Here is an 83,669-nt window from a genome sequence, read left to right as displayed (position 1 = left end):
AAATGAATCGCGAGTTCGTGTCGGTCGTCCGGCCACCGCTTCGGCCCGAATCGCCTTCGGCGGTTGACCCGAAGAGGTGACCGGACGACCGACTTGAAGACGAACTCGCCGCCGTCTGCGAAGCAGCGGCCATCGAACACTGTCTAGACAATTGCCAATTGGCGTTTGCGCGACTTGATGATGTGGTCGCGCTCAGATTCCGATAGCCCGCCCCAAATTCCGTACGGTTCCTGCACGGCGAGCGCATGCCTGCGGCACATCTCCAGCACCGGGCAGGCGAGGCAGACTGCCTTGGCTCGAGCTTCCCGACGAGATCTCGCCGGACCCCGTTCACCGTCGGGGTGGAAGAAGAACGCGCTGTCCATGCCCCGGCACGAACCGCGCATCTGCCAGTCCCACAGGTCTGCGTTGGGACCGGGGAGCCTTCGGGTGTCCGCCATCGAGACCGCCTCCGTGATGACTGCTCCATTCGGCTTAATGATGATCCACCGTAGAACCGCTTCAAAACTTGTTCAAGAGGCTGAAGACCCTTATCAACTGATGGGTGACGGCACGCGTGTTCGATCACTCACCGCCCGGAGTTGCCGCCCGGATGAGGTGAACGGAACATGGCTCTCGTGATGACACCGCCGGAGATCGGATCGCCCGGTAGTCACACGGGTGAGCCCCTCCTCTCGGTGGCCGCGGTGGCGAGGCGACTCGGCGTGGCTCCCGCCACCCTGCGCACCTGGGATCGCCGCTACGGCCTGGGGCCTAGCGGTCACATGACCGGTCGCCACCGCAAATACGGGCCCCTTGACGTGGCCCGTCTGGAATTGATGCAGCGCGCTCTTCTTCGTGGCGCCTCATCGGCGGAGGCCGCCCGTTTCGCGCTCGACTCGAAATCGTCGATGACGCACGGCGAGGTCCCTGCCGCCCCATCGGGTGGTCGTGGTCTCAAATTGCCGGGAGCGTCTCGATTGGCGCGCGGACTCGGCCGGGCGGCGGTCGCGATGGACTCGATCGCCGTGCAGGGAATGCTCGCGGATTCGCTGGCGTCCGACGGGGTGATCGCCACCTGGAACGAGGTCGTGCGCCCGGTGCTGACGGCCGTGGCCGCGCGCTGGCAGCTGTCCGGCACCGGGGTGGAGGTGGAGCACCTGCTCAACGAGTGCGTGCTCGCCGCGTTCGTGCGTGCGACACCGCTCGTCACGCATGGGCGCAACCATCGGCCCGTGTTGCTGGCGTGCATGCCGGAGGAGAGGCACAACCTTCCGCTCTATCCGTTGGCCGCCGAGCTGGCGCATCGCGGCGTGGTCGTCCGGCAGCTCGGTGCGGCGTTGCCCCTGGACGCCCTTGCTGCGGCTGTACGGCGTACTGCGCCCGCCGCGGTGGTGCTGTGGGCGCAGCTGCCCCGGTACGCCGATCCGGGGGTGATCTCCGCATTGCCGCGCACTCGCCAGCAGGTGCGGCTGTTCGTGGGCGGGCCCGGATGGCGGCGGGGCGTGGTGACGGCGCCGGCCGAGCGGGTCGAGGACCTCGCGGACGCCGTGGCCGCCGTCGAGGCCGCGGTCACCTGACAGACTTCCCCGGTGGAAGAGGAGCTGCGCCGCGCCGCCTTCGGTGACTCACCTGATCGCGACGTCTGGGGCGCGCTGGCGTCCTCCAACTCACGGGTGCGCTGGCTCGCCGCTGTCGTCCTGGGTGGTCAGGGCCACTACGCCGCCGCGGCCACCGTGCTGGATGCGCTGCGTCACGACCCCGACCCGGTGATCGCCTCCCTGTCCCTCTCCACTCGCGCGTCGCACCACCGCCAGTTGGGTGGGCACGTGGCGGCGCGGGCGCTGGACGGCCTGGCGCTCGCGCGTGTGCGGACCACGGCCGGTGGCGACCCGGACGGGATCGACGCTCGGGGCGCCCGGACGGACGCTCTGCTGGGGCTCGCCGCCGATTCGCTGGGTGCACAACGCCTGAACGAGGCCCGCAGGTTGCTCGCACGAGTTGAGACGGACTCGTGGAGGAGTGAAGTGCGCCGGGGATGGGTAACCGCAGAGATTGAGCTCGCGTCCGGCCAAGCGCACGCCGCGGTGGCCCCGGCGGAGCATGCGTACGGCGTAGCGACGAGCAGAAAGGCACTGCGCCACGAACTCAAGTCGGCACTCGTTCTGGGTACCTCGTTGGTCGTGTGGGGGACACCCGACGGCCTGAACCGAGGGGTTGAACTAGTCGAGTGTGAGCTAAATCACAGTGCCAGGAAGAAGCTTCATCCGTTGATCTGGCCGAGCGCTCTCGTCCTGGCGGGCCATGCCCCCACGGTGGGCGCAGTCGCCATCGACCGGGCGACGGAGGCTCTGAGCTGCGTGTTACGGAGCGCTGATCCCGTCAGCCGTCAGGTCGCCCTTGATTCCCCGTGGGTGCCGAGTGGGCTGCTCCGTTCCGGGGAACCCCCGAACGCAGACCCTCAGACGAACTTCTTGACGGATTAAGCACCGGATCGTGTCAAGGTTGGGCCACCAGCGTCCGATAGGGGAGATGGAACGTCACTCGGCTGCAGGAAAGGAGTCCCCGTGACCACGGTCCTTATTTGCGACGACCGGCGCAGTGTGCGGGAGGGTCTCACCCGCGTGATGTCGGCTGTCCCCGGGGTTAGCCGCATCGACTGCGTAGCGCACGGTGACGAGTTGTTGGCTCGCTTTTCAAGGCAGCCGGTCGACGTCGTCCTGGTGGGAACCCAGCGCGCCGTCCCGACCGGGGTTGAAGCTACCCGTCGGCTCGTCTCCGCCAACCCGCAGGCAAACGTCATCGTCTTCGGCGCACCCGACGACGCCGGGAGCATCGCCGCGGCGATCGCCGGCGGTGCCCGTGGCTACCTGAGGTGGGACGCGTCGCGTCCCGAGCTTGTGGCAGCCCTCGCGCACACGCTCGCCAGCACCTCGGTGCCGGCGCCTCGTCAGCCCTCCGACCCCGGCGTGCAGCTCACGGAGCGCGAGCTCCAGGTGCTGCGAGGCATGAGCCAGGGCAAGAGCAACGGCCAGATCGGCCGCGAGCTCTACCTGTCGGAGGACACGGTGAAGACGCACGCTCGTCGTCTCTTCCGCAAGCTCGGTGTTCGTGACCGCGCTCAGGCGGTCGCGCACGGCTTCCGGCGAGGCCTGGTTCAGTAGTAGTTCTCGCCGCACCGGCCCCTCGTCCTCATATGCCCCATGTGAGGACGAGGGGCCGGTGGCGTGAGGCGGCTCACCCGCTCTGCACGGGGTGGTTCTGCGAGGCACACAATTAGCCCAGCCCGGTGACGATGTCGCCGGGCTTGAGCCGTTCGGCGTGTCGGCTGGTCACACGGGGTGTCCATAGCCCCCTGATGAACAGAAGGCCTGGAGACCGGTACGGTGAGAGCTGCTGTTTCGGGTCGCCGTGAGTGACTCGTGTTGTTCTGTGTCGGTACGCCAACAAGTAACACCAGGGCTGTTGTCTGCGATGACCAACTTGGGGGACGGACTGGACGCCGAAGTGGGCGCGGCCGTCGACGGCGACCGTGCCGCGATCGAACGCCTGCTGGCCTCCATTCGTCCTCTTGTGGTGCGGTACTGCCGCGCCAGAGTTGGACGGCAGGAACGAAGCTTCGCTTCGGCGGACGATGTGGCCCAGGAGGTGTGTCTCGCGGTGCTCACGGCATTGCCCAGCTACCGCGACCAGGGTCGGCCCTTCCTCGCGTTCGTTTACGGGATCGCGGCGCACAAGGTTGCCGATGCACATCGGTCTGCCGCCAGGAACCGGTCCGAACCCGTTCCCGAAGTTCCCGACGCGCCGGAGACCGAAGCTGGTCCCGAGCAACGAGCGATGCAGGGCGAACTCTCCGACCGGATGGCTGTACTACTGCGTGTCCTGCCGGAGAAGCAGCGGGAGATCCTGCTGTTGAGGGTGGTGGTCGGGCTCTCCGCCGAGGAAACTGCCGAGGCGGTCGGTTCGACGCCGGGTGCGGTCCGGGTGGCGCAACACCGTGCGCTGGCTCGGCTCCGCAAGTCGCTGGCAGCGGAGGAGGTGGTCTGAGTGGCCGACGAACACGGAAAGGACGACGAGCAAGTGCGCGGACAGGACGATAGAGCCCCGCACGAACCCGTCGCAGACGATCTTTCGGCTGTACAGGCCGATGACAGGCTGCTGGACGCATTGGGGTCCGCGACTCCAGGTGCGGCCGGCTCCCTGGTCGACGACGAGCTGAACGCGTTGCTGCTCGCATGGCGCAACGAGGTGGAGACCGAGCCCTTCGGCGAACTGGTCGACACCGACACCGCCATCGCCACGATCCAGGCTGCCCGCCCGCAGCCGGTCAGCAGGCACCGCTTCCTGATCCCCCTGGCAAGCGCCGCGGCGGTACTGGCCATCGCCTTCACCGGCATGAGCCTGGTCGCCCGGGACGCCCAGCCGGGCGACGCGCTGTGGGGCCTGACGCGAGTGCTCTACTCCGAGCACGCCAAGTCGATCGAGGCGGCCGCCATCGTGCGCAACGACCTCGACTCCGCGCGTCTCGCCCTGCGCGAGGGCAAGGTGACCGAGGCCCGCGAGAAGCTCGACAAGATCGGCGCCAGCCTCGAGTCCGTCTCGACGGCCGACGGCAAGGCCCAGCTCGAGGAGAAGCACAAGGAGCTCGAAAAGGAGCTCGACACCAACACCTCGGCCACGCCTCCGACGACGACCCCGCCGGTGACGCAGCCGAGCGAGTCGACCAAGCCCTCGACGCCGTCCTCGACGCCGTCGACCGAGCCGTCGACCACCCAGCCCTCGGTGACGCCGTCGTCGGAGACCCCTCCGCCGCCGAACCCGACGTCGAACGCCGAGCCGCCCCCACCGCCTCCCGCCGATCCCAACACTCCGGCGTCTGGTTCCCCAGGCGTCAACGGTGAGGCCACCGGGGAGACCGGTTCCAACTGAGACGCAGTGTGAACGGCCCCTGATCCTTCGAGGTCAGGGGCCGTTCACATGCTCAGGCGTTCACACGTCGGGTGGAATGTGACCGGTGTGGTCCGTGAGACCCACTTGGCGGTGGCTGACGCCGTGGACGGTTCGTTCGCCCAGCCGCCCGCCGCGCGTCCTCCCCGGCAGGTGCGCCGAATCACTTCGAGACCTCGGCCACCGGTTCGTGTCGCGATCGGGCGGTCAGCGGGCCGATTCGGTCGCCGTCACGCCGTCCGCGTACCCCCGGCAGTACTCCCAGCTGACGTACGAGCCGGGGTCCGGGTCGAAGGCAGGCTCGTGCGGCCTCATCCGGCCGTCGGCGAGGAGCTGTTCGAGTGAGGCTCGCAACAGTGCCCAGTCGTGGTAGTGCGGTTCCTGGCACTCGCCGCAGTCCACGACGATGCCGCGCACCCCGCGGTGTTCGAGCAGCGCTTGGTAGACGGCGAGGTCGCTCAGGTCGCTGACCAGCTCCGCTCGTTCGTCTTCGTCCATCGGGGGATGGTCGTGGTCCGGCTCACCCAGAGTGAGTGAGGGGTCCTCGGGGTCCCCCTCGAAGGGGTCTGGAGGCAACGCGTCGTGCGGCACGACCCCGCACGGTACCCGCCGTACCCCCGAGGCCGTCCAGATACCATGGGCAGCACCGCCTCCGCCTGCGGAAACTGGACCCGCAGGACTCCAAACAGGGCAAGCGGAGCGCAGACCCGCACGACGGAAGGCAAGTCACCCGCTATGACCAGCGAGCTCAACGCTGACGGAGTCCCGAGCAAGTTCGCCATGCTGGGACTGACCTTCGACGACGTGCTCCTGCTGCCTGCCGAGTCCGACGTCGTTCCCAGTGGCGTCGACACGAGCACCAGGATCTCGCGCAACATCACCCTCAGGATTCCGCTGGCCAGCGCCGCGATGGACACGGTCACCGAGGGCCGGATGGCGATCTCGATGGCGCGTCAGGGCGGCATCGGCGTGCTGCACCGCAACCTGAGCATCGAGGACCAGGCCCGTCAGGCCGAGACGGTGAAGCGTTCGGAGGCCGGCATGGTCACCGACCCGGTCACCTGCTCGCCGGACGCCACGCTGGCCGAGGTGGACGCGCTGTGCGCCCGCTACCGCATCTCCGGTGTGCCGGTGACCGACGCGAACAACAAGCTGGTGGGCATCATCACGAACCGCGACATGCGGTTCGAGCTCGACCACAGCAAGCGTGTGAGCGAGGTCATGACCAACGGCCCGCTGGTCACCGCGCAGGTCGGGGTGTCGGCGGAGGCCGCGCTGGGGCTGCTGCGCCGGCACAAGGTCGAGAAGCTGCCGATCGTCGACGGTGACGGCAAGCTCAAGGGCCTGATCACGGTCAAGGACTTCGTGAAGACCGAGCAGTACCCGATGGCCACCAAGGATCCGGACGGCCGCCTGCTCTGCGCCGCCGCCGTGGGCGTGGGCGAGGACTCGTTCGTGCGCGCGATGACGCTGGCGGAAGCGGGTGTCGACGTGCTGATGGTCGACACGGCGCACGGCCACTCGCGCGGCGTGCTGGAGATGGTCGCCCGCATCAAGAAGGAGCTCGGCGACTCGGCGGACGTCGTCGGCGGCAACGTCGCGACGCGTGCCGGTGCCCAGGCGCTGGTGGACGCGGGCGCGGACGGCGTGAAGGTCGGCGTCGGCCCCGGCTCGATCTGCACCACGCGCGTCGTCGCCGGTGTCGGTGTGCCGCAGATCTCCGCGATCTACGAGGCCTCCCTCGCCTGCCGCCCGGCCGGCGTGCCGGTGATCGGTGACGGTGGCATCCAGTACTCCGGCGACATCGCCAAGGCCATCGCGGCCGGCGCGTCCGCCGTGATGCTCGGCTCGCTGCTCGCGGGCACCCAGGAGGCGCCCGGCGACCTGATCCTGGTCAACGGCAAGCAGTTCAAGACCTACCGCGGCATGGGCTCGCTGGCCGCGATGCAGTCGCGTGGCGAGAACAAGTCGTTCTCGAAGGACCGCTACTTCCAGGACGACGTGCTCAACGAGGACAAGCTGGTCCCCGAGGGCATCGAGGGCCGCACGCCGTTCCGCGGCCCGTTGTCGCAGGTCGTGCACCAGCTCAACGGCGGCCTCCGTGCGGCCATGGGCTACACGGGTTCGCACACGATCGCCGAGCTGCAGAACCAGCAGCTCGTGCGGATCACCGCGGCGGGCCTGAAGGAGAGCCACCCGCACGACATCACGATGACCGTCGAGGCCCCGAACTACACCACCCGTTAGGGTTTCGCGGGCCGTTTCGTCGGCCCGTCGTTCAAGAGCTCTGGAGAGGAACCACAGGTGCGCGATCTGGTCGAGATCGGCATGGGCCGGACCGCGAGGCGGGCCTACGAGCTGGACGACATCGAGATCATCCCGTCGCGTCGCACGAGGTCGTCCAAGGACGTCTCCACGACGTGGCAGATCGATGCCTACCGCTTCGACATCCCGCTGATCACCCACCCGACCGACGCGATCGTGTCGCCGGGCACGGCGGTCGCGGTAGGCGAGCTGGGCGGTCTCGGCGTGCTCAACGCCGAGGGTCTCTGGGCACGGCACGGCGACGTGGACGAGGCGCTGTTCCGCCTGGTCCAGGCGACCGAGGACAACGACGACCCGGCGGCGGCCGTGAAGGTGCTGCAGGAGCTGCACGCCGCGCCGCTGCGGATGGACCTGATCGCCGAGGCGGTCAAGCAGATCCGCGAGTCGGGCGTCACCGTGGCGGTCCGCGTCAGCCCGCAGCGCGCTGCCGAGCTGACCCCGGACCTGCTGGCCGCGGGCGTCGAGATCCTGGTCGTGCAGGGCACGATCATCTCGGCCGAGCACGTGTCGCGTGACGGCGAGCCGCTGAACCTCAAGTCGTTCATCGCGGACCTCGACATCCCGGTGATCGCCGGCGGTGTGGGCGACTACCGCACCGCCATGCACCTGATGCGCACCGGCGCGGCGGGCGTGATCGTCGGCTACGGCTACACGCCCGGCGTCACCACCACCGACAACGTGCTGGGCATCGGCGTGCCGATGGCCACCGCGATCGCCGACGCCGCGGCCGCGCGCCGCGACTACCTCGACGAGACCGGCGGCCGCTATGTGCACGTCATCGCCGACGGCGGTGTCACGACCTCCGGCGACGTGGCGAAGTCCATCGCCTGCGGTGCCGACGCCGTGATGCTGGGCGAGCCCCTCGCCGCCGCGACCGAGGCACCGGGCCAGGGCCTGTACTGGACGGCAGCGTCCGCGCACCCGTCGGTTCCGCGCAGCCTGGTCGCCGACGCCGTGGACCAGGAGCTCGACCTGCGCCAGCTGCTGTTCGGCCCGTCCGCCGACCCGCGCGGCGTGACGAACCTGTTCGGCGCCCTGAAGAGGGCCATGGCCAAGACCGGTTACTCCGACCTCAAGGAGTTCCAGAAGGTCGGCCTGACCATCCGCGGCTGAACCTGATCAACCAAAAGGGCGCGTTCCGGTTGGGACGCGCCCTTCTGCTTTGCTGGCACAGTGCCGCTCGTCGAGATCACTTACGCACCCCACGTCCGTCACACAGTGCTGAAGGAACTCGCCGCGATGCTCCCGCACGCCGTGTCGGTGGCCGTCGAATGCCCGGAGGAGCCCTACGACGGCGACCTCCGGCCCGGCGACGTGGAACTGCGCTTCCGCCCGCGCGGCCCGTTCGACGTGAGCGGCATGGACATCGTTGTCGAGGTCCGCTCCAAGTGGTTCGAGAGCCGCGCCGCCAACCGCCAGCACCGCGTCGACACCCTCTGCAAAGCTATCGCCGACTCCACCAACCTCGCTGAAGTGGGCGTATACCTGAGCCTGCCGATCGCTGCCTGGGCGCAGAGCTGATCTTGCAACCGAACGACTACCCCGCGCGTCCTCTTGAGCGTGGAATTGGATGCCTTGTTCGGTGGCGGCGACAGCAGTGTGGACACGGTCGACGAACCGGAGATCGACGAAGTACCCGATGACCTGGCGGAAGAGCCTGCGGACGAGCACGCGGACGGCATCGGGTGGAAGGTCCTGGCCCTGTTCATCTGCGGTGGTCTGGTGATCACAGCGCTGGTCGTGGCCTTCATGGTGTGGGTGATCGAGGGTCTGGTCCTCTGAGGCGACGGGTGCGCCTGCCCGCGCACCCTCGCTCTTCTGTCTAGATTTCTGCGCATGGACGCACTCAACGAGGTTCGCGAGTTGACCGTCGCGGAAGCCGCGAAACGCGGGGTCGCCGGCCTGGTGTCCGACGCCGAGCGCGGTCGTCCGGTGGTCATCACCCGTCGCGGCCGCCCTGTCGCTGCCGTCGTTGCGATGAGCTGCCTGGCGGAGATCGACGAAGCGACGGCCGATCTGAGGGATCTGGCGCTCGTGCTCGCGCGGTCGGCCGCAGACTCGGGCCGACGCACCTCCTTCGAGGACGTGCTGGCAGCGGTGGAGAACGGCGATGGAGCTGCAGGCCTGCCCAGAGGCCTCCGAGGAGATCTGGATTCTGCCCGCCAACCCGGACGCGTGGAATCCACTCAGCGATGAGTTGACTGGGTTCCACGAGCTGGCGGCGGGCGTCGTCACCGTGGCGGACGACGAATTCATGCTGACCAGATTGGAAGATTCAGGTCCCGTGGCGCGAAACGTAGTCGCCGACGGAGCTCCGGTGTGTGAGTCGGTACCGGACTGGCCAGCGCGGCGACCTGTGCGCACCGCTGGCGTTCCGCTGGATCAGAAGAACCGCTGGACGTCCTTCATCAGTTCTCCTCCGCCCTCTGAACCGATCGGGGACTAGGCGTTACCGGAAGTAACGCCTACTCTCCGATCCATGGGTGAACTCGCCGGTAACTTCGATGTCGTCATCGTCGGCTCCGGGTTCGGTGGCAGCGTGGCCGCGCTCCGCCTGACCGAGAAGGGATACCGCGTCGCGGTGCTGGAGGCGGGGCGCAGGTTCGCCGACGACGAGTTCGCCAAGACCAGCTGGGACCTGCGCAAGTATCTGTGGGCGCCGCAGCTCAAGTGCTTCGGCATCCAGCGCATCCACACGTTGCGCAACGTCATGGTGCTGGCTGGTGCGGGCGTTGGTGGCGGCTCTCTTGTGTACGCGAACACGCTGTATCGGCCGCTCAAGCCGTTCTACGAAGACCGGCAGTGGGCGCACATCACCGACTGGCAGGACGAGCTCGAGCCGTTCTACGACCAGGCGAGCCGGATGCTGGGTGTGGTCACGAACCCCACCACGACGCCGAGCGATGTCGTCATGCAGAAGGTCGCGAAGGACATGGGCGTCGAGGACAGCTATCACGCCACGCCCGTCGGCGTTTTCTTCGGTGAGCCGGGCAAGAAGGCCGACGACCCCTACTTCGGTGGTGCCGGGCCGGAACGCACCGGGTGCACCGAGTGCGGCAGTTGCATGTCCGGGTGCCGGGTCGGGGCCAAGAACACGCTGGTCAAGAACTACCTCTACCTCGCGGAGAAGCTGGGTGCCAAGGTCTTCCCGCTGACGACGGTCACCAAGCTCAACGACAACAACGGCAGCTGGTCCATCGAGACCAGGATGACCGGGGGCAAGGCCACCAGGACCTTCACCGCGGACCAGGTGGTGGTGGCCGCCGGCACGTGGGGCACCCAGCAGCTGCTGCACAAGGCGAAGGCGACGACGCTGCCGAAGATCTCACGAAAGCTCGGCGAACTGACGCGCACCAACTCCGAGTCGATCATCGGGGCCGCGCGGTACACGGTCGACCCCGACAACGACTTCACGCAGGGTGTGGCGATCACCAGTTCCATCCACCCGGACGAGATCACGCACATCGAGCCGGTCCGGTACGGCAAGGGCAGCAACGCCATGGGCATGCTGCAGACCCTGGCCACGGACGGCGCGGCGAGCACGCCGCGGTGGTTGCAGTTCATCAAGCAGGCGATCCGGCACCCGCTGCGGCTGTTGCGGCTGCTCAGCGTGCACCGGTGGAGCGAGCGGACGGTGATCCTGCTGGTGATGCAGAGCCTGGACAACTCCATCACCACGTACCTCAAGCGCGGCAAGCTCACCAGCAAGCAGGGGCACGGCGAGCCGAACCCGGCGTTCATCCCGGCCGGTCACGAGGCGAACCTGTTGGCCGCCAAGCACATCGACGGCATGGCCGGCGGTACCTGGGGCGAGCTGTTCAACATCCCGCTGACCGCGCACTTCATCGGCGGTTGTGCGATCGCGGCGACCGAGAACGATGGCGTGATCGACCCCTACCACCGCGTTTTCAACTACCCCGGACTGTCCGTTGTGGACGGTGCGGCGATCAGCGCGAACCTCGGCGTGAACCCGAGCCTCACGATCACCGCGCAGGCCGAACGGGCGTTCTCGCTGTGGCCGAACAAGGGCGAGCAGGACCAAAGGCCGGAGCAGGGTCAGCCGTACAAGAGGATCAACCCGACGAAGCCGAAGAACCCGGCGGTGCCCGACCAAGCTCCAGCCGCATTGCGGTTGCCGATCGTGAAGGCGTCCTGACACGGTGTAGGCATGGCCAAAAAGCCTTTTGCCTCCAGCGCCGACCTCGGGCCCAAGGACGAGGTCTTCGTCGAGCTCGCCGAGGGCGTCTACACCCTGACCGCCGAAGGCGACCCCAACGTCGCGGCCATCGAGGCCGAGGACTTCCTGATCTGCTTCGAAGCGCGCGCCACACCCGCGGCGGCGCGTCGATGGCTCGCGGAGCTGCGCAAACACACCAAGAAGCCCGTCCGGTACCTCGTGCTCAGCCACTACCACGCCGTGCGGACGCTCGGCGCCAGCGCGTTCGACGCCCAGGAGATCGTCGCGCACGAGATGACGCGCGTGCTGATCGCCGAACGCGGGCAGCAGGACTGGGAGAGCGAGTACGGCCGCATGCCGCGGCTCTTCGAGCAACCCGAGGAGATCCCGGGGCTGACCTGGCCGACGCTCACGTTCTCCGACCGCATGACGATCCCGCTCGGCGACGAACGCGGCGACCTCGTCCTCCAGCACCTCGGGCGCGGGCACACGGCCGGCGACATCGTGGCGTGGCTGCCGCAGCAGCGCATCCTCTTCGCCGGTGACCTGGTCGAGTCGCAGGCCGCGCTCTACACCGGTGACGCGTTCCACGACGAGTGGGCGACGTCCACTTTGGACGAAGTCGAGGACCTGGGTGCCGAGGTTCTCGTCGGCGGGCGCGGCAAAGTCGCCCGCGACCGGTACGAGGTCGAGGCGGCCATCAACCAGAGCAGGCACTTCCTCAACGAACTGCGCCGCACCGTCGGTGGCGTGCACGGTGAGGGCGGCACGCTCAAGCAGGCCTTCGAGCTGGCGCACAAGACCCTCGAGGGCCGCTACGGGCGTTGGCCGATCTTCGAGCACTGCCTGCCGTTCGACGTGAAGCGCTACTGGGACGAGTGTGACGGCAAGGACTGGCCGGAGATCTGGACCGCCGAACGCGACCGCGCCGTCTGGGACGCCCTGCAATGAGCCCGGTGCTCGTCGTCGGTGCGGGACCGGTCGGGCTCGCCGCCGCGCTGTTCCTCGCGAGAGCCGGCGTGCCGAGCATCGTCCTGGAAGCCCAGGAACAGCGTGCGACGGCGGGCAGCCGCTCGATCTGCGTCCAGCGGGACGTGCTGGAGATCCTGGAACGCGTCGGCGTCGGGCAGGCCGTCGCCGACGCCGGCGTCACCTGGTACACCGGCCGCACCTATCACCGCGACCGCGAGGTGCTGACCCTGACCTTCCTCGAGGCCAAGGGTTTCCCGCCGTTCGTGAACACCCCGCAGACCGTCGTGGAACAGCTGCTGGAACAACGCGTCCGCGCCGAGCCGTTGATCGAACTCCGCTACGGCCACGCGCTCACCACGCTGACCCAGGACGACGAAGGAGTGTCCACAAAGGATGGAATTCGGGCCACCCACTGCATCGCCGCTGACGGCGTGCACTCGACGGTCAGGCAGCTCCTGGACATCCCGTTCGAGGGCTTCTCGTTCGACGACAGGTTCATCATCGCCGACGTCCGCGTCGACCTGGACTTCGAGACGCCTGAACGCCGCTTCTACTTCGATCCGCCGTGGAACCCTGGCCGTCAGGTTCTCCTGCACCCGCAACCGAAGGGTGTCTGGCGAATCGACTGGCAGGTCGCCGAAGACGTCCAGCTCACCGACGACCACATCCGCGCGATCGTCGGCGACAAGCCCTACGAGGTCGTCTGGCAGTCCACCTACCGCTTCCACCAGCGCCGCGCGAAAACCCTGCGCCAAGGCCGGATTCTGCTGGCCGGCGACGCGGCACACGTCATGAGCCCGTTCGGCGCCCGCGGCCTGAACTCCGGCATCTGCGACGCCGACAACGCGGCCTGGAAGATCGCCGCGGACCGCAAAGGCGAGGCAGGCCCGCATCTGCTGGCCTCCTACGACGTCGAACGCGGTGCCGCAGCCGACGAGAACCTCCGCATCACCGGCGACACCATGCGTTTCCTCGTGCCCGGTAACGAAGAAGAGCGCAACGCACGGCAGAAAGCACTCGAATCCGGCGTGGGCATCGACTCGGGCAAGCTCTTCACGCCGTTCGCCTACACCGACTCGCCACTGACCACCGACGGCGGCGAGCTGATCGCGGGATCACGCGCCGCCGGACCGGGGTTCACGGTCGCGGACGGGCGCGTGATCAGACCGGACGGCCATGTCGCCGGCGACGACGATCCCGCTGTGAGACGCCGGGCGCTCGGTTACAGCTGAATCCCCGTCAGCACGGTCACGCGTTCCTCGGTGAAGTCCTCCATCGCCGACCGGACACCCTCACGCCCGGTGCCCGACCCCTTCACGCCGCCGTAAGGCATCTGGTCCGCGCGGTACGACGGCACGTCACCGATGATCACGCCGCCGACCTCGAGCTCGGCGGCTGCCTCGAACGCCACCTGCACGTCCCGCGTGAACACCCCGGCCTGCAGTCCGTACTTGGTGTCGTTGGCCTGCGCGAACGCGTCCTGCACGCCGTCCGCGACGGACACCACGAGCACCGGCCCGAAGATCTCCTCGGTCCACAGCTTGGCGTCGGACGGCACGTCGGCCACGACGGTCGGCTCGACCGTCGTCCCGGTCCGCTTGCCGCCGAGCAGCACCCGCGCGCCCGCGTCGGCGGCCATCTGGACCCACTCCTCGACGCGCCGGGCGTTGTCCTCGTCGATCAACGGCCCGACCTCGACCTCGGGGTCGTGCGGGTCGCCGGTCTTCAACGCACCGACGGCGTCGACCAGCTTCGGCACGAACTCGTCGGCGACCGAGCGGTCCACGATCACCCGCTGCACCGCGATGCACGACTGCCCGGCCTGGTAGTTGCCGAACGTCGCGATGCGCTGCGCCGCGTGGTCGAGGTCCGTCCAATCGGGACAGATGATCGCGGCCGCGTTGGAACCCAGCTCCATCACGACGTGCTTGCGCGGCGCGGCTTCCATCAGCGACCAGCCGACCTTCGTCGAGCCGGTGAACGAGATGACCGGCAGCCGCTCGTCGCGAACCAGCGCGTCCATGTCCTTGCCGCGCACGGGAAGGATCGAGAACACGCCCTCCGGCAGGTCGGTCTCGGCCAGGACCTCGCCCAGCAGCAACGCGGAAAGCGGCGTGGCGGAAGCGGGCTTCACGATCACCGGCGCACCCACCGCGAGCGCCGGGGCGACCTTGTGCGCCACCAGGTTCAGCGGGAAGTTGAACGGCGCCACGGCCAGCACCGGGCCGCGCGGGACGTGCCGGACGATCGCCATCCGCCCCACGCCACCGGCCTCGGTGTCGAGCCGCTGCAGGCCACCGGTGAACCGGCGGGCCTCCTCGGCGGCGAACCGGAAGGTGTTGACCGCGCGGGAAACCTCGATCTCTGCCCACTTGAGCGGTTTGCCGTTTTCAGCGGTGATCGTCTCGGCGATCTCCTCCGCGCGTTCGGCCAGCGTCCGCGACACCTGCAGCAACGCCTCGGCACGCACGTGCGCGGGTGTTCGCCGGAACTCCTTGGCCACCGACGCGGCCGCGGCCACCGCACGTTCCACCTGATCTCTGCCCGGCACGGCGACCGAGGCGACCTCGGTGCCGTCGAACGGGTGGAGGACCTCTAACGCCTGCTCGCCCTGCTCGGGGCGGCCGGCGACCCAGCACGGCCTGGGTAGCGGTGTGAACGCGTCCATAGGATCACGTTAAGCCCTATTGGCCTGCACGTACTCGATGAGTCCCAGGTAGTAGTCGTCGTGATGCTCCGCGCGTTGGCGCACGAACGCCGGATGCTCGCGAATCGTGCGGATCATGTCCTCCAGCCGGATCAACACGTGCTCGGCGTTGTACGCACACCCGTAGGCCTCGCAGAACAGCCGAGCACGGCGTTCGCGCTCATCCGGCAGTCCCAGCACGAACTGGATGAGAGCCCAGCTGACGTCCCACCAGCGCGGACCCGGATGAGCGGAGTCGAAGTCGAACACGCCCACCGGCAAGCCGTCGCGGTAGACCGTGTTGTACGGCGCGAAGTCGCCGTGCAACACCACCTCGACCGGTTCCCTGGCGGCGTGCTGCCACCCGTCCCGCACGCCCACCAGATCGAGCGTCGCGTCGTGCAGCTTCCGCAGCATCAACGCCGACTCGACCAGCGACGCGTCGTCGGACGGGAACACGTGGCCAACGTCACCGGGCAGGTAGCTGAGCAGCTCGTGCTCCTCGTCCAGCCCGAGCGGGACCGGCGCGATCCCCAGTGGTGCCAAGTGCCGCAGCAAATCGTGCACCCGCGGCGCCCACGGCCCCGCCGGTCGCCGGACCGCGTCACCCACCCTGAACACCTGGTTCAGCCCGCCACCGGTCAGCAGTTCACCGTCCACGCATGAGATCCTTGGTGGCGTGTCCGACACCAGCAACCGCCCTGTTCTCGTCGTCGACTTCGGCGCCCAGTACGCGCAGCTGATCGCCCGCCGCGTGCGTGAGGCCCAGGTCTACTCCGAGGTGGTCCCGCACACCGCGACGGTGAGCGAGATCCTCGACAAGAACCCGCTGGCCATCGTTCTGTCCGGTGGCCCGTCGAGCGTCTACGCGGAGAACGCGCCGCAGGTCGACCCGAAGCTGTTCGAGACCGGCGTCCCGGTCTTCGGCATCTGCTACGGCTTCCAGGCGATGGCGCGCGCACTTGGCGGCGCAGTTGAACAGACCGGCACCCGCGAGTACGGCCGCACGGACCTGAGCGTGCCGGTCGAGGGTGGCGCGCTGCACCAGGAGCTGCCCGCGAGCCACCCGGTGTGGATGAGCCACGGCGACGCCGTCACGAAGGCGCCCGAGGGCTTCACCGTCACCGCGACCAGCGAGGGCGCCCCGGTCGCCGCGTTCGAGGACACCGAACGTCGTTTCGCCGGCGTGCAGTACCACCCCGAGGTGCACCACTCGCCGCACGGCCAGGAGGTGCTGCGCCGGTTCCTGCACGACATCGCGGGCATCCGTCCGCAGTGGACGACGTCGTCCATCGTGGACGAGCAGGTCACCCGGATCCGCGAGCAGATCGGTGACGGCAAGGCGATCTGCGGCCTGTCCGGCGGCGTCGACTCCGCCGTGGCCGCCGCGCTGGTCCAGAGGGCCATCGGTGACCGTCTCACCTGCGTCTTCGTCGACCACGGCCTGCTGCGCGCCGGCGAGCGCGCCCAGGTCGAGCGCGACTACGTGGCCGCCACGGGCATCAACCTGGTGACCGTCGACGCCCGCGAGCGGTTCCTCAACGCTCTCGCCGGTGTCACGGACCCGGAGGAGAAGCGCAAGATCATCGGCCGCGAGTTCATCCGCGTGTTCGAGCAGGCGGAGCGCGACCTCAAGGCCGAGGGCGACTACCGCTTCCTGGTGCAGGGCACGCTCTACCCGGACGTCGTCGAGTCCGGCGGCGGCTCGGGCACCGCGAACATCAAGTCGCACCACAACGTCGGCGGCCTGCCGGACGACCTGCAGTTCGAGCTGGTCGAGCCGTTGCGCGCGCTGTTCAAGGACGAGGTGCGCCGGGTCGGCACCGAGCTGGGCCTGCCGGAGACGATCGTGCAGCGCCAGCCGTTCCCCGGCCCCGGCCTCGGCATCCGGATCATCGGCGCGGTCGACCAGGAACGGCTCGACACGCTGCGCCAGGCCGATGCCATCGCCCGCGAGGAGCTGACCGCGGCGGGGCTGGACCGCACGATCTGGCAGTGCCCGGTCGTGCTGCTGGCGGACGTCCGCAGCGTCGGCGTGCAGGGTGACGGCCGGACCTACGGGCACCCGATCGTGCTGCGCCCGGTGTCGTCAGAGGACGCCATGACCGCGGACTGGACCCGCCTGCCGTACGAGGTGCTGGAGCGGATCTCGACCCGGATCACGAACGAGGTGGCCGAGGTCAACCGCGTGGTGCTGGACGTGACGTCCAAGCCGCCGGGCACCATCGAGTGGGAGTAGAGACGCCAAAGCGAAAGGCCCCGGTCAGCTGACCGGGGCCTTTCACTATTCGGAGCGCCCTCGCCGGCGCAGCGAGTTGGTCAGCAGGACCACACCCACCAGGATCGCCGTTCCCCCGAGCGCCCACCGGAAGTCGAACCAGAAGAGGCCGTTGCTCAGGATGTAGGCCGCCATCAGCAGGCCGCCGATCCCGAAGACCATCCCGATCACGTCGATCCCCCTGCGGACCGACGGTTCGTGTTCAGCCACGGAGCACCTTGACCTCTCCGACGTTCGACTGAACGTCCAGCTCGATCTTCAAGCCACCCTCGCCGTTGTCGCCGAGGTCCGTGCCCTCGACCTGCACCGAGCTGCCCTCCGCCCTCCGGTCGAGGCAGTTGAGCTCGCCGATGGACGAGGCCTCGCACTTGAACGTCACGTCGGCGTTCTTCGGCACGTGCACGACCAGTTCGCCGAGCTCCGCCTCCAGCGTGGTCTTCACCGAACCGGAGTCCGGCAGCTCCCGCAGGTCGAGCATCACGCTGCCGACGCTGATCTCGTACCTGTCCTTGACCTCGGCAACGGCCTTCGGCGTTGCTTTGAGGTCACCGAAGTCGTTGGGGCCGTCGAAGCTGATCGTCGTCATGCCGAAACCGACCACGGACAGCGGGACCAGCAGCCAGATCAGGCCGCGCCCGCCTCCAGCGAACGACCCGAGCAGCAGACCCGCCGCCAGCACCGCGACCAGCAGGCCGATGACGTGCGGAATCGTGAACCACGGCGCCCAGATCCCGGCGATCGCGGACCCGGCGACCACCATCGTCGCCACGCCCAGCGTCATCAGACCCACGCGAGGCCTGCGCGGCCGGGGTGCCGGTGGCTGCGGCCTCGGCGTCGGCTCCGGCAGGTCCCACGCGAACGGGGCGGCCCCGAGCGGGTCCCAGGCCGGTGCCCCCGGCACCGGTGGCGTCAGCGGCGTCTCGGGGAGCGTCGCGGCCGGCTGCAGGTGCCCACGGTTCTTCTGCAGCAGGTAGATGCACGCGAGCGCCGCGGCCAGCGTCACGACGACCTGGAACCCGCCGCTGCCGAACGTGAAGGCCAGCGCGGGGAACATCAGGAACCCCAGCAGCACGGTCTGCCCCTGGTTCATGGAGCTGTGGCCCTTGCTGAGCAGCGACTCCAGCGGAGCGACCTCGTCCCCCTCCTCCGGCAGCAGCAGCCAGCCGGCCAGGTAGAGCGGCACTCCGACGCCGCCCGACAGCGCGAGGGCCACGAACGCGATCCGCACGATCACCGGATCGATCTGGAAGCGCATGGCGATCCCGGTGGCGACGCCGCCGAGCTTGCGCCCTGCACGAGGCCGCACCGGACGGTGGGCCCAGAACTCTCTGAGCGTGTCCGCCACGCCCTGCAATGTCTTCTCAGTCCCGCTCACGATGACAAGGTTGCGCTGTCACGCCTGGAACCACATCAGGGACCAGCCCTGATTCACGGAACCGGGGTCATCCCTGATGAACAACCGGAGAGGACGTGTGACGATCGGATGGTGAGTGCACGCATTGAGCCGATGCGCCGTCGACGCACCGGCCGGGTGGTCGCGGGCGTCGCGAGCGGACTGGCGGACCACCTCGGTGCCCCCGTCTTCTGGGTGCGCGCGGTTTTCGCCGTGTTCGCCGCCCTGAGCGGGGTCGGGATCATCGCCTACGCGTTGCTGTGGATGTTCGTGCCGCAGTCGACCGTGGCGGAACCGGAGACCGAGAAGGACCGCAAGGAGTGGCAGCAGGCCGTCGGGATGGCCGCGCTGGGCATCGGCGTCGCGGTCTTCACCGGCCTGATCGGCGGCACCTGGAGCGGCTGGATCACCGGCCCGATCGCCGTGGCACTCGTGGGCGCCGCGGTCGTGTGGCGCGAGGCCGACGAGGCACAGCGACGGCGCTGGAAGGACGGGGCGTTCGCGCAGGGGAAGACGGGGATCGTGCGAACGGTGGCGGGAGGCGCGCTGGTCGTGGCGGGTGTCGCCGCGTTCCTCGTCGTCAACGACTCGGTGAAGAACCTCTCGACCGTCGTCCTCTCCGTGCTGGCCACCCTGATCGGTGTCGCGGTCCTGACCGTGCCGCTGTGGATGCGGCTGGTGCGTGACCTGGACACGGAACGGCGTGCGCGCATCCGCACTGAGGAACGTGCCGAGATCGCCGCCCACCTGCACGACTCCGTGCTGCAAACGCTTGCGCTCATCCAGAAGCAGTCCGAGTCGCCGCGCGAGGTGAAGCGACTGGCCCGCAGCCAGGAACGTGAACTGCGCGGCTGGCTCTACGGCCGTGAGGTGGGCGAGCAGCCGACGACCATGAGCATCGCCATCGCGCAGACCTGCGCGGAGGTGGAGGACGGGTTCGCGATCGCCGTGTCCCAGGTCGTGGTCGGCGACTGCGATCTGGAGGACGGCATGTTCGCGTTGATCCAGGCTTCGAAGGAGGCGATGGTCAACGCGGCCAAGCACGCCGGTGTCGGTGAGGTCAGCGTCTACGCCGAGATCGAGCCCGACAAGGTGACCGTGTTCGTCCGCGATCGGGGCAAGGGTTTCGACCCGGACGCGGTGCCGGACGACCGGCATGGCCTTGCGGGCAGCATCCGGGGGAGGATGGACCGGCACGGCGGGGAGGTGCGACTGCGCACGGCTCCGGGAGAGGGGACCGAGGTGCAGCTCGAGATGCCGAGGAAGACGGAGGCCAGGACATGAGCGTCAGGGTGTTCCTGGTGGACGACCACGCGTTGTTCCGCGCTGGAGTGCGGGCAGAGCTCGACACCATCACCGACGCCGTCGAGGTGGTCGGCGAGGCGGGCAGCGTCGGCGAGGCGGTGGCGGGGATCAACCACCACAAGCCGGACGTCGTGCTGCTCGACGTGCACATGCCCGACGGTGGCGGCGCCGAGGTGCTGCGGCAGATCCGCACCAAGATCCCCGAGGTCACGTTCCTCGCGTTGTCCGTCTCGGACGCGGCGGAGGACGTCATCAACGTCATCCGCGCCGGTGCTCGCGGTTACGTCACCAAGACGATCTCCAGCCAGGAGCTGGTCAAGGCCGTCGTGCGGGTGAGCGAGGGCGACGCGGTGTTCTCGCCGCGGCTGGCCGGGTTCGTGCTGGACGCGTTCGCGGACCGGCCGGGTGCCGCGCCGATCAGCGACCCCGAGCTCGACCTGCTGACGCCGCGCGAACGTGACGTCCTGAGGCTGCTGGCCCGCGGTTACGCTTACAAGGAGATCGCGTCCGAGCTGTTCATCAGCGTGAAAACGGTCGAGACGCACGTGTCCAGCGTCCTGCGGAAGACCCAGCTCTCCAACCGGTATGAGCTCTCCCGCTGGGCCACTGATCGCAGACTGGTCTGAAGGGTTCCTGGGGGATTTGATCAAAAAGGTCGCCCGCGGCGCCACCGAAGTGCTGGCTCCGTGGGTCTGGGTGATCTTGCTGCCGTTCGCAGTGGCCGCGGCGACGGAGAATCTTTGGAAGACGCTGCTGTGGGGGTTCGTGGTCGCCGTGACGGCGTCCGTCATCCCGATGGCCGTCATCGTGCGGGGCGCCCGCAGGGGCAAGTGGGACGGCCACCACGTCACGAACCGCGAGGGCAGGCTCGTCCCGCTGGTCACGGCAGGTGCGTCGCTGGCGGCCGGCACGGTGATCATGGTGCTGGGCGACGCGCCGCTGAACATGCTCGCGCTGGCGGGCAGCATGTTCGCCTCGCTGATCGTCAGCATGGCGATCACGTTCGGGCTCAAGTGGAAGATCTCGCTGCACGCCGGGGTCGCGTGGGCCGCCGTGGTGACGCTGACAATCGTCTTCGGGCCGTGGTGGCTGCTTCTCGCGCTGCCCGCGGCCCTGGTGACGTGGTCGCGGGTCGAGCTGGGTGATCACACGACCGGGCAGGTGCTCGGCGGCACGGCGATGGGCGTGATCGTGGGCGGCGGCAGCTTCTGGCTGCTCAGCCAATTTCTGTGATGTTGGCGATCTTCATCTCGTTGTTGACCGCGGCGACCGAGACCTCGACGGTCAGGGGCCGGTGCTCGTTCCGTTCGTTGAGCACGACGAGGTCCACGGTGACGACCCAGTTGGGGCCGTTCGAGCGGACTGGGATGCTCGAGAGGGTGCAATTGACCTTCAGGTAACCGTTCCACCGGTTCACGAAGTCCGCCTCCGGCTCCCGCTGCCGGTCCCACAGGTGCTGCCACGCCTTTTGGGGCTCGCGTGGCAGCAGTGCGTAGTACGCCTCGACGAAGTTGATGGCTTCGCGAGGCTCGAAGTAGCGGACGCTCGCACCGGTGTCGAAACTGCCCTGGTTGGTCGGGCCGCCATTGCCCTGCGTGCCGTTCCAGTACGCGGCGGCCGCGCCACCCCCGACCGCCAGCACGGCGATGACGGAGAGGATCACCAGGATCCGGCGGTTCGGCGGCTTCAGCCTGCGCTGCTTGGGCACGGGGATGGGCAACGGCTGGGAGGGCTGCGGTTCAGCGGCCAGCTCGTCGGCAGCCTCCTGCGCGGTCGGCCGGTCCTTGGGGTCGATCGCGAGCAGACGCGTGAGCAGCGGCGTGAGCTCGCCCGCGTTCTTCGGGTCGCGCAGCTGCCCGCTCGCGGCCCGGTAGATGAGCCCGAAGCTGTTGTCGCTCGGCCCGAAGACGGACTCCCCCTCGATCGCCGTGTACAGCGTCGCGCCGAGGGAGAAGACGTCGGAGGCGGAGTCGGGCTGCTCGCCGCGCGCCACCTCGGGTGCGAGGTAGGCGGGGGTGCCCGAGATCATGCCGGTGTCGGTCATCGTGCCGTCGCCGGTGGCCTTGGAGATGCCGAAGTCGGTGATCTTGACCGTGCCGTCGTGGCCGATCAGGACGTTGCCGGGCTTGATGTCGCGGTGCGCCATGCCCGCGGCGTGCGCGGCGGCCAGCGCCGAGGCGACCTTGGCGCCGATGCTCGCGGCCTGGGCCGGCTTGAGCGGCCCGCGCTCGGCGATCAGCGCCGAGAGGCTGAGCGACGGCAGGTACTCCATGACGATCCACGGCACCTCGTCGTCACTGATGACGTCGAACACCGCGATCGCGTGCGGGTGATGCAGCCTCGCGGCGTTCCGCGCCTCCCGCATCGCCCGCGGATGGTCCCCGGTGAGGAGCTGCTTGGCCGCGACCTCGCGTGCCAGCACCTCGTCCCGTGCCCGCCAGACGACCCCCATCGCACCGCTGCCGATGCGCTCGAGCAGCGTGTAGCGGCCCCCGATGGTGGTTGTCACGCCCACGAGACTAATCAATCCTCGCCATCGGCTCGTGCGGTTCCCGCTCACAGGGTGGTGCAGATCGCTGACGATCCGCGTTCGCCCGGTCGCCGGTGGTGGATCGAACTCTCCGGTGGGGACCCGTGTCCTGCTCGAAGTTCGTGGTGCTCCAGTTCGCCGCCGCTGCCCACAGCGCCGAACACCTCGGTGGCTTCCGGTGACGAGCTGCCGCAAGTCCGGCACCCTCGCCCCGCGCCCGTCAGACCACCTCGGGCACCGCGGGACTAGTCGATCGTCGAGACGAGCTTCTGCAGCTCACGGTCGAAGTCGATCCACAGGTCCTCCTCGCCCGGCTGCACGACGTCGTAGGAGCTGTCCAGGAACGCCGCCACGTCCTCGGCGACGGCACTGAGGATGGCGAACCCGGTCGGCGCGTTCAGCTCGACCAGGACGCGCTCAGGGTCGTCGGACGCGGGACGGACCAGGATGTCGCCCTCGCCGGACGGCGTCAGCAGACCGTCGGCCAGCAGGTCGCGGGCGAACATCCACTCGACGCGGCCGGTGCCCGTGTGGAACACGACGGCGACGGCGTAGGGGTCTTCCGGGTCGTAGACGAGTTCCGCCTCGACCGGCGCGGGTGCGGCACCGGGGGCGAGGAGTTGAAAAGTCGTCCGGGTGGTGACCTTCAGGTTGTCGTTGTTCATGTCGATGTCCTTCCCAGGCTGGTCTCCATGTCCGCTCACAAAGAGGAGACGGCCAACCAGCTCGTTAAGGACGCGATTCGTCTCGGAACCATCCTATTGGGGGAGACGTGCGTCTCACCGTTCAGCGTTTGACCAGGTCGCGTGTCTCGTTTGGTGAGACGGGCTGACCAGCCGCGACCGGTGACTTCCGAGTCAGTGCGACGCCCAGAAGCACCACCAGCATGCCGGCGACGACCCTTGCGTTGAGTTGCTCTCCGAGGAAGATCGCTCCAAGGAGTACCGAGACGACCGGCAGAAGGTAACCGACCGTAGTCGCCGTGGTGGCGCCCTCGTCCGCGATGACGCGGTAGTTGAGGATGAACGCCACGCCGGTGCCGAAGACGCCCAGGATCATCACGGCGACCACGCCGACCCAGTGCAGGTGCACCGGCTCCAGGCCGCCGAACGGCACGGCGAGCACGAGCAGGCCCATGGCCGTGGTCAGCTGCATGGCGGCGAGCTGCGTCGAGGTGGCGCCGGTGTTGACCAGGTAGCGGCCGGCGTAGGTGTAGCCGATGGCGTAGCTCGCGGCGCCGATGAGGCAGAGCACCGCGCCCCAGCTGGCGATGCTGTCGGCCTGCTGCCACGGCGCGAAGATGAGCAGCACGCCCGCGAAGCCGAGCCCGAGGCCGAGCATGCGGACCACGTTGCTGAACTTCTCGGTGCCCAGCACCAGCCCGATGGTCAGGGCGAAGAGCGGCGTCGTGGAGTTGAGCACTCCGGAGACACCGGAGTCGACGGTCTGGCCGCCGAACGCGAAGAGCGTGAACGGGATGGCGCTGCCGAACAGCGCGACGAACAGCATGTGGCCCCAGACCTTGCGCTCACGGGGCAGCGTCATCTTCGCCATGGCGAGCACGACGAACAGCACGGCCGCGCCGAAGAACGTCCGCACGAGCGAGATCTGCAGGGGAGCGAGGCTCCCGAGCGCGAGCTTCATCCACAGGAAGCTGGATCCCCACAGCAGGGCGAGCACGCCCATCCTGATCAACGTTCCGCGTTGGTTCACACATCAACGATGAGTCCTCGGACCCGTAAATACAATTTAATTGTTGTGCATAACCTTTAAGCTCTGCTGTAAGGTTGTGTGATGCTGGACGTGCGGCGCATGCAGGTGCTCAGAGCGGTCGTGACCACGGGTTCCATCACCGCGGCGGCGACGAACCTCGGCTACACCCCGTCCGCGATCTCGCAGCAGGTCGCCGGCCTGGAAAAGCAGGCGGGCCTGCCACTGCTGGAGCGCGTCGGCAGGGGCATCCGGCCCACCGCGGCCGGTCGTCTCCTCACTGAACACGCCGGCCGCCTCGCCGAGCAACTGGCCGAGGCCGAGAGCGCCCTCACCGCGTTGCGCAACGGCTGCGCCGGCAGGCTGCGCGTCCGCTACTTCGCCACGGCCGGAGCCGCCCTCGTGCCGCCCGCCGTGGCCCAGTTCCGCGCCGAACGAGCCGGCGTCGAACTGGACCTGAAGCTGACCGAGCCCACCGACCCGTTCGAGGAACTGGCCGCGGGCCGCGCCGACGTCGCGATCACCGTGCTGGAGCCGGACGAGCCCGCGCCGGAAGGCATGATCGCGCGTCACCTGCTCGCCGACCCGTTCTTCGCCGTCCTGCCGCGCGGCCACGCGTTGTCCCGCAAGCGCGTCATCGACCTCGGCGAACTGGCCGACGAGCCGTGGATTCTCGCGGACTGCGGCGCCACCGGGCCGTGCAAGGACCTCGTGTCGAACGCGTGCGCCGGCGCGGGATTCTCGCCGAAGGTCGCCGTGGAAAGCGACGACTACGCGACCGCGCAGGGATTCGTGGCCGCCGGACTGGGCGTCACCATCATTCCGCGGCTCGGGCTGGGATATGCGCATCCGGGGGTTGTTCTGCGCAAGGTGCGCAATCCCGAGCCGGTTCGGCACATTCACGTCGTTTATCGCGAAGATGCCGCGTGGAATCCTGCCGTGGTGGCGTTGGCCGAAGCACTGGAGAAGGCCGCGCGGGCCTCCTGACCAGCGCTTACTTGCGCTTTAGGCCTGGCCGAGCGACTTGTCGCTGTGCAGCAGGAAGTTCGGGCTGGCCCACTGGAACGAGATACCGCGCCGTTCCGTGGTCTTGCCGCCGCCCTTCTTCGTGTACTCCACGGTGACTTCCCAGTAGAAGCCTTCTTTTTCGCCCGCCTCGATGACCTTGGCTTCCTTCATCCCCGACCAGAAGTTCTGGAAGCCGCTGTAACCGCCGGGGTAGCTGCCCTGGAAGTTCGCGTTGCCCATCTTCCAGGCCTCTTCTGGCGAACTCGGAGCCATGGCGAAGTACTCGTTCAGGAACGAGCGCATGTCGTCGGGAGTGGGCTGGCTCGTCCACTGACCGGCTCTGCCCGCGGATTTGGCCGGCGTCGACGCTTTGGTCTGGCCGCCGTCCTGGGTCTGCTGGGTCGAGGTGTTGGCGCCCGCGTTGTTGTTGCCGCCGTCGCCGCTCTTGTCCGAGATCATGCTCGCGAACATGATGCCGATCACCGCCGCCGCCACGATGGCGAGCGCGGTGTAGATGGTCGACTTCTTGTTCTTCGAGGAGGCCGACGACGCCATCGAGGCCTGCTTCGGGCGCTGCGAGTACTGCGGCGCTGCGGCCGGGCGGTGGTTCGACGGCGGCTGGTGCTGCTGCGAGGCCACGGCGCGCGGCGGGGTGTGCAGGTCCACGCGCGTCGCGTTGGGCAGCGGTGCCTGCTGGGGCGGCAGGGCTCTGGTGGCGGCCTGCTGCTGCGGCTGCTGGATCGGCGCGCCGCGCCACGACGGCGGGTGCGTCGGGGCGACCACTGCGGGGGTGAAGGCGGGTGCGGCCTGGCCGTTCGCGACCGCGGCGAGCGCGTCGCGGGCCTCGGCCATGGTCGGGCGGTCTTCCGGCTCCGCGCGCAGCAGACGCATCAGCAGGGCGGTCAGCGGGCCGGCGTTGCGCGGCGGGTTGACCTTGCCGGACGCGACCTTGTGCAGCAGCGCGATGGTGTTCTCGCTCAGACCGAACGGCGGTTCGCCCTCGATCGCGGCGTAGAGCGTGGAGCCCAGGGAGAACACGTCCGACGGCGAGCCGGGGTCGTAGCCCTTGGCGACCTCGGGTGCGAGGTAGGCAGGGGTGCCGGCGAGCATGCCCGTCGCGGTGACCGTGACGTCACCGGTCGCGCGGGAGATGCCGAAGTCGGTGATCTTGACCGTGCCGTCGTCGCCGAGCAGCACGTTGCCGGGCTTGATGTCGCGGTGCACGATGCCGGCGTTGTGCGCGGCGGCCAGCGCGGAGGCGACCTGCATGCCGATCGACGCCACGTCGCGCGGCGGGAGCGTGCCGCGTTCGGACAGCACCGCCGAAAGGCTCTTGGACGGCAGGTACTCCATGATCAGCCACGGCTGGCTGTCGTCCTCGGCCACGTCGTAGACGGCCACGGCGTGCGGGTGCTGGAGGCGCGCGGCGATCCGGCCCTCGCGCATCGCCCGTCGCTTCGCCTCGTCCGTGTCGGCTTCGGCGAGTCCGGGCTGCAGGAGCAGTTGCTTGACCGCGACGGTGCGGTGCAGGCGTTCGTCGTGTGCCGTCCAGACGACGCCCATGGCGCCGCTGCCGATCCGCTGGCTCAATCGGTAGCGACCAGCGACCAATCGGCCATCGTCGGTCACAGTTGCTCCCCGCTGTGCGGTCACTTGCTCTCTGTTCAACGGCTGATCACACCTTCGGGTTCAGATCACCCAACGGTGCGGGTACCCACCTTACGAGATTTCTACGACGTATTGACGCTTAGCCCTACTGCCCGGGCGGTGGCACCGTCGTAGTGGTTACGACGACCGACGACGACGGCTTTGGAGGAGTCGTTGTCGTTGTGGTCGTCGTAGTTGTCGTCGTTGTGGTGGTCGTAGTTGTAGTCGTCGTAGTGCTAGACGTCGTTTCGCGCGTTGTCGTTGCCTCGGGCGTGGTAGTCGTCACCTCAGGGGTCGACGACGTCGGTGTCACCACCGAAGAAGAACTCGCCGGCGGCACGATCGGGTTCTCCTTCTCCTTGTTGAAGACCCCGAGCGCGACCATCAGGCCACCGATGACCAGCAACAACGCCAGGACCACCGCCGCGATCACCAGCGGCCTGTTGTCCTGCTGCCTGCCCGCGGGCGCCATCGGCGGTGCGGTGCGAGGCGGCGCGGTAGTACGAGCCACCGGACGAACCACGCGGGTTCGGTCCGGCTCGACGATAGCCGTCGGATCGGGTCCGACAGGAATCGGCAGCCCGGTGAACGACGGCGAACGACCGTGTGCAATCGCATTGAGGATGTCGCGTGCCTGCGCCATCGTCGGCCGGTCGTCCGGCTCGAAGTTCAGCAGGTACAGCAGCGTGTCGGAGAGCGGGTGGTCGACGGTCGGCGGGTTGATCCGGCCGGCCGCGACGGCGTGCAGAACACCGAGAGTGTTCTCGCTCACTCCATAGGGCGGTTCGCCCTCCATCGCGGCGAACAGCGTCGAACCGAGCGAGTAGACGTCGGAGGCCGGCGTCGGGTCCTGGCCCCGCGCGATCTCCGGCGCGAGGTACGCGGGCGTGCCGGCGATCAGGCCGGTCTTGGTGACCGTGATGTCGTCGGAGGCCCGCGAGATGCCGAAGTCGGTGATCTTGACGACGCCGTTCTCGGCGATCAGCACGTTGCCGGGCTTCACGTCGCGGTGCACGATCCCCGCCGCGTGGGCGGCGGCCAGCGCCGCCGCGCACTGGGTGCCGATGCTGGCGACCTCGACCGGGTCCATCGGCCCGCCCTCGGCGAGCGCGTCCGCGAGGCTGTAGGACGGCAGGTACTCCATGACCAGGCACGGGACGCCGTCTTCCTCGACGACGTCGTACACGGCGATGGCGTTGGGGTGGTGCAGCTTGGCGGCGATCCGGCCCTCGCGCATGGCGCGCTGGATGGCCTCGTCCTGCTCGGCCTCGTCCAGGCCGGGTGCCAGCAGCAACTGCTTGATGGCGACCTCACGGCCGAGGCGTTCGTCGTGGGCACGCCAGACGATGCCCATCGCGCCGGAGCCGATGCGGTCGAGGAAGCGGTAGCGATCGGCGATCAGGCGGCCGTCAGAGGTGTCGGACGCCGTCACAAGTCCACCTCGACGTTGCGCGACAGCGATCCCCGGTCGCGCGGCGATGGGGAGACTGCGGCTGCGGCAGCAGGTCCCACGCTCGTGCTCCTCGTGCGGTAGTCAGCGGTCCGTCCGGAATGCCCGCACAGGGTACCTGTCGGAGGCCGCCGTTGAGCTACCCGTCGTTCGTCAGTTCACCGGGGCGAAGAAGTCGAAGCCGCCGACGGTGTCGCCCACGGTGTTGAGCACCGGGTCGAGGAGTCCGAGGTCGATGCTCACGTCGACCGGGTTGGACGGCGTGGGCAGCGGGTTCGAGGCGGGCGGGGTGCTGCTGCTCGGCGGGGTCGCGGTCGAGCTCGGCGGCGGCGGCGTCTCGCTCGACGGCGGCGTGCTCGGCGTGGTGGTGTCGGTCGACGTGGACGGAGGCGTCGTCGTCGGTTGCTGCGTCTGGGTCGGCTGCTGCGTCGGCTGCTGGGTCTGCGTCTGCTGCGTCGGACGCTGCTGCTGGGTCTGGACGTACGGGGCGACCCGAGTCGTCGGGTCCGCCGCCTTCGTCTCGGCCTGCTGCGTCTCGGTCGCGTCGGACTGCTGCGTCTTGTTCGACGGCAGTTTCACGACGCCTTCGGTGCCGGCGCTCGCGCCACGGGCCTGCGCACGCTCGTCGAACCGCACCTCGGCGAGGGGACGCTCGTCCGGCGAGGACAGCCACGAGGAGGCGGCGAAGGCCACCGAACCGCACAGGATCACGCCACCGCTGGCGGCGACGGCCAGCTTGCCGACGGTGAACCCGCCGCTCTGCGTGTCGTCGGCGCGGCCTTCACGGCGCAGCAGCTCGGTGATGTGCAGCTCCTTCATGGGCTGCTTCTTCGGCTTGCTGCCTGGTGCCTTCACCGACTTGAACTTGATCGTCGGCTCGAACGCCTCGGGGGTGATGTCGTCGGTGATCACCGGGATCTCCACGGTTTCCGCCTCGCGGCGGGCGATCAGCTCGGCGACGGACAACTGGCCGGTCGACTCGGCCGATCCGTTCAACCGCCGACGATGGTCCTCAATCGACACCGCTCGTTCACCCTTCCAAGTTCGCGTGTGCGCACTGGCGGGAACATGGATACCGAATCGTGACCCGAGATGTAACCCCTTCGGGGGAATTTTCACGCCCGGAACTAGGTTTTCGCGACGAGCGGTCACCGTTCGACTGCGAACGGCGATCCCAGTTGGGCGCGGCCTAACTCCGTTGCGCCGAAAGGACCTCGGTGCCGATGATCCGCGGCTGGGTCGTGTCGGTGAGCCAGAAGAGCTGTTCGATACGCAGCCAGCTGCCGTTCTGCTCCTGCATCGACACCACCGCGAGCACTGATCCGTCCGGCCGCAGCGACGTCTGGTCGACGTTGAGCGTCTTGATCATGCCCCAGGACCTGACGAACTCCTTGGGGTTCGCGCCGACCAGGTCGGGCGAGAGCAGTTTGGCTGCCGCGTTCGGCTTGGTCGTGAGCAGCTCGTAGAACCGCTTCACCACGTCCATCTGCGGCTGCGGGCCGACCGAGACCTCAGGAGTGGTCGGTTCGGGCGCCTCCAGCAGCAGCGCGGACGGCTGCGGCTGAGGGATGTCGGCGGTGGTCTGCAGGGGCGGCGGGTTCTCGTTCGGCAGTTGGGCCGCGAGGACGTCCGGGCGCAGCGCGCTCGCGCCGGACAGCGCGATGGGCCGTGCGGAGGCAGGAACGCCGGTGTTCGCCGGGCGCTTGCCCGCCAGGACCGCCGCGCCCGCGACGGACGAGACCAGGATGACCGCGCCGGTCAGCAGGCCCGCGACCTTGGCGGCGCGGTTCGTCCTGGTGCGACGGCGGCGGCCGGGGACGACCGGGATCACCGCGGTCGTGGCGGTCATGTTCTCGGTCGGACCGAGCAGTGACGTGACGAGGGCGTCGGTGGCGGCTTCCTCGTTCGACAGGATGCGGATCGGGACCGGCTGCTGCTTGATCAGCTCAGCCACGCTGATCGAGCCGGCGCGGGTGTGTCTCCGGCCGGTCGTCGCGGGACGCTGCACTGGTCTCGCCCTCCGTACTGTCCGTGGTCACCAGAAGACGTACCGTGGCCTCGCGCGACAACGCCAGTTTCTTGACGGACTTCATCCGTCCGTGGCGTTCAGCGGTGCTCTGGATTCGCTCGAAGGTGCTACTTACTACGGTCGGTAACTCGCGCCGTGACCTTTAGCCACTTCAGCCGCCGAGCTTCAACCGTTCACCGTTGATGAGCGGCAGGTCGCCGACCGTGAAGCTGAGCTCGCGCTTCTCCGTGCTGACCGAGCCGTCCTTCTTCGTCACCTGCAACAGGCTGACGGTGAGGCCCTTGCTCGGGTCGACCACGATCTCCTTCACCTCGATCAGCGAGATGTCGGCGACCCGGCCCTCCAGCAACGCGTCGGCGTTCGAACGCACGGTGTCCGTGGTCATGGCGAGCGCGGTGTCCGCGTTCGTGGCCATGGCCTTGTAGAAGTGCTCGGTCTGCTGGGCGATCTTGGAGCCGTCGACGACCGGAGCCTGGGTGACCGGCACCGTCGTGATGACGGGCGGCGCGGTCCCGGACGGCTTGGCGCTCGTGGCGGAGGCCTGACCGCTCGTGCCCGGTGTGGCGCTGGTGCCGGGCACCGGAGCGCCCCTGCCGGTGTTCGCGGCCGAGGGCTTGGTGCCGGTGGCCGACGGACTCGTGCCGCCGGTGGGCAGCGCGGAGATGATCGGCACGTCGGACGGGTAGCCGGGCAGGCCGACCGTCTCGACGGCACCGCCACCGCCGACCAGCTTGGCCGCGGCGACGCTCAGCGCGACCAGCACGAGCACCGACGAGACGACGGCGAACCAGGCGGCGCGCTTCCAGGTGCGCGGCGGCGTGACCGAGGCGGGCACCAGACCGATGTTGAACTTGCGCAGCCCGTCGGTGTCCTGCAGCGGGTCGACCGGGCGGCGGCGGGGCAGCGGGATGCGGTCACCACCGACGACGGGGCGCGGCTGCTCTGGCGCGGCACCGCCGTCGAGGCGATGTTTGCCCGGCTGTTCTTCCATCCCGACACCCCTCTGCGACGCAATCAGCGTAGGGCCGTACGGAGGTGCCGAAGCAACCAAAAGGGGGTGTTCAGGACGAGTGGCACTCGTTTGTGTGAAAGGTGCGCGGCGGCCACCGGCCTTCACCGTCGCTTCAACTCCTCGGCAGGATGCCTCACGACACCGGCCCCGCACCCCACCTGACTGAGGTGAGGACGTGGGGCCGGGTGCCGTGATTCACCCGTCCGAGTGGTCGGTCAGCGGGGAGGGAGCTGTGCTTGACCGCTGTTCAGCTGCTTGCGCGTGTTCTGCACGCCGTTGAGGGCGGCCAGACCGCTGCCGCCCGCGATCAGCGCGCCGACCACGTCGGCGCCCAACGACTCGCCGTTGGTGATCAGCAAACCGATCGCCGCACCCGCGGTGGTCAGGATGGCGATCTTCCAGCGGCTGCGGACGAACTGCGAGACGGGTGCGCCGGCGAGACCCTTCTTGTTCGCGGCCGAGCCGAGCAAGCCCAGGTATGCGTCGTGCGCCAAGGCGGCGAGCAGGCCGGCGATGGCGATCAGTGCGGCGATGAGGCCCATGTCTCCAGTGTGCCTCCAGATTTTTTCGTTGGACCATCCGTGATCGCCCTGATATCCGATTCGGGTGGACATGTTCTGGCACGACGACTGCCTCGAGCACGACGCCGGTGAGGGCCTGTGGGAGCTGCCGGGCTCCTGGCCGTGGCTGGACGTCGCCGAGCCGCACCCGGAGAGCGCCGCGCGGCTGCGCACGTTCCGGCACGCGTTGACGCACGGCCCGGTGGCCGGCCACTTGAAGTGGCACGAAGGACGGCACGCGTCCGTTGACGAGCTTCTGCGCGTGCACACGGCCGGGTACTTGGACTCGTTGCGTGTGTCGACGCGTGTGGCGCTGGACGTGAACACGGTCGTGGGGCCGGAAACGTGGCGTGCGGCGAGCGCGGCGGCGGGGACTTCGTTGGCAGCGCTGGAATCCGGTGCACCACTGGCGTACGCGCTCGTGCGGCCGCCCGGCCACCACGCACAGCCCGACGTGGCGGACGGCTACTGCTTCGTGAACAACGCGGCGCTGGTGGCGGAAACCGCGCGGCGCCAAAGGATGCGGGTCGCCGTGCTGGACTGGGACGTGCACCACGGCAACGGCACGCAGGAGGTGTTCTACGACCGGCCAGACGTGCTGACCATCTCGGTGCACATGCGGCACGGCTCGTGGGGCGCGAATCACCCGCAGACGGGCGCACCCTCGGAGGTGGGGGCCAACGGGCGGAACGTGAACATCGAGCTGTCGCTGGGTGCGGGCGACACGGCGTACCTGCGCGCGCTCGACGAGATCGCGTTCCCACTGCTGCGTGAGTTCGCGCCGGACCTGCTGGTGTGCGCGTCCGGGTTCGACGGATCGGCGTTCGACCCCAACGGACGGCACAACCTCACCGCGGCCGGCTACCGCGAGATCGGCCGGCGGGTGGCGTCGTTCGGACCGCGCGTGGTGCTCACCCAGGAGGGCGGCTACCTGCGCGGGTACTCAGCGCTGTGCCTGCACGCGCTGGTGGAGGGGCTGCTGCGGCTGCCGGAGCCGTTGCTCGAGGACCCGCTGGCCTACGTGCCGGACGACACCCAGCTCGTGGACGCGGACTTCGAGCGCGTTCTGGCTGCGCTGAAGCCTTTTTGGCCCGGCGTGCTGTGACGCCGGGCCTGGGCTTGCGGGCTACCTGCCGAGCGGGCCGCGGCCCATCTTGAGCAGGATCATCGCGAGGTCCTTGCCCTCGGTGCCCAGCGGCTTGTAGCGGTTGAGCACGTCGATCTCGCGGTTGTGCACGATCTTCGTGCCGCCGGCCGCCATCCGGGCCGCGCCGATGATCTTGGATACCTCGACGCGTCGTTGCACGAGGCGCAGTATCTCGGCGTCGAGGTGGTCGATCTCCTCGCGCAGCTCGTTGATGTCCGGCTCAGTGGTGGTGTCCATCGTTTTGACGACCTCTCGACTCTTCGAGTCCTTGGCCCGGAAGCAACGAAGCCCCGGCGTCCGAGGACTCCGGGGCTTCGTGGTGGCTTTTCAGCGCTATGCGACCACGGGAGCCGGAGTCCGGATCCCGTAGAAAAACTCGAAGAAGGTCGCGCGCACGAAGTCAGTGTTGCACAGAACCGCCGCCACTCGCCAAGTCCGCGCGGCGAGCAGGCTCACCAGGTGAGACGTCCTGTTCAGGACACCCCGTTCGAACACGTCCGTCGAACACATGGTCGGGTGGCTCCGATTTTGTCGGTGCCGCCCGGTACCGTGGATGAACGATGAGCGCCTTGTTCGACTTGCCCTCAAGTCCCCCCGTTTCCCGCGCGGGCCACCTGCTCGACGACCTGAACCCCGCGCAGCGCCGTGCCGTCGAGCACGCCGGTTCACCGCTGCTCGTGGTGGCCGGCGCCGGCTCCGGCAAGACGCGCGTCCTCACCAGGCGGATCGCGTACCTGCTCGCGGCACGTGACGTGCACCCAGGCCAGATCATGGCCATCACGTTCACGAACAAGGCAGCCGCGGAGATGAAGGAGCGCGTGGCCGACATGGTGGGCGCCCGCGCCCGTTCCATGTGGGTGTCGACGTTCCACTCCATGTGCGTCCGCGTGATGCGCCGCGACGCCAAGACCCTCGGCATGTCGTCGAACTTCTCGATCTACGACAGCGACGACACCCGCCGCCTCGTCACGCTGGTGGCACGCGACCTCGATCTCGACCCGAAGAAGTACGCGGCCCGCACCCTCGCCGTGCACATCTCGAACCTCAAGAACGAGCTCATCGACCCCGAGACCGCCACCGCCCAGGCCACGAACGACCTGGAACGCCGGGTGGCCGAGGTCTACACCGTCTACCAACGGCGCCTGCGCGAGTCCAACTCGCTGGACTTCGACGACCTCATCATGAAGACCGTCGAACTCCTCCAGACCTTCCCGGACGTGGCCGAGCACTACCGCCGCCGCTTCCGCCACGTCCTGGTCGACGAGTACCAGGACACCAACCACGCGCAATACACCCTCGTGCGCGAACTGGTGGGCAAGGCCGGAGGCGAACTCCCCCCGGCAGAACTGTGCGTGGTGGGCGACGCCGACCAGTCCATCTACGCCTTCCGCGGCGCCACCATCCGCAACATCGTGGAATTCGAGCGCGACTACCCCGACGCCACCACGATCCTGCTGGAGCAGAACTACCGCTCCACCCAAAACATCCTCACCGCCGCCAACGCGGTGATCTCCCGCAACCCGAACCGCCGCGACAAAACGCTCTGGAGCGACCTCGGCGAAGGCGAGAAGATCGTCGGCTACGTGGCCGACAACGAACACGACGAAGCCGCCTTCGTGGCGAACGAAATCGACCGCCTGGTGGACGGCGGCGAGGTCAACAACTCCGAGATCGCCGTCTTCTACCGCACCAACAACCAGTCGCGCGTCTTCGAAGAAATCTTCATCCGCCTCGGCCTCCCGTACCGCGTGGTCGGCGGCGTCCGCTTCTACGAGCGCAGGGAAGTCCGCGACGCCCTCGCCTACCTGCGCACACTGGCCAACCCGGAAGACACCGTCTCTCTCCGCCGAATCCTCAACGTCCCCAAACGAGGAATCGGCGACCGAGCAGAAGCCTGCGTCTCCGCCTACGCCGAACGCGAACGAATCAGCTTCGCCTCAGCCCTCCGCGAAGCCGTGCACGACCGCGTCCCCATGCTGAACCCGCGCTCCCGCAACGCAATCGCCGGTTTCGTCGAAATGATGGACCAGCTGGGCGAAATGGTGGAGCGCGAAGACGACGTGGCCGACATCCTCGAAGCCGTCCTGGAAAAAACCGGCTACCGCTCCGAACTGGAAGCCAGCGAAGACCCTCAGGACCACACCAGGATCGAAAACCTCAACGAACTGGTGACCGTCGCCCGCGAGTTCACCGAACTGGAACTCCCAGAAGGCGCCGACCCGGTCCCGTCCCTCCCAGCCTTCCTGGAACGCGTCTCCCTGGTGGCCGACGCCGACTCCATCCCCGACGCCGAGTCCGACGGCGTGGTCACCCTCATGACCATCCACACGGCCAAGGGCCTGGAATACCCGGTCGTCTTCAGCACAGGCTGGGAAGACGGCGTCTTCCCCCACATGCGAGCACTGGGCGACCCAGCCGAACTGGCAGAAGAACGCCGCCTCGCCTACGTGGGCATCACCAGGGCCCAACGCCGCCTCTACCTCTCCAGGGCCCTGGTCCGCTCAGCCTGGGGCCAGCCCTCAGCCAACCCGGCCTCCCGCTTCCTGGGCGAAATCCCCCCAGACCTCCTGGACTGGCGCCGAGTAGAACCCTCCCGCTCCGCCCCGGCCGCCGCCACCACCTGGGGCCGCTCCGCCAACTCAGGCAGCGGCATAGCCTCCCGAGGCCTCTCCCGCCCAGCCCCAGGCAAAGCGGGCTGGAAAGACGCCCCAGCCATGAAGCTGGAAGTGGGCGACCGAGTAACCCACGACAAGTACGGCCTGGGCCGCGTAGTAGCCGTAGACGGCGCAGGCCTCCGGGCAACAGCAACGATCGACTTCGGCGGCTCCGGCACAGTCCGCCTGATGCTGATCGGCAGCGTCCCCATGACCAAGATCTGACCCTCAGGCACGCTGACGCAGGCGTCCCCTTCGCCACAGGATCCCCCGCGACCCAACGTACTCAGCAGGTCTGACACTCCTGCGAGGCCGGAGGCGAGCCCAAGCCGATGCCGCAGGCGAGGCGACCCGATGGCGAAGCCGAGGTGTCCTTGGCTTTTCTCGTGGGGTTCCGGTGGGGTTGTCCCGTCACGAGTCGTGCCACAGCTCTTGCTGCACGAGGTCAGGGGTGTCAACTCGGCACGCTTTTCGTCGAGTTGACACCCCTGACCTCGTGTGGCCAGCTCCTGGTACGGCTTGTGACGGGACCACCCCACCCGATCCCCACGCCTACGCAACGCGCCGCCGCCCAACGCAACAGGCGTGCCATCAACCCGCTGACGGCGTGGGACAGGTCCTTGATCAGATTGGCGGGGTCCGGGGCGGAGCCCCGAAATCCTGAAACCGGAACGCTCCCACCCCAACGCAACCACCCAACGGACCCGGACCCCCGCACACGCAAGCCGCCAACGCAACCGGGGGACGACTTACGGAACCGGTCCGTCCCGACACGAACCGGACACCCCACCCTCACCCGCCCCCCTCTGACCAGCAACTTCGCCCTCCCCGAAAAATCCTCAAAAAACTTCCCAAAACCAGCGCAACGACCCGCCAGTACGTACGTCTATGTGGGTGTCGCAAGCAGCACAGCCAGCGGAACGTTCGGGGCGGTCCAAGGCACAGGGGAGCAGCCTGCAGACGAAGGGGAGCGAAGGGAAGGCGGGGGCCAGAACTTCGCGGCGAAGGTGCGGCCGGACTGAACGGGAGAGCAGTCCGGCCGCGCTAAAACGCCCTGATTGTCCCTGCCCAGGCCTCGATCGTCCCTAGTCCGGACCCTGATCGGCCCAGGTCAGCCGCGATCGCTCAAAAATTGTCAGACCCACCGAGCATCATCAACCGCATGAGGTCCTCAACCCGGCGGGAGAGCTCGAGATGGATCACGTCTTCGCCCAGCTGCTGCACGAACGCGTGTTCGCAATCCTCAACCAGCTGGAATCCCCAGCCGCCGCTCCAGAGACGGCAAGACTGGCCGAAGCCTGGCGCACCCTCCTCGGCCTCCACGAGCCAACCGAGAGCGGGGCCTGCAAAGCCTGTGGCCCACGCTGGCGCCGCCACATGTGCTCAGTCTGGCGAGTAGCCGCTCACTACTTCATCCGCCACGAACGCGGCATGAGTCCGGCTTGAGCGCGGAATACCCGCGACACAAGTGCCGTTAGAGGCTTGTGAGGCCCCTGAGGCGCCCGACAGGGTCTCCCCACACCCGGAGGTGGGTTAGACGCAACGAGCCCGCGAGAAAGCTACTGAGCCGTAGTTCAACAAAAACCGAATCAGACGGTCACACCGCGAGCGTTCAACCAGGTAAGCGGGTTGATCTTCTGGCCGCCGGGGTTCCACACCTCGAAGTGCAGGTGCGGACCGGTGGAGAAGCCGCGGTTGCCCATGCGGGCGATCTGCTCGCCGGCCTTGACGACCTGGCCTTCGCGGACGTTGAACGTGTCGACGTGGCCGTAGACGGTGATGGTCCCGTCCGCGTGCTCGACGCGAACCCAGAGGCCGAAACCGGAAGCGGGACCGGCCTCGATCACCTTGCCGTCGGCTGCGGACAGGATCGGCGTACCGATCGGGCCGGCGATGTCGATACCGAGGTGCATGGTGCCCCAGCGGCCGCCGTACCCGGAGGTGAAGTCACCGGCAGCGGGGCGGACGAACTTGGGGCGCTTCTTCTCGGCCTCGACAGCGTCGCGCTGGGTGGAGAGCTGCTGGCTGCGCAGGAGCTTGGCGGCCTCGGTGGAGCCTTCCGCGGTGGTCTTGGAGACCGCGAGGATCTGCGGTGCGGAGGCGGTGTCGCCACCCACGCCGTCGAACGTGGCGGCGCCACCGGAGTGGTTCGTGAGCTTGACGTCGTTGCTGTCGTCCGACGCGGCCTGCAGGGTCTGACCTGCGCCTGCGGCGGCAAAAGCACCGACTGCGACGGCGGCGACGACGATGCGTCCGCGAAGCGCCGACGGGGGCGGGGGGAGCCGGTGGGAGCTGACGGTGCGCACGGAGGCGCGGTCGACTGCCTCTTCAAGCGCAGCACTGCGTTCATGGCCGCCGGGGGAGCGGTGGTGACTCAAAGCTTGCCCTTCCGCCTTCGGGGAGCCTGACCGGGTGGACTGCCGGGCGGGGGATTCCCGGTGAGTCAGATTTCGGGGTTCTGACTCGGTGTCCTTCTGTGATCAGACCGTGACAACGGACCGGGGGACAGTAACGGCGGGAAGGCTCGGAGGGCAAACCCCAGTTCGTTATGTCGTCCTAACGGGCGGCAACCAGGAGGTTTCAACTGTCAACTGTGACCGTCGGTCACTTCGGGCGGCCGACACGCCTCGCCGCCAGGGGCGATGGGGTGACCCAAAGAGTCATCCGATCGGGTGATGGCAGTCACAACTACGTGAAGAGTCCTCGTGTCAACCGGCAAAGAAAGGTGACCTGAATCACGTATCTGGTGTTCTTCGACGAGCAACGACGAGTGCTCCAGTCGGGCGTTGCGCTGCGGCACGATGACCTGATCCATCTCCGACCACACGACGACGAACCGCGTCTGGCACGGCCGACAGGGCTCGGCGAGCTCCTCGAGGAGCTCGGACCCCGGGCGCAGCTGCTTGGTGAGCGGAGTCGGCAGCAGATAGGCGGCGAGCGTGCCGCGATGTGGCGTTCCCAGTGTTACGAGTGTGCGAACGCGTGAGTCGCCGTGCAGCCGCTGTACGTAATACCTGGCGATGAGACCGCCGAGCGAATGGCCGACGACATGCACCTGATCCGCACCGGTCTGCTCGCAGATCCGCTCGATGTGGGCACCGAGCAGGGCGGCCGAGCGGCGGACGTCACCGGTCAACGCCGTCAGCACGCTGTAGTTGATGGCGTGCACCACCCCGAAGCCCCGCCTTCGCAGCGCCCCCGACAGCACCGCGAAGGCGGAGCGGTTGTCCCCGATGCCATGCACCAACACGATCGGGGTGCCCGCCGCGTCCATCGCCGAAACCATCAGGCCGCGCTGGCGGGGTGGCAGGCCGTCGGTGCGGTAGTGCCGGAACTGGCCGTCCTGACGCAGCTGTTCGGTGATCGCGCCCCACGGGTAAAGCACCGCGTGCGCCGTCAACCAGGCCGCTTCCATCGCGACACCGCGCATCCCGCCGGGCGTGGCCATGGAGCGCAACGCGACCTTGACCTCTTCGGCGACGTCGCGCGCGGTGTGCACTCCCCAACCGGCACGATCGAGGACGGCGTCAGTCAGACGCGTCATCCACGACCGGCCGTCGTCGCTCATATGAGCGACGGTAAGTGATGAAGTCACCGGCTAGGAGTACCCGGCGGATGTTTTCCACATGCGAACGAATTTCGTCTCACTAGGTCCCCGCCCATCGCCGCGCGACCGGAAGTAACGGTGAAACAGAACCTCACGTCGCACTTGCTAGGTTCGCCCGCGATGACTCGAACCGAGCTCGAGAACCAGACCCCGGCCGCCGCCCGGCTGCGCACCTCGTGGGCGCTCGCCGCCGCAGGCTCCCTCCTTCTAGCGGTAGGCCCGCTGCTCGGCGTCGTCGACGGGGCGGAACCCGCCTTCACGTCGTGGCCGTTGCTCGCCCTGCTCGCGCTGTTGCCGCCGGCCGTCGCCGGTGTGCTGCTGATGCGCGGCAGGCCGTTCGTCGCGGCGGGACTGCTCGCCGCGATCGGTGTCTTCGCCTTCGGCCGCCTGCTCAGCGACTTCCAGATCGTGGTCAACGCGATGGCGGTGGCGCGGCCTGAGCTGTTCCGGCCGGCCACGTTGATCGCGGTCACCCCGTCGGCGGGCGTGTGGCTGCTGCTCGCCGGGCACGTGCTGGTGATCGCGGGCGGGCTGCTCGCCGCCGGTCGCGCCGGCATGCCCGCGGACGCGTCGGAGCCTCCCGGCCTGGTCGCCCTGCACGTGATCATCGCCGCCTGGGCGACGATCGGGCTGCTGGGCAAGCCGTTCACCTCGGCGGACCCGTTCCAGCTCGACCGCGGTCCGTGGGACCTGCCGGTGATCGGCCTGACCGGTGGTCTGCTGGTCGCACTCGCCGCGCCGCTCGCCACCGCGCTCGCGGCCAGCTCGCCCGACCCGGACACCCGCCAGGGCGGGGTTCTCGGTGTGTCGCTCGCTCTGCTCGCCGTGGTGCTGCCGCCGCTGGTGGCGGGCACCGTGGTGTCCGGGCTGACCATCACCGCGGGCCCGGTCCTCGCGTTGCTCGCCGCGCTCGCGTTGCCCACCTTGCCCCTGCAGGCCCGGTTGGTGCGGCTGCTGCTGGGCAAGCGGGACGAGACGTACGACCTCGCGTTGCCGTCGATTCGCCGCATGCACGTGGCGGCAGGTCTTCTCAGCGTGTTCGCCGCCGTCTTCATGCTCGTCGGCGCGGCCGTTCCGCAGCTCGTCCTCACCACCGGCGGCCAGGCGCCCGAGCTGGCGTCGGCGAACCTCCTCTGGCCGGCCGGGATCGCGTTCGGCCTGCTCGGGCTCGCGTTGCTCGTGCCGTCCATCGCCACGGCCGTGCGTCCCGCCCTGCTGTTCGGCTACCTCGCGATGCAGCTCGCCGCGGCCGGTGCGACCCAGCCGGTGCTGGCCGCCAGCCAGGCCGGCATCGCGCAGCCGGGTGCCGGGTTCTGGCTGATGATCGTCGAGTTCCCCCTCGGCCTGCTCGCGCTGACCTGCGCGGGACTCGCCGGTGCGGTCGAGCGGGAGAACACCGACGTCGGCAGGAAGCAGGAGCTGCCGATGGCCGAACTGGGCGCGGTGCTGCTGGCCGGGCTCTTCACGGCGGGCGCCTTCGCGTTGCCGACCGTGCGCGGTGACAACTACACAGCGCCGACGTTGCTGCCGGACGCCGATCCCGCCGTCTCGTGGGCGTTGCTCAGTTCTCTTCTCGTCCTGATCATCGGCCTGGTGGTCGCTCTCCGCTCGCGCCCCGCCCGTGGTGCCGGGATCCTCGCGGGCGCTGTGTTGTTGCTCGGTGTGCGCGCGCTGGAGCTGCCGCTGACGGGAGCCAAGGTGGAGGGCGCCGTGGCCGCGCCGGGCACGTGGCTCGCGCTGGCGGCATGTGCGGCGTTGTTGGTCGCGGCCGGATTGATGGGAGCTCGGGCAACGCGGTGAAACGCGGTGAAAGTGTTACTTCACATGTGTTCTCCTCTATACGCGCGCGCACGCGTGATCGACCTCACCGCCGTTGAGACCGACCTCACCAGGTGTGGCGTGCGAGCAGTAGCTGCAGCTCGATAGTGTCTGGGCCCAGCCGCGTCAAGTGGGTTCGCTTGGCCCCTTGAGGACCACCCAGGCGCGGTGTTCCGACACCGACGTCGCAGGAGACCCGAGTGGACCTGTACGAGTACCAGGCGAAGGACCTCTTCGCCGCCCACGGCGTCCCGGTACTGCCGGGCGATGTGGCTACCAACCCCGAAGACGCCAAGGCCATCGCCGCGAAGTTCGGCCAGGCCGTTGTCGTCAAGGCCCAGGTCAAGACCGGCGGCCGCGGCAAGGCCGGTGGTGTGAAGCTCGCTTCCACCGCCGAGGAGACCGAGGAGAAGGCCAAGGCCATCCTCGGCCTGGACATCAAGGGGCACATCGTTCACCGCGTTCTGGTGACGCCCGCCTCCGACATCGCGGAGGAGTACTACTTCTCCTTCCTGCTCGACCGTGCCAACCGCACCTTCCTCGCCATGGCGAGTGTTGAGGGCGGCATGGACATCGAGGAGGTCGCCGCGACCAAGCCCGAGGCCCTCGCGAAGATCGCCATCGACGCCATCAAGGGCGTCGACGTGGCCAAGGCCACGGAGATCGCCGACGCGGCGAACTTCCCGGCCGAGGTCAAGGACCAGGTCGTCGACACCATCGTGAAGCTCTGGGAGACCTTCGTCTCCGAGGACGCCACGCTGGTCGAGGTCAACCCGCTGGTCCGCGACCCGCAGGGCAAGATCGTCGCCCTCGACGGCAAGGTCACGCTGGACGAGAACGCGGACTTCCGCCACCCCGCCCACGCGGAGCTGGTCGACAAGGCCGCGGAGAACCCTCTCGAGGCGAAGGCCAAGGAGAAGGGCCTCAACTACGTCAAGCTCGACGGCGAGGTCGGCATCATCGGCAACGGCGCCGGTCTCGTGATGTCCACTCTGGACGTCGTGGCGTACGCCGGTGAGCAGTACGGCGTGAAGCCCGCGAACTTCCTCGACATCGGTGGCGGCGCGTCCGCCGAGGTCATGGCGAACGGTCTGGACGTGATCCTCGGCGACGAGGCCGTGCGTTCGGTGTTCGTCAACGTCTTCGGTGGCATCACCGCGTGTGACGCGGTCGCCAACGGCATCGTGAAGGCGCTGGAGATCCTCGGCGACTCGGCCACCAAGCCGCTCGTCGTCCGCCTCGACGGCAACAACGTGGAGGAGGGCCGCGCGATTCTCGCCGAGGCCAACCACCCGCTGGTGACCGTTGTCGACACGATGGACAACGCGGCCGCCAAGGCCGCCGAGCTCGCGGCTGCGGGGGTCTGAACGATGGCTATCTTCCTCAACGAGAACAGCAAGGTCATCGTCCAGGGCATGACCGGTGCCGAGGGCACCAAGCACACCAAGCGCATGCTCGCGTCCGGCACGAACATCGTCGGTGGCGTGAACCCGCGCAAGGCGGGCGAGAAGGTCGACTTCGACGGCACCGTCCTCCCGGTCTTCGGCACCGTCAAGGAGGCCATGGAGGCCACCGGCGCGAACGTGACCGTGATCTTCGTGCCGCCGGCCTTCTCCAAGGCCGCCGTGCTCGAGGCGATCGACGCCGAGATCGAGCTGGCCGTCGTCATCACCGAGGGCATCCCGGTGCACGACACCGCCTACTTCTGGGCGCACGCCGTCGCGACCGGCAACAAGACCCGCATCATCGGCCCGAACTGCCCCGGCATCATCAGCCCCGGCAAGTCGAACGCCGGCATCATCCCCGCGAACATCGCGGGCAGCGGCAAGATCGGTCTGGTGTCGAAGTCCGGCACCCTGACCTACCAGATGATGCACGAGCTGCGGGACTTCGGTTTCTCCACCGCGATCGGCATCGGTGGCGACCCGATCATCGGCACCACGCACATCGACGCCCTCGAGGCCTTCCAGGCCGACGACGAGACCGTCGCGATCGTGATGATCGGTGAGATCGGCGGCGACGCCGAGGAGCGCGCCGCCGCGTACATCAAGGAGAACGTGACCAAGCCGGTCGTCGGCTACGTCGCGGGCTTCACCGCTCCCGAGGGCAAGACCATGGGCCACGCCGGCGCCATCGTCTCGGGCTCGGCGGGCACCGCGCAGGCGAAGAAGGAGGCCCTCGAGGCCGCCGGCGTCAAGGTCGGCAAGACGCCGTCCGAGACGGCCGACCTGATGCGCGAGATCATGAAGGCTCTTTAAGCCTGAACCGCACGCGGGGACCTTTCGTACCTTCCGAGAGTACGAAAGGTCCCCGCGTGCGTTCTGGAGCGGAGTAGTTTCGGGGTCGGCCCTTTCTCGGATGGCGGAACCGGCATGATCCGGTCATCGTCTGAGCGAACGAGTCGGCTAGCGTTTTGAGAATCACTCGGTTGGAGGAGACCTAGACATGTCCGTGCCTTACGGCGCACCCCAACAGCAGCCGCCGGGTCCGGCACAGCACCAGGCACCTCAGGCCCCTGGCGCTCCCGGCGCCAACAACATCAACCTGGGACTCATCCTCCCGCTGGTCGCGGCGGGTCTCGGCTTCGTCGCCTACCTCGTGGCGTTCGCCGACGACGTCAGCGGCAACGTGACCTACCTGCTCGCCGCGGGTCTGCTCGCCGGCCTTTCCGTGCTGCCGAACATCCCGAAGGGCTTCGTCCCGGTCGCCGCGATCCTGGCCGCCGTGCAGACGTTGCTCCAGCTGCAGGGCATCATCAAGTCGCCGTCCGTGCAGGGCCTCGACATCGTGCTGCTCATCGTCGCGCTGCTGGAGACGGCGGCGGTCGTGCTCGCCTTCCTGCTCGCCGAGGGCATCGTGAAGTTCGAGCCGAAGCCGGCGAACCCCTACGCGGGTCACCCGCAGGGTCAGCCCGGTGGCTGGAACCCGCAGTCCGGCGCGTTCCCGCAGCAGGGCCAGCACCAGCAGCCCGGCCAGCACGGCGCGCCCCAGCAACAGCAGCAGGCTCCGCAGCAGCCGGGGTTCGGTCAGCAGCAGTTCGGTCAGCAGCCGCAGCAGCCCGCGCAGCCGGGTCAGCCGGGTCAGCCGCCGCAGCAGACCAGCTTCATGCCGCAGCCCGGCCAGTTCGGCTCGCCGGGCACGCCGCCCGGTGGCTTCGGCGGACCGCAGCAGTAAGTCCGCACACCGTTCGACTTCAGGGGTGGTGCCGGTGTTCTCCGGCACCACCCCTGTCGTGTAGCCCGGCGTGCCTGACCCGAATGGCTCAGCCGGCCTGACACAGTGGAGAAGTGCCCGTGCTGCAACGCGATGTGACCCGCGAGGTCACCACCGTGCGCCCGCCGGAGTTCTCGCGTTCCGAACGGATGCGTGTGCTCGTCGCGGCCGCGGCCGGGTCGGTGGTCGTCAGCTACGCGGCGGTGGCCGCCGTTCTCGCGCTGGTCTCCGCGACGGCCACGTACGCGGACTTCTCCACATCAGGAGTGCTCAGCGCGGCCGCGCCCGCGTGGCTGGCCGCGCACCACGTGCCGTTGCGCTTCGACGCAGGTCAGCTGGGTGTGCTGCCGCTGTTGCCCACCGCGTTGCTGATGCTGCTCGTCGGGCGCACCGCCGCGGGTACCGCTGATCGTCTCGGTCTCTACGAACCACTCCAGGCGCGCGGCGTCGTGCTCAGCATCGCCGGGTCGCACGCCGTCGTCGGCGGCGCGATCGCGTTGGTGATGGGCGATGGCGTAGTGCGTGCCACACCGGCCGTGGCGTTCTTCGGCTGTGCCGCCGTGTCCGGTCTCGCGGCCACGATCGGCGTCGCCCGCCGCTGCGGCCTGGTCGAGGTGGTGTTCGACAAGCTCGACCCGGTGGCGCTGCACGGTCTGCGCGCCGGGTTCATGGCGTTGTTCGCGCTGGTCAGCGTGGGTGCGCTGGCGGTGGCGGCAGGGCTCGCGGCCTCGTGGCCGAGGACCAGCGAGCTGTTCGCGGGCGCCGGTCCGTCGGTCGGGGTCGGGCTCGGGGTGTTCCTGCTGTGCCTCGGCTACCTGCCGAACGCGATCATCGCCGGGTTCTCCTACGTCGTCGGTGCCGGGTTCTCGATGGGCGGGGTCGAGGTCACGCCGATGCGGTTCGTCGGAGGGCCGGTGCCCTCGGTGCCGCTGCTCGCGGCGATGCCGGAGAACTCGTTCGTGTGGAGCCCGGTGGTGCTGGTGGGCGCGGCGCTGATCGGCGTGTTCGTCGGCTGGACCTGCCGCAAGGTCTCCGAGCGGCCCACCTCGCGGATCCGCGCGGTGCTGGTCGCTGCGGTCACCGCGGCCGTGGGCAGCCTGGTGCTCGCCGCGACGGCCGGTGGACGGCTGGCGGCCGGCACGTTCGACCCCGTGACGGTGCCCGCGGGCCTGCTCGCGCTGATGGTGGCGCTGTGGGTGCTGGTGCCGGGTGCGCTGGTGGCCTGGCTCGCCGGCTCCCGCACGAAGGCCGTGGTGGCCGATGACGCCGAGTTCGTCGAGCCGGACTACGTCGAGGACGAGGAGGCCGTCGACCCGGACGTCGTGTTCGAGGACGACGAGCTCACCGACCAGTTCGAGCAGCTCGAGGTCGTGGACGAAGACGAGTTCGAGGTCGACGAAGACCTCGAGGACGACGACTACTACGACGAAGACGAGTACGACGAAGAAGATCTCGAAGAAGAGCCCGAGGACGTCGTCGAAGAGGAAGACCTCGACGACGAAGACGTTGAGGACGAAGAAGAAGAGGCCGCCGAACCGGCCGCGGAGCTCGACCGGGAAGAGGACGCGGAAGAGGACCTCGAAGACGAGGAAGACTTCGACGCGGAGTTCGACGAGATGCTCGGCATGGAGTCCGAGGAGGACCTGGACGGCAAGCCGGGACGGTGACGTCCTAGGCTGCTCCTGAGCTGCTGCAACGACCAGGAGTAGACGCTGAGCACCGAACTTCGGCTTCCCACCCCGGCGCGCGTCGTCGTACTCGTGTCCGGTTCCGGAACCCTCATGCAGGCGTTGCTGGACGCCGACCTCCCGATCGAGGTGGTCGCCGTCGGCGCCGACCGCGAGAACATCGAGGGCCTCAAGCGCGCCGAACGCGCGGGAGTGCCGCACTTCGCCGTGAAGCTGCGCGACCACGCCGACCGAGCCGCCTGGGACGTCGCGCTGACCGAGGCGGTGGCCTCGTTCGAACCCGACCTCGTGGTGTCCGCCGGCTTCATGAAGATCATCGGACCGGCGTTCCTGGCGCGCTTCGGCGGCCGGATGATCAACACCCACCCCGCGCTGCTGCCCGCGTTCGCCGGCGCGCACGGGGTGCGGGACGCGCTGGACTACGGCGTGCACGTCACCGGATCGACGGTGCACCTGGTCGACGCGGGCGTCGACACGGGGCCGATCCTCGCGCAGGAGGCCGTTGTCGTCGAACCCGATGACACCGAAGAGACCCTGCACGAACGCATCAAGGTCGTCGAACGCCGGCTGCTCGTCGAGACGGTCGGCCGACTCGCCCGTGAGGGCTGCACCGTGAACGGACGAAAGGTGAGCATTCCGTGACGACTCCTGGGACCACTCCTGCCGAGAGGCGACCGGTCCGCCGGGCCCTGATCGGGGTCTCCGACAAGGCCGGCCTGCTGGAACTGGCCACCGGCCTGCACGCGGCCGGAGTCGAGATCGTGTCCACCGGCGGCACCGCGAAGGTGCTGGCCGACGCGGGCGTCCCGGTGACGCCGGTCGAGCAGGTGACCGGGTTCCCCGAGTGCCTCGACGGCCGCGTCAAGACGCTGCACCCGCGCGTGCACGCCGGGCTTCTGGCTGACCTGCGCAAGGACTCGCACGTCCAGCAGCTGCGCGAGATGGACATCGCGCCGTTCGACCTGCTGGTCGTGAACCTGTACCCGTTCACGCAGACCGTCGCGTCGGGTGCTTCCCCGGACGACTGCGTCGAGCAGATCGACATCGGCGGCCCCGCGATGGTGCGCGCGTCGGCGAAGAACCACGCGAACGTCGCGGTCGTCGTCGACCCGGCGCGCTACGACTGGGTGCTGGAGAACGTCCGTGAGGGCGGCTTCACCCTGGCCGACCGTCAGCGCCTGGCCGCGGACGCGTTCCGGCACACCGCTTCCTACGACGTCGCCGTGGCGTCCTGGATGGGCAACGTGCTGGCGCCGGACGACGAGGGTTCCGGCTTCCCCGGCTGGGTCGGCGCGACCTGGAACCGGTCGAACGTGCTGCGCTACGGCGAGAACCCGCACCAGAGCGCCGCGATCTACACGCAGGGCGACGGCCGTGTGGGCCTGGCGTCGGCGAAGCAGTTGCACGGCAAGGAGATGTCGTACAACAACTACCTCGACGGCGACGCCGCGTGGCGTGCCGCGTGGGACCACGAACTGCCCTGTGTCGCGATCATCAAGCACGCGAACCCGTGCGGCATCGCGGTGTCCGAGCTGAGCATCGCGGACGCGCACCGCAAGGCGCACGAGTGCGACCCGGTCAGCGCGTTCGGCGGCATCATCGCGGCGAACCGCGAGGTCACCGTCGAGATGGCCGAGTTCGTCTCGGAGATCTTCACCGAGGTCGTCATCGCTCCGTCCTATGCGGACGGTGCGGTGGAGGTGTTGCAGCGCAAGAAGAACGTGCGCATCCTCGTGGCCGAGGCACCCGTGCGCGGCCGTGCGGAGATGCGCCCGGTGTCCGGCGGTCTGCTGTTGCAGCAGCGCGATGCCATCGACGCCTCCGGTGACTCGCCCGCGAACTGGACCCTGGCGGCCGGCAAGCCCGCGGACGAGAAGACGCTGGCGGACCTGGAGTTCGCGTGGCGTGCCATCCGCGCGGTGAAGTCGAACGCGATCCTGCTGGCGAACGACGGCGCGACCGTCGGCGTTGGCATGGGCCAGGTCAACCGGGTCGACTCGTCGCACCTCGCGGTCAAGCGCGCGGGTGAGCGGGCCAAGGGCGCGGTCGGTGCGTCGGACGCGTTCTTCCCGTTCCCGGACGGCCTCGAGGTGCTGCTGGAGGCCGGCGTGCGCGCGGTCGTGCAGCCCGGCGGTTCGGTGCGCGACCCCGAGGTGATCGCGAAGGCCGAGGAAGCGGGCATCACCCTGTACCTGACGGGTACGCGCCACTTCGCCCACTGATCGTCATCGCTGCCGGGGCCGCCTCGTTCGTTGAGGCGGCCCCGTTCGCGTTCAGAGCTTGGCGACCATCTCCGTGGCCAGGCCTACGGCTGCGGCCTCGAACTCCGCGACGTCCGGCTTCTTGTTGGTGAACACGCCCGCGTCCCAGCCGGAGTACTCGACCTCGACCACGGTGTCGCCCTTGCGCACGATGATCCAGATGTCGGTGAACGCCGACTCGCCCTCGACCAGCACCGCCGTAGCCTGGTCGCCGAGCCCGTCGAGCGGCTTGCGCTGCGGGACGCCCCTGGTGTCCATGTGCTGCGCCACGAGCCGGTCGAAGTCGGTGTTCTCCTGCTCACTGGAGACGTAGACGTCGGTGCTGCGCAGGCCTGTGCCGTCGACGCCCTTGGTCTGGTTCCACGAGCAGATCGTGCGCGTGCCCTTCGCCAGCTTCGTCTCACGCGAGCCGAGCCCGTTCGGGTTGGTCGTGCGGGCCTTGGCGAGCGCGGCCTCCGAGATGTTGCCGCACGCTCCCGGCAGCTTGTCCGAACGCTTGCTGCTGCCGCCGTCGGCGTTGACGTTGAGGTAGAAGGTGAGCGCGGTGATGCCGCCGCCCAGCGCCAGCAGGCCGACGATGATGCCGACGACCAACGGCGCTTTGCTCTTCTTGGGCGGCTGCCGCGGAGGACCCCAGCCCGGCGGAGGTGGCTGCTGCCAGCCCTGCGGTTGCTGCTGCTGCGGCCATCCGGGTGGAGGCGGCGGCTGCTGGTGCCAGCCGTGTGGTGGTGGTTGGTTCATAGCTTCCCCAGTACTTCGTCGAGAATTGCGCGGCTCATCGCCTGAAGCTGCGGCGCGTCGCGTCACCGTTGGTGGTGCGGGCCTCGGTGAGGGTCTCCACGCGCCGTCTCTGGTGTGCTCACCTGGTGGTTCCCCTTCAACCCCGTGGTGATCCGGTCACCGTAGATGACCGTTTGGACGCGTGTGGGCGTGTCCACCAAAAGGGTGACGCTCTGGCATTGACACAGGGGTGCGCTCGCGCGCTACGATCATCTCGTTCGTTCGAACAGGAGTTCGAATAAGCAAGTCGCCGAACTTCCCGCGGCGGCCGTGCACAGGGGTGCGCACGGTCCGAGACGGGAGGTGGGTGGAGTGACCAGGTCGGCAACGGCGTCGTTGGCCGCGCTCGGGGTGAACCCGGCCAGCGAGCTGACCAGCACCACCACCGACCACACCACGGGGCGGGTTCTGCCAGTTCGCGGGGAACTGGCGGGCCTGCTGCCGTGGGGCGGCTTGCGGCGAGGCAGCACGGTGTCGGTGGGCGGATCGACATCGTTGCTGCTCGCTCTGCTGGCGGGTGCGACCGCGGACGGCTGCTGGGCAGCCGTGGTCGGCCTGCCGCAGGTGGGAGTGCTGGCCGCGGCCGAACTCGGGGTCTCGGTGCAGCGGCTGGCACTCGTCCCCCACCCCGGCTCCGATCCCGGCCCGGTGATCGCGGCCCTGCTGGACGGCCTGGACCTGGTGGCCGTCGCCTGCCCACTACCTCCCTCACTGGCGCGCCGGCTGACCGCCCGCGCCCGTCAACGCCGCGCCGTCCTCATCGCTTTCGGCTCCTGGCCGTCGCCCGACGTGGAGCTGGCCGCGGAGTCCGTGCGCTGGAACCCGCTCGACGACGGCGCGGAAACGTTGCGGCGCCAGGAGATCAGCGTGCGCAGCAGTGGCCGCGGCGCGGCAGGCAAGCCGCGGCGGGTGCTGTTGGCGTTCGGCGAGAACGAGATCGAGCTCCCGCTGGTTGCCGGCGAACCGTCCGGGTCCGACGAGCCGGCTGATGCCGGTCCGGACCGGGGCGACGAACTGGCTGCCAAGCGGGCTACAACCAGAGGGCGTCCCGCGTGAAGGATCCCCGTCTCCTCGTGGTCTGGTGCCCGGACTGGCCCGTCGTCGCCGCCTGCACCGCCACCGGCACCGGTCAGCACGTGCCGGTGGCGGTCGTCGACGGCAACGAGATCGTGTCCACCTCGGCCGTGGCGCGCGCCGAGGGGATCCGCCGGGCGATGCGCAAGCGGATGGCCGAGTCGATGTGCCCGGAGCTGATCACCTTCGACCACGATCCGCAGCGCGACGCCAGGTTCTTCGAGCCGGTCGCGGAGGCCGTGGAGGAGATCGCGCCCGGCATCGAGGTCGTGCAGCCCGGTCTGGTCGCGGTGCCGGCGCGCGGGCCGGTCGGGTACTTCAAGACAGCGGAGCTGGCTGCCGAACGCATCGTCGACCACATCGCCGCGCGCACGAACGCCGAAGCCCAGGTGGGCGTGGCCGACAGCCTCTTCGCCGCCACGAAAGCCGCGCACCGCGGCGTGATCGTGCCGCCGAACGAGACCGCGAGGTTCCTCGAACCGTTGGGCGTGCACGAACTCGACGCTCCAGAGCTGGTCGACCTGTTGCGCAGACTGGGTTTGAAGACGCTCGGCGCGTTCGCGGAAGTGCCGGAGAACGCTGTCGCGTCGAGGTTCGGCGGACCGGCCACGAAACAGCACCGGCTGGCGCGCGGGCTGCCGGAACGTCCGCTCGACAAGCGCCGGCCCGCGCCGGAACTCGCCGTGTCGGAGACCTTTGACGAGCCGGTCGACCGCATCGACTCGGCCGCGTTCGCCGCGAAGATCCTCTCGGAACGGCTGCACGAGAACCTCGCCGCCAGAAGTCTCGCCTGCACGCGGCTCGGGATCCACGCGCGCACCGAGAACGACGAGGAGCTCCAGCGGGTGTGGCGGGCCGCGGAACCGTTGACACCACGGGGAATCGCGGACCGCGTGCGCTGGCAGCTCGACGGCTGGCTCACCCGCGAACGCCTCACGTCCGGCATCCGGACGCTCACGCTCGAACCCGTCGAGGTCGTCAACGGCACCGCGTTGCAGCTCGGCTTGTGGGGCCACGACGACGAACGCGCGGTGCGGGCTCTCCTGCACGTCCAGGGCCTGCTCGGGCCGGACGGTGTGCTCACCCCGGTGCTCGACGGCGGCAGAGGACCGAAGGAGCAGGTCAGGCTCGTGCCGTGGGGTGACGAACGGGTGCCGGTCCAGAACCCGGACCACCCGTGGCCCGGCCGGCTCACCAGGGCACCGGCGACGCTCGCCGACGACCCCGCCGAGTTGAAGGACGCGCAGGGTGACGAGGTCGGCGTGACCGGCCGCCTCGAACTCACCGCGCAGCCGAAAAAGCTGACCGTCAAAGGAAAAACGCAGGAGGTCGAGGCGTGGGCCGGTCCGTGGCCGGTCGACGAACGGTGGTGGGCGCCGGATCCGCACCGGGCCGCGCGCATCCAGGTGCAGACGAACGACCAGGCGTTCCTGCTGATCCGCAGGGACCAGAGGTGGTTTCTGGAAGGGGTGTACGACTGATGCAAGACGAGTACTGGGATCTGCTGGAGACCCTGATTCCGTTGCCGCGCAGGGAAGCCGATGGGCTGGAATAACCCGCCGGTCCGCTGGAAGGAGCTGGAACGCGCTCTTTCCGGCAAGCCCTACGAACAGAAACCCGACGGCGGTGACGGTCCGGGGTGGGGAAGACACCGCGACCGGTACACCGCGCCGCCGGGTTTCGAGCTGCGCGTGGACGAGCTCGCGGTCACCCGCAAGCGCGTGCCGTACGCGGAGCTGCACTGCCACTCCAACTTCAGCTGGCTCGACGGCGCGAGCCACCCCGAGGAGCTCGTCGAGGAAGCGCAACGGCTCAAGCTCGACGCCATCGCGATCACCGACCACGACGGCATGTACGGCGTGGTGCGGTTCGCCGAGGCGGCCAAGGAACTCGGGATGCACACGGTGTTCGGTGCCGAGCTCAGCATCGGGCTCGGCAAACCGGCCAACGGCGAACCGGATCCCGAAGGTGATCACCTGCTTCTTCTTGCGCGCCAGCAGAAGGGCTACCACGCGCTGTGCCGCACGCTCACCACCGGTCACCTCCAGAACGACGCGGAGAAGGGCAAACCCGTCTACGACATCGACCAGATCCTGGCGGACACCAAGGGCGAGGTCGTGGTGCTGACGGGCTGTCGCAAGGGAACCGTGCGCAGAGCGCTGGTCAGGGACGGCCCGGAGGCAGCGTTCCAGGAGATCGTCAAGCTCACCGATCTGTTCGGCAAAGGACGCGTCCATGTCGAGCTGACCGACCACGGCCTGCCGGAGGACAGCAAGCGCAACGACCTCCTCTACGCGATGGCGCAACAGCTCAAACTCCCCGTCGTGGCAACGAACGCGGTCCACTACGCGACGGCGAACCGCGGCCGGCTCGCCGCCGCGATGGCCGCCGTGCGCGCGCGAAGCAGCCTCGACGACATGGCCGGGTGGTTGCCGCCGTCGCCGGCCGCGTTCCTGCGCAGCGGTGAGGAGATGTTCCACCGGTTCCGCCGTTTCCCCGGTGCCGTGCACAACGCGGCGTTGCTCGGCATGCAGCTGGCGTTCGACCTGAGGCTGGTCGCGCCGCAGCTGCCGCCGTTCGACGTGCCGTCCGGCCACACCGAGATCAGCTGGCTGCGCAAGCTCACCTACGAGGGCGCGCACCACCGGTACGCGAACTCTGACGACAAGGAGAAGGCGTTCCGGCAGATCGAGCACGAGCTGAAGATCATCGAACAGCTCGGCTTCCCCGGCTACTTCCTCGTCGTGCACGACATCGTGAACTTCTGCAAGGAGAACGACATCCTCTGCCAGGGCAGGGGCAGCGCCGCCAACTCCGCGGTGTGCTTCGCGCTCGGCATCACCAACGTCGACGCGGTCCGGTTCGACCTGCTCTTCGAACGGTTTCTGGCTCCCGCCCGCGACGGCCCTCCCGACATCGACGTCGACATCGAGTCCGACCGGCGCGAGGAGGTCATCCAGCACGTCTACGGGAAGTACGGCCGCCGGCACGCCGCGCAGGTCGCGAACGTCATCACCTACCGCGCCCGTTCCGCGGTGCGCGACATGGCCCGCGCGCTCGGCCACTCGCCGGGCCAGCAGGACGCGTGGAGCAAGCAGATAGACAGGTGGGGCCCTCTCAACACCACCACCGACGACTGCGACATCCCGCGTCCGGTGCTGGAGCTGTCCGCGCAACTGGAGAACTTCCCGCGTCACCTCGGCATCCACTCCGGTGGCATGGTGATCTGCGACCGCCCCGTCAGCGAGGTGTGCCCGGTGGAGAAGGCGCGGATGGACAAGCGCACGGTTCTCCAGTGGGACAAGGACGACTGCGCGTCCATCGGCCTGGTGAAGTTCGACCTGCTCGGCCTCGGCATGCTCTCCGCGTTGCACTACGCCATCGACCTCGTGCGCGACCACGAAGGCGTCGACGTCGACATGGGCAAGATCGACCTGGCGGACCAGCGCGTCTACGCGATGCTGCAGAAAGCCGATTCCGTCGGGGTTTTCCAGGTGGAGAGCCGCGCGCAGATGGCGACGTTGCCCAGGTTGAAGCCGCGCAAGTTCTACGACCTGGTCGTCGAGGTGGCGCTGATCCGGCCCGGCCCGATCCAGGGCGGCTCGGTGCACCCGTACATCAGGCGGCGCAACGAGGTCGAGAAGTGGGACTACGACCACCCGTTGCTGGAGAACGCTCTGCACAAGACCTACGGCGTCCCGTTGTTCCAGGAACAGCTCATGCAGATCGCGGTCGACGTGGCCGGCTTCACCGCCGCCGAGGCCGACGAACTGCGCCGCGCGATGGGTGCCAAACGCTCGACCGCCCGGATGGAACGCCTGCGCGACCGCTTCTACGAGGGCTGTGCCGCGAACGGCATCGACGAGGAACTGGCCGGCCGCATCTACGCGAAGCTGCTGGCGTTCGCCAACTTCGGCTTCCCGGAGTCGCACGCCCTGTCGTTCGCACACCTGGTGTTCGTGAGCGCGTGGTTCAAGCTCTACTACCCGGCGGCTTTCTGCGCGGCCCTGCTCCGCGCCCAGCCGATGGGCTTCTACTCCCCGCAGTCCCTGGTGGCCGACGCCCGCCGTCACGGCGTGACGGTGCACGGGCCGTGCGTGAACTCATCGCTGCCTTGGGCGGGTCTGGAACTCTTCGAGGGCGCGAACGCCGTCCGCATCGGTTTGACGGCGGTGCGCGGGATCGGTACCGCGGACGCCGAGCGAATCGTTGCGGCACAACCGTTCCACGGCATGGAGGACTTCGGCTCGCGCGTGCAGCTCAGCACGGCCCAGGTGGAAGCCCTCGCCACCGCGGGCGCCTTCTCCTGCTTCGGCCTCGAACGCCGCGAGGCGCTGTGGGCGGCGGGCGCGGTCGCCGCGATCCGGCCAGACCGCCTGCCCGGCACCACGGTCGGCGTGGATGCGCCTTCGTTGCCGGGCATGGACGACGTCGAACTGGCGGTGGCGGACGTGTGGGCCACGGGCCTGTCGCCGGACAGCTTCCCGACCCAGTTCGTCCGGTCACACCTGGACTCCCTGGGCGCCCTCCCCGCCGCCGCACTCTCGTCGGTGGAACGCGGAACCCGAGTGCTCATCGGCGGCGCGGTCACCCATCGGCAACGGCCGGCGACCGCGGGCGGCGTCACGTTCCTCAACATCGAGGACGAGACCGGAATGGTGAACGTCGTGTGCTCGCAGGGGTTGTGGGCGCGGTACCGGCGGGTGGCGCGCAGCAGCGGGGCGATGCTGGTGCGGGGCGTGGTGGAGTCGGCGGAGGGCGTGGTGAGCCTGATGGCGGACCGGTTGCAGCACCTCGATCTGCGCATCCCGTCGAAGTCGCGCGACTTCCGCTGAGCTCTCCACCGCAATGTTTTGAAGATTGTTCGATCGCGCTGCGTGATCCATTGGTCACCGCTATGTTCGAGGGCAGCGACATCGAGCACACCTGGGGGAATCGTGCCGCTTGAGCACGTTGAGCTGGCCGAACTCGACGTTCCCGACGATCCGCGAACGTGCGCATTTCGCCGAACTCACGCGTCCCGGCGGCCGTGAGCTGCAACCTGCCGACACGTACGACGCACGGGATCCGAGCGGATTCGTCATCGTCACCGTGAACAAGGACCGCAAGGTGACGAATGTCCGAATTCGGCCGCGATGGTATGAACACCTGCGGCCTGAGCATTTTCCGGCCGCGCTCTACAACACCTATGTGACCGCGGTTCAGCGAGCGTTCGCCGTCGAGTTCGCGCACCGGCCTCCTGACCAGCCGGGCGTACCCGCGTCGGACGCCGGCTTCGTGGATCCCGCCGACCTGTCGCAGGAAGAGTGGGAAGCCAGGACGTCGGCCCGGATCAACGCCATGGCCGACCAGTACGACGCGATCCGCGGCCAGCAGCAGCATCCGAAGCAGCTGGAGGTCACCGACATCCGCAGCCCGCTCGGCTACCTCACCCTGCACATGCGCGCCGGGGGCCCGGTCGCGATCCACGGCGACCCCAGGCGCTGGACAACCCGTCGGACACCGTGCTGTCCGAGGACGCCCTGCAGATGTTCGTGCGGGCGGGCCTCGGGATCGACCTGGGAGAACGACCTCCCGCGCAGCCCCGTGGTGGTGGCGGCAGCGAAACGGACGACGAGTGCTTCTCGGATTTCAACGTGTTGAAGGGGAGGGATTGGAATGGGTAACGATGACTTCAAGGTCGTCACCCAGAAGATCCGCGACGAGGCCAAGATTTGGCAGCAGCGCGTGGAAGACACCAAGCCGATCGTGACCGCGGTGCAGAACACGTGGCTGGCGTCCACGGCGTTCTTCGTGGGTGATCTCGCGACCCTCGGCGTCGGGATGATCAACGCTGACGCGGAATCCAAGCAGTACAACGAATTCCGCACGTTCATCGAAAAACTGCTGACGGGCGCGGGCATCGAGTTCGGCCAGATCGACGCGACCCTGCGAAAGATCGCGGACGAGTACGACCGGACCGAGAGCGTCAACAAGCTCGACCTCGACAAGACTTACCACGTGTAGGAGTTGACCACCCGCATGACCGCCCCTGTCCAGGAAGAACACCTGAACAAGTGCTTCGACGGCCTCGAGGACAAGGCTCGTGGCTGCGCCGACAGCTTCAACAAGGCCGTCCACCACATCAACGACTGGCGGTACCTGCTCGGTCCGGCGATGCTCGTCCTCCGGCCCGCGCTCGACAAGATCCGCGAGTTCATGGACAAGGTCTTCAAGCTGATCAGGACGGCCGTGGACCACCAGCTGCCGGTGATCTCGCTGATCCGGCAGTCCTTCAAGTGGCTCAGCGACGTGCAGCAACCGGTGAACAATCTCGTCCACACCAAAACCCACCTCGCCTACGAGTGGGAGGGCGAGGCCAGCACCGCGTACCAGGACAAGGTCATCGCGCAGAACGACGCGATCATCGCTGTCGGGACCAAGGCGGACATGGTCAGCAAGTGGCTCATGGACATCGCCAAGTACAACGTCGAATACATGGTCAACCTGGCCCAGATGGCGACTGACTTCCTGGGCGCACTCGTCGGAGCCGCCGTCGAGGCCGCGACCGTCGTCGAGATCCCGTTCGCCGTGGACGCGCTGGCGGGTGCCATCGGAGACCTCGTCGGCAAGTGGCTGGGAACTCTGGTGGCCATCGCCAACCGGTTCATGGAGGCGCTCGGCAAGGTGCGTGACCTCATGAGCCAGATGTCCGACCCCAAGTTCAAGAACGAGACCTGGCCGCAGGCGGTGACCGGATGAGGCCACGCCGGATCATCGGGGTGGCGATCACGACTATGGCCCTCGCTGGTGGCTGCACCGCCACACCGGTGCCCACTGTCACTTACAGCAGCGCCCCGGTACCGACCACCACCCCGGCCCCAGGCCCGGTCAAGTACGCCTCCGCGAGTTTCCGGAGTTGTCCGGAAATCCAGCAGAAGGTTCCCGGCCTGCCGCCCGCGCTGAAGGCCGAGCCGATCCGCGGCTCCGACGAGTTCGGGCTGACGTGCACCTTCACCACGTCGGAGAACGACGACGTGCCGATGATCACCTTGGACGTGGCCCTCTACGAGAACCGGCACGACTCCTCCGGCGTGGAGCGCGCGAAGTTGGGGTTCACCAACAGCAAGCAGGCGGGTGCGGAGAAGGACACGAGCGTGAACCTGGGGTCAGACGCCCGCTGGGCTGATCCCCGCGATGGCCCCAGCTGTCGGCTGGAGATCCTCGACGAGAACGTGGTGATGATGACGAGGTACAGCAACGGCGGCAAGAAGCTGGACCCGCGCAGCGAGGAGTGTCGCCGGCTCGCCCGCGACGTGACGAAGCAGCTCTTCGACGCGATTCAGCCGTAGTACCCCCGGCAGGAGTCGAACCTGCGTCTCCGGCTTCGGACGCCGGTGTCGTGTCCGTTGGACCACGAGGGTGTGGCGGAGGATGCAGGATTCGAACCTGCGCGACGCTCGCGCGCCGACGACCGTTTTCGAGACGGATGCCTTACCGGACTCGGCCAATCCTCCTCAGGACGCGGAGGGCGCGCGGGTCGAACGCGCGCCGGGCGTGCTGCCCGGACCACGGATTAGCAATCCGGTGCCTTACCACTCGGCCAGCCCTCCTTAGTCCTGCGTTATCAGTGCGCCCGAAAGCGCATTTCAGTCCGATGCCCGCGAGTCGAACGCGGTGTGTCCTCATCCCAAATGAGGTGGGTTGCCGTCTCCCTCGCACCGGTCAGCACCCCTGCCAGGAGTCGAACCTGGACCTCGGCGTTCGTAGCGCCGCACTCTTTCCATTGAGCTACAAGGGTAAAATTAAATCGCGAAATAGAGAGAGCCGCCCTGCTCGGTTTCCCGAGGGGCGGCTCCCTGTGCGTGACGTCTACGCCACTACAAGGAGCTCACCTGCGAAAACGGTCGCGATGACGGTCGCGCGAAGCTGACGCTGCTGAAGCGTCGGCGCTGCGGCTGGCTCGTCATGGCGTTACCCCTTCGGCTCGTGGTGTGGTCCAAGTATTACGGGCGGGCAGGCTCGTCGTCAATCATTTATTCAGGGGCGTTCGTAAGTCATGAACGAAACTCCGCTCTCGAACAGTCGTGCATCGGTGCGCTTGAACGTCGTGATGTCGGCTTTTCCGTCGAACAACGGGATACCGCGCCCGAACACCACCGGGTGGATCTTCAGCAGCAGTGTGTCGATCTGCGGCAGGAGTTCGGCGGCCAGCTTGCCGCCGCCGCACAGCCAGATGTCGAGGCCGTCCTCTTCCTTCAGCTCCCGCACGCGCCCTGCCACGTCCTGGCGGATCACCGCGACGTCGTGCGGCGTGTCGATCAGGGAGGACGACGCCACGAACTGCCGCAGGTGTGCGTAGGGCGAGGCCAGTCCGCCAGGCACCTGGTAGGTGTGGCGGCCCATCAGCACCGTGTCGAACTTGGTGTTCGGCGTGTCCGCGAACCCGAGGGCCTCGCGGAACTGGGTGGGCAGCGTCTCCGGGTAGTGGGCGTTGATGCCGGCCATGTGATCGCCCTCGAAGATGAACCCGTCGAAGGTCCCGTCCTCCGCCGCGATGAAACCGTCCAGCGTGACGGCCACGTAGTAAACGAGCTTTCGCATGCAGATCATCCCCTCAGAACCAGTTCAACCACGACAACTGTAGTACTATGGCTGTAGTGGTTGCAAGGAGGAAGCGTGGCGAAGAACGAAGCTAGGCGTACGCAGCTGCTGGACGCGGCGATCGACGTCCTGGCCGAGGAAGGTGCGCGGGGGCTGACCTACCGCGCGATCGACGCGAAGGCGGGGGTGCCGGCGGGCACGGCGTCGAACTACTTCGCGAACCGCGACGACCTGATGTCGGAGGTGGCGACGCGGGTGCACCAGCGGCTCATGCCGTCGGACGAGTCGGTCGCGGAGTCACTGGCGATGCCCAGGGACAGGCGGCTCACGCTCAAGTTCATGCACGACATCATCAAGCGGGCGGACGCCGACAAGGCCTGCTACCTCGCGATGATGGAGCTGCGGCTGGAGGCCACCCGAAGGCCCGACCTGCGCACCGCGCTCACCAAGACGATCGCCGACAACCTCGACTTCAACATCACGTTCAACGAGGAGTCGAAGCTGCCCGGCGACCGGATGACCGTCGTCTCGCTGTACTTCGCGATGACGGGGTTGATCTACGAACGGCTCACGCTGCCGGACGTGGTGGCGCCCATGGACCTCGACGAACTCATCGAGGTCCTGGTCGACCGCGCCATCGGCTAGCGACTCAACGGACCGCCGGTGATCGTCAGCGCCACGGCGATCACCACGACGCCCAGCGTCGAGTAGAGGAACGCGTCCATGCCACGGCCGCGGATCTTGATCAGACCTGCCTGCTCGTCGCTCACCAGGATCCGCAGCACGGCCGCGACCAGCAGTGACACGCCCAGCAGGACCGCGCCCTGGCGCCAGTGGTACTGGAAGATCCGCACCAGCCCGAGCGCGCTGATCCCGAGCACCAGCGCGAACGGCAGGTGCTTGCCGGGACCGGAGCGCCAGCGCTGTTCGGACATGAGCGCCTCGGCGTCAGACCGCTGCATTGGCGCGCTCGGCGGCTTCGACGGTGTTGGTCAGCAGCATCGCGACGGTCATCGGGCCGGAACCGCCGGGCATCGGGGCGAGCCAGCCGGCGACCTCGCGGACGTCCGGAGCCACGTCGCCGACGAGACCCGCGTCGGTGCGGGTGATGCCGACGTCGATCACCGCGGCGCCCGGCTTGACCATGTCCTTGGTGATCAGGCCCGCGCTGCCGGCGCCGGCGATCACGATGTCCGCCCTGCGCACCTCGGCCGCGAGGTCCTTGGTGCCGGTGTGGCACAGCGTCACGGTGGCGTTCTCGGTGCGGCGGGTCAGCAGCAGGCCGATCGGGCGGCCGACGGTGACGCCGCGGCCGACCACGGTGACGTTCTGGCCGGCGATCGGCACGTCGTAGCGGCGCAGCAGCTCCACGATGCCGCGCGGCGTCGCGGGCAGCGCGGCCTCCTCGCCGAGCACGAGCTTGCCCAGGTTGACCGGGTGCAGGCCGTCGCCGTCCTTGCGCGGGTCGATCCGCTCCAGGATCGCGTTCGCGTCGAGGTGCTTGGGCAGCGGCAGCTGGACGATGTACGCGGTGACCTCGGGGTTCGCGTTCAGCTCGTCGATGACGGCCTCCAGCTCCTCCTGCGTCGTCTCCGCGGGCAGGTCGCGGCGGATCGACTTGATGCCGACCTTCGCGCACGCCGAATGCTTGCCCTTGACGTACGAGTGCGAGCCGGGGTCGTCGCCGACCAGCACGGTGGCCAGACCGACCTGGACCGGCAGCGCGGCGACCCGCACCTTCAGGTCCTCGAACAGCGCGTCCCGGGTTTCCTTGCCGTTGAGCAGCGTCGCAGTCACGCCTTCATCCTCCCATTGGGCAGCGCCGCGATGCCCACCGACACCAGCGTCAGCACGACGCCGATCACCGTCGGCAACGCCAGGTGCCCGCTCAGTCCGTCCAGCAGCACTGCCCCGATGAGCTGTCCGCTGACACCGCACAGCCCGACCATCAACACGCCGATGAACCGCACGGACACGATCGCGCCGCCCACCCCGACGATGCCGAGCAAGCCACCGAGGTAGAGCCACCAGGCGGACGGGAACGCGCCCGGCACTCCGCCCCACGCCACCGCGTTGACCAGCGACAACGCGGCGGTGCCCACGGTGAAGTTGACCAGGATCGTCGCCACGGAGTTCGCCGCGGCCTCGCGCACCAGTCCGTTCACCGCCTGCTGCCAGCCCATCAGCAGGCCCGCGATCAGCGGCAGCACCGCGAGCCACAACGCGCCCGGCGACGTGAACTGGTGCGACACGGCGACCGTGACGGCGATAACACCGACGACGGCTCCAGCGACACGAGTGGATGTGAACGGTTTCGGCTTGCCCGGCCCGACCCCGAGTCGGTCGATCACCATGCTGCTCACGACCTGTCCGATCACGACCGAGACCGTGAACACCGCCACACCGATGGTCGCGACCGCGAGCCCCTGTGAGCCCACCAGCACGGCGCCGCTGATGCCTCCGACGCACTCCCACCACCGGATGCGCCGTTGCCTCAACGCGTCGCGCAACCGCGCCAGCCCGTCCCGTCCGGACTGTCGCGACAGGACGACCACCATCAGCACCAACCAGCCGCCACCGAACGAGATCAACGCCGCCAGCAGGCCGTTGTGCAACGACTGGGCCAGTGATCCGTTGACTCGCGCCTGGACCGCGATGGCCACGCCACCGACCGCCGCCAGCAGACCGCCGGTCACCTGCGCGGACCGTGACAAAAGCTCCTCCAGCCGAGACAGGGGTGTTCTTGATCAGCTTTAACCAGGCCCGTGCACCGCGTTATGGTCGGGCCTCCACCGTTCGGCGCAGTGGCGGGGGACGTGTGCGATCCGGCGAGTTGCGGGGGAAGATGTTGGCGTGTCCGAGCCGAAGCCGTTGAACCCTACAGAGCAGGACGCTCTGGTTAAGCAGATCGGCCTGACTCTCATGCGGGCCGCCCCGGAAGACTGGCGCAGCGTCATCGCGCAGTACCGGGCCACCGGCCGTTACTTCGAGCTGGAGGCCGAACTGCGGTTGCAGGACGGCACCTCGCGCTCGTGGGCCGTGCCGCAGGACGTGGCCTCGCTGTTCGCGCGGTTGCGTGCCGGCATGCACCGCGAGGGCAGGGGCAGCTGGACGAACGCCCGCTACCAGCTCGATCACCCCTCCAGCTACAACCTCGACTTCGACCGCGCGGAGCCGAGCTGGCAGACGCCTCCTCCGCAGCAGGCGTACTTCGACGAGATGCGGTTCTTCCCGCGGGTCGACGAGAACGTGCCTGACTGGCTGCGTCGCCGGCTGAACCCGCCGACGCCGGTGTTCCGCACGGTCCGCGTCTTCGACGGCGCTGGTCCGGGCGGCCGTCCGTCGGTCAACCGGCCACCGGTGCCGGAGCCCGAGGTCGCGCCGCTGCTCACGTACCTGTCGAACGCCCCGGTCGCCGTGGCCGGACGTGGTTTCGACGCCGACGTGCTGCACCCGGACTCGCCGCCGGTCGTGCCGTCCGGGTTCCAGACCGACGGTGCGTGGATCTGGCCCGCGGGCGTCTCCTACTACCTGCGCAAGTACGGCGTGCCGCCCGAGCCGGAGCTGGTCGAACGCGCTCGTGCCGCCGGTTTCAGCCTGCCGGAGGTCTCCGAGGAGTCCAGGCTCGCCGCCGCCGCGAACCTCGGCGCTCCCGCCGCGCCTCCCGGCACCGTGGTGCCGGTGCCGCCGGCCCTGCCCGTGCCGCCGTCGCCGGAGCCGCAGGTCAAGCAGGAACCCGAGCCCGAACCGGCGTCGGACGAGACGCAGTACGTCACGCCGCCGAAGTTCGACACGCCGCCGAAGTTCGACACGCCGCCGAAGTTCGACGCAGAGCAGGAGCCCGAGGTCGAGGAGTACGACTTCGAGCCGATGTTCCCAGACCAGCAGGCCGTCGAGGTCACCACCGAGCAGCCGCAGGTCGAGCCGGAACCCGAGCCTGAGGACATGGGCGCCACGGTCGCGGTGCCGCTGCCTGGGCCGACCATTGACGGCCCGCCCTACCGGGTGGTCTTCGACTCCGACGGCGTGCCCGACGTCGACGACAGGCGCCTGCGCGACACGTACGGCGCGGGCATGGACCTCTTCGCCCCGCACCCGAGCGAGGTCGAGGAACCGGAGCCGGTCGCAGAGGTCGTCGCCGAGGAGCCGAACGAAACGGACCCCGGCGACGAACAAGATGTCGTGGACGTTGACGACGCACCCGAGATCCCGACCGCCGGGCCGGACGAGCCGGAGCTGCTCACGCACCAGCGCGACGAGGAGCTCACGGACCACCTCGTCGCGGACACCGAGGAACGCCCGCGCGACGCCATGCAGGACACGATGGCGTGGAGCCCGGTCCTCGACGAGCCGCTGGAGAGCCCGGCCGAGGTCACCGAAGAGCATCCGATCGTCCCCGTCGCGGAGGACGGGCCCGACCTGGCCGAGGACGAGATCGAGTCCACGGCGTCGTTCGAGTCCGCGCCGTACGAGCAGGAGTCGTTCAAGCAGGAGCCGTTCGAGCCTGCCGCGTTCGAGCCCTCGCCGTTCGAACCCGAGCCCGCGCCGTTCGAACAGCAGGGCTTCGAGCCCCAGTTCGAGGACAAGCCGCAGTTCGAGAACAAGTTCGGGTCGCCGAAGACCCTCGAACCCGAGGCCGCGCCGGCGCTGCTCGCACCACTGCCGGTCCCGGTACCCGCGCCCGGCCGCGCCGAGGAGACGACCCAGTTCGACGCGGCGCTGTTCAACGAGCCGAAGGTCGAGCACGAGCCGGAACCGGAGCCAGAGCCGGAGCCGGTGAAGCCGCCGCGCCAGGTCACGCAGGAGGAGGACCGCGAACTCGCGGGCACCCGCCGCGCGCTCGACGACCTGAACGTGCCGCACGGCGTGTACCGGATCGGCGAGCCCGCCGATCGCACCTGGACGCTGCGCCTCGACGGCGACAGCTGGGAGGTGTGCTGGTTCGACCACGGCCCGAAGAGCCCCGTGCGGTTCGACAAGGTCGAGGACGCGTCGGCGTACCTGCTCGGCAAGCTGGTGCTGGGCAACTTCCGCACGATCGTGCGTACGCCGCCCCCGCCACCGCAACGGCCGATGAGCAACGGTTTCCGCGAGGAGCCGCGCCGTCCCGTGCCGCCGCAGCGCCCGCCGATGCCCCAGCCGCAGGCCCAGCAGGCACCGGCCCAGCCGGTCCCGCAGGCACCCCCGGCACCGGTCCAGCAGGCGCCGGTCCCTCCGGCGCCACCTCAAGCCGCGCCCACGCAACAGGTCTCGGCCCCCGCGCCGGCACCGATCGCGGCGGCGGTGGCCCAGGAGGAGCCGTCGAAGCGGAAGTTCCCGATCGGTCCACTGGCCGGCGAGCCGCCGCTGACGTTGTTCCGCCACAAGCAGATGTTCGAACTGCCGGCGGGCACCGAGGTCGACCGCTACGGCGACCAGAACGGCAACCTCGTCTACGTCGCGGGCACCCCGTTCCCGGAACGCAGCCTCGTGCCGTCGTGGATCAACCGCCCGTACCGCGTGTACCGGTTGCGCCGCCCGCTCGAGGTGCTCAGCGGCGTCGCGGTGCCGTGGTTCGAGCAGCCCGGTGGCGGAACGGCCTACCTGCTGCCGAAGGCGATCGAGGAGATGGTCGCCGAGGGCGTGCTGGTGGAGATCACGGGATCAGCTGACAACTAGTCCGTAGGCGGCCGCGAAAGCGATCGCCTGCTCGATGTCGATGAGGGCTCCGGCGAGCTTGGCTTGCCGGAGCCCGTTCGCGTCCACCGCCGCCCCGCGCAGGTCCGCGCCCTCCAGCTTGGCGTCGAGCAGCCGCGCGCCGATCAGGTCCGCCTTGCTCAGGTCGGTGTTGCGCAGATCGGCCTCGCTGAGGTTCGTCTCGCGGAACCGCTGCCCGCTCAGCTTCAGGCCGTGCAGCGGCGCTTTCGCGAACGACGCCAACGTGAAGTCCACCTCGGTGAAGGTGATCGGTCGCAGCACGCAGTCGACGAAGTTCGACCCCATGAGGCTGCACGAGGAGAACGACGACCGCGTCAGCACCGTGCGGTCGAACGTGCACTGCCGGAACGCGGTCGCTTGGTGCTTCGACTCGCCGAGGTCCGTCCGGGTGAAGTCGCACCGGGTGAACGTGCATCCCGTCGTGACGAGCTCGCGGAGGTCGGCCTCGGTGAAGTCGCAGTCGGTGAAAGACCGCTTCTCCCAGTGCTGACCGGGCATGACGGCGTCGGCGTAGTCCTCGCCGATCTCTTCGTCGGGGATGTCCACTCTCACACTCTGCCATTGGCCACGTGTTGGTAACGTGCGGGTCGCCGGGCGACCTGCCCGACGTCAACGAGGACCGTCATTCGGGAAGGCTCATGACCCGCACGCCCGTGAACGTCACTGTCACCGGTGCAGCCGGCCAGATCGGCTACGCACTGCTCTTCCGCATCGCTTCCGGCCACCTGCTCGGCCCGGACACCCCGGTCAACCTGCGGCTGCTGGAGATCACCCCCGCGCTGAAGGCCGCCGAGGGCACCGCGATGGAGCTGGACGACTGCGCCTTCCCGCTGCTCAAGGGAATCACGATCACCGACGACGCGAAGACCGCGTTCGACGGCGTGAACGTGGCCCTGCTCGTCGGCGCCCGCCCCCGCACCAAGGGCATGGAGCGCGGCGACCTGCTCGAGGCCAACGGCGGAATCTTCAAGCCGCAGGGTGAGGCGATCAACGCCGGCGCCGCGGACGACGTGAAGGTTCTCGTGGTCGGCAACCCGGCCAACACCAACGCCCTCATCGCCCAGCAGCACGCGCCGGACGTCCCGCGCGAGCGCTTCACCGCGATGACGCGCCTGGACCACAACCGCGCGCTGTCGCAGCTCGCCAAGAAGCTGGGCGTCGCGGTCACCGAGATCGAGAACATGACGATCTGGGGCAACCACTCGGCCACCCAGTACCCGGACCTGTTCCGCGCCAAGGTCGGCGGCAAGACCGCAGCCGAGGCCGTGAACGACCAGGCCTGGCTGGAGAACGACTTCATCCCGACCGTCGCCAAGCGCGGCGCGGCGATCATCGAGGCCCGTGGCGCGTCTTCGGCCGCGTCCGCCGCGAACGCCGCCATCGACCACATCTACGACTGGGTCAACGGCACCGAGTGGACCTCGATGGCGATCCCGTCGGACGGCTCGTACGGCGTGCCCGAGGGCATCATCTCGTCGTTCCCGGTCAAGTGCTCGAACGGCAGCTACGAGATCATCCAGGGCCTGGAGATCGACGAGTTCTCCCGCGGCCGCATCGACGCCTCCGTGGCCGAGCTGGTCGAGGAGCGCGACGCCGTGAAGGGCCTCGGCCTGATCTGAGTTCTTCGTGGCAGTGTGGGGAACGTGCGGATTCCATGGGACGTGCCCCAGCCACAGCTTTCCGATGACGTGCATCCTGCGCTCGCTGACGCCGCCCGTGCGGCGTCAGCGGCGTATGGACGCGCCCGAGCACTGCACACGCGCCTCGAACTCCGCGAAGAAGTGGCGGACGGCGCCGACGGAACACCGACGATGCGCGTCGATCGCATCGTTGAAGACGCGATCCTGGAATCCATCCACCGCAATCGCGTGAACCTTCTGTCCGAGGAAGCCGGGTTCGTCGACAACGGCTCCTCGATCACCCTCGTCATCGACCCGGTCGACGGGTCCGCGAACGCCGCGTTCGGCGTTCCTCTCTCGTGCTTCGCCGGCGCTCTCGTTGAAGACGGCACGGCAAAAGAAGCTCTCACGACGTGGTTCGACACGGGCCGTGCGTGGCATGCGCTGGCAGGTGTTCCGACGTCGTTCCGCACGACCGGACGCACAACGCTGGACGGCGCGTCGGTGTGCTTGATGCGCCCGAAGACAGGCACTCAGGACGCGTGGCTGCGGATCGCGAACCGCGCCGACCGCATCCGGGTGCTGTGCACGACCTGCCTGGAGACGATGCTGGTCGCGGAGGGCACCGTCGACGCGTTCATCGATCCGGGCAGCGACACGCACCGGATCATGGACCTCGCGACGGCGCTGGTCACCGTGCCCGCCGCGGGTGGGGTGCTGCTCGACCTGCACGGGAGGCCGTTCACGTTCGAGCCCGACCTGACCCACCGGTGGTCAGGCGTGGCGGCAGCGACTCCTCAGCTGGCGGAGGAGCTGATCGCGACCGTACTGGGTTAGAGGGTGCCTCTCGGCTCGACGATGCAGTCGGGGCCGGGGAACACGAGGCCTTCGTGGCCGTCGTTGAAGCGGACCAGGTACGGCGGCTGGCCGTCGCTTCCGCGCACTTCGAGGATCTCGCCCAGGCGCTCCTCGAGTCCGATCGAGCGGCTGTGGACGTGGAGCCTGTCACCAACTGTTGCTTGCATGATGCTGCAACACCTCCGGTGTGCGGCGTGAGGCTTGGCGATGAACGCGCTAAAGCCTAGGCCGACACCGGAGGTGCGCAACAGGGCATAACGCACCTTGGGTGGAACATGTGTGAACGCGGATAGGCGTGTGTCGGTCGGCAGCGGGCTGGGGCTGTCGGTGTCGCCCGCTACGGTGGCGCTGAGATGATCACGGTGATCCAGGCGTATCGGTTCGCGCTCGACCCGACCGCAGGGCAGCAGGCGGCCCTGCGGTCGCATTGTGGTGGGCAGCGGTACGCCTTCAACTGGGGCTTGGCGCGGATCAAGGCGAACTTGGATCAGCGTGCCGCCGAGAAGACCTACGACCTCCCCGACAATCAGCTCACGCCGCCAGTGTCGTGGTCGGCCTACTGCCTGCGCAAGGAATGGAATCAGGCCAAAAGCGGGGTCGCGCCGTGGTGGGGTGAGAACTCCAAAGAGGCGTACTCGTCGGGGTTGGCCAACCTGGCCACAGCGCTGACGAACTGGCGGGGTTCCCACACAGGCACGCGGCGTGGCCCGGTGGTGAGGTTTCCGCGGTTCAAGGGCAAGCGGGCCGGGGTGTCGTGCCGGTTCACCACCGGCGCGTTCGGCCTCACGGACGATCGGCGGCACGTGAAGCTGCCCCGCGTCGGCACGGTGCGCACGCACGAGTCCACCCGCAAGCTGGCCCGCCATGTGGAGCGCGGTACAGCTCGTATCCGCTCGGCCACTGTCTCGTGTAGGTCCGGGCGCTGGTTCTGCGCGTTCTCGGTGGAGATCACCCGCACCGACCCGGCGCCCACACGACCAGGCACGGCGGTCGGCGTGGATCTCGGGGTGGCATCGCTCGCGGTGCTGTCCACCGGTGAGATCGTCCCCAACCCGAAGCACCTGGAAGTCGCGCAGCGGGAGTTGCGCCGCCTGCAGCGCCAGGCTGCTCGGCGTACCGGGCCAGACAGGCGCACCGGCCGGGCTCCGTCGAACCGGTGGCGCAAGACACAGGCCCGTATCGCGCGGCTGCACGCGCGGGTCGCGAACGCGCGCCTGGACGGGCTGCACAAGCTCACCACTCGCCTGGTCCGCAGGTTCGGCACGCTCGTGCTGGAAGACCTGCACGTGGCCGGGATGTTGCGCAATCGCCGCCTGGCTCGCCGCGTTGCGGGTGTCTGCATGGGTGAGTTGCGGCGGCAGGTCGGTTACAAGACAGCGTGGGGTGGCGTCCGGCTGGTCGTCGCCGATCGCTGGTATCCGTCCTCGAAGATCTGCTCGGACTGCGGCGCGGCGAAAACCAACCTGCCGCTGCGTGTCCGGGTGTACCACTGCGATGAGTGCGGCCTCGTCCTCCATCGCGACCTCAACGCCGCCCGCAACCTCGCTGCACTTGTCGGCGAGACGGTGGGCGGCACGTCCGCGGCGAGTTGCGCCGGGACGCTAAACACGCCCGATGGAAACCCTTGTCAGCCCCACACCGTGTGGGCAGCGGGTACCGCCACGGGAAGGCCCGCACCAGCTGGTGCGGGCCAACGCCGCCGCCGCAAGGCGACGACTGCCTGAACACCGTGGAACTCACATTCACTTGCAGTTCAGGTAACGGCTCAAGTGCTCATCCGCCGCAAGCCGAGGAAACCTTCGCCACGAGGTCGGCCTTCTTCGTCACCCAGTCCGCCGCGGAGTTGACGTTCTGCATGCCGTTGGCGGCTTCTTCCAGAGCCTTCTTCACCTGCTCGTCAGGCGCGGAGTTCGCGAGGGTCTCGAGCTCCTTCGCCTTGGCCTGAGTGTCCTCCAGCGCCTTCTGCGGGTCGCTCAGGTCCGGCGAGAAGCCCAGCAGCGAGATCGCGTCAGCGCACAGCTTCACCTTGTCCGCAGTGTCGCTGACGCCCTGGATCGTGTCGCACGCCGTCAAGCTGCCCAACGCGATGACAGCCGCAACCAGCGGTCCAACTACGCGCATTCGCTCTCCTCTTGCCCGATGTGTCCGTTTGTGTTGCTTATGACTCTACCGATGCGCTTCTTGATCGACCTGGCGTTGGTAGAGCTTGCGGATGACGTCGTCGATTTCCGGCTCCACGACGGCGAGGTCGTGGACCTCCACCTGCCGCACCACCTGAGTGATCAACTGGGCCGCCGTCATCTCCGCTCTCCTGAACGTGAGGTGGTGTCGCAACCCGTTGGCCTCGCTGCGCACCGCCGTTACTCCAGGGACGTCCGGCGCTGGTCCGGGTTCCCGGAGGTCGATCACGAGCTCGCGTTCCGGGGTGACCTCGGCCCGCAGTTCCTCCAGCGGACCGTCGGCGAGCACCCGGCCGTGGTCGATCACCATCAGCCGCGGGCAGAGGCGCTCGATGTCGTCCAGGTCGTGCGTGGTGAGCAGGAGCGTGGTGCCGCGCCGGACGTTGATGTCCGCCAGGAACTCCCTGAGGCGTTCCTTCGACTCCAGGTCCAGGCCGATGGTGGGTTCGTCGAGCACCAGCAGTTCCGGCGCGTGCAGGAGAGCCGCGGTGATCTCGCCGCGCATCCGTTGCCCCAGCGAGAGCTGCCGCACCGGGGTGATCAGAAGCTCTTGCAGGCCAAGGAGTTCGACGCACTCGTCGAGCCGCGTCCGGTAGTCGTCGGCGGACACGCGGTAGATGGACTTGAGCAGGTCGAAGCTGTCCTGGAGCGGCAGGTCCCACCAGAGCTGGCTGCGCTGGCCGAACACCACGCCGATGCGTTTCGCGAGGTCGCGGCGCTCCTTCGACGGATCCACGCCGTTGACCCTGAGGTGGCCGCTGGTGGGCACCAGGATCCCGGTCAGCATCTTGATCGTCGTGGACTTGCCTGCGCCGTTCGGCCCGACGTACCCGACGGCCTCGCCCGCCTTGACGTCGAAGGTGACGCCGTCGACCGCCGTGACGGTCTTGTAGTTGCGCCGCAAGCCTTTCGACGTGGCGACCTTGAACTCCCTGCGGAGCTCCCTGACCTCGATCATGATCCCGTTCCCCGATAGTGCCTGACCGCGAACCGCCACACGAACCCGGCAACCGCGGCTGCCAGTGCCGCGACGAGCGGTGATGTCCAGCCGACCCAGCCAGGAAGGCCGAGCGGATCTTCTCTGCCGAGCAGCGCGAGGCTCGGGTAGTACGCGACGAACGCCCCCGGCACGATGAACGCCATCACCCAGCGCAGCGGCGCGGAGTAGACGTTGATCGGGTACGAGGTGAAGGCGTTGCTGCCGTAGGTGACCGCGTTGGCGAACTCGCGCCCCTCGACGATCCAGAAGCAGACCGAGCAGGCCACGACCCAGACCGCGCTGTAGATCACCGCGCCGGCGATCGGCGTCAGGATCGTCAGCGCGATCTTCGCCGCCGACCACTCGATCGAGACGTGTGACAACGCGTACGCCATCACTGCGAGCGCGCCGGTGATGCGCCCGATCCTGCGCAACCGGATGTCGGAGCACATGATCTGCGGCAACGTTCCGAGCGGCCGCATCAGCAACACGTCGAAACTGCCGGTGCGGATGTACGTCGGCAGGTTGTCGAGCTGCCCGGCGAACAGGTCCGCGACCCCGAACGCCGCACCCGCGAACGCGTACATCAGCAGCACTTCGTTCTTGGTGAACCCGCCCAGCGCGTTGACCTGGCTGAACAGCACCAGGATGACGATCAGCTCGTAGGACTGCGCCAGCACCTGCGACAGGAAGTCGATCGCGAACGAGGCTCGGTAGGTCAGTTGGCTCTTGAGCCGCGCGCCGATGAGCTTGGGGTAGATGAGGTCAGCCACCCTGCACCACCACCTTGCGCACCGCGCGTTGCAACACGAAGTGCCCGGTCGCGAGCACCACCACGGCCCAGAACGCCTGGTAGAGCAGGAGTTTCGCGGCGCTGCCGTGCCCGAGGAACACGTCGATCGGCGCCTGCAGCAGCGCAGGGAACGGTGACATCCACAGCGCGTCCCTGGCCCACTCGGGGAAGAACGAGATGGGCACCGTCAGCCCGCACAGCAGGCCGGAGGAGACGTTCCAGAACCCGTACACCCCGCGGTTGTCGAGCAGCCAGAACGCGCTGGCCTCCACCAGGAACCGCACCCCGAAGCTGATGACCAGCGCGATCATGGCGCTGAGCAGGAACAGCGGCCACTGCAGCGGGTTCTCCGGGAACTGGAACGGGAACAGCAGCATGCCGAACGCCATCGGCGGCGCGAGCCTCGTCACGAACGCGAAACCGCCGCGCCCGATGTCCTGCGCGAGGAGAGCGCCCTGAAGATGCCACGGCCGATAGAGGTCTACCACTACGTCACCGGATCGCACGCGCTCGGCGAGCTCGTTGTTCCCCCACAACAGGACGAACCCGAGCAGCCCCTGCCCGATCCAGACGTACGTGTTCGTTGCAGCGATGTCGTAGTCCGCGATCTTGCCGTTCGCCGCGGTGATCGCGGCGGAGATGATGGCGAGTCGCAGCAGGCCGAAGACCACGTTCGTGGTCATTCCGGCCAGCATCGCTTGTCGGTAGGTCGAATACCTTCGGAAGCCTGCAATGATCAAATCGGCGTGGACACGCACGTCGTTCTACGTTAGTGACCGTCGCAAGTGGATTTGAACTCGTATCGGCTAGGACCCGAAAGCGCTGGTCACGACCTCGCCCGCCTCGGGCTGCGCGGCGAGGCAGAGGAAGTAGTTGCGGGTGCCGTCCTTGAACCCGACAGCGGTGATCTCCCACCCGGTGGTGTCGACGGTCGGCCGGGTCGCCGCCTTCATCACCTCGGGCGTGCAGACGTTCTTCACCTCGGTGGAGGCCAGCAGCTCGTCGGAGTCGACCGCCGGGATCTCCCCGGACAGCCAGCCGCCGCCGAACGACTCCCAGTAGTGCTCGGTCGAGCAGCTGCCGACCTTCCGCGCCGTGGCCGGCATGCCGCCGATGCTGACGATGCCGCGGAAGCACGTCGACTGGTCGATGCAGAACCCCTTGCCGCACTTCTTGAGGAACGGCGGGATGTCCTCGGCGCCGCCCGGCTGCGTCGTCGCCGGTCCAGGGCCTTGGGCACCTGCCTTTTCGCCGCCGAGGAAGTTCCACGCGAGCACACCCGCGCCGATCGCCACGACAAGTCCGGCGGCGGCGACCAACGGCCAGATCTTGCGCTTCCGCGGCGGGGGAGTGACCGGGACGGTGGGTTGCCGCATCGGATCGCGCAGCTCGTCGCGAAGCTGCGCGGCGCTCGGCGTGCGCAGGTTCGCGTCCGGGTGCAGGGCCCGCGCCAGGATGTCGTGCAGCGCCGGCGGCACCCCGTCGACGGCGTTGATCGGCCTGCGCAGGATCTCGCCGAGCTGGTCGAAGCTGCTGATCGGCCACGGCACCGGACGCGGCGGTTTGCCGGCGAGCAACGTGTAGAGCGTCGCGGCGAGCGAGTAGACGTCGGCCTGCGGCGTGGGCTCCGCCATCGCGAACGCTTCCGGCGGCGCGTAGCTGGGGCTCAGGGCGTCACGCGTGACCGTGCTGCCGCCCTGCGCGTCCAGCAGCGCCGCGAGCCCGAAGTCGGCCAGCTTCGGCGTGCCGTAGCGGTCGACGAGGATGTTGCCGGGCTTGATGTCCCGGTGCAGCACGCCTTCCTGATGTGCCGCGGCCAGTGCGTCCGCGAGCTTGATGCCGAGATCCCGCACCTGCTCGTGGTGCAACGGCCCGCGCGCGTCCAGCTGGTCCGCGAGCGACCCGCCCGTGCACAGCTCCATGACCATGTACGGCGTGCCCTGGGCGGTGATGTTCGCGTCGTGCACCCCGACGACGTGCGGATGCCCGGACAACTTGGCCGCCGCGTGCGCCTCCCGGAGGAACCTCCTCCTGTCGCGCTCGTCGACCAGCACCCGGTTGTCGATCTTCACCGCGACGTCCCGGCCGAGCTGTGCCTGGTGGGCGCGGTAGACGGTGGCGAAACCGCCTGCGCCCAAGGGTCTCAGGTCGGACAGGCCGGGAATGCGGGGTGCGGTCACGCGCGGCAGCATAGTTCCGCACCCCGACAATTCCCCTTTAGGCCGTGCAGTTCAGCGAACCTTGGCGCAGCGCGTGGCCGCTGGTGTTGTCGTCGTCCGCCCACAGCACGACTTTCTTGCCGTTGACGCAGCTCGGCGAGATCGCAAAGCCTTCGAGGTTCACGTTCGGCAGCTTGGACGGCCGGTCGTACGTTGCCGTGACCTTGAACTTCCCGTCGCTGATCGCGAGCGTGGTGGCCCTGCCGCTGCAGTTGCTGTCACAGGTGGCCCAGAGCCGGTTGTTCTCGAACTCCAGATCCATCACCTGCGCCTGCCCGCCGGCGAACTTCGCGACCAGCTTCGCCCCGCTGTCCTGCAACGCGTACAGGAAGATCCCACCAGTCGCCTCGAGCCCGACCGCGAACAACCCGCTCCCGTGGGCCGGGTAGTCGGCGGGGTTGTACAGCTTCCCGGTGTCGTCCTTGAACTTCTGGGCGGTGAGGAAGGAGTCCGGCACCCACGAAATGGCCTCGGGCCCGTCGTTGGGGTCGACCGACGGCATCCCGGGCAACTTCCACTCCGCCGCGGCGTTGCTGCCGCTGCCGACCTTCAGCACCATCGGCGCACTGACGTCACCGTTGTCGTTGTCCCGCTCCGTGACGACGAAGAGCCCGTCCGGCGTGCTCACAACCCCTTCGGCATCAGGGTCGCCCTGCCCGTTCTTGAACCGCAGCGACCGCTTCTGGTCGACCTTCCAAGCACTGCCGTTCGGCACGAGCCGGTACAGCGTCGACGGCCCGTTCTTCACCGCCCACACCACACCGGCGCTCTCGAACGACAACCCGCTGAGGTTCTTGCCGAAGACGTTCGTGGCGTCCGCCGTCCTGGTGGCGGAGTCGCCAGGCCACGTCGTGGCAGCGCCGGCAGAGCCGACCGTCAGACCCAGCGCGAGGACCGTGAAAACGCCAATTGCCTTGATGCGCAACGTGCACCGCCCCTTCTCTCACGAGGCAAGATCGCACCTCGTTCGGGCTGGCGGCGGACGTCCAGTGGACCAGACGGTGAACCTCGGACGCTACTTCGCCTTGGCGGCGGCCTTCGCGGCCTTCTTGAAGTCCCGCACCTCGAGCAACGACTTCTGATCGGTCACATCAGCCACGCTACGTCGGCTTCCTTCATCGCCGTAGTGCCCAGCGGCCGCACGCCACCCGTCCGGCGTGATGCCGAACTGTTTGCCCAAAAGTGCCAGGAAGATCTTGGCCTTCTGGTCCCCGAATCCCGGCAACGCCTTGAGCCGCTTGAACACCGCGGCCCCGTCCCCGTCGGCCCAGATCCGCGTGACGTCCCCGTCGTACTGCTCGACCACGAACTGCGACAGCGCCTGCACCCGCTTGGCCATGCTGCCGGGGAACCGGTGCACGGCGGGCGGCGTGGCCATGATCGTGGCGAAGGCCTCGGGGTCGGCCTCGGCGATGCGGTGCACGTCCAGGCCGTCCATGCGGTCGGCGAGGACCTTGGGGCCGGAGAACGCCTTCTCCATCGGGATCTGCTGGTCCAGCAGCATTCCGGTGAGCAGGGCGAACATGTCCGACGCGAGGAGTGCGTCCGCGTCGGGGTTCTGCGCGAGGCACAACGTGCGATTCATGTGGGGGATGGTGTCACGTGACCCGCATCCGGCGCCTGTTGTGGGCGCAGCGCGGGCGTGGCGGAAGTTCGGCCTTTCATATAGGCCCGAACGAAGTGGGCTTACCGCTCGTCGACGACAGCGGTACGTACGCCGCAGTAGCAATCCCAAGCGGAGTCGTCAGGCCACTCTGTGTTCATCGGGCGGGAATTGGCCGATATTCCAGGTTCATGTGAAAGAACGAGGGGGCTCGTTGTGAGTGAGGGATTCTTCCTCTTGATTTCGTGACGGATGAGAACAGGGTCGAAGGGGATGTGAAGGGGTCGGTCGTGCAGGCCGATTCCATTCGAGGGGACGTGCACATCCATGCGTCTGGGCAGGTCACACCGGTGCCGCAGCAGCTGCCACCAGCGCCGTTCGTCTGTGTCGGGCGCGAGCGGGAACTCGATTTGCTGGCCGATGCAATGGATGAGGCGGTGCGGGACGGGACTGCGGTGGTGGTTTCCGCGTTGGCGGGTACTGGAGGTATCGGTAAGACGTGGCTCGCCTTGTACTGGGCGCACCGAAATCTCGCACGATTTCCGGACGGGCAGTTGTTCGTGGATCTGCGCGGGCGGGATGCAAGTGGCCAGCCTTTGTCCTTGAACACGGCGGTGCGCGGGTTCATCGATGCTTTCGGGATCGCCGCTGATCGCATCCCGGTGGACGCCGGGGCGCAGTTCGGCCTGTACCGGAGTCTGGTGGCGGGCCGGCGGATGCTGATCCTGCTCGACAACGCGCGTGACACGGCGCAGGCCGCGCCCTTGTTGCCGGGAAGTCCGACTTGCGTGGTGGTCGTGACGAGCAGGGATCGGCTTGCGGGGCTCGTGCGAAGTCATGGTGCTCGGTCGATCACGCTCGACGTGTTGTCGGACGCGGAGGCGCGGGAGTTGCTGTGCGCGCTCATCGGCGCGCAGCGGGTGGCGGAGGAGGCTGAGGCCGCCGACGAGCTGATCGCGTGTTGTGCGGGATTGCCGCTGGCGTTGAGCCTGGTCGCGAGCAGGGCGACGGCGCACCCGTCGTTTCCGTTGGCAGGGCTGGTCGACGAGTTGGTGAACACGACGACGCGGCTGGGTGCGCTCGACGACGGTGACGGGGTCACGAGTCTGTCCGCGGTGTTGTCGTGGTCGTACGAGGCGTTGTCGCCGGAGGAGGCGATGGTCTTCCGCGGGCTCGGTCTGGCCGGCGGCGCGGACATCAGTCTGGCGGCGGTGGCGAGTCTCGCGGGCTTGCCGCAGCGGCAAGCGGCGGGTGTTCTTCGTGCCCTGGAACGGGTTTCGCTCGTGCACGAGCACATGCCTGGGCGCTACCGCATGCACGATCTGGTGCAGCTCTACGCGGAGGAACTGGCACAGCAGGACGAGTCGCGGCACCTGGCGCTGCGCAGGCTGGTGGACTTCTACCTGCACACCGCGCGTCGCGGTGACGTGCTGCTCGACCCCGACAGTGAGGAGGTCGTGCGCAGGCCGCCTGCGCCGGGGTGTGTGCCGCTGGAGTTCTCCTCGCAGAACGAGGCCGTCGAGTGGTTCGACGTCGAGCACCGGAACATCGTTGCGGCGCAACAGGCGGCGAACGGTGACGTGGTGTGGCAGCTCGCCTGGGCGCTGCACGGCTACCACTGGTGGCGTGGGCATCTGCACGACGACCTGCTGGCGTGGCAGGCCGCGTCCGTCGCGGTGCGCGACTCGGTCGAGCTGCGGCCGAAGGTGCTCGTGCGTCAGATGCTGGGCTTCGCGTACTCGAGGCTGATGCGGCACGACGAGGCGTTCGAGCAGCTCGACGAGGCCTTGGTGATGGCTGGTGAGCTCGGTGATCCGCACAAGCAGGCGGAGGTGAACCACGCCTCGGCGCACGCGGCGAGCAAGCGGGGAGACGTCGAACGGGCGCTGCGGCACGCGAACGAGGCGTTGCGGCTCTATCGCGAGGCCGGGGCGCCGTTGCGGGAAGGGTGGGCGTTGATCCTCCTGGGGTCGTTCGCGGGCAAGCTGAACAACCAAGTGCTGGCCTGGACGTCCACGGAGGACGCGCTGGCCGTGTTCCAGAAGCACGACTACGTGCCGGGCAAGGCTGCTGCGTTCAACTCCCTCGGCATGCTGGCCGGAGCCGTCGGCGACCACGGATGTGCGATGGCGTACCACGAAAGCGCGCTCACCATCCGGCGCGAACTGGGCAACAGCTACGCCGAGGCGGACACGCTCGCCCAGCTCGGTGGGACCTACGCCGCGATGGGCAGGATCGCGTGGGCGAAGTCGTGCTGGGGAGCCGCGTTGGCGCTCTACCGGGCGCAGTGCAGGTCAGCCGACGTCGAACGGGCCGTGCGCCAGCTCGACCTGCTCGCGGACCGCTGAGTGGAACGGGGTGCAACCACACAGCGCGTGCACCCCGTCCCCTCAGCACTGATCAGGGGGTATTCGCATGAAACGCACAGTCAGACTGCTCTCGGCCGCCGCGCTTCTCGCCGGCATGACGGCCGTGTTCACGGGCACCGCGCACGCCTGCAGCTGCGTGCCGGCCACCGAGGAGCAGGCGTTCGCCAGGGCCGACCACGTGTTCCAGGGCAGGATCCTGGCGAAGTCCGACGAGCCGGACCAGAAGGTGCGTTATCGGGTAGTCGTCTCCAAGGAACGCAAGGGGGACGTGCCGCGCTACGTCAGCGTCCTCACCGAGATGAGCAGTGCCTCGTGCGGGGCGAAGCTCGTGGTGGGCAAGGACTACCTGGTCTTCGCCACGGGCGACGCGTGTGACAGGAAGGTCGAGACGAGTCTGTGCAGCGGGACGCGGCGGGTCGACCAGGCACGAGCCTGCGGGAACTAGGCGCCGGCGACCCGAACCTCGGACACCACCTGGCGCACCAGGATGCGCAGCGCCTCGCGGTCCACGGTGGCCGGGTCGTCGGCCAGCCAGTCGCCGATCTCGCGCACGAACTGCTCCGGGGTCATCGGCGGCACCTCGAAGTCGAGGTCGTCGTCGCAGGTGACCTCGCCGGAGCGGCTCGGGTAGATGATCAGCGCGCCGCGGATCTCCAGCCAGGGCAGGACTTCGGCGAACCGTTCCACGCCCTCGAGCAGTTGCGAGCCGCCGCCGCGGAACGGGTGGCCGTTGCGCCAGAGTTCGCCGTCCTCGTCGCAGTAGTAGTGGCCGGGCAGCCAGGACTTCGACTCGATCAGGACCAGGCGGCGGCCGCAGAGCAGCGCGTGGTCGACGTCGGTGAAGACGGAACCCGGCCAGGCGAGGCCGTGGAAGATCCGCACCCCCGGTAGCTGGGTCATGTACTCCGTCAGCAATCCGGCGGTCAGCCGTTCGCGTCTGTTTTCACCCGTACGGCCGAAAATGGTGTTCCCGTCGTACTCACCCGCGAACGCCCGTTCGGCCCTCGAGGTCACGATGTAGCGACGCACCAGTCGGAACGCGGCGTAACCGGCGCCCGCCACCAGCGGCAGCCAGACCGCCAGCAGAAGCGGGGACAGCGGCAGTGCCAACGGGATGAGCAGGACGAACCACCCGCCGATCGCGGCGGCCGCCGGGGCGTGCCCGAGGCCCGCGGCGGGGACGTAGCGGACGCGCGCGCCGAGGTCGATGCGGTTCCACCAGTCCATCACGCCGAGGTCGACGCGCGGGCGTGGCGCCGTGTAGTTCGGGTCGTCGCCGAAGTCGCGCAGCTTGCCGGTGCGGCCTGTTCGACGAGGTCGCGGGCGTGCCTGCGGCCGGACGACCGGCGGCACCACCACGGCGGGGCGGTCGTAGTCGGCGCGCCGGACCGGGTCCTTCAGCGTCTCGTAGGCCTCCTGGAGCATGCGGAAGCCGCCAGACGTCCCACCCGCGTCGGGGTGCATGACCTTGGCGAGAGAGCGGTAAGCCGACTTGATCTCCGAGGCACTGGCGCCCCGGCTCACACCGAGCAACTCGTAGTAGTCGATCCCTGGCACGACACCGTCCAGTCCGAGGTTGATGCACGAACCTTATTGGGTCCAACACTTTCGCAGGGCATACGGCCCGCAGTTCGCCGACTAGTGTGGAACAGGCAGTCCGATGGGGCCTGTAGCGCAGTGGTCGACGCGCCCTCCGGCACGGAGGGAGAACGCCGGTTCGAATCCGGCCGGTCCCGCTCTCTCAGGGGACGTGTGTTCGCGGACAGCGCGAACCTCGTCGATCGCCATTCGCTGTGGGGACACCCCACACCCCGAGACACACCTTCATTGGCTCCCGCCTTTCCTCCTCCTCGTACGGCCGGGTCTCTGGCCTGGTTCACCTGTTGACGGCAGTGGTCTAGTCCACCTAGCTTGAGGAAGCGCCGCCGCGCCTGTCACCCATCGAGGAGACCGCATGTTCAGGCGCAGAATCATCGCGGCCGCGACAGCCCTGTTAACGGCAGCCACTCTCGCGGCACCAGCCTCGCAAGCCGCACCGCAGTCCGCACCGCAGTCCGACGTCGGAGCCCAGGCGATCACCAAGCGCGTCGTGGGCTACTTCGTGCAGTGGGGCGTCTACCAGCGCAACTACCACGTCAAGAACATCCGCACGTCCGGCTCCATCAACAAGCTCACGCACATCAACTACGCGTTCGGCAACGTCTCCGGCGGCCGTTGCGTGCTCGGTGACGCCTACGCGGACTACGACAAGTTCTACGACGCGGCGTCCTCTGTGGACGGTACGTCGGACACCTGGGACGCGGGTGCGTTGCGCGGCAACTTCAACCAGCTGCGCAAGCTGAAGAAGCTGAACCCCAACCTCAAGGTCCTGTTCTCCTTCGGCGGCTGGACCTGGTCCGGCGGCTTCCCGGCGGCGGCGAGCAGCCCGAGCGCGGCGGCGGCGTTCGCGGACTCCTGCTACAAGCTCGTCGAGGACCCGCGCTGGGCGGACGTGTTCGACGGCATCGACATCGACTGGGAGTACCCCAACGCGTGCGGGCTCACCTGTGACACCAGCGGTTTCAACTCGTTCAAGGTGCTGATGCAGGCCGTTCGCAACCGCTTCGGCAGCAACCTGGTCACCGCCGCGATCACCGCGGACGGGTCCAGCGGCGGCAAGATCGACAAGGCGGACTACGGCGGCGCTGCGCAGTACGTGAACTGGTACAACCCGATGACGTACGACTTCTTCGGCGCTTGGGCGGCTCAGGGCCCGACCGCACCGCACTCGCCGCTCACGTCCTATGCTGGCATTCCGACGGCAGGGTTCAACACCGACGCGGCGATCCAGAAGCTCAAGAGCAAGGGCATCCCGGCCAGCAAGATGTTGCTGGGCCTCGGTTTCTACGGCCGCGGCTGGACCGGCGTGACGCAGTCGGCACCCGGCGGCACGGCGACCGGTGCCGCACCCGGCACGTACGAGGCCGGCATCGAGGACTACAAGGTGCTCAAGGGTCGTTGCCCGGCCAACGGAACCGTCGCGGGCACGGCGTATGCCAAGTGCGGCAGCCAGTGGTGGAGCTACGACACCCCGGCCACGATCCGCAGCAAGATCTCGTGGGCCAGCGGCCAGAACATGGGTGGCGTGTTCTTCTGGGAACTCTCCGGTGACACCACCAACGGCGAGCTGATCAGCGCGGTGCAGTCCGGCATCGGCTGAACCTGAAGCTCGAAACCCGTGGCCGGGCACCAGGTCCGGCCACGGGTCTCACGAGATCAGCAGCCGCTCGACTCGATCACCGCTTCCCCGGGGCCACCGCTCCCGTCGACGTAACCGATCGCGCAGCTACTTCCCGGCGAGTAGACCATGTTGCCGTAGGATGAACGTGCCCTTCGCGGTCGCCTTGCGGCCTGACTCCGACCGGCTCGCCCCGCAACCGGAGTCGTACGGGTCCTTGCCGTCGCAGCCACCGAGGTGACACCGCCGAGCAGCGCGAGCGAAAGACCTGCGGTCGCAGCCGCACTGGCCAGCAATTTCTTCCCCATTTGAGCAGCTCCCAAAAGCTTGACGCCAGAGGGCGCAGGATGTCCGGGTGGACGCATACGAGCACCTGCGCCGCCTCTGCCTGGCGCTGCCCGAGGTCACCGAACGGCTGAGCCACGGCGAGCCGACCTGGTTCGTGCGCGGCAAGAAGACCTTCGTGATGTCGGCGAACCAGCACCACGACGACCGCGTGGCCTTCTGGTGCGCGGCGGGCCCTGAAGTGCAGGCCACGCTGGTCGCCCAGGCTCCCGGGCAGTACTTCCGCCCGCCCTACGTGGGCCATCGCGGCTGGCTCGGCGTGTACCTGGACGTCGAGGTGGACTGGGGCGTCATCGCGGACCTCGTCGAGGACGCCTATCGGGTGATTGCCCCGAAGACGTTGGTCGCGCAACTCGACGCCTCGAGTTGCCGACCCGACTGACCTGCCGCAGTCTTCCGCGCATGGCGACCTGTGACGTCTGTGGCAACGAGTACTGGATGGCCTTCGAGGTGCGCACCGTCGGCGGCGGCGTGCACACGTTCGACAGCTTCGAGTGCGCGATCCAACGCCTCGCGCCGCGCTGCGAACACTGCGACTGCCGCGTGATCGGGCACGGCGTGGAGGTGGAGGGCCGCTTCTTCTGCTGCGCCCACTGCGCGCGTTCGGCGTCCACCGACCTGGGCGCGATGATTCGCGACACCGTCGGCGCCCATCCCGGCTAACCGAGGACCAGGTCCAGGCTGAGCGGAACGGCAGGCGGCAGCACGTCCGTGCCGCTGCGGAACGACTCCAGCAGGTAGGCGACCAGCCGCTTCGACGCGGCCACGGCGACCTCGACCGGCACGCCGGCGAGGCCGCCGTTGGCCACGAGCACCAGCGTCAGGTCGTGCGGCGAGAAGTCGGGCCGCAGCTGCCCGCTGTCCTTCGCCCGTTCGACCAACGTGGCGAACGCCTGCCACGTCCGGTCCCTGACCTCGGAGTGCATGTCGGGGAACGACGCGACGAACGCCGCGGTGAACCCGCGATCGGTGGCCTGCAGCAGGCACACCTTCTCGATCACCGTGCGGAACCCTCGCCACGGGTCAGGGTCCGTCAGCGCGTCCTCGATCACGGCCTGGCAGAGGGCGAACTGCTCGGTGAAGGCCTCCAAGACCAGCGCTTCCTTGGTGGGAAAGCGCCGGTACAGGGTGGCGACGCCGACGCCCGCGCGGCGTGCGATCGCGGCCATCGGCACCTCCAGCCCGCGTTGCGCGAACAGTTCCCGCGCCACGGCCAGCACTCGCGCCCGGTTCTCCCGTGCGTCGGCACGCATCTGAGACGGTTCAGCGGTCACTTCTTCTCACTTCGCCGCAAGTGGACAGGGGTCTCCACTTACGAGACTACGTTGAGAAGCATGAGAGTTCAGGGGCCGATGGTGCGCACGGTCAACAAGTGGATGGTCGGACTGCGTGACGCGCCGCTCGTCGGCAAGCTCGTGCGCAAGGGCATCACGGTGGTGACCTACACGGGACGGAAGTCGGGCCGTACCTTCACCACACCCGTTGGCTACCAACGCAAAGGTGACGTCGTCGAGATCCGCGTGATGATGCCGGACGCCAAGACGTGGTGGCGCAACTTCAACGGCGAGGGCGGTCCGCTCACGCTTGACCTCGATGGCGGCGAAAAAACCGGGCACGCGACATCGCACCGTGACGACAAAGGTCGTGTCACGGTGCGAGTGCAGCTCTAGAAGCCTTACCTGGCAAGGGAAGCCAAACGGCGTGGCTCCAGGAACGCCGCCAGCAGATAGGCCGCGCCGCCCAGCACCGCCAGCACGCCGAAGAAACCGGCACCGGGGACGAACAGCGTCGCCGCCGCGACCAGCATGAGCCAGGTGCCCAGGTTGTAGTGCAACGCGTTGCCGCGGATGGCACCTTCGGCGATGTAGATCAGGCCGACGACGATGGTCGACCCGGCGGGCCACAGCACGGTCTGCAGCTCTGGCTTGTCGAACACCGTGCTCAGGCCGGTGACCGCCAGCGCCAGCGCGACGAAACCGGTGACCCAGGCCGTGCCGACGAGCTTCTCGGCTCGTCGCCGGGACTCCGTGGCGGCTCGCTGGGCACGTAACGACGAGGTCATGGCGAAGGCCGTGCCGGCGACGAGGCCGGTGGCGAGCAGCGCGATCGGCAGCCAGAACGGCATGACGACCAGGCCGGACTTGGAGAGCAGCGCGGCGCCGTGGCCGAACACGTAGGCGAACGCGAAACCCAGGTAGGCGACGCGGTTGTCGACCTCGTCGGCTGGCACAGCGATGGCCGAGCGGATCGCGGTGGCGTTCATGGGGACCTCCGGAAAGTCAGATGAGTGAAGTGATCAGGCGTGGTGCGAGAACGGTGAACTGGGACGAGCGGCGGACCGACGCGCGCTGGTCGGCGAGACCGTGCAGGCCCAGCCACAACGTCATGGCGCGATCGGAGTCGGCGAGGACTCGGGTGAACAGCCGCAGCGCCGGTTCGGAGAGATCGGCCGCACCGAACATCACGCGGTAGCGGCGGGGATGTGCGACGGCGAAGTCCAGGTAGGCGAGGCCTGCGGCGTAGGCGTTCGTCGCACCGAGAACGGCGGCTTCGAGTTCGCGGAAGGCCTCGTGACACACGGCCAGCAGGATCGCCGGGGGATCGGGGAAGTGCAGGTAGATCGACGAGGTGGGGACGTCCGCCGCACGGGACACGGCCCGCAGCGTCACGGCGAGGTCCTGGTCGACCAGGCCGGTCGCCGCCGCCACGATGAGCCGGCGGCAGCCGGGCCTGCTCACGGCTCCGGAACGATGACGACCTTGCCCAGCACCGTGCGCGACTCGGCCAGCGCGAGCGCGGCGGCGGCCTCCGGCAACGGGATGCGCGCGGCGATCTGCGGCGTGAGCGCACCGGCGCCGACCAGGCGGAGCACCTGCGTGAGGTCCTCGCTCAACCGCGCACGGAACGCGGCGGCACGGAAACGCTTGCCTGCCCAGAAGTTGTAGAACCCGGCGCGC

At 68.5% G+C, this 83,669-nt stretch carries 82 protein-coding genes, 5 tRNA genes and 2 pseudogenes (1 of these 89 cut by a window edge); 47 read left to right on the top strand and 42 right to left on the bottom strand.

Annotated features, from left to right (window positions below; all coding sequences use genetic code 11):
- Positions 1 to 143: 143 nt before the first annotated feature.
- Positions 144 to 440 carry a WhiB family transcriptional regulator gene (locus ACWGE0_RS14460; RefSeq protein WP_452261354.1) on the bottom strand — a complete coding sequence of 99 codons (297 nt, stop codon included), beginning with the start codon at positions 438 to 440 and terminating at the stop codon, positions 144 to 146.
- Positions 441 to 608: 168 nt separating this feature from the next.
- On the opposite strand from ACWGE0_RS14460, the pseudogene ACWGE0_RS14455 reads away from it, so the two are divergent.
- The 6 genes and pseudogenes from ACWGE0_RS14455 to ACWGE0_RS14430 all read left to right on the top strand — a co-directional run.
- Positions 609 to 854, top strand: a pseudogene (locus ACWGE0_RS14455) (MerR family transcriptional regulator); the annotation flags it as partial.
- 105 nt (positions 855 to 959) lie between these two features.
- The gene (locus tag ACWGE0_RS14450; protein WP_452261402.1) at positions 960 to 1,559 is read left to right on the top strand and encodes a hypothetical protein; all 600 of its coding nucleotides are present in this window, start codon (positions 960 to 962) and stop codon (positions 1,557 to 1,559) included.
- 12 nt (positions 1,560 to 1,571) lie between these two features.
- Positions 1,572 to 2,465, top strand: coding sequence for a hypothetical protein (locus ACWGE0_RS14445; RefSeq protein WP_452261353.1), 894 nt, complete (start codon positions 1,572 to 1,574; stop codon positions 2,463 to 2,465).
- A gap of 81 nt (positions 2,466 to 2,546) precedes the next feature.
- Positions 2,547 to 3,143: a response regulator transcription factor gene (locus ACWGE0_RS14440; protein WP_030471988.1), complete on the top strand. Its 597-nt coding sequence runs from the start codon at positions 2,547 to 2,549 to the stop codon at positions 3,141 to 3,143.
- 310 nt (positions 3,144 to 3,453) lie between these two features.
- A complete protein-coding gene (locus ACWGE0_RS14435) occupies positions 3,454 to 4,026 on the top strand; it encodes a sigma-70 family RNA polymerase sigma factor (RefSeq protein WP_319967421.1) in 573 nt (190 codons plus the stop codon).
- Positions 4,027 to 4,908 (top strand): anti-sigma-D factor RsdA, encoded by an 882-nt coding sequence (locus ACWGE0_RS14430; protein ID WP_452261352.1) that lies wholly within the window; start codon positions 4,027 to 4,029, stop codon positions 4,906 to 4,908.
- Between the two features lie 225 nt (positions 4,909 to 5,133).
- Here ACWGE0_RS14430 and ACWGE0_RS14425 read toward each other — a convergent pair whose 3' ends face one another.
- Positions 5,134 to 5,517 carry a DUF5319 domain-containing protein gene (locus ACWGE0_RS14425; RefSeq protein ID WP_452261351.1) on the bottom strand — a complete coding sequence of 128 codons (384 nt, stop codon included), beginning with the start codon at positions 5,515 to 5,517 and terminating at the stop codon, positions 5,134 to 5,136.
- Between the two features lie 144 nt (positions 5,518 to 5,661).
- Between ACWGE0_RS14425 and guaB the strand changes: the two genes are divergently transcribed.
- The 8 genes from guaB to ACWGE0_RS14385 all read left to right on the top strand — a co-directional run bounded on the left by guaB (position 5,662) and on the right by ACWGE0_RS14385 (position 13,632).
- Entirely contained in the window at positions 5,662 to 7,173 is a 1,512-nt protein-coding gene (guaB, locus tag ACWGE0_RS14420) for an IMP dehydrogenase (protein WP_452261350.1), read from the top strand.
- 57 nt (positions 7,174 to 7,230) lie between these two features.
- Positions 7,231 to 8,364 carry a GuaB3 family IMP dehydrogenase-related protein gene (locus ACWGE0_RS14415; protein ID WP_452261349.1) on the top strand — a complete coding sequence of 378 codons (1,134 nt, stop codon included), beginning with the start codon at positions 7,231 to 7,233 and terminating at the stop codon, positions 8,362 to 8,364.
- Between the two features lie 60 nt (positions 8,365 to 8,424).
- Positions 8,425 to 8,772, top strand: a complete 348-nt coding sequence (locus ACWGE0_RS14410; RefSeq protein ID WP_452261348.1) for a hypothetical protein — start codon at positions 8,425 to 8,427, stop codon at positions 8,770 to 8,772.
- A gap of 39 nt (positions 8,773 to 8,811) precedes the next feature.
- Complete coding sequence (locus ACWGE0_RS14405) at positions 8,812 to 9,033, top strand: hypothetical protein (RefSeq protein WP_452261347.1); 222 nt, start codon at positions 8,812 to 8,814, stop codon at positions 9,031 to 9,033.
- Positions 9,034 to 9,087: 54 nt separating this feature from the next.
- Positions 9,088 to 9,447, top strand: coding sequence for a type II toxin-antitoxin system prevent-host-death family antitoxin (locus ACWGE0_RS14400; RefSeq protein WP_452261346.1), 360 nt, complete (start codon positions 9,088 to 9,090; stop codon positions 9,445 to 9,447).
- 283 nt (positions 9,448 to 9,730) lie between these two features.
- Positions 9,731 to 11,407: an FAD-dependent oxidoreductase gene (locus ACWGE0_RS14395; protein WP_452261345.1), complete on the top strand. Its 1,677-nt coding sequence runs from the start codon at positions 9,731 to 9,733 to the stop codon at positions 11,405 to 11,407.
- A gap of 12 nt (positions 11,408 to 11,419) precedes the next feature.
- Positions 11,420 to 12,379: an MBL fold metallo-hydrolase gene (locus tag ACWGE0_RS14390; RefSeq protein WP_452261344.1), complete on the top strand. Its 960-nt coding sequence runs from the start codon at positions 11,420 to 11,422 to the stop codon at positions 12,377 to 12,379.
- Positions 12,376 to 13,632 (top strand): FAD-dependent monooxygenase, encoded by a 1,257-nt coding sequence (locus ACWGE0_RS14385; protein ID WP_452261343.1) that lies wholly within the window; start codon positions 12,376 to 12,378, stop codon positions 13,630 to 13,632. Before ACWGE0_RS14390 ends, ACWGE0_RS14385 begins: the two co-directional genes overlap by 4 nt.
- On the opposite strand, the gene ACWGE0_RS14380 is transcribed toward ACWGE0_RS14385, so the two are convergent.
- On the bottom strand, positions 13,623 to 15,068 hold the full coding sequence (locus tag ACWGE0_RS14380) for an aldehyde dehydrogenase family protein (protein ID WP_452261342.1): 1,446 nt from the start codon (positions 15,066 to 15,068) through the stop codon (positions 13,623 to 13,625). The two genes, ACWGE0_RS14385 and ACWGE0_RS14380, sit on opposite strands and share 10 nt — an antisense overlap.
- A gap of 9 nt (positions 15,069 to 15,077) precedes the next feature.
- Complete coding sequence (locus tag ACWGE0_RS14375) at positions 15,078 to 15,746, bottom strand: aminoglycoside phosphotransferase family protein (RefSeq protein WP_452261341.1); 669 nt, start codon at positions 15,744 to 15,746, stop codon at positions 15,078 to 15,080.
- Positions 15,747 to 15,765: 19 nt separating this feature from the next.
- On the opposite strand from ACWGE0_RS14375, the gene guaA reads away from it, so the two are divergent.
- On the top strand, positions 15,766 to 17,325 hold the full coding sequence (guaA, locus tag ACWGE0_RS14370; RefSeq protein WP_452261340.1) for a glutamine-hydrolyzing GMP synthase: 1,560 nt from the start codon (positions 15,766 to 15,768) through the stop codon (positions 17,323 to 17,325).
- A 45-nt stretch (positions 17,326 to 17,370) separates the two neighbouring features.
- Here guaA and ACWGE0_RS14365 read toward each other — a convergent pair whose 3' ends face one another.
- A complete protein-coding gene (locus ACWGE0_RS14365) occupies positions 17,371 to 17,574 on the bottom strand; it encodes a hypothetical protein (protein WP_319967434.1) in 204 nt (67 codons plus the stop codon).
- On the bottom strand, positions 17,567 to 18,739 hold the full coding sequence (locus ACWGE0_RS14360; protein ID WP_452261339.1) for a PspC domain-containing protein: 1,173 nt from the start codon (positions 18,737 to 18,739) through the stop codon (positions 17,567 to 17,569). Before ACWGE0_RS14360 ends, ACWGE0_RS14365 begins: the two co-directional genes overlap by 8 nt.
- A 108-nt stretch (positions 18,740 to 18,847) precedes the next feature.
- Between ACWGE0_RS14360 and ACWGE0_RS14355 the strand changes: the two genes are divergently transcribed.
- The 3 genes from ACWGE0_RS14355 to ACWGE0_RS14345 are packed head-to-tail and all read left to right on the top strand — an operon-like array spanning position 18,848 to position 21,295.
- A complete protein-coding gene (locus ACWGE0_RS14355; RefSeq protein ID WP_452261338.1) occupies positions 18,848 to 20,041 on the top strand; it encodes an ATP-binding protein in 1,194 nt (397 codons plus the stop codon).
- The gene (locus ACWGE0_RS14350; protein WP_319967437.1) at positions 20,038 to 20,688 is read left to right on the top strand and encodes a response regulator transcription factor; all 651 of its coding nucleotides are present in this window, start codon (positions 20,038 to 20,040) and stop codon (positions 20,686 to 20,688) included. The genes ACWGE0_RS14355 and ACWGE0_RS14350 overlap by 4 nt, the downstream gene beginning before the upstream one ends.
- 16 nt (positions 20,689 to 20,704) lie before the next feature.
- Positions 20,705 to 21,295, top strand: a complete 591-nt coding sequence (locus ACWGE0_RS14345; RefSeq protein WP_452261337.1) for a hypothetical protein — start codon at positions 20,705 to 20,707, stop codon at positions 21,293 to 21,295.
- Here the strand turns inward: ACWGE0_RS14345 and ACWGE0_RS14340 are convergent.
- From ACWGE0_RS14340 to ACWGE0_RS14330, 3 genes are all read right to left on the bottom strand, one after another.
- A complete protein-coding gene (locus ACWGE0_RS14340; RefSeq protein WP_452261336.1) occupies positions 21,279 to 22,571 on the bottom strand; it encodes a serine/threonine-protein kinase in 1,293 nt (430 codons plus the stop codon). The two genes, ACWGE0_RS14345 and ACWGE0_RS14340, sit on opposite strands and share 17 nt — an antisense overlap.
- 266 nt (positions 22,572 to 22,837) lie before the next feature.
- On the bottom strand, positions 22,838 to 23,257 hold the full coding sequence (locus tag ACWGE0_RS14335) for an SsgA family sporulation/cell division regulator (protein ID WP_452261335.1): 420 nt from the start codon (positions 23,255 to 23,257) through the stop codon (positions 22,838 to 22,840).
- 121 nt (positions 23,258 to 23,378) lie between these two features.
- Positions 23,379 to 24,305 (bottom strand): DMT family transporter, encoded by a 927-nt coding sequence (locus ACWGE0_RS14330; protein WP_452261334.1) that lies wholly within the window; start codon positions 24,303 to 24,305, stop codon positions 23,379 to 23,381.
- Between the two features lie 81 nt (positions 24,306 to 24,386).
- On the opposite strand from ACWGE0_RS14330, the gene ACWGE0_RS14325 reads away from it, so the two are divergent.
- Positions 24,387 to 25,289, top strand: a complete 903-nt coding sequence (locus ACWGE0_RS14325; protein ID WP_452261333.1) for a LysR family transcriptional regulator — start codon at positions 24,387 to 24,389, stop codon at positions 25,287 to 25,289.
- Between the two features lie 18 nt (positions 25,290 to 25,307).
- On the opposite strand, the gene ACWGE0_RS14320 is transcribed toward ACWGE0_RS14325, so the two are convergent.
- From ACWGE0_RS14320 to ACWGE0_RS14295, 6 genes are all read right to left on the bottom strand, one after another.
- Positions 25,308 to 26,939, bottom strand: a complete 1,632-nt coding sequence (locus ACWGE0_RS14320) for a serine/threonine-protein kinase (RefSeq protein WP_452261332.1) — start codon at positions 26,937 to 26,939, stop codon at positions 25,308 to 25,310.
- A gap of 124 nt (positions 26,940 to 27,063) precedes the next feature.
- Positions 27,064 to 28,389 carry a serine/threonine-protein kinase gene (locus ACWGE0_RS14315; RefSeq protein WP_452261331.1) on the bottom strand — a complete coding sequence of 442 codons (1,326 nt, stop codon included), beginning with the start codon at positions 28,387 to 28,389 and terminating at the stop codon, positions 27,064 to 27,066.
- A 171-nt stretch (positions 28,390 to 28,560) separates the two neighbouring features.
- A complete protein-coding gene (locus ACWGE0_RS14310; RefSeq protein WP_452261330.1) occupies positions 28,561 to 29,403 on the bottom strand; it encodes a hypothetical protein in 843 nt (280 codons plus the stop codon).
- A gap of 193 nt (positions 29,404 to 29,596) precedes the next feature.
- Positions 29,597 to 30,361: a hypothetical protein gene (locus ACWGE0_RS14305; RefSeq protein ID WP_452261329.1), complete on the bottom strand. Its 765-nt coding sequence runs from the start codon at positions 30,359 to 30,361 to the stop codon at positions 29,597 to 29,599.
- Positions 30,362 to 30,587: 226 nt separating this feature from the next.
- Positions 30,588 to 31,427, bottom strand: a complete 840-nt coding sequence (locus tag ACWGE0_RS14300; protein ID WP_452261328.1) for a hypothetical protein — start codon at positions 31,425 to 31,427, stop codon at positions 30,588 to 30,590.
- 236 nt (positions 31,428 to 31,663) lie between these two features.
- The gene (locus tag ACWGE0_RS14295; RefSeq protein WP_452261327.1) at positions 31,664 to 31,990 is read right to left on the bottom strand and encodes a hypothetical protein; all 327 of its coding nucleotides are present in this window, start codon (positions 31,988 to 31,990) and stop codon (positions 31,664 to 31,666) included.
- Positions 31,991 to 32,060: 70 nt separating this feature from the next.
- Between ACWGE0_RS14295 and ACWGE0_RS14290 the strand changes: the two genes are divergently transcribed.
- Positions 32,061 to 33,113: a histone deacetylase gene (locus tag ACWGE0_RS14290; RefSeq protein ID WP_452261401.1), complete on the top strand. Its 1,053-nt coding sequence runs from the start codon at positions 32,061 to 32,063 to the stop codon at positions 33,111 to 33,113.
- A gap of 21 nt (positions 33,114 to 33,134) precedes the next feature.
- On the opposite strand, the pseudogene ACWGE0_RS14285 reads toward ACWGE0_RS14290, so the two are convergent.
- Positions 33,135 to 33,407 (bottom strand): annotated as a pseudogene (locus ACWGE0_RS14285) (chorismate mutase); the annotation flags it as partial.
- A 308-nt stretch (positions 33,408 to 33,715) separates the two neighbouring features.
- On the opposite strand from ACWGE0_RS14285, the gene pcrA reads away from it, so the two are divergent.
- Positions 33,716 to 36,034 carry a DNA helicase PcrA gene (pcrA, locus tag ACWGE0_RS14280; protein ID WP_452261326.1) on the top strand — a complete coding sequence of 773 codons (2,319 nt, stop codon included), beginning with the start codon at positions 33,716 to 33,718 and terminating at the stop codon, positions 36,032 to 36,034.
- Between the two features lie 900 nt (positions 36,035 to 36,934).
- On the opposite strand, the gene ACWGE0_RS14275 is transcribed toward pcrA, so the two are convergent.
- The 3 genes from ACWGE0_RS14275 to ACWGE0_RS14265 form a co-directional block, all read right to left on the bottom strand.
- Positions 36,935 to 37,132, bottom strand: coding sequence for a hypothetical protein (locus tag ACWGE0_RS14275; RefSeq protein ID WP_452261325.1), 198 nt, complete (start codon positions 37,130 to 37,132; stop codon positions 36,935 to 36,937).
- Positions 37,133 to 37,398: 266 nt separating this feature from the next.
- On the bottom strand, positions 37,399 to 38,115 hold the full coding sequence (locus ACWGE0_RS14270; protein WP_452261324.1) for a M23 family metallopeptidase: 717 nt from the start codon (positions 38,113 to 38,115) through the stop codon (positions 37,399 to 37,401).
- A gap of 281 nt (positions 38,116 to 38,396) precedes the next feature.
- Positions 38,397 to 39,377, bottom strand: coding sequence for an esterase/lipase family protein (locus tag ACWGE0_RS14265; protein ID WP_452261323.1), 981 nt, complete (start codon positions 39,375 to 39,377; stop codon positions 38,397 to 38,399).
- 159 nt (positions 39,378 to 39,536) lie between these two features.
- Between ACWGE0_RS14265 and ACWGE0_RS14260 the strand changes: the two genes are divergently transcribed.
- The 7 genes from ACWGE0_RS14260 (at position 39,537) to purH (ending at position 48,357) form a co-directional block, all read left to right on the top strand.
- A complete protein-coding gene (locus tag ACWGE0_RS14260) occupies positions 39,537 to 41,216 on the top strand; it encodes a hypothetical protein (RefSeq protein WP_452261322.1) in 1,680 nt (559 codons plus the stop codon).
- 218 nt (positions 41,217 to 41,434) lie between these two features.
- Positions 41,435 to 42,601, top strand: a complete 1,167-nt coding sequence (sucC, locus tag ACWGE0_RS14255; protein ID WP_319967454.1) for an ADP-forming succinate--CoA ligase subunit beta — start codon at positions 41,435 to 41,437, stop codon at positions 42,599 to 42,601.
- Between the two features lie 3 nt (positions 42,602 to 42,604).
- On the top strand, positions 42,605 to 43,492 hold the full coding sequence (gene sucD, locus ACWGE0_RS14250) for a succinate--CoA ligase subunit alpha (RefSeq protein WP_452261321.1): 888 nt from the start codon (positions 42,605 to 42,607) through the stop codon (positions 43,490 to 43,492).
- Between the two features lie 187 nt (positions 43,493 to 43,679).
- Entirely contained in the window at positions 43,680 to 44,408 is a 729-nt protein-coding gene (locus ACWGE0_RS14245) for a DUF5336 domain-containing protein (RefSeq protein WP_452261320.1), read from the top strand.
- A 113-nt stretch (positions 44,409 to 44,521) separates the two neighbouring features.
- On the top strand, positions 44,522 to 46,114 hold the full coding sequence (locus tag ACWGE0_RS14240) for a cell division protein PerM (protein WP_452261319.1): 1,593 nt from the start codon (positions 44,522 to 44,524) through the stop codon (positions 46,112 to 46,114).
- A gap of 45 nt (positions 46,115 to 46,159) precedes the next feature.
- Positions 46,160 to 46,777 (top strand): phosphoribosylglycinamide formyltransferase, encoded by a 618-nt coding sequence (purN, locus tag ACWGE0_RS14235; RefSeq protein ID WP_319967593.1) that lies wholly within the window; start codon positions 46,160 to 46,162, stop codon positions 46,775 to 46,777.
- Positions 46,774 to 48,357: a bifunctional phosphoribosylaminoimidazolecarboxamide formyltransferase/IMP cyclohydrolase gene (gene purH / locus ACWGE0_RS14230; protein ID WP_452261318.1), complete on the top strand. Its 1,584-nt coding sequence runs from the start codon at positions 46,774 to 46,776 to the stop codon at positions 48,355 to 48,357. Before purN ends, purH begins: the two co-directional genes overlap by 4 nt.
- A gap of 51 nt (positions 48,358 to 48,408) precedes the next feature.
- On the opposite strand, the gene ACWGE0_RS14225 is transcribed toward purH, so the two are convergent.
- Positions 48,409 to 49,137, bottom strand: a complete 729-nt coding sequence (locus tag ACWGE0_RS14225; protein ID WP_452261317.1) for a hypothetical protein — start codon at positions 49,135 to 49,137, stop codon at positions 48,409 to 48,411.
- 351 nt (positions 49,138 to 49,488) lie between these two features.
- On the opposite strand from ACWGE0_RS14225, the gene ACWGE0_RS14220 reads away from it, so the two are divergent.
- The 7 genes from ACWGE0_RS14220 to ACWGE0_RS14190 all read left to right on the top strand — a co-directional run bounded on the left by ACWGE0_RS14220 (position 49,489) and on the right by ACWGE0_RS14190 (position 57,581).
- Positions 49,489 to 50,232, top strand: a complete 744-nt coding sequence (locus ACWGE0_RS14220) for a hypothetical protein (protein ID WP_452261316.1) — start codon at positions 49,489 to 49,491, stop codon at positions 50,230 to 50,232.
- Complete coding sequence (locus tag ACWGE0_RS14215) at positions 50,229 to 51,731, top strand: DNA polymerase Y family protein (protein ID WP_452261315.1); 1,503 nt, start codon at positions 50,229 to 50,231, stop codon at positions 51,729 to 51,731. Before ACWGE0_RS14220 ends, ACWGE0_RS14215 begins: the two co-directional genes overlap by 4 nt.
- A gap of 60 nt (positions 51,732 to 51,791) precedes the next feature.
- Positions 51,792 to 55,085, top strand: a complete 3,294-nt coding sequence (locus ACWGE0_RS14210) for an error-prone DNA polymerase (protein ID WP_452261314.1) — start codon at positions 51,792 to 51,794, stop codon at positions 55,083 to 55,085.
- A gap of 109 nt (positions 55,086 to 55,194) precedes the next feature.
- The gene (locus ACWGE0_RS14205) at positions 55,195 to 55,893 is read left to right on the top strand and encodes a hypothetical protein (RefSeq protein ID WP_452261313.1); all 699 of its coding nucleotides are present in this window, start codon (positions 55,195 to 55,197) and stop codon (positions 55,891 to 55,893) included.
- Between the two features lie 15 nt (positions 55,894 to 55,908).
- The gene (locus ACWGE0_RS14200) at positions 55,909 to 56,256 is read left to right on the top strand and encodes a hypothetical protein (RefSeq protein ID WP_452261312.1); all 348 of its coding nucleotides are present in this window, start codon (positions 55,909 to 55,911) and stop codon (positions 56,254 to 56,256) included.
- A 15-nt stretch (positions 56,257 to 56,271) separates the two neighbouring features.
- Entirely contained in the window at positions 56,272 to 56,991 is a 720-nt protein-coding gene (locus tag ACWGE0_RS14195) for a hypothetical protein (RefSeq protein WP_452261311.1), read from the top strand.
- Positions 56,988 to 57,581 carry a hypothetical protein gene (locus tag ACWGE0_RS14190; RefSeq protein ID WP_452261310.1) on the top strand — a complete coding sequence of 198 codons (594 nt, stop codon included), beginning with the start codon at positions 56,988 to 56,990 and terminating at the stop codon, positions 57,579 to 57,581. Before ACWGE0_RS14195 ends, ACWGE0_RS14190 begins: the two co-directional genes overlap by 4 nt.
- On the opposite strand, the gene ACWGE0_RS14185 is transcribed toward ACWGE0_RS14190, so the two are convergent.
- From ACWGE0_RS14185 to ACWGE0_RS14165, 5 genes are all read right to left on the bottom strand, one after another.
- Positions 57,582 to 57,653: transfer RNA gene (locus ACWGE0_RS14185), tRNA-Arg, on the bottom strand.
- 1 nt (position 57,654) lies between these two features.
- A tRNA-Ser gene (locus tag ACWGE0_RS14180) sits at positions 57,655 to 57,746 on the bottom strand.
- A gap of 8 nt (positions 57,747 to 57,754) precedes the next feature.
- A tRNA-Ser gene (locus tag ACWGE0_RS14175) sits at positions 57,755 to 57,842 on the bottom strand.
- Between the two features lie 116 nt (positions 57,843 to 57,958).
- Positions 57,959 to 58,030: transfer RNA gene (locus ACWGE0_RS14170), tRNA-Arg, on the bottom strand.
- Between the two features lie 239 nt (positions 58,031 to 58,269).
- Complete coding sequence (locus ACWGE0_RS14165) at positions 58,270 to 58,833, bottom strand: dihydrofolate reductase family protein (protein WP_452261309.1); 564 nt, start codon at positions 58,831 to 58,833, stop codon at positions 58,270 to 58,272.
- A 75-nt stretch (positions 58,834 to 58,908) separates the two neighbouring features.
- Here ACWGE0_RS14165 and ACWGE0_RS14160 point away from each other — a divergent pair, with 75 nt between their 5' ends.
- The gene (locus tag ACWGE0_RS14160) at positions 58,909 to 59,478 is read left to right on the top strand and encodes a TetR/AcrR family transcriptional regulator (protein WP_452261308.1); all 570 of its coding nucleotides are present in this window, start codon (positions 58,909 to 58,911) and stop codon (positions 59,476 to 59,478) included.
- Here ACWGE0_RS14160 and ACWGE0_RS14155 read toward each other — a convergent pair.
- The 3 genes from ACWGE0_RS14155 to ACWGE0_RS14145 are packed head-to-tail and all read right to left on the bottom strand — an operon-like array spanning position 59,475 to position 61,529.
- The gene (locus ACWGE0_RS14155; protein ID WP_452261400.1) at positions 59,475 to 59,768 is read right to left on the bottom strand and encodes a DUF3017 domain-containing protein; all 294 of its coding nucleotides are present in this window, start codon (positions 59,766 to 59,768) and stop codon (positions 59,475 to 59,477) included. The two genes, ACWGE0_RS14160 and ACWGE0_RS14155, sit on opposite strands and share 4 nt — an antisense overlap.
- Positions 59,769 to 59,781: 13 nt before the next feature.
- A complete protein-coding gene (locus ACWGE0_RS14150) occupies positions 59,782 to 60,630 on the bottom strand; it encodes a bifunctional methylenetetrahydrofolate dehydrogenase/methenyltetrahydrofolate cyclohydrolase (protein ID WP_319967470.1) in 849 nt (282 codons plus the stop codon).
- Positions 60,627 to 61,529: a DMT family transporter gene (locus tag ACWGE0_RS14145; protein ID WP_452261307.1), complete on the bottom strand. Its 903-nt coding sequence runs from the start codon at positions 61,527 to 61,529 to the stop codon at positions 60,627 to 60,629. The genes ACWGE0_RS14150 and ACWGE0_RS14145 overlap by 4 nt, the downstream gene beginning before the upstream one ends.
- 157 nt (positions 61,530 to 61,686) lie before the next feature.
- Here ACWGE0_RS14145 and ACWGE0_RS14140 point away from each other — a divergent pair, with 157 nt between their 5' ends.
- Positions 61,687 to 64,491: a TNT domain-containing protein gene (locus tag ACWGE0_RS14140; protein ID WP_452261306.1), complete on the top strand. Its 2,805-nt coding sequence runs from the start codon at positions 61,687 to 61,689 to the stop codon at positions 64,489 to 64,491.
- Here ACWGE0_RS14140 and ACWGE0_RS14135 read toward each other — a convergent pair.
- Complete coding sequence (locus ACWGE0_RS14135; protein ID WP_452261399.1) at positions 64,477 to 65,028, bottom strand: pentapeptide repeat-containing protein; 552 nt, start codon at positions 65,026 to 65,028, stop codon at positions 64,477 to 64,479. The two genes, ACWGE0_RS14140 and ACWGE0_RS14135, sit on opposite strands and share 15 nt — an antisense overlap.
- Positions 65,029 to 65,168: 140 nt before the next feature.
- Between ACWGE0_RS14135 and ACWGE0_RS14130 the strand changes: the two genes are divergently transcribed.
- Positions 65,169 to 66,149, top strand: a complete 981-nt coding sequence (locus ACWGE0_RS14130; protein ID WP_452261305.1) for a malate dehydrogenase — start codon at positions 65,169 to 65,171, stop codon at positions 66,147 to 66,149.
- Positions 66,150 to 66,173: 24 nt separating this feature from the next.
- Positions 66,174 to 66,986, top strand: coding sequence for an inositol monophosphatase family protein (locus tag ACWGE0_RS14125; protein WP_452261304.1), 813 nt, complete (start codon positions 66,174 to 66,176; stop codon positions 66,984 to 66,986).
- Here the strand turns inward: ACWGE0_RS14125 and ACWGE0_RS14120 are convergent.
- Positions 66,983 to 67,174, bottom strand: coding sequence for a DUF1918 domain-containing protein (locus ACWGE0_RS14120; RefSeq protein ID WP_319967477.1), 192 nt, complete (start codon positions 67,172 to 67,174; stop codon positions 66,983 to 66,985). The two genes, ACWGE0_RS14125 and ACWGE0_RS14120, sit on opposite strands and share 4 nt — an antisense overlap.
- A 186-nt stretch (positions 67,175 to 67,360) precedes the next feature.
- Between ACWGE0_RS14120 and tnpB the strand changes: the two genes are divergently transcribed.
- A complete protein-coding gene (tnpB, locus tag ACWGE0_RS14115) occupies positions 67,361 to 68,731 on the top strand; it encodes an IS607 family element RNA-guided endonuclease TnpB (protein WP_452261303.1) in 1,371 nt (456 codons plus the stop codon).
- A 49-nt stretch (positions 68,732 to 68,780) separates the two neighbouring features.
- Here the strand turns inward: tnpB and ACWGE0_RS14110 are convergent, their stop codons facing one another.
- The 7 genes from ACWGE0_RS14110 to ACWGE0_RS14080 form a co-directional block, all read right to left on the bottom strand.
- Entirely contained in the window at positions 68,781 to 69,128 is a 348-nt protein-coding gene (locus tag ACWGE0_RS14110) for a bacteriophage spanin2 family protein (protein WP_452261302.1), read from the bottom strand.
- Between the two features lie 45 nt (positions 69,129 to 69,173).
- On the bottom strand, positions 69,174 to 70,145 hold the full coding sequence (locus tag ACWGE0_RS14105) for an ABC transporter ATP-binding protein (RefSeq protein ID WP_452261301.1): 972 nt from the start codon (positions 70,143 to 70,145) through the stop codon (positions 69,174 to 69,176).
- Complete coding sequence (locus ACWGE0_RS14100) at positions 70,142 to 70,939, bottom strand: ABC transporter permease (RefSeq protein WP_452261300.1); 798 nt, start codon at positions 70,937 to 70,939, stop codon at positions 70,142 to 70,144. The genes ACWGE0_RS14105 and ACWGE0_RS14100 overlap by 4 nt, the downstream gene beginning before the upstream one ends.
- Positions 70,932 to 71,642, bottom strand: coding sequence for an ABC transporter permease (locus ACWGE0_RS14095; RefSeq protein ID WP_452261299.1), 711 nt, complete (start codon positions 71,640 to 71,642; stop codon positions 70,932 to 70,934). Before ACWGE0_RS14095 ends, ACWGE0_RS14100 begins: the two co-directional genes overlap by 8 nt.
- Positions 71,643 to 71,765: 123 nt before the next feature.
- Positions 71,766 to 73,139, bottom strand: a complete 1,374-nt coding sequence (locus ACWGE0_RS14090) for a serine/threonine-protein kinase (RefSeq protein WP_452261298.1) — start codon at positions 73,137 to 73,139, stop codon at positions 71,766 to 71,768.
- A 37-nt stretch (positions 73,140 to 73,176) separates the two neighbouring features.
- Positions 73,177 to 74,103: a hypothetical protein gene (locus ACWGE0_RS14085; protein ID WP_452261297.1), complete on the bottom strand. Its 927-nt coding sequence runs from the start codon at positions 74,101 to 74,103 to the stop codon at positions 73,177 to 73,179.
- Between the two features lie 90 nt (positions 74,104 to 74,193).
- Positions 74,194 to 74,763, bottom strand: a complete 570-nt coding sequence (locus ACWGE0_RS14080) for an HhH-GPD-type base excision DNA repair protein (RefSeq protein WP_452261296.1) — start codon at positions 74,761 to 74,763, stop codon at positions 74,194 to 74,196.
- A gap of 443 nt (positions 74,764 to 75,206) precedes the next feature.
- Here ACWGE0_RS14080 and ACWGE0_RS14075 point away from each other — a divergent pair, with 443 nt between their 5' ends.
- Both ACWGE0_RS14075 and ACWGE0_RS14070 read left to right on the top strand, forming a co-directional pair.
- Entirely contained in the window at positions 75,207 to 77,129 is a 1,923-nt protein-coding gene (locus ACWGE0_RS14075; RefSeq protein WP_452261398.1) for a tetratricopeptide repeat protein, read from the top strand.
- A 67-nt stretch (positions 77,130 to 77,196) separates the two neighbouring features.
- Positions 77,197 to 77,595, top strand: coding sequence for a hypothetical protein (locus ACWGE0_RS14070; RefSeq protein WP_452261295.1), 399 nt, complete (start codon positions 77,197 to 77,199; stop codon positions 77,593 to 77,595).
- On the opposite strand, the gene ACWGE0_RS14065 is transcribed toward ACWGE0_RS14070, so the two are convergent.
- Positions 77,592 to 78,707, bottom strand: a complete 1,116-nt coding sequence (locus tag ACWGE0_RS14065) for a J domain-containing protein (RefSeq protein WP_452261294.1) — start codon at positions 78,705 to 78,707, stop codon at positions 77,592 to 77,594. The genes ACWGE0_RS14070 and ACWGE0_RS14065 overlap by 4 nt on opposite strands.
- A gap of 105 nt (positions 78,708 to 78,812) precedes the next feature.
- On the opposite strand from ACWGE0_RS14065, the gene ACWGE0_RS14060 reads away from it, so the two are divergent.
- The 4 genes from ACWGE0_RS14060 to ACWGE0_RS14045 all read left to right on the top strand — a co-directional run bounded on the left by ACWGE0_RS14060 (position 78,813) and on the right by ACWGE0_RS14045 (position 81,375).
- A tRNA-OTHER gene (locus ACWGE0_RS14060) sits at positions 78,813 to 78,886 on the top strand.
- A gap of 218 nt (positions 78,887 to 79,104) precedes the next feature.
- Positions 79,105 to 80,349, top strand: a complete 1,245-nt coding sequence (locus ACWGE0_RS14055) for a glycoside hydrolase family 18 protein (protein WP_452261293.1) — start codon at positions 79,105 to 79,107, stop codon at positions 80,347 to 80,349.
- A gap of 373 nt (positions 80,350 to 80,722) precedes the next feature.
- Positions 80,723 to 81,094 (top strand): MmcQ/YjbR family DNA-binding protein, encoded by a 372-nt coding sequence (locus tag ACWGE0_RS14050; protein ID WP_452261292.1) that lies wholly within the window; start codon positions 80,723 to 80,725, stop codon positions 81,092 to 81,094.
- Positions 81,095 to 81,114: 20 nt separating this feature from the next.
- Positions 81,115 to 81,375: a Prokaryotic metallothionein gene (locus tag ACWGE0_RS14045; protein ID WP_086669330.1), complete on the top strand. Its 261-nt coding sequence runs from the start codon at positions 81,115 to 81,117 to the stop codon at positions 81,373 to 81,375.
- On the opposite strand, the gene ACWGE0_RS14040 is transcribed toward ACWGE0_RS14045, so the two are convergent.
- Positions 81,372 to 81,986 carry a TetR/AcrR family transcriptional regulator gene (locus ACWGE0_RS14040; RefSeq protein WP_452261291.1) on the bottom strand — a complete coding sequence of 205 codons (615 nt, stop codon included), beginning with the start codon at positions 81,984 to 81,986 and terminating at the stop codon, positions 81,372 to 81,374. The genes ACWGE0_RS14045 and ACWGE0_RS14040 overlap by 4 nt on opposite strands.
- Before the next feature lie 60 nt (positions 81,987 to 82,046).
- Here ACWGE0_RS14040 and ACWGE0_RS14035 point away from each other — a divergent pair, with 60 nt between their 5' ends.
- Entirely contained in the window at positions 82,047 to 82,382 is a 336-nt protein-coding gene (locus ACWGE0_RS14035; protein WP_452261290.1) for a nitroreductase/quinone reductase family protein, read from the top strand.
- A gap of 5 nt (positions 82,383 to 82,387) precedes the next feature.
- On the opposite strand, the gene ACWGE0_RS14030 is transcribed toward ACWGE0_RS14035, so the two are convergent.
- The 3 genes in view from ACWGE0_RS14030 to ACWGE0_RS14020 are tightly spaced (at most 16 nt apart) and all read right to left on the bottom strand, a layout consistent with a single transcriptional unit that may run on beyond the window.
- Positions 82,388 to 82,975 (bottom strand): ABC transporter permease, encoded by a 588-nt coding sequence (locus ACWGE0_RS14030; protein ID WP_452261289.1) that lies wholly within the window; start codon positions 82,973 to 82,975, stop codon positions 82,388 to 82,390.
- Positions 82,976 to 82,991: 16 nt separating this feature from the next.
- Positions 82,992 to 83,450 (bottom strand): TetR/AcrR family transcriptional regulator, encoded by a 459-nt coding sequence (locus tag ACWGE0_RS14025; RefSeq protein ID WP_452261288.1) that lies wholly within the window; start codon positions 83,448 to 83,450, stop codon positions 82,992 to 82,994.
- A protein-coding gene (locus ACWGE0_RS14020; protein ID WP_452261287.1) for a medium chain dehydrogenase/reductase family protein crosses the window boundary here: on the bottom strand, positions 83,447 to 83,669 show its end. Its footprint extends 827 nt past the window's final position; only the last 223 of its 1,050 coding nucleotides appear in the window; its start codon lies beyond the right edge, outside the window; the stop codon is at positions 83,447 to 83,449. The genes ACWGE0_RS14025 and ACWGE0_RS14020 overlap by 4 nt, the downstream gene beginning before the upstream one ends.

The organism is Lentzea sp. NPDC054927, assembly GCF_053610285.1.
Note: the sequence above shows the minus strand (reverse complement) of the source record. Positions and strands in the feature narration are given on the sequence as shown.

Coding starts and splice junctions, on each gene's coding strand:
- ACWGE0_RS14045 (WP_086669330.1), top strand. CDS start 81,115: ATGGCGACCTGTGACGTCTGTGGCAACGAGTACTGGATGGCCTTCGAG.
- ACWGE0_RS14460 (WP_452261354.1), bottom strand. CDS start 440: ATGGCGGACACCCGAAGGCTCCCCGGTCCCAACGCAGACCTGTGGGAC.
- ACWGE0_RS14355 (WP_452261338.1), top strand. CDS start 18,848: ATGGTGAGTGCACGCATTGAGCCGATGCGCCGTCGACGCACCGGCCGG.
- ACWGE0_RS14245 (WP_452261320.1), top strand. CDS start 43,680: ATGTCCGTGCCTTACGGCGCACCCCAACAGCAGCCGCCGGGTCCGGCA.
- ACWGE0_RS14110 (WP_452261302.1), bottom strand. CDS start 69,128: ATGCGCGTAGTTGGACCGCTGGTTGCGGCTGTCATCGCGTTGGGCAGC.
- ACWGE0_RS14210 (WP_452261314.1), top strand. CDS start 51,792: ATGGGCTGGAATAACCCGCCGGTCCGCTGGAAGGAGCTGGAACGCGCT.
- ACWGE0_RS14300 (WP_452261328.1), bottom strand. CDS start 31,427: ATGGAAGAACAGCCGGGCAAACATCGCCTCGACGGCGGTGCCGCGCCA.
- ACWGE0_RS14190 (WP_452261310.1), top strand. CDS start 56,988: ATGAGGCCACGCCGGATCATCGGGGTGGCGATCACGACTATGGCCCTC.
- ACWGE0_RS14385 (WP_452261343.1), top strand. CDS start 12,376: ATGAGCCCGGTGCTCGTCGTCGGTGCGGGACCGGTCGGGCTCGCCGCC.
- ACWGE0_RS14055 (WP_452261293.1), top strand. CDS start 79,105: ATGTTCAGGCGCAGAATCATCGCGGCCGCGACAGCCCTGTTAACGGCA.
- ACWGE0_RS14195 (WP_452261311.1), top strand. CDS start 56,272: ATGACCGCCCCTGTCCAGGAAGAACACCTGAACAAGTGCTTCGACGGC.
- ACWGE0_RS14435 (WP_319967421.1), top strand. CDS start 3,454: ATGACCAACTTGGGGGACGGACTGGACGCCGAAGTGGGCGCGGCCGTC.
- ACWGE0_RS14290 (WP_452261401.1), top strand. CDS start 32,061: ATGTTCTGGCACGACGACTGCCTCGAGCACGACGCCGGTGAGGGCCTG.
- ACWGE0_RS14265 (WP_452261323.1), bottom strand. CDS start 39,377: ATGAGCGACGACGGCCGGTCGTGGATGACGCGTCTGACTGACGCCGTC.
- ACWGE0_RS14200 (WP_452261312.1), top strand. CDS start 55,909: ATGGGTAACGATGACTTCAAGGTCGTCACCCAGAAGATCCGCGACGAG.
- ACWGE0_RS14030 (WP_452261289.1), bottom strand. CDS start 82,975: ATGAACGCCACCGCGATCCGCTCGGCCATCGCTGTGCCAGCCGACGAG.
- ACWGE0_RS14390 (WP_452261344.1), top strand. CDS start 11,420: ATGGCCAAAAAGCCTTTTGCCTCCAGCGCCGACCTCGGGCCCAAGGAC.
- pcrA (WP_452261326.1), top strand. CDS start 33,716: ATGAGCGCCTTGTTCGACTTGCCCTCAAGTCCCCCCGTTTCCCGCGCG.
- ACWGE0_RS14120 (WP_319967477.1), bottom strand. CDS start 67,174: ATGCAAGCAACAGTTGGTGACAGGCTCCACGTCCACAGCCGCTCGATC.
- ACWGE0_RS14095 (WP_452261299.1), bottom strand. CDS start 71,642: ATGACCACGAACGTGGTCTTCGGCCTGCTGCGACTCGCCATCATCTCC.
- ACWGE0_RS14260 (WP_452261322.1), top strand. CDS start 39,537: ATGACTCGAACCGAGCTCGAGAACCAGACCCCGGCCGCCGCCCGGCTG.
- ACWGE0_RS14135 (WP_452261399.1), bottom strand. CDS start 65,028: ATGCCCGGTCAGCACTGGGAGAAGCGGTCTTTCACCGACTGCGACTTC.
- ACWGE0_RS14155 (WP_452261400.1), bottom strand. CDS start 59,768: ATGTCCGAACAGCGCTGGCGCTCCGGTCCCGGCAAGCACCTGCCGTTC.
- ACWGE0_RS14070 (WP_452261295.1), top strand. CDS start 77,197: ATGAAACGCACAGTCAGACTGCTCTCGGCCGCCGCGCTTCTCGCCGGC.
- ACWGE0_RS14165 (WP_452261309.1), bottom strand. CDS start 58,833: ATGCGAAAGCTCGTTTACTACGTGGCCGTCACGCTGGACGGTTTCATC.
- ACWGE0_RS14325 (WP_452261333.1), top strand. CDS start 24,387: ATGCTGGACGTGCGGCGCATGCAGGTGCTCAGAGCGGTCGTGACCACG.
- ACWGE0_RS14130 (WP_452261305.1), top strand. CDS start 65,169: ATGACCCGCACGCCCGTGAACGTCACTGTCACCGGTGCAGCCGGCCAG.
- ACWGE0_RS14035 (WP_452261290.1), top strand. CDS start 82,047: ATGAGAGTTCAGGGGCCGATGGTGCGCACGGTCAACAAGTGGATGGTC.
- ACWGE0_RS14295 (WP_452261327.1), bottom strand. CDS start 31,990: ATGGGCCTCATCGCCGCACTGATCGCCATCGCCGGCCTGCTCGCCGCC.
- ACWGE0_RS14400 (WP_452261346.1), top strand. CDS start 9,088: ATGGACGCACTCAACGAGGTTCGCGAGTTGACCGTCGCGGAAGCCGCG.
- ACWGE0_RS14075 (WP_452261398.1), top strand. CDS start 75,207: ATGGATGAGGCGGTGCGGGACGGGACTGCGGTGGTGGTTTCCGCGTTG.
- ACWGE0_RS14395 (WP_452261345.1), top strand. CDS start 9,731: ATGGGTGAACTCGCCGGTAACTTCGATGTCGTCATCGTCGGCTCCGGG.
- ACWGE0_RS14350 (WP_319967437.1), top strand. CDS start 20,038: ATGAGCGTCAGGGTGTTCCTGGTGGACGACCACGCGTTGTTCCGCGCT.
- ACWGE0_RS14080 (WP_452261296.1), bottom strand. CDS start 74,763: ATGAATCGCACGTTGTGCCTCGCGCAGAACCCCGACGCGGACGCACTC.
- ACWGE0_RS14335 (WP_452261335.1), bottom strand. CDS start 23,257: ATGAACAACGACAACCTGAAGGTCACCACCCGGACGACTTTTCAACTC.
- guaB (WP_452261350.1), top strand. CDS start 5,662: ATGACCAGCGAGCTCAACGCTGACGGAGTCCCGAGCAAGTTCGCCATG.
- ACWGE0_RS14225 (WP_452261317.1), bottom strand. CDS start 49,137: ATGAACCAACCACCACCACACGGCTGGCACCAGCAGCCGCCGCCTCCA.
- ACWGE0_RS14380 (WP_452261342.1), bottom strand. CDS start 15,068: ATGGACGCGTTCACACCGCTACCCAGGCCGTGCTGGGTCGCCGGCCGC.
- sucD (WP_452261321.1), top strand. CDS start 42,605: ATGGCTATCTTCCTCAACGAGAACAGCAAGGTCATCGTCCAGGGCATG.
- tnpB (WP_452261303.1), top strand. CDS start 67,361: ATGATCACGGTGATCCAGGCGTATCGGTTCGCGCTCGACCCGACCGCA.
- ACWGE0_RS14105 (WP_452261301.1), bottom strand. CDS start 70,145: ATGATCGAGGTCAGGGAGCTCCGCAGGGAGTTCAAGGTCGCCACGTCG.